Source organism: Arthrobacter sp. MDT1-49-2, assembly GCF_059090185.1.
In genome coordinates this window covers 228,954-344,296 of the sequence record NZ_JBNHFK010000001.1, presented here as the reverse complement: position 1 = coordinate 344,296, position 115,343 = coordinate 228,954, and the positions used below count along the sequence as shown (strand labels likewise).

Annotated in this window: 98 protein-coding genes (2 of these 98 cut by a window edge); 57 read left to right on the top strand and 41 right to left on the bottom strand. The window is 65.8% G+C overall.

Annotated elements, in window-relative coordinates; translation table 11 throughout:
- Positions 1-909, bottom strand: partial view of an alpha/beta fold hydrolase gene (locus AC5RTS_RS01565; protein WP_493990306.1) — the 5' portion only. It extends 63 nt beyond the left edge of the window; the window shows 909 of its 972 coding nt (coding positions 1-909); it begins with the start codon at positions 907-909; its stop codon lies off the left edge, out of view.
- Between the two features lie 185 nt (positions 910-1,094).
- Here AC5RTS_RS01565 and AC5RTS_RS01560 point away from each other — a divergent pair, with 185 nt between their 5' ends.
- A complete protein-coding gene (locus tag AC5RTS_RS01560) occupies positions 1,095-1,940 on the top strand; it encodes a lysophospholipid acyltransferase family protein (RefSeq protein WP_493990305.1) in 846 nt (281 codons plus the stop codon).
- Here the strand turns inward: AC5RTS_RS01560 and AC5RTS_RS01555 are convergent.
- Together AC5RTS_RS01555 and AC5RTS_RS01550 are read right to left on the bottom strand one after the other, a co-directional pair.
- Complete coding sequence (locus AC5RTS_RS01555) at positions 1,937-2,776, bottom strand: SDR family oxidoreductase (protein ID WP_493990304.1); 840 nt, start codon at positions 2,774-2,776, stop codon at positions 1,937-1,939. The genes AC5RTS_RS01560 and AC5RTS_RS01555 overlap by 4 nt on opposite strands.
- 41 nt (positions 2,777-2,817) lie before the next feature.
- Complete coding sequence (locus AC5RTS_RS01550) at positions 2,818-3,477, bottom strand: SDR family oxidoreductase (protein WP_493990303.1); 660 nt, start codon at positions 3,475-3,477, stop codon at positions 2,818-2,820.
- A gap of 188 nt (positions 3,478-3,665) precedes the next feature.
- On the opposite strand from AC5RTS_RS01550, the gene AC5RTS_RS01545 reads away from it, so the two are divergent.
- Complete coding sequence (locus tag AC5RTS_RS01545; RefSeq protein ID WP_493990302.1) at positions 3,666-5,186, top strand: carboxylesterase/lipase family protein; 1,521 nt, start codon at positions 3,666-3,668, stop codon at positions 5,184-5,186.
- A gap of 21 nt (positions 5,187-5,207) precedes the next feature.
- Here AC5RTS_RS01545 and AC5RTS_RS01540 read toward each other — a convergent pair whose 3' ends face one another.
- Positions 5,208-6,101: an arginase family protein gene (locus tag AC5RTS_RS01540; protein WP_493990301.1), complete on the bottom strand. Its 894-nt coding sequence runs from the start codon at positions 6,099-6,101 to the stop codon at positions 5,208-5,210.
- 85 nt (positions 6,102-6,186) lie between these two features.
- Here AC5RTS_RS01540 and AC5RTS_RS01535 point away from each other — a divergent pair, with 85 nt between their 5' ends.
- The 8 genes from AC5RTS_RS01535 (at position 6,187) to AC5RTS_RS01500 (ending at position 15,403) form a co-directional block, all read left to right on the top strand.
- Positions 6,187-7,824, top strand: a complete 1,638-nt coding sequence (locus AC5RTS_RS01535) for an ABC-F family ATP-binding cassette domain-containing protein (protein ID WP_493990300.1) — start codon at positions 6,187-6,189, stop codon at positions 7,822-7,824.
- 295 nt (positions 7,825-8,119) lie between these two features.
- Positions 8,120-8,341 (top strand): hypothetical protein, encoded by a 222-nt coding sequence (locus AC5RTS_RS01530; protein WP_493990299.1) that lies wholly within the window; start codon positions 8,120-8,122, stop codon positions 8,339-8,341.
- 150 nt (positions 8,342-8,491) lie between these two features.
- The gene (locus tag AC5RTS_RS01525) at positions 8,492-10,009 is read left to right on the top strand and encodes a carboxylesterase/lipase family protein (protein ID WP_493990298.1); all 1,518 of its coding nucleotides are present in this window, start codon (positions 8,492-8,494) and stop codon (positions 10,007-10,009) included.
- A gap of 106 nt (positions 10,010-10,115) precedes the next feature.
- Positions 10,116-11,516, top strand: a complete 1,401-nt coding sequence (gene lpdA / locus AC5RTS_RS01520) for a dihydrolipoyl dehydrogenase (RefSeq protein ID WP_493990297.1) — start codon at positions 10,116-10,118, stop codon at positions 11,514-11,516.
- A 112-nt stretch (positions 11,517-11,628) separates the two neighbouring features.
- Positions 11,629-12,462, top strand: a complete 834-nt coding sequence (locus AC5RTS_RS01515; protein WP_493990296.1) for a hypothetical protein — start codon at positions 11,629-11,631, stop codon at positions 12,460-12,462.
- Between the two features lie 121 nt (positions 12,463-12,583).
- Entirely contained in the window at positions 12,584-13,018 is a 435-nt protein-coding gene (locus AC5RTS_RS01510; protein ID WP_493990295.1) for an acyl-CoA thioesterase, read from the top strand.
- 105 nt (positions 13,019-13,123) lie between these two features.
- Positions 13,124-14,305, top strand: a complete 1,182-nt coding sequence (locus AC5RTS_RS01505) for a glycosyltransferase (protein WP_493990294.1) — start codon at positions 13,124-13,126, stop codon at positions 14,303-14,305.
- A gap of 6 nt (positions 14,306-14,311) precedes the next feature.
- Positions 14,312-15,403: a glycosyltransferase gene (locus tag AC5RTS_RS01500; RefSeq protein WP_493990293.1), complete on the top strand. Its 1,092-nt coding sequence runs from the start codon at positions 14,312-14,314 to the stop codon at positions 15,401-15,403.
- Here AC5RTS_RS01500 and AC5RTS_RS01495 read toward each other — a convergent pair.
- Positions 15,387-16,286, bottom strand: coding sequence for a glycosyltransferase family 2 protein (locus AC5RTS_RS01495; protein ID WP_493990292.1), 900 nt, complete (start codon positions 16,284-16,286; stop codon positions 15,387-15,389). The genes AC5RTS_RS01500 and AC5RTS_RS01495 overlap by 17 nt on opposite strands.
- Positions 16,287-16,389: 103 nt before the next feature.
- On the opposite strand from AC5RTS_RS01495, the gene AC5RTS_RS01490 reads away from it, so the two are divergent.
- Entirely contained in the window at positions 16,390-17,511 is a 1,122-nt protein-coding gene (locus AC5RTS_RS01490; protein WP_493990291.1) for a glycosyltransferase family protein, read from the top strand.
- Here AC5RTS_RS01490 and AC5RTS_RS01485 read toward each other — a convergent pair.
- Positions 17,487-19,577: a glycoside hydrolase family 3 C-terminal domain-containing protein gene (locus AC5RTS_RS01485; protein ID WP_493990496.1), complete on the bottom strand. Its 2,091-nt coding sequence runs from the start codon at positions 19,575-19,577 to the stop codon at positions 17,487-17,489. The genes AC5RTS_RS01490 and AC5RTS_RS01485 overlap by 25 nt on opposite strands.
- Positions 19,578-19,792: 215 nt before the next feature.
- Between AC5RTS_RS01485 and AC5RTS_RS01480 the strand changes: the two genes are divergently transcribed.
- Positions 19,793-21,451, top strand: a complete 1,659-nt coding sequence (locus AC5RTS_RS01480) for an ABC1 kinase family protein (RefSeq protein ID WP_493990290.1) — start codon at positions 19,793-19,795, stop codon at positions 21,449-21,451.
- A 98-nt stretch (positions 21,452-21,549) separates the two neighbouring features.
- On the opposite strand, the gene AC5RTS_RS01475 is transcribed toward AC5RTS_RS01480, so the two are convergent.
- Positions 21,550-22,902, bottom strand: a complete 1,353-nt coding sequence (locus AC5RTS_RS01475) for an MFS transporter (protein WP_493990289.1) — start codon at positions 22,900-22,902, stop codon at positions 21,550-21,552.
- Positions 22,903-23,139: 237 nt separating this feature from the next.
- On the opposite strand from AC5RTS_RS01475, the gene AC5RTS_RS01470 reads away from it, so the two are divergent.
- Genes AC5RTS_RS01470 through AC5RTS_RS01460 form a run of 3 tightly spaced genes read left to right on the top strand, consistent with a single transcriptional unit; the run spans position 23,140 to position 26,686 of the window.
- Positions 23,140-24,012: a shikimate dehydrogenase gene (locus AC5RTS_RS01470; RefSeq protein WP_493990288.1), complete on the top strand. Its 873-nt coding sequence runs from the start codon at positions 23,140-23,142 to the stop codon at positions 24,010-24,012.
- A complete protein-coding gene (locus tag AC5RTS_RS01465) occupies positions 24,012-25,913 on the top strand; it encodes a bifunctional sugar phosphate isomerase/epimerase/4-hydroxyphenylpyruvate dioxygenase family protein (protein WP_493990287.1) in 1,902 nt (633 codons plus the stop codon). Before AC5RTS_RS01470 ends, AC5RTS_RS01465 begins: the two co-directional genes overlap by 1 nt.
- Before the next feature lie 2 nt (positions 25,914-25,915).
- Complete coding sequence (locus tag AC5RTS_RS01460) at positions 25,916-26,686, top strand: IclR family transcriptional regulator domain-containing protein (protein WP_493990286.1); 771 nt, start codon at positions 25,916-25,918, stop codon at positions 26,684-26,686.
- Positions 26,687-26,690: 4 nt separating this feature from the next.
- Here the strand turns inward: AC5RTS_RS01460 and glsA are convergent, their stop codons facing one another.
- The 3 genes from glsA to gad are packed head-to-tail and all read right to left on the bottom strand — an operon-like array spanning position 26,691 to position 30,793.
- Positions 26,691-27,641, bottom strand: coding sequence for a glutaminase A (gene glsA, locus AC5RTS_RS01455; RefSeq protein WP_493990285.1), 951 nt, complete (start codon positions 27,639-27,641; stop codon positions 26,691-26,693).
- Positions 27,638-29,395: a glutamine/gamma-aminobutyrate antiporter GadC gene (gene gadC / locus AC5RTS_RS01450; protein ID WP_493990284.1), complete on the bottom strand. Its 1,758-nt coding sequence runs from the start codon at positions 29,393-29,395 to the stop codon at positions 27,638-27,640. Before gadC ends, glsA begins: the two co-directional genes overlap by 4 nt.
- Before the next feature lie 18 nt (positions 29,396-29,413).
- Entirely contained in the window at positions 29,414-30,793 is a 1,380-nt protein-coding gene (gene gad, locus AC5RTS_RS01445) for a glutamate decarboxylase (protein ID WP_493990283.1), read from the bottom strand.
- Positions 30,794-31,102: 309 nt separating this feature from the next.
- On the opposite strand from gad, the gene AC5RTS_RS01440 reads away from it, so the two are divergent.
- From AC5RTS_RS01440 to AC5RTS_RS01425, 4 genes are all read left to right on the top strand, one after another.
- A complete protein-coding gene (locus AC5RTS_RS01440; RefSeq protein WP_493990282.1) occupies positions 31,103-31,513 on the top strand; it encodes an Hsp20/alpha crystallin family protein in 411 nt (136 codons plus the stop codon).
- A gap of 20 nt (positions 31,514-31,533) precedes the next feature.
- The gene (locus AC5RTS_RS01435) at positions 31,534-33,537 is read left to right on the top strand and encodes an MFS transporter (RefSeq protein WP_493990281.1); all 2,004 of its coding nucleotides are present in this window, start codon (positions 31,534-31,536) and stop codon (positions 33,535-33,537) included.
- 226 nt (positions 33,538-33,763) lie between these two features.
- The gene (locus tag AC5RTS_RS01430; RefSeq protein ID WP_493990280.1) at positions 33,764-34,984 is read left to right on the top strand and encodes an inorganic phosphate transporter; all 1,221 of its coding nucleotides are present in this window, start codon (positions 33,764-33,766) and stop codon (positions 34,982-34,984) included.
- Positions 34,981-35,223, top strand: a complete 243-nt coding sequence (locus AC5RTS_RS01425) for a hypothetical protein (RefSeq protein WP_493990279.1) — start codon at positions 34,981-34,983, stop codon at positions 35,221-35,223. The genes AC5RTS_RS01430 and AC5RTS_RS01425 overlap by 4 nt, the downstream gene beginning before the upstream one ends.
- A 91-nt stretch (positions 35,224-35,314) precedes the next feature.
- On the opposite strand, the gene AC5RTS_RS01420 is transcribed toward AC5RTS_RS01425, so the two are convergent.
- A complete protein-coding gene (locus tag AC5RTS_RS01420; protein ID WP_493990495.1) occupies positions 35,315-36,400 on the bottom strand; it encodes an alkene reductase in 1,086 nt (361 codons plus the stop codon).
- Positions 36,401-36,607: 207 nt separating this feature from the next.
- On the opposite strand from AC5RTS_RS01420, the gene AC5RTS_RS01415 reads away from it, so the two are divergent.
- Positions 36,608-37,108, top strand: a complete 501-nt coding sequence (locus AC5RTS_RS01415) for a dihydrofolate reductase family protein (protein ID WP_493990278.1) — start codon at positions 36,608-36,610, stop codon at positions 37,106-37,108.
- Between the two features lie 12 nt (positions 37,109-37,120).
- Here the strand turns inward: AC5RTS_RS01415 and AC5RTS_RS01410 are convergent, their stop codons facing one another.
- A complete protein-coding gene (locus AC5RTS_RS01410) occupies positions 37,121-37,609 on the bottom strand; it encodes a PaaI family thioesterase (protein ID WP_493990277.1) in 489 nt (162 codons plus the stop codon).
- Positions 37,610-37,826: 217 nt separating this feature from the next.
- On the opposite strand from AC5RTS_RS01410, the gene polA reads away from it, so the two are divergent.
- The 3 genes from polA (at position 37,827) to rpsA (ending at position 43,572) form a co-directional block, all read left to right on the top strand.
- Positions 37,827-40,460 carry a DNA polymerase I gene (gene polA, locus AC5RTS_RS01405; RefSeq protein WP_493990494.1) on the top strand — a complete coding sequence of 878 codons (2,634 nt, stop codon included), beginning with the start codon at positions 37,827-37,829 and terminating at the stop codon, positions 40,458-40,460.
- A gap of 42 nt (positions 40,461-40,502) precedes the next feature.
- Entirely contained in the window at positions 40,503-41,822 is a 1,320-nt protein-coding gene (locus tag AC5RTS_RS01400) for a GNAT family N-acetyltransferase (protein WP_493990276.1), read from the top strand.
- A gap of 277 nt (positions 41,823-42,099) precedes the next feature.
- Positions 42,100-43,572, top strand: coding sequence for a 30S ribosomal protein S1 (gene rpsA, locus AC5RTS_RS01395; RefSeq protein ID WP_227901950.1), 1,473 nt, complete (start codon positions 42,100-42,102; stop codon positions 43,570-43,572).
- Between the two features lie 88 nt (positions 43,573-43,660).
- Here rpsA and AC5RTS_RS01390 read toward each other — a convergent pair whose 3' ends face one another.
- From AC5RTS_RS01390 to AC5RTS_RS01360, 7 genes are all read right to left on the bottom strand, one after another.
- Positions 43,661-44,683, bottom strand: coding sequence for a LacI family DNA-binding transcriptional regulator (locus tag AC5RTS_RS01390; RefSeq protein ID WP_493990275.1), 1,023 nt, complete (start codon positions 44,681-44,683; stop codon positions 43,661-43,663).
- A gap of 55 nt (positions 44,684-44,738) precedes the next feature.
- Positions 44,739-46,175: a GH1 family beta-glucosidase gene (locus tag AC5RTS_RS01385; protein WP_493990274.1), complete on the bottom strand. Its 1,437-nt coding sequence runs from the start codon at positions 46,173-46,175 to the stop codon at positions 44,739-44,741.
- Positions 46,175-47,014, bottom strand: coding sequence for a carbohydrate ABC transporter permease (locus AC5RTS_RS01380; RefSeq protein ID WP_493990493.1), 840 nt, complete (start codon positions 47,012-47,014; stop codon positions 46,175-46,177). Before AC5RTS_RS01380 ends, AC5RTS_RS01385 begins: the two co-directional genes overlap by 1 nt.
- 62 nt (positions 47,015-47,076) lie before the next feature.
- Positions 47,077-48,072 (bottom strand): carbohydrate ABC transporter permease, encoded by a 996-nt coding sequence (locus tag AC5RTS_RS01375; protein WP_493990273.1) that lies wholly within the window; start codon positions 48,070-48,072, stop codon positions 47,077-47,079.
- A 57-nt stretch (positions 48,073-48,129) separates the two neighbouring features.
- Positions 48,130-49,443 (bottom strand): ABC transporter substrate-binding protein, encoded by a 1,314-nt coding sequence (locus AC5RTS_RS01370; RefSeq protein WP_493990272.1) that lies wholly within the window; start codon positions 49,441-49,443, stop codon positions 48,130-48,132.
- Between the two features lie 315 nt (positions 49,444-49,758).
- Positions 49,759-50,913 carry a class I SAM-dependent methyltransferase gene (locus AC5RTS_RS01365; protein WP_493990492.1) on the bottom strand — a complete coding sequence of 385 codons (1,155 nt, stop codon included), beginning with the start codon at positions 50,911-50,913 and terminating at the stop codon, positions 49,759-49,761.
- Positions 50,913-51,587, bottom strand: a complete 675-nt coding sequence (locus AC5RTS_RS01360; protein ID WP_493990271.1) for an IMPACT family protein — start codon at positions 51,585-51,587, stop codon at positions 50,913-50,915. The genes AC5RTS_RS01365 and AC5RTS_RS01360 overlap by 1 nt, the downstream gene beginning before the upstream one ends.
- Before the next feature lie 67 nt (positions 51,588-51,654).
- Between AC5RTS_RS01360 and coaE the strand changes: the two genes are divergently transcribed.
- The 6 genes from coaE to AC5RTS_RS01330 all read left to right on the top strand — a co-directional run bounded on the left by coaE (position 51,655) and on the right by AC5RTS_RS01330 (position 57,171).
- Positions 51,655-52,281: a dephospho-CoA kinase gene (coaE, locus tag AC5RTS_RS01355; RefSeq protein ID WP_493990270.1), complete on the top strand. Its 627-nt coding sequence runs from the start codon at positions 51,655-51,657 to the stop codon at positions 52,279-52,281.
- A gap of 63 nt (positions 52,282-52,344) precedes the next feature.
- Complete coding sequence (gene uvrB, locus AC5RTS_RS01350; protein WP_227927833.1) at positions 52,345-54,426, top strand: excinuclease ABC subunit UvrB; 2,082 nt, start codon at positions 52,345-52,347, stop codon at positions 54,424-54,426.
- A gap of 45 nt (positions 54,427-54,471) precedes the next feature.
- Positions 54,472-54,945, top strand: a complete 474-nt coding sequence (locus tag AC5RTS_RS01345) for a hypothetical protein (protein WP_493990269.1) — start codon at positions 54,472-54,474, stop codon at positions 54,943-54,945.
- A complete protein-coding gene (locus AC5RTS_RS01340; protein ID WP_493990268.1) occupies positions 54,911-55,099 on the top strand; it encodes a hypothetical protein in 189 nt (62 codons plus the stop codon). The genes AC5RTS_RS01345 and AC5RTS_RS01340 overlap by 35 nt, the downstream gene beginning before the upstream one ends.
- Positions 55,100-55,264: 165 nt before the next feature.
- Positions 55,265-56,599 (top strand): hypothetical protein, encoded by a 1,335-nt coding sequence (locus AC5RTS_RS01335; RefSeq protein WP_493990267.1) that lies wholly within the window; start codon positions 55,265-55,267, stop codon positions 56,597-56,599.
- Positions 56,596-57,171: an NUDIX hydrolase gene (locus AC5RTS_RS01330; RefSeq protein ID WP_493990266.1), complete on the top strand. Its 576-nt coding sequence runs from the start codon at positions 56,596-56,598 to the stop codon at positions 57,169-57,171. Before AC5RTS_RS01335 ends, AC5RTS_RS01330 begins: the two co-directional genes overlap by 4 nt.
- Before the next feature lie 93 nt (positions 57,172-57,264).
- Here the strand turns inward: AC5RTS_RS01330 and AC5RTS_RS01325 are convergent, their stop codons facing one another.
- The 4 genes from AC5RTS_RS01325 to AC5RTS_RS01310 form a co-directional block, all read right to left on the bottom strand.
- Positions 57,265-58,449, bottom strand: coding sequence for a polysaccharide pyruvyl transferase family protein (locus AC5RTS_RS01325; protein ID WP_493990265.1), 1,185 nt, complete (start codon positions 58,447-58,449; stop codon positions 57,265-57,267).
- A gap of 62 nt (positions 58,450-58,511) precedes the next feature.
- Positions 58,512-59,843: an alpha/beta fold hydrolase gene (locus AC5RTS_RS01320; protein WP_493990264.1), complete on the bottom strand. Its 1,332-nt coding sequence runs from the start codon at positions 59,841-59,843 to the stop codon at positions 58,512-58,514.
- The gene (locus AC5RTS_RS01315; protein ID WP_493990263.1) at positions 59,840-60,334 is read right to left on the bottom strand and encodes a GNAT family N-acetyltransferase; all 495 of its coding nucleotides are present in this window, start codon (positions 60,332-60,334) and stop codon (positions 59,840-59,842) included. Before AC5RTS_RS01315 ends, AC5RTS_RS01320 begins: the two co-directional genes overlap by 4 nt.
- 10 nt (positions 60,335-60,344) lie before the next feature.
- Positions 60,345-62,885, bottom strand: coding sequence for a DEAD/DEAH box helicase (locus AC5RTS_RS01310; RefSeq protein WP_493990262.1), 2,541 nt, complete (start codon positions 62,883-62,885; stop codon positions 60,345-60,347).
- 69 nt (positions 62,886-62,954) lie between these two features.
- On the opposite strand from AC5RTS_RS01310, the gene AC5RTS_RS01305 reads away from it, so the two are divergent.
- Positions 62,955-63,734 carry a trans-aconitate 2-methyltransferase gene (locus AC5RTS_RS01305; protein WP_493990261.1) on the top strand — a complete coding sequence of 260 codons (780 nt, stop codon included), beginning with the start codon at positions 62,955-62,957 and terminating at the stop codon, positions 63,732-63,734.
- A gap of 1 nt (position 63,735) precedes the next feature.
- On the opposite strand, the gene AC5RTS_RS01300 is transcribed toward AC5RTS_RS01305, so the two are convergent.
- Together AC5RTS_RS01300 and AC5RTS_RS01295 are read right to left on the bottom strand one after the other, a co-directional pair.
- The gene (locus tag AC5RTS_RS01300) at positions 63,736-65,154 is read right to left on the bottom strand and encodes an APC family permease (protein ID WP_493990260.1); all 1,419 of its coding nucleotides are present in this window, start codon (positions 65,152-65,154) and stop codon (positions 63,736-63,738) included.
- A 92-nt stretch (positions 65,155-65,246) separates the two neighbouring features.
- On the bottom strand, positions 65,247-65,885 hold the full coding sequence (locus AC5RTS_RS01295; protein ID WP_493990259.1) for an MBL fold metallo-hydrolase: 639 nt from the start codon (positions 65,883-65,885) through the stop codon (positions 65,247-65,249).
- A gap of 82 nt (positions 65,886-65,967) precedes the next feature.
- Here AC5RTS_RS01295 and AC5RTS_RS01290 point away from each other — a divergent pair, with 82 nt between their 5' ends.
- From AC5RTS_RS01290 to AC5RTS_RS01265, 6 genes are all read left to right on the top strand, one after another.
- On the top strand, positions 65,968-67,701 hold the full coding sequence (locus AC5RTS_RS01290; protein WP_493990258.1) for an ABC transporter ATP-binding protein: 1,734 nt from the start codon (positions 65,968-65,970) through the stop codon (positions 67,699-67,701).
- 17 nt (positions 67,702-67,718) lie between these two features.
- Entirely contained in the window at positions 67,719-69,674 is a 1,956-nt protein-coding gene (locus tag AC5RTS_RS01285; protein ID WP_493990491.1) for an ABC transporter ATP-binding protein, read from the top strand.
- A gap of 9 nt (positions 69,675-69,683) precedes the next feature.
- The gene (locus tag AC5RTS_RS01280) at positions 69,684-70,100 is read left to right on the top strand and encodes a GntR family transcriptional regulator (protein WP_493990257.1); all 417 of its coding nucleotides are present in this window, start codon (positions 69,684-69,686) and stop codon (positions 70,098-70,100) included.
- A 79-nt stretch (positions 70,101-70,179) separates the two neighbouring features.
- On the top strand, positions 70,180-73,083 hold the full coding sequence (gene uvrA / locus AC5RTS_RS01275) for an excinuclease ABC subunit UvrA (RefSeq protein WP_493990256.1): 2,904 nt from the start codon (positions 70,180-70,182) through the stop codon (positions 73,081-73,083).
- Between the two features lie 302 nt (positions 73,084-73,385).
- On the top strand, positions 73,386-74,084 hold the full coding sequence (locus AC5RTS_RS01270; protein ID WP_493990255.1) for an HAD hydrolase-like protein: 699 nt from the start codon (positions 73,386-73,388) through the stop codon (positions 74,082-74,084).
- Positions 74,071-74,739 (top strand): lysophospholipid acyltransferase family protein, encoded by a 669-nt coding sequence (locus AC5RTS_RS01265; RefSeq protein ID WP_493990254.1) that lies wholly within the window; start codon positions 74,071-74,073, stop codon positions 74,737-74,739. The genes AC5RTS_RS01270 and AC5RTS_RS01265 overlap by 14 nt, the downstream gene beginning before the upstream one ends.
- A 41-nt stretch (positions 74,740-74,780) precedes the next feature.
- Here AC5RTS_RS01265 and AC5RTS_RS01260 read toward each other — a convergent pair whose 3' ends face one another.
- Together AC5RTS_RS01260 and AC5RTS_RS01255 are read right to left on the bottom strand one after the other, a co-directional pair.
- Complete coding sequence (locus AC5RTS_RS01260; protein WP_493990253.1) at positions 74,781-75,815, bottom strand: DUF2510 domain-containing protein; 1,035 nt, start codon at positions 75,813-75,815, stop codon at positions 74,781-74,783.
- A 281-nt stretch (positions 75,816-76,096) separates the two neighbouring features.
- Positions 76,097-77,824 (bottom strand): SNIPE associated domain-containing protein, encoded by a 1,728-nt coding sequence (locus AC5RTS_RS01255; protein WP_493990252.1) that lies wholly within the window; start codon positions 77,822-77,824, stop codon positions 76,097-76,099.
- A gap of 135 nt (positions 77,825-77,959) precedes the next feature.
- Here AC5RTS_RS01255 and uvrC point away from each other — a divergent pair, with 135 nt between their 5' ends.
- The 9 genes from uvrC to secG all read left to right on the top strand — a co-directional run bounded on the left by uvrC (position 77,960) and on the right by secG (position 87,436).
- A complete protein-coding gene (gene uvrC / locus AC5RTS_RS01250) occupies positions 77,960-79,975 on the top strand; it encodes an excinuclease ABC subunit UvrC (RefSeq protein WP_493990251.1) in 2,016 nt (671 codons plus the stop codon).
- A gap of 88 nt (positions 79,976-80,063) precedes the next feature.
- The gene (rapZ, locus tag AC5RTS_RS01245; protein WP_493990250.1) at positions 80,064-80,963 is read left to right on the top strand and encodes an RNase adapter RapZ; all 900 of its coding nucleotides are present in this window, start codon (positions 80,064-80,066) and stop codon (positions 80,961-80,963) included.
- Positions 80,963-81,982, top strand: a complete 1,020-nt coding sequence (locus AC5RTS_RS01240) for a gluconeogenesis factor YvcK family protein (protein ID WP_493990249.1) — start codon at positions 80,963-80,965, stop codon at positions 81,980-81,982. Before rapZ ends, AC5RTS_RS01240 begins: the two co-directional genes overlap by 1 nt.
- A 10-nt stretch (positions 81,983-81,992) precedes the next feature.
- Complete coding sequence (gene whiA / locus AC5RTS_RS01235) at positions 81,993-82,973, top strand: DNA-binding protein WhiA (RefSeq protein WP_493990248.1); 981 nt, start codon at positions 81,993-81,995, stop codon at positions 82,971-82,973.
- A 108-nt stretch (positions 82,974-83,081) separates the two neighbouring features.
- Positions 83,082-83,708 carry a superoxide dismutase gene (locus AC5RTS_RS01230; RefSeq protein ID WP_493990247.1) on the top strand — a complete coding sequence of 209 codons (627 nt, stop codon included), beginning with the start codon at positions 83,082-83,084 and terminating at the stop codon, positions 83,706-83,708.
- A gap of 235 nt (positions 83,709-83,943) precedes the next feature.
- On the top strand, positions 83,944-84,948 hold the full coding sequence (gene gap, locus AC5RTS_RS01225) for a type I glyceraldehyde-3-phosphate dehydrogenase (protein ID WP_493990246.1): 1,005 nt from the start codon (positions 83,944-83,946) through the stop codon (positions 84,946-84,948).
- Positions 84,949-84,970: 22 nt separating this feature from the next.
- Complete coding sequence (locus AC5RTS_RS01220) at positions 84,971-86,197, top strand: phosphoglycerate kinase (protein WP_493990245.1); 1,227 nt, start codon at positions 84,971-84,973, stop codon at positions 86,195-86,197.
- 110 nt (positions 86,198-86,307) lie between these two features.
- Positions 86,308-87,123 carry a triose-phosphate isomerase gene (gene tpiA, locus AC5RTS_RS01215; protein ID WP_493990244.1) on the top strand — a complete coding sequence of 272 codons (816 nt, stop codon included), beginning with the start codon at positions 86,308-86,310 and terminating at the stop codon, positions 87,121-87,123.
- A 61-nt stretch (positions 87,124-87,184) separates the two neighbouring features.
- Positions 87,185-87,436, top strand: a complete 252-nt coding sequence (gene secG / locus AC5RTS_RS01210; RefSeq protein WP_493990243.1) for a preprotein translocase subunit SecG — start codon at positions 87,185-87,187, stop codon at positions 87,434-87,436.
- Positions 87,437-87,499: 63 nt separating this feature from the next.
- Here the strand turns inward: secG and pgl are convergent, their stop codons facing one another.
- Genes pgl through tkt form a run of 6 tightly spaced genes read right to left on the bottom strand, consistent with a single transcriptional unit; the run spans position 87,500 to position 95,770 of the window.
- Positions 87,500-88,333 (bottom strand): 6-phosphogluconolactonase, encoded by an 834-nt coding sequence (gene pgl, locus AC5RTS_RS01205; RefSeq protein ID WP_493990242.1) that lies wholly within the window; start codon positions 88,331-88,333, stop codon positions 87,500-87,502.
- Complete coding sequence (locus tag AC5RTS_RS01200) at positions 88,330-89,265, bottom strand: glucose-6-phosphate dehydrogenase assembly protein OpcA (RefSeq protein ID WP_493990241.1); 936 nt, start codon at positions 89,263-89,265, stop codon at positions 88,330-88,332. Before AC5RTS_RS01200 ends, pgl begins: the two co-directional genes overlap by 4 nt.
- Positions 89,262-90,806, bottom strand: coding sequence for a glucose-6-phosphate dehydrogenase (gene zwf / locus AC5RTS_RS01195; RefSeq protein WP_493990240.1), 1,545 nt, complete (start codon positions 90,804-90,806; stop codon positions 89,262-89,264). The genes AC5RTS_RS01200 and zwf overlap by 4 nt, the downstream gene beginning before the upstream one ends.
- A complete protein-coding gene (locus AC5RTS_RS01190; RefSeq protein WP_493990239.1) occupies positions 90,807-92,435 on the bottom strand; it encodes a phosphoglucose isomerase-related protein in 1,629 nt (542 codons plus the stop codon). It abuts the gene before it with no gap.
- 6 nt (positions 92,436-92,441) lie between these two features.
- Complete coding sequence (gene tal, locus AC5RTS_RS01185) at positions 92,442-93,557, bottom strand: transaldolase (protein ID WP_493990238.1); 1,116 nt, start codon at positions 93,555-93,557, stop codon at positions 92,442-92,444.
- Positions 93,558-93,580: 23 nt separating this feature from the next.
- A complete protein-coding gene (gene tkt / locus AC5RTS_RS01180; RefSeq protein ID WP_493990237.1) occupies positions 93,581-95,770 on the bottom strand; it encodes a transketolase in 2,190 nt (729 codons plus the stop codon).
- 563 nt (positions 95,771-96,333) lie between these two features.
- Here tkt and AC5RTS_RS01175 point away from each other — a divergent pair.
- Positions 96,334-97,230 (top strand): heme o synthase, encoded by an 897-nt coding sequence (locus tag AC5RTS_RS01175; RefSeq protein ID WP_493990490.1) that lies wholly within the window; start codon positions 96,334-96,336, stop codon positions 97,228-97,230.
- 610 nt (positions 97,231-97,840) lie between these two features.
- Here the strand turns inward: AC5RTS_RS01175 and AC5RTS_RS01170 are convergent.
- Genes AC5RTS_RS01170 through AC5RTS_RS01160 form a run of 3 tightly spaced genes read right to left on the bottom strand, consistent with a single transcriptional unit; the run spans position 97,841 to position 100,535 of the window.
- On the bottom strand, positions 97,841-98,836 hold the full coding sequence (locus tag AC5RTS_RS01170) for a COX15/CtaA family protein (protein ID WP_493990236.1): 996 nt from the start codon (positions 98,834-98,836) through the stop codon (positions 97,841-97,843).
- Positions 98,827-99,570, bottom strand: a complete 744-nt coding sequence (locus AC5RTS_RS01165; RefSeq protein ID WP_493990235.1) for an ABC transporter permease — start codon at positions 99,568-99,570, stop codon at positions 98,827-98,829. The genes AC5RTS_RS01170 and AC5RTS_RS01165 overlap by 10 nt, the downstream gene beginning before the upstream one ends.
- Entirely contained in the window at positions 99,567-100,535 is a 969-nt protein-coding gene (locus AC5RTS_RS01160; RefSeq protein WP_493990234.1) for an ABC transporter ATP-binding protein, read from the bottom strand. The genes AC5RTS_RS01165 and AC5RTS_RS01160 overlap by 4 nt, the downstream gene beginning before the upstream one ends.
- 98 nt (positions 100,536-100,633) lie before the next feature.
- Between AC5RTS_RS01160 and AC5RTS_RS01155 the strand changes: the two genes are divergently transcribed.
- The 7 genes from AC5RTS_RS01155 (at position 100,634) to AC5RTS_RS01125 (ending at position 106,635) form a co-directional block, all read left to right on the top strand.
- A complete protein-coding gene (locus AC5RTS_RS01155; protein ID WP_493990233.1) occupies positions 100,634-101,425 on the top strand; it encodes a helix-turn-helix transcriptional regulator in 792 nt (263 codons plus the stop codon).
- On the top strand, positions 101,425-102,900 hold the full coding sequence (sufB, locus tag AC5RTS_RS01150; RefSeq protein WP_227901903.1) for a Fe-S cluster assembly protein SufB: 1,476 nt from the start codon (positions 101,425-101,427) through the stop codon (positions 102,898-102,900). The genes AC5RTS_RS01155 and sufB overlap by 1 nt, the downstream gene beginning before the upstream one ends.
- Positions 102,900-104,234 (top strand): Fe-S cluster assembly protein SufD, encoded by a 1,335-nt coding sequence (gene sufD, locus AC5RTS_RS01145; protein WP_493990232.1) that lies wholly within the window; start codon positions 102,900-102,902, stop codon positions 104,232-104,234. The genes sufB and sufD overlap by 1 nt, the downstream gene beginning before the upstream one ends.
- A gap of 106 nt (positions 104,235-104,340) precedes the next feature.
- Positions 104,341-105,111, top strand: coding sequence for a Fe-S cluster assembly ATPase SufC (gene sufC / locus AC5RTS_RS01140; RefSeq protein WP_493990231.1), 771 nt, complete (start codon positions 104,341-104,343; stop codon positions 105,109-105,111).
- Positions 105,112-105,149: 38 nt separating this feature from the next.
- Positions 105,150-105,479 (top strand): metal-sulfur cluster assembly factor, encoded by a 330-nt coding sequence (locus tag AC5RTS_RS01135; RefSeq protein ID WP_227901900.1) that lies wholly within the window; start codon positions 105,150-105,152, stop codon positions 105,477-105,479.
- Between the two features lie 105 nt (positions 105,480-105,584).
- Positions 105,585-105,998: a DUF4440 domain-containing protein gene (locus AC5RTS_RS01130; RefSeq protein WP_493990230.1), complete on the top strand. Its 414-nt coding sequence runs from the start codon at positions 105,585-105,587 to the stop codon at positions 105,996-105,998.
- A gap of 1 nt (position 105,999) precedes the next feature.
- The gene (locus tag AC5RTS_RS01125) at positions 106,000-106,635 is read left to right on the top strand and encodes an HAD family hydrolase (RefSeq protein WP_493990229.1); all 636 of its coding nucleotides are present in this window, start codon (positions 106,000-106,002) and stop codon (positions 106,633-106,635) included.
- A gap of 6 nt (positions 106,636-106,641) precedes the next feature.
- Here the strand turns inward: AC5RTS_RS01125 and ypfJ are convergent, their stop codons facing one another.
- The 4 genes from ypfJ to AC5RTS_RS01105 are packed head-to-tail and all read right to left on the bottom strand — an operon-like array spanning position 106,642 to position 109,626.
- A complete protein-coding gene (gene ypfJ / locus AC5RTS_RS01120) occupies positions 106,642-107,541 on the bottom strand; it encodes a KPN_02809 family neutral zinc metallopeptidase (protein ID WP_493990228.1) in 900 nt (299 codons plus the stop codon).
- 35 nt (positions 107,542-107,576) lie between these two features.
- Entirely contained in the window at positions 107,577-108,236 is a 660-nt protein-coding gene (locus AC5RTS_RS01115) for an energy-coupling factor transporter transmembrane component T family protein (RefSeq protein ID WP_493990227.1), read from the bottom strand.
- A complete protein-coding gene (locus AC5RTS_RS01110; RefSeq protein WP_493990226.1) occupies positions 108,233-108,946 on the bottom strand; it encodes an energy-coupling factor ABC transporter ATP-binding protein in 714 nt (237 codons plus the stop codon). The genes AC5RTS_RS01115 and AC5RTS_RS01110 overlap by 4 nt, the downstream gene beginning before the upstream one ends.
- The gene (locus AC5RTS_RS01105; RefSeq protein WP_493990225.1) at positions 108,946-109,626 is read right to left on the bottom strand and encodes a biotin transporter BioY; all 681 of its coding nucleotides are present in this window, start codon (positions 109,624-109,626) and stop codon (positions 108,946-108,948) included. Before AC5RTS_RS01105 ends, AC5RTS_RS01110 begins: the two co-directional genes overlap by 1 nt.
- Positions 109,627-109,879: 253 nt before the next feature.
- Here AC5RTS_RS01105 and AC5RTS_RS01100 point away from each other — a divergent pair, with 253 nt between their 5' ends.
- The gene (locus AC5RTS_RS01100; RefSeq protein ID WP_493990224.1) at positions 109,880-111,478 is read left to right on the top strand and encodes an ABC-F family ATP-binding cassette domain-containing protein; all 1,599 of its coding nucleotides are present in this window, start codon (positions 109,880-109,882) and stop codon (positions 111,476-111,478) included.
- A 154-nt stretch (positions 111,479-111,632) separates the two neighbouring features.
- Entirely contained in the window at positions 111,633-113,444 is a 1,812-nt protein-coding gene (locus tag AC5RTS_RS01095; RefSeq protein ID WP_493990223.1) for a hybrid sensor histidine kinase/response regulator, read from the top strand.
- Positions 113,445-113,475: 31 nt separating this feature from the next.
- Here the strand turns inward: AC5RTS_RS01095 and AC5RTS_RS01090 are convergent, their stop codons facing one another.
- Complete coding sequence (locus tag AC5RTS_RS01090; protein WP_493990222.1) at positions 113,476-113,895, bottom strand: GlcG/HbpS family heme-binding protein; 420 nt, start codon at positions 113,893-113,895, stop codon at positions 113,476-113,478.
- Between the two features lie 185 nt (positions 113,896-114,080).
- On the opposite strand from AC5RTS_RS01090, the gene AC5RTS_RS01085 reads away from it, so the two are divergent.
- Both AC5RTS_RS01085 and AC5RTS_RS01080 read left to right on the top strand, forming a co-directional pair.
- Positions 114,081-114,944 carry a class II fructose-bisphosphate aldolase gene (locus tag AC5RTS_RS01085; RefSeq protein ID WP_493990221.1) on the top strand — a complete coding sequence of 288 codons (864 nt, stop codon included), beginning with the start codon at positions 114,081-114,083 and terminating at the stop codon, positions 114,942-114,944.
- A 2-nt stretch (positions 114,945-114,946) separates the two neighbouring features.
- On the top strand, positions 114,947-115,343 hold the 5' portion of the coding sequence (locus AC5RTS_RS01080; protein ID WP_493990220.1) for an HAD-IA family hydrolase. The gene runs 401 nt beyond the window's last position; the window shows 397 of its 798 coding nt (coding positions 1-397); it begins with the start codon at positions 114,947-114,949; its stop codon lies off the right edge, out of view.

Sequence of the window (115,343 nt, the reverse complement as noted above, 5' to 3'; positions counted from 1 at the left end):
GGGGCTGTGCCCGCTGGCGTACACGGCAAAGGACGCGCCGATGCTGGCGGCGAACTCACGGTGCAGCCGGACCGGCCACACGTCATGCTCGCCGACGCCGACGAACTTCGGCACCGTTGTGGCGCCCAGCGCGGCACGCAGGTCCGGAGCGTGGCGCATGAGCCGGACCATGTCCCGGATCGAGTCCCGCCGGGTGACGGCGAAGCGGCGGTTGACGAGTTTCATCCGTCCGGCCGGCGCGCCGATGATGTTCCGCCTGACTCCCCAGACAATCAGGTCCGCGCTGATCCGGTCGCCAATGAAAGGAGCCAGCCACCCGATCCGGCTCACACCGCGGAAACTCTGTCCGCCCCGGGGCGGACAGCCCAGCAGGGTCATGCTTCGAAACAGGTCCGGGCGTCGCAGCGCCGTGAGCTCGACGACGACGCCGGCAAAGGAGTACCCGACTACGTGTGCCGGACCGTGCAGCGTCAGCACCGAGATCAGGTCATCCACGAACAGATCGTAGTCATAGCGGTTCCGCGGAGGGTGCAGGTGTTCGGGGCCGGCGCCCGCTGACTCATACTGGCCGGCAAGGTCGTAGCTGAAGGCCAAGTATCCGGCGGTGGCGAGTTCGGGGAGCATCAGGGAGAAATCCTCCTTGGAGCCCATGGCGCCGGGAACAAGGATCACCGGTGTGTCAGTGGGGATGCCCATGCTGACGGCTGCCAGGCTGCCGCTGGGGGCCGGGATGACGGAGCGGTGGCTGCCCGCAGGAAGGACCGTCCAGTCAATGTCGCCCAGCGCCGCGTCCCGGGCAGCGGCCGGGTCAGCGGCAGGCGCGCCCGGATCCGCCACCGGACCCGCGGCCGGTTCGGCACGCAGTCTGCGGGGAAGCCTCCGCCCGGGAATCATTCCCCTAAGTGCCATGGCTAAAACATAACGGCCGCGGGCGGCCGGCGTCTGCGGTCCGCGGGCTGCGAGCGGGCTTCGGCGGCCAGAAACACCGAAACCCCGAAACACCGAAACACCGGGATACTGCACCGGGTGCCCGCGATCGGCTGCCTGCCCCTGAAGGGTTGCTGCCACGATAGAATCTTTTTGCCTGCCCCTAAATGTCCGAACCATCCCATTCCCAGGAGCTGACGTTGCCCGCAAAGCGTTCCCCCAACAAGTACGTCTACCGAGGCATTGTCTTCACGGGCCTCGCCGCCCGGGGCCTCTTCCGGGTTCCGGTCATTCCTTCCGGTGTGGAGAACCTTCCCACCGGCGAGGAGATCCGCGGATTGGACCGCAAAGTGGTTCCCGGCAAAGGCGCCGTGGTGGCCATTACACACTTCGGATATCTGGACTTTGCCTTCGCGGAGCTCCTGATCTGGCGGAAGCTGAAGGTGCATATGCGCTTCCTGGTTACCAAGAAGGCTGCAAAAAAGCCCTTCGTCAAAGCCGTCTGTGACTGGTGTGAGCATGTGGTGGTGGACCGGGCGGACGGTGCGGCTGCGTATAAGGAATCCCTGGAGAAGCTGCGGGGCGGCGACTACCTGGCGGTTCTCCCGGAAGCCGGCGTCAGCCGCAGCTTCTCGGTCCGTGAGCTGAAGACAGGTGCCGTGCGGATGGCTGCCGAGGCGGGTGTGCCCATCATCCCGGTATCCATCTGGGGTGCCCACCGCATGAAGACCCGCGGGCACGGGCTGAGCCTTTCCTCCGTGTGGAAGACACCGGTCCGCATTCACGTAGGTGAAATGATCCGCATTGACGCAGACCCCGACGTCGCGGCGGAAACGCTGCGACTGCAGGAGGCACTCCAGGCCGGAATCGACCACTGCATCGACACGTATCCGGTCACTCCCGCCCCCGGTGCGTGGTGGATGCCGCGCAGCCGGGGCGGAAGCGCCATGGGGGTGGAGGAACAGCGCGTACTGGACGCGGCGGACCGCGAAAAGTACAAGATCACCGGTTAGAGGATGGGATTGCCTCCGGTGACGGCGATCCGGGCGCCGGAGATGTAACTGCCGTCCTCTGAGGCCAGCAGGACATAGGTCGGTGCCAGTTCAGCAGGCTGGCCCGGCCGTCCCAGGGGAGTGTCCGCGCCGAAGGAGGCGACCTTGTCCTCCGGCATGGTGGCCGGAATCAACGGTGTCCAGATGGGCCCGGGAGCAACGCTGTTGACCCTGATGCCGCGTTCTCCCAGCAGCTGCGACAGGCTCGCTGAGAAGTTGGCGATGGCTGCCTTGGTTGCCGAGTAGGGCGCCAGCGTGGGAACCGGCATGTCCGAGTTCACCGAGGAGGTGCCGATCACCGACGAGCCCGGAGACATGTGCGGCAGGGCTGCCTTCACCAGGTAGAACATTGCATTGATGTTCACCTTGAAGGTGTACTCCCACTCTTCATCGGGAATCTCCTCGATGGTTTCCCGGTCCATCTGGAACGCTGCGTTGTGGACAAGGATGTCCACCTTGCCGAACTGCTCCACCGCAGTCTCAATCACCCGGCGGCACTGTGCTGCCGTATCCAGGTCCCCCCGCACCAGCACCGCCCTGCGGCCGGCCTCTTCCACGAGGCGGGCGGTGTCCTCGGCGTCCGCATGTTCACTGAGGTAGGAGATGACGACGTCGGCGCCCTCGCGTGCATACGCGATGGCCACTGCCCGGCCGATACCGCTGTCGCCGCCGGTAATAACGGCGGCCTTCCCTTCGAGCTTCCCGCTGCCTCGGTAGGTGTCCTCTCCGCAGTCCGGAACCGGCGTCATTGCCTCCTGTGTTCCGGGGACTTCCTGCTGCTGCTTTGGCTGGTTCATGATGGATCCTTTCCGTCCGTCCATTGCTCCGTGGTGTTCCGCTAGCCTGCGGTGACGGTGTCCAGCGCCTCGGCTACCGGCGTCGGGCCGTTATTGAACTCGATGGTCCGGCCGGCGGTTTCCGGGCGGTCGAGGACCTCCGCGGCTACGTGGGCAACATCCTCGCGGGAGACCTGGCTGCCCGAAACCCCCGAGCCGGTTTCAATCCGCCCCGTGCCCGGATCCATGGTCAGCGCGCTGGGGCCGAGGATTGTCCAGTCCAGCCCGCTGGCGCGCAGGTGCTCGTCCGCGTCTGCCTTGGCCTGGGCATACGCGTAGAAGCCATCGTCCTCCGGCACGCCGTGATCCTGGCCGGCCCCGAAATAGGAGACCATCACATATCGCTTCACTCCGGCTGCCTCTGCTGCGTCCATCGAGCGGATGGCGGCGTCCCGGTCCACGGCGAAGGTGCGTTCCGGGCTGCCGCCGCCGGCTCCGGCCGTCCAGACCACCGCATCGTGCCCGCGCAGCAGCTCGGCCATCTCCTCCGTGGAGAGGTTTTGGACGTCGGCTACCTTGGCGGCCGCGCCGGTGTCCTCGACATCCGCGGTGTGGTCCGGATTGCGGAACACGGATGTGACGGCGTGGTTTCCGGCGGTGAGCCTGCGGGCGAGGTGGAGCGCTACTTTTCCGTGTCCCCCGATGATGGCGATGCGTGACATGCGGCATTCCTTTCGTTGACTTACGTGCCTCCACCATAAGCATGCTGTCGATATTTTCGCTGCCTGGGCATGTGTCCTTCGCCAATGGCTTAGTTTCCCTGACCGGGAATAGGGGTCCGGGGGATAGCGGGTGAATCCCGGCGGCCGCTATGATCGCGCCACACGCTGAAACCCCCGGAAGGAACACCGTGTCCCTAACTGCAGTTCGGCCGGACCTCACAGTTGAAACGGTGGAAGGGCCGGTGCGCGGCACCGTGAGAAGCGGCGTGCGGACCTGGCGGGGGATCCCCTACGCGGCTCCGCCCATCGGTGACCTGCGGCTCCGCCTGCCGCAGCCCGTCCGACCCTGGAAGAGCGTGCTCGATGCCGGCGCTTACGGCCCGGTGCCGCCGCAGCCGCGCGGGCACGGTTTTGTGGGTGCCGGCCGGCGTACACCGATGGACGAGGACTGCCTCACGGTGAACGTCACTGCCCCCATGGCTCCGGCGGGCCCGCGGCCGGTGCTCGTTTACCTGTTCGGCGGCGGGTTCACCATAGGGGCAGCCTCCGAGGAGGCATACGATGCCACCCGGCTGGTGGACCGCGGGGACGTTGTCTACGTCTGCATGAACTATCGGCTCGGTGCACTGGGGTTTATGGATTTCCGCCGGTACTCCACGCCGCAGCGCCCGTTCGACGTGAACTGCGGCCTGGCAGACCAGGTAGCGGCGCTGCAATGGGTGCAGCGGAACATTGCCCGGTTCGGGGGAGACCCGGGCAATGTCACCGTCTTCGGTCAGTCTGCCGGCGCCATGTCCGTGACCGCCCTCATGTGTGCTCCCTCGGCAAAGGGGCTGTTCCACCGGGCGGCCGCCCTGAGTTCGGCGCCGACCACGGCGTACGGTCCGGGGCTTCCCGAAACGTGGGCCGCCAATCTGCTGGACATTCTCGGGGTTTCCGAAGCGGACGCCGGACATGCCCTGGCCACCCTGCCGGCAGGCCGCCTGGTGGAGGCGGCGGTCCGGCTTACCCGGGATGTGGCACCGGAATCCGCACCGGGTACACGAGCCGTGGCGCCGGTGGTGGACGGTGAGTTCCTCCCGCTGCATCCCATCGACGCCTTCCGGGCAGGAAAGGCGCACCCCGTCCCGTTGATCCTGGGCAACATGAGCCGTGAAGGGGCCCTTTTCGACCAGCTGGAGGACGTCCTGCCCACGAAGCCGGAGCGGATTGACGCCATGTTTGCCCTGACTGAACCGGAGCTCAAGGACCAGGTGCTGGGCGCCTACCATGGCTACCCCGGGAAACGGGAAGCGGTGGATGTCGGGGGCGACGCGGTTTTCTGGCATCCGGGGGTACAGGTGGCGGAGGCCCACTCGGCGTATGCCCCCACCTGGGCCTACCGGATCGATTACGCACCCCGTATGGCGCATCTCCTGGGACTGGGGGCCACCCACGGGCTGGATATCCCCGCCGTCTTCGGCAACTATGCCTCCGGCCTGGGCCGTTTCCTGACGCTCGGGGGCAGCAGGCGCACCGCCGTTGCGGTCAGCAACCGCTTCCAGGGGGCGCTGCTGCGGTTCGCGCGGACCGGGAACCCGGGCCCCATGTGGCCCGCCTACGAGACAACGGCACGCAAAACCAAGATCTTTGACCGGACGGATCAGATAGTGCCTGACCCGCACCGCGAACGCCGCCTTGCGTGGAACGGCTACCTCGGTTACCGGTGACCCCTACCTGCCCGGCCGGGGCTAGACCGGGAGGTTGCGCAGCAGTCCGCCGAGCCGGAGAAGCTCCAGCGGTGCGTGCTGTGCCAGTGACAGTCCCACAATGTCCCCTGCGTCGCTGGCGGCATCGATGATGCGCAGCAGGTCGGGAACACGGACGCCGCGGGTGGCGGTGCCGGTGGTGTCAGTGAAATCGCGGCGGTCCAGCACCTCCAGGTCTACGTGGATGGCCAGTCTGGTGGCACCGGTCAACGCCAGCCATTCCAGGATCCGCCGGGTGTCCTCCGGGGTGTCGGTGATGCCCACGCTGCGGATGCCCAGCCGCTGCTTGGTGCTGATGCCGGGATCCTGCCAGTCCCGCAGGCCGATCTGGAGAATGTTCTCCGGCGGGACCACGGCCGGCAGCGCCGCCACGAACTCGTCGTCGCCCTCTCCTGCGAGCGTGGCCAGGGACATTGACCGGAACCCGGTATAGCCGTCGCCCGGCGTCCCGGTATCCGGATGGGCATCCACCCACAGCACCGCCAGGTCATCGCCGTACCGGGCGGCAAGCTGGCTGAAGGGCGCTACGCTCACGGAACACTCCCCGCCAAACGTCACCACTGAGTCCGGGTCGGCCTCCTGCACCACCTCCACCGCCTGCCGAAGCTGCTGCAGGACAGCCGTGCGCGCGTAAATGCCGTCCACCGTTTCCACTGCCGCATCGGACGTGTCGGTGCTCACCGGCACGTAGGCGGTGGGTCCGTCGTGCAGCGGGGAAAGCAGCTCCAGCAGGGGTGGACCCAAGTGGTAGGACAGCTGCGTCTGGTGCGGCCGGCCCGCCGGCAGCAGACCGACCTTTCCCGCTCCTGCGGCGCCCTGCCACTGCGGGAAAATCAGGCGGAGGGCCCCGGGGCCGGTGGGATGCATGGAATTCATGACAGTCCTTAGGTGCGGAGGGGATAACCAGCCTACCGCCGGGGCACCGCACGGAAACAGGCTGCACGCAAAATAGACTGGTGGTATGACTGCAACACTTGTCGCCCGGGATCTTTCCGGCGGCCACGCCCACCGCACCCTGTTCGAACACCTCTCGCTGACCGTTGCCCCCGGCGATGTGGTGGGAGTGGTGGGCGCCAACGGTGCCGGGAAATCCACGCTGCTGAGCCTGCTGGCGGGTGCCGCGGAACCGCTGGCCGGGACCGTCAGCACAAATCCCGCTGACGCCTTTGTGGGCTGGCTGCCGCAGGAGCATGAGCGGCTTCAGGGTGAAACAGTAGGCGGTTACCTGGCCCGCCGGACGGGCGCGGCTGCAGCCACCGAGGCGATGGAAACGGCGGCCGAGGCGCTGGGGACGGATGCCCCCGGCGCGGACGATGTGTACGCCGCGGCACTGGACCGCTGGCTGGCCTCCGGAGCGGCCGACCTTGAGGGCCGCGCCCCGTCGGTGCTGGCAGACCTGGGACTGGACGTGGGAATGGACGCGCCGATGACCGGCCTGTCCGGCGGGCAGGCCGCCAGGACGGCCTTGGCCGCGCTGCTGCTGAGCAGGTTCGACATTGTGCTGCTCGATGAACCGACCAATGACCTGGATCTGGACGGCCTGGCCCGTTTGGAGCAGTTTGTCCGGGGGCTGCGCGGCGGTGTGGTGCTGGTGTCCCATGACCGGGAATTCCTGGCCCGCTGCGTGACCACCGTGGTGGAACTGGACCTGGCGCAGAACAGCGTGGGTGTGTACGACGGCGGTTATGAGGCGTTCCTGGAGGAGCGCGCCGTCGCCCGCCGGCACGCACGTGAGGCCTATGACGAGTTCGCGGACAAAAAAGCCGATCTGGTCTCCCGCGCCCGGACTACGCGGGAATGGAGTTCCCAGGGCGTGCGGAACGCCATGAAGAAGAATCCCGACAATGACAAGATCCGCCGCAAGGCCAGCACCGAATCCTCCGAAAAGCAGGCGCGGAAGGTCCGGCAGATGGAATCCCGGATTGCCCGGCTGGACGAGGTGGAGGAACCCCGCAAGGAATGGCAGCTGCAGCTGCGCATCGGTGTGGCGCCGCGGTCCAGTTCCGTGGTGGCCACGCTGAACGAGGCGGTGGTAAACCGCGGCGGGTTTACGCTCGGGCCGGTTTCCCTCCAGGTCAACGCAGGGGAGCGGATTGGCATCACCGGCCCCAACGGAGCGGGAAAGTCCACTCTCCTGTCGCTCCTGCTCGGCCGCGACACCCCGGATGCCGGCAGTGCGTCCCTGGGCGCCTCCGTGGCGGTGGGCGAAATCGACCAGGGGCGCGGGCAGCTGGCCGTTGATGCCCTGCTGGGCGACGCGTTCGAGGCAGCCGTCCCCGAATTCTCCGCGGCAGAGGTGAGGACCCTGCTGGCCAAATTCGGGCTCAAGGCGGACCAGGTCGGCAGCACCGTCGGAGCATTGTCGCCGGGTGAGCGGACGCGGGCATCGCTGGCACTGCTGCAGGCGCGGGGCGTGAATCTCCTGGTCCTGGACGAGCCCACCAACCACCTTGACCTGCCGGCGATTGAGCAGCTGGAAGAGGCACTGGAGAGCTATGACGGTGCACTGCTGCTGGTATCACACGACCGGCGGCTGCTGGAAAACGTGCGCCTCGACGTGCGGTGGGAAGTTGAGGACGGGACCGTCCGCATCCGGTGAGCCCGCTGCTGCCGGACCACCGCAGCACATCGGGACATAAACCTTGACTGAGTGTGATAGAAATTATGCAGGCTGCATCCCCGCGGATGCGGCGCTTAGCTCACGGATTGGTCTCGCTAAGTAATCGGACGATTTCACGGAAGAAGTGTCCAATGGATCCATGGAGTGGAAAACGCGGCTGCCCGGCAGCCCACGTGCACTGCAGCTGGGGAAGCAGCAGTGCAGCCAAAACACCTCAGCTGCGGCTGCCCGGTGACGCCCCCGGAGCGGGCGGCTGGCAGTACGGCAAACGGCCGTGAAGGCCCTGAAGACGGCGGATGTGCCGGTCCTCATTATTGTGTGGATGCTATGCGTGGCCACTGACTGGTCCACGGGCACCAAGATTGCGCTGAACGTCTTCGCCGTTGCCCTGCTCTGCGCCAAGGAAATAGGCATGCACCGCTATCTGGTCAAAAACGGCAGCCCGAAACTCACGGGACGCCGCCGCGCAACGAGCCGGCTGGTTTCCGCCGCGTAGTCCGTCTCGCGCGGGTGCACCCGGCGGGGACGTAATCCCGCCGGGGAACCGCGGTGAGCGGCTCCGTATCTGGTAGGCCCTTTTAGGCACGGCTATCGTGGATAGTCGCAGGGAGCTCAGCTTAGCTTTCCCCGGCCGAAAAGAGTCGTCGTGGATATTGACGTTGAATCACTCGTGGTGGAAACCCGTACCGGTCGGGTTCAGGGCATTGTGGACCAGGGGGTCCGTACCTGGCGGGGCATTCCCTATGCGGCCGCGCCCGTGGGTGAGTTGCGGTTGCGCGCACCGCAGCCGCCCGAAAGCTGGACGGGGGTCCGTGATGCCCGCTTTTTCGGCGCGGTACCGCCGCAGTCCAAAGCGCCCAGCCTGACCGGAACGCATCGCAGGGTGGCCATGGATGAAGACTGCCTGAGCGTGAATGTCTCCGCCCCGCTGGACCCGTCGGACACCCCGCGCCCGGTTCTCGTCTACCTCTATGGCGGCGCGTTCAGTTCCGGTTCCTCGGCTGAACCGACCTATCGGGGCGCGAAACTGGTCAGGGACGGGGACGTTGTCTATGTCTGCCTGAATTACCGCATCGGTGCACTGGGTTTTATGGATTTCCGCGCCTACTCCACCGCAGAGCACCGGTTCGACGCGAATGTGGGGCTGCGGGACCAGGTGGCGGCCCTGGAATGGATCCAGGAGAACATCGCCGCTTTCGGCGGCGATCCGGGGAACGTCACGCTGTTCGGTGAATCGGCCGGCGGTTTGGCGGTGACCTCCCTGATGTGCAGCCCCAGCGCCCGCGGACTGTTCCATCAGGCGTATGCCCAAAGCCCGGCACCGTCAGGGGCCTATTACCCCCACACGCACGCCGCCTGGGCTGCGGACCTGCTCGAAATCCTCGGCATCGGCCCGTCCGATGCGGCGGAGGCACTCACCACTATCAGTGCCTCCAAGCTCGTCGAGGCGACGCGGAAAATGACCACGAAAATCGGTCCGGCCAAACAGCCCGGCTCCCTAAGCGTCTCGCCGGTCATCGACGGCGAGTTCCTGCCGCGGCACCCGATCGATATGTTCCTGGACGGCGAATCGCACCAGGTGCCCCTGGTGCTGGGCACCATGGCACGGGAAGGTGCGCTCTTCGCGAAGGTCTCCAATATCCTTCCGTCCACGCCCGAACGGATCGAGAAAATGTTTGCGGGAACCGACCCCCTCGCCCGGGACCGGGTGGTGGCGGCTTATCCGGGGTACCCCTCCCGCCAACGGTCCGTGGACATCAGCGGCGATCTGGTCTTCTGGTATCCCAGCCAGATGGTGGCCGAAGGGCATTCCCGCGTGGCCCCCACCTGGGCCTACCGCTACGACTATGCCACGCCGATGATGAATCTTTTGGGCTTCGGTGCGACTCATTCCTTTGATGTACCCGTGATGTTCGGCGACACCGACAGCGGGCTGGCCAGGGCGCTCACGCTCCTGGGCGGGGCTGATGAGCTCAGGGCCATCTCCCGACGGTTCCAGGGGTCGCTGCTGAGCCTGGCCAGGCACTCCCACCCCGGCGCGGACTGGCCCGGCTACGACGAGTTCCACCGGCACACCCGCGTCTTCGATAAGGCCGACCGGATTGAATCGGACCCGTTTTCCGAGCGGCGCAGGGCCTGGGCAGGGTATCGCGGCTACGTCTGACGGGGGCGCCGGTGCCCCTCGCGGCACCGGCACGGGAAGTCGTAAGCTGGCTTATGATTGCCTGCATCGCAGCGAACCGCACCGCAGCTAAGGAGAGTCGGACAGTATGAGCGAACACTACGACGTCGTTGTTCTCGGGGCCGGACCGGGCGGATATGTTGCCGCCATCCGTGCTGCCCAGCTGGGGCTGAAAACTGCGATTGTGGAGGAGAAATACTGGGGCGGGGTGTGCCTCAACGTTGGCTGCATCCCGTCCAAGGCGCTGCTCCGCAACGCCGAGTTGGCGCAGATCTTTACCAACCAGGCCAAGACGTTCGGCATGAGCGGTGACGTCACGTTCAATTACGGGGCTGCCTTCGACCGGAGCCGGCAGGTAGCCGACGGCCGGGTTAAGGGCGTGCACTTCCTGATGAAGAAAAACAAAATCACCGAATACGACGGACACGGCGTATTCTCCGATGACCACACCCTCGAAGTCAGCCTGTCCAAGGGCGGCAGTGAAACCGTCACCTTCGATAACGCCATCATCGCGACAGGTACCTACGTCCGGTTGCTTCCCGGCGTGGAGCTCAGCGAAAACGTGCTCACCTATGAAGCCCAGATCATGGACCGGGACCTGCCAAAAAAGATGGTCATTGTCGGGGCAGGCGCCATCGGCATGGAATTCGGGTATGTGCTGCGCAGCTACGGCGTGGACGTCACCATTATCGAGTTCCTGGACCGGGCACTGCCCAACGAGGACGCCGACGTGTCCAAGGAGATCACCAAACAGTACAAAAAACTCGGCATTCCCATCCTGACCTCAACCAAGGTGGAAACCGTGAAGGATAACGGCTCCTCCGTCACGGTCGCCTACACGGACAAGGACGGTAAACCGGGCAGCATCGAAGCAGACCGGGTCATGATGTCCATCGGCTTTGCGCCGCGCACCGAGGGATACGGCCTGGAGGCGACCGGGGTGCAGCTCACGGACCGCGGCGCCATCGGCGTCGATGAGTTCATGCGCACCAATGTGCCGCACATCTATGCCATCGGTGATGTCACCGCCAAGCTGCAGCTCGCCCACGTAGCGGAGGCCATGGGCGTCGTCGCAGCCGAAACCATCGGCAACGCCGAAACCATGCCGCTGGGGGACTACCGGATGATGCCGCGCGCTACCTTCTGCCAGCCCCAGGTCGCCAGTTTCGGGCTTACCGAGCAGCAGGCCAGGGACGAGGGCCACGATGTGCTGGTGAGCACCTTCCCCTTTACGGCCAACGGCAAGGCGCACGGGTTGGGCGAGCCGGTGGGCTTTGTAAAGCTGGTGGCGGATTCCAAGTACGGGGAACTGCTGGGTGGGCATCTGATCGGTCCGGACGTTTCCGAGCTCCTGCCGGAATTGACGCTGGCCCAGAAATGGGACCTTACCGCCGCTGAACTGGCCCGGAATGTCCACACCCACCCGACACTGAGCGAGGCACTGCAGGAGGCCTTCCACGGATTGACGGGCCACATGATCAATTTCTAGCGCTGCACGCTGCCGGACCCGGACGGCCGCGGACCCGGCGATTCCTGCCGTGCTCTACCCCAACAGCGCTGCCATCCGCCTCATCCGGCAGGCACTAAGGCATACTGGCCGCATGACGACGCCGCTGGAGGGTCCCCTTGCCGATTCCGAGCCCGGTCTCTGGATTCCCGGGAACCTCGCCAGGCCGGGCACGGTGACCGGAACCGTGCCGGCGGGATTCGAGGCGTACGCACGGATTTTCCACCCCGCCCACGCACGGCTGATGGAATGGGACCGCGGGTCTCCGGCGCCCGTCCAGTCCCGGGCCCTGCAGTGGCGGGAACTTGCGGAAATCCGCGGGACACAGGCGCACCCCCTGATGCAGTGGAACTCGATCCTGGCCGGCTACCGGAACCCGGTCTGGAATGAACCGGGCTGGCAGTACGAAGATCCCCTGGCGGGAGCCTTGGCGGAGAGACACCTCGCCGAGGTGGTGCGCATTCTGGCCGGGCACACAGGCACGCCCGCGGCATGTACTGCCGGCCTGTGGGAGGGCTGGGGGTGGGTGAGCACTGCAGCCGTGGATGACACTGCTGACGGGGGTTCCGCCTACGGGGAGCCTCAGCCGCTGCCTTTCCATCAGGGTGGATTAGCCGGGGCCGCCCGCCTCGAACTGCCGGGGCGGAAGTACCTGCTGTTTAATGCCGACCTTGCCGTCTTTGCCGATCCGGGCTGGCATGAAGCCAACGGATGGGACATGCTGCAGAGCCCCAACCTGCTCTGGCCCGAGGACCGTGCGTGGTTCCTGGCATCGGAAATCGACATGGATTCAACCATCGTGGGCGGTTCCGCCCTGCTGATTGACGAGCTGGTACGGTCCGGGACCGTTGAAGCACTGCCCGTTCCGCCGGACGGTGATCTCGGCCACCAGGGGGACCTCCTCAACGATCCGCCGGAGTGGCAATGACCGGTCTCACATCCGCGCGGGGACGGGTGTCACAGGCGGGTCAGGGAGCTAACAGGGGTGTGTGAGCAAGGCATCCGCCGATCCGTCAGGACTGCTCCCGGGCTGTGGATAAGCTGAATATATGCCCCTCCAGAACATTAATTTCCATACCCGCAAGTGGGTCCGGCCTGAAGACCTGAACGCCAACGGCACCCTGTTCGGCGGCAGTCTGCTGCGGTGGATCGACGAGGAAGCCACCGTCTACGCGATCCTGCAGATGGGCAACGGCCGGGTGGTCACCAAGTTTATGTCCGAGATCAACTTCGTCAGCTCCGCGGTGCAGGGCGATCTGATTGAAATGGGACTTACGGCAACCAAATTCGGCCGGACTTCGCTGACGATGCAGGCCGAGGTGCGGAACATGATCACCAGGAACAGCATCCTGACCATCGACAAAATCGTTTTCGTCAACTTGGACGAGCACGGCAAGCCCGTACCCCATGGCTACACCACCATCAGCTACGACCGTGACCGCCTCCCCACGCACCACTTCCCGCCCATTCCCTTCTCTGCCTAGTCAGCGCACCCGGCGGGGATACCTGCACCGTTCAAGCCGCGGCAGGTGGAGGGCCGCGGCCCTGCCGGGGCCGGCCGCGTAGCAATACAAGGCATACTTACTAATATGAGTCTCGACTTCCCCCTCCCGCAGGGGCACACGGCGGGCGGGGGGCCGCTCCGGATTGCAATCCTGTCCCATCTGCACCACCCGATTGCCAGCCCGTTCCTCGGCGGGCTCGAAATGCACACTTCACTGATGGCGGACGAACTTGCCGCACGCGGCCATGATGTAACCCTTTTTGCCAAAGAAGGATCCGTGTCCGCGGCCCGGGTGGTGGATGTCCTGCCGGCCGCCTTCGAGTTCCGCCGCGGCATGTCCGACGATGCCATGCAGGCCCAGCAGGAGACGCTGGACCGGGCACTGGGCCTGGCCCTGGACGCGGTCCGGGGTGGTTCCTTCGACGTCGTCGTGAACAATTCGCTGAGCCTGCAGCCCTATCTCCGATTGGCGGAGCACCCAGCCCTGACCATCCTGCATACCCCGCCCTTGCCGTGGATCGTGGACGCCGTTGAGCAGCGACGTGTGTCCGTCTCGCCGCTGCACCGGTTTGTCAGCGTTTCCGCCCGCAACGCGACCGGCTGGGCGCCGCATCTGCCGGATCTCCATGTGATCCACAACGGCATCCGTCTCGCAGACTGGCCCGCGGGTACTCCGCGGCGTCCCGGCGCTGCCGTCTGGGCCGGCCGGGTCACCCCTGAAAAGGGTCTGCACATCGCGATAGACGCGGCCCGGAAGGCCGGCATGGACCTGCACTTTGCCGGCCCCGTGAGTGACTCCAAATACTTTGAACGCGTCATAGCTCCCCGCCTGGGACCGGGGGTCAGACACGTCGGACATCTCGACCACCGCGAACTGGCTGCCTTCCTCGGTTCGGGAGAAGTTTTCATCGCTTCGCCCGTATGGTCCGAGCCCTTTGGCCTTACTGCCCTCGAAGCCATGGCCTGCGGCACGCCGGTGGCGGCGCTGCCGCTCGGAGCCATGCCGGAGATTATCGACGCCGACGCCGGCCGGGTTGCCGCCGGGCTCGGCGCGGACGAACTGGCCGATGCGATAACGGCTGCACGGGGCCTGGACCGCGGGCAGGTCCGCCGGTCCGCCGCACGCTTCAGTGCACGTGCCATGGTGGATTCCTATGAGCGGCATCTCCGGTCCCTGCTTCAGCCGGACGGCCTGCCGTCCCTGGTACAGGCGGACCGGTACACCCATCCGCAGACCGGCAGCGCAGCTGCCCTGCCCCTGAGCTGAACCGCCATGCCTGCCAGGAGACTCCGCGTAGCCTACTACGCCCACCATCACGGCACGGGCCACCTTCGGCATGCCGCTAACATCGCCCGGCTTGACGCCGTGGATCTGCTGGTCACCGGCACCCTGCCCGCCGCTGGCGTCCCGGATTTGCCATGCGGGGCACGGTTCGCGCCGCTGCCCCCCGACGTCGGCCCCGACGGGCCGTTTCCGGCGGGGCCCGGTACGTCGCTGCACTACGCACCCACCGTTCCGGCGGTCCGGGAACGCTTCGCCCTGCTGCACCGGTACTGGCAGGAGTTCAATCCGGACGTGGTGGTGGTGGACGTGTCGGTGGAAACCGCCGTGTTTGCCCGGCTGGCGGGCTACCCCGTCATCCACCGTCGCATGCACGGGGACAGGACGGATGCCCCGCACCGGCTGGCGTATGACTCGGTTAATGGACTGGTCGCGTATTTTCCGGAAGCGCTGGAGACCAGTGCGCACCTGGCGGCGTACGGAACAAAGAGCACCTATTTGGGCATGCTTGCCCCGGAATCATCCGGCCGGCCGGCCGTTGCTCCCCGCACGGTGGCGGTCCAGACGTCCCTGGGCGGCACCGGTGTCCGCCTGTCGGATGTGCTGGCCGCCGCCCGGTCAACCCCGGAGTGGACATGGCGGATTATGGGCCACACGTCGGGAGCTGTCCGGGATCTGCCGGCCAACGTGGAACTGCTCGGCGTGGTCGCGGAGCCGGCGCCGTTGCTGGAAGCCGCAGACGTCCTGGTGACCTCGGCGGGGCATAACGCGGTGGCCGCGGCTGCCGCGGCCCGCCGGCCGGCCCTGATCATTCCCGAGCCGCGGCCCTTCCGTGAGCAGGAACGGTTTGCCGGTGCCCTGGCCGCTGCCGGTGCCACCGCGGCATCGGACTTCACCGCGCCGGCGGACTGGGGGCGCACCTTGGCGGCCCTCAGTGCTTCCGATCCGGAGCTGCTGGCGCGGACACTGGTGGTTCCGCAGGCGGAATTCCGGACCCGGTTCCTGGCGGCGGTGGAGCATGCCACAGCCGAATCCGGGGCAGGGGGCCGGCACACGCTCCTGACGGTCAGTACGGAGCGCTGATCCGCGCGGCAGCCACCTCCGCCGGGCCGGGCGTGGCCAGCTGCGTCAGCTCCCCGCCCTCCCTGTCCCAGGCCACGTAACCGGCCCGGGCGAAGGCGTCCAGCCATCCCGTCATGGGCCAGGTCCCCCATTTCTGCCGGAACGCCCGGGCGTTGACCACAATGGATTCCAGATGCTGCAGGGGCGGCCGGTGCACTCCATGGTGCTGGTGGAACATGGTGGCAGCGGAGAACGCCAGGGGAACACCCATCTCGCGGGCCGTGAACGCGAAGTCGGTGTCCTCGCCCCCATAGCCGGCAAAGGTTTCGTCGAATCCGCCGATCCGGTCGAAAACCGACCGCAGGACGGCGAAGCCCAGGGACCAGAAAAGTGCGTACTCGCCGGAGGGGACGGCAGCTTCTCCGGGGTTCGGGGCAAGCGCGGATCTGGCATGGTGGGGAACGGACCCCTGCAGCAGCCCGTCCACGCCGCCGCCAGCCGCCCAGGCCTGCAGATCCGCATCCGGGTACAGGTAGCGCGGCGTCGCCATCACCAGCCCGCCGGTACGCTGCAGATCAGCCAGCAGCTGGGCGAACATGTCCGGGGCCGGGATGCAGTCCACATCAAGGAAAACCAACGTACGGGTCTGTGCGGCAGCGGCGGCGGAATTGCGGGCGGCCCCCAGGGGCAGCGGTGCCCCTGAAGCCGTGTCAACATGAACCACACTGAGGGGCAGCGTCGCCTTTGGCGGTACAGCCCCGGGCTGGTTCATGTAGCAGACTACTATCTCTGCCGGCAGCCGGGTGGAGCGGTGGATTCCCTCCACGGTCCGGGCCAGGTGCCCGTCCCGCCCGGAGCTGATGATCAGTACTGAAAACGGCTCGTCGCCGCCGGTGTGCTGCATGGGTTCCCTCCGCCACAGGCGCTCCCTCTGGCGCCCGGAATAGTAAGTATACTGAAGACAGTTCGCGGATGGGGCCGGATCCGGCCCGGGAAAGGTGCAGCCAGTGGCAAATTCAGGGGCGGCGGCAGGTACAACCATCAGGGTGGCAAGCGTGCCGCACAGCCAGGTTTACATTCGGCACACCGGCCGTGTTCCCGGTGACTCCCGGCCCGGCGGCGTGGAGCGGCTGCCGGACCCGGATCCGCGCAATCCCGGCCAGTCAACGGAAGCAACCTGGTGGCCCCCGGTCATGCTGGACGCACAATGGATCCGGGAGAACGCCTCCACATTTGACCTGATGCATATCCACTTCGGATTTGACGCCATTTCTCCCCAGGACCTGCAGGCGGTGACCGACGAGTTGGAGGCGCAGGGCAAGCCGCTGGTCTACACCGTGCATGACCTGCGCAATCCGCACCACCTCACACCGGAAGCCCATGACGCCCAGCTGGACGTGCTCATTCCTGCAGCCGACCAACTGATCACGCTGACGCCCGGGGCAGCCGCTGCCGTTCAGGCCCGCTGGGGCCGGCGGCCCGTTGTGCTGCCGCATCCGCATGTGGTGGAGCTGGAGGAACTGGAACGGCGCCAGCGCATGCGGCTTTCCCGGGAGCCGGGGGACGGGTTCCGCGTAGGCGTGCACTTGAAGAGCCTGCGTCCCAACATGTGCGACGGCTTCATCCTGCCCGCGTTGCTGGCAGCGGTGGAACAGCTGCCGGGTGCCGTGCTGCAGGTCAACGGGCACCCGGACATCCTCACCCCCGGCGGGGACAAATACCGTCCCGAGCTGCGCCGGTGGCTCACGGATGCCGAGGCGGCGGGGCGCCTGGAACTGCAGGTCCGGGATTATTTCGATGAGACGGCTCTCTGGGACTACCTTTGCTCCCTCGATGTGTCGGTACTGCCGTACCGGTTCGGCACCCACTCCGGCTGGCTGGAGGCCTGTACCGATCTGGGCACCAGTGTGCTGGCGCCGTCCTGCGGCTTTTACGCCCAGCAGCGCTCCACCGTGACGGAGTTTGTGCACACCGAGGAGGGTCTGGACGAGCAGTCACTGGCTGCCGCGCTCAAAGGGCTCTACGCGCATCGTCCCTGGCCGGGCTTGTCCCGTGCGGAGCGGACGGAGGAACGGCGGGCCGTGGCGGCAGCCCATGAGGACATCTACGCTTCCGTGCTGGCAGATTGACCGGCGGCCGGGCCGCGGAGACCCTGCTCCAGCCCGGCCAGGAGTTCCGGTGTCAGCGGACTGCCGGGAAAGCGCGCCAGCCGGCGCAGGGGAAGGCTGCCCATGAGGGCCAGCGCGCCGGCGAGCCCGCCCGCGGGGGCGTCCCCGCCGTCGTCGGCCGCATCTGCCAGCGCAGCAAGCAGCTGCTGTCCCCGAGGATCCGCCAGCCACTCTGCAATGGTCGAATCGAGGCCGATGGATCCTGCCGGGGCAGTGCCCGGCAGCTCCACGGTGCCGCTGAGCCGGAGGTCCCGGGAGGAGGACCCGACGTCAATCCGGTAGGTTCCGGGATCCGTAATCCACCGGTGCACCGCCGGATCGAACCTGGACAGCGCCGTCAGCGGCAGGTCAAAGGCCACCTCGGCTGTCGCGTCAGGTGCCAGGAACACCTTGCGGAAGGCCCTAAGTTCGCGCGGTGGTGCGGGGGCGGTGCCGTCCGGAACGCCCGCATACAGCTGGATGACTTCGGCTCCCGCACGGCTTCCGGTGTTCCGTACGGCCAGCCGTACCGATAGCGCCGTTTCTTCGCCGGTCCCAGCGGTCTCCAGCGTCAGTCCGCTGTAGTCGAAGCTTGTGTAGGAGAGCCCGTGGCCAAAGGGGAAAGCGGGTTCCACCTGCCGGGCGTCGTACCAGCGGTAGCCGACGAAGATTCCCTCGCCGTACCGAACCGTCCCGGCCTCGCCCGGGTAATTCCCAAAGGCCGGTGTGTCCTCGATGCGGTGCGGGAAGGTCTCCGCGAGTTTCCCGGACGGATTCACGGCGCCTGTCAGCACATCAGCAAGCGCCTCGCCGCAGGCCTGCCCCGGAAGCCACGCTTCGAGGACGGCAGGCACGTCCGCCGCCCACGACGTTTCAACCGCACCGCCGTTGAAGAGCACCACCACCGTCCAGGGGTTCGCTGCCAGGACCGCGGCGAGCGCCGACAGCTGGTTGGCCGGCAGGGTCAGGTCCGGACGGTCAAATCCCTCGGATTCCTGCTCTTCGGGCAGGCCGAGGAAAAACAGCACCGCGTCAGCGGCAGCCGCAGCGGTCTCCGCCTCGGCTACCAGTGTTTCCCCGGGTTCCCCGTCCAGCCGGTAGCCGGCGGCAAAGTCAACGGCTTCGAAACTCCCCGCCAGGGCGTCCAGCGGCGCGCTGACCCGGGTGGGGTTCACCTGGGAGGAGCCTGCTCCCTGGAAGCGCGGTGTCCGGGCCAGTTCCCCCACAACCGCCAGCCGGAGCCTGGGGGACAACGGCAGGATTGAACCCTCGTTCTTGAGCAGCACCATGGACTGTGCCGCCGCTTCCCGCGCCAGCCGGTGGTGTGCGTCCGGATGCACGGGCTCCCTGCCGGGTGATGCCGTCCGCTCTGCCAGATGCAGCAGCCTGGCCACGGAGGCATCCACCATCTCCCGATTGATGGTGCCTGCATCCAGCCCTGCTTCGAGCTCGGCCAGGCCCAGGCCGTTGCTTGCCGGCATTTCCAGGTCCAGGCCGGCGTCCAGGTCGGCGGCGCGGTCCGTGACGGCGCCCCAGTCGGAAACGACAACGCCGTCAAACCCCCAGTCGCCGCGCAGCACCGTCTCCAGCAGCCAGGGGTTCTCGGCTGCGTGGATCCCGTTGACTTTGTTATAGGCGGCCATCAGGGACCAGGGCCGGGCGGAGCGGACGACGGTTTCGAAAGCCTTCAGGTAGATCTCCCGCAGGGTGCGGTCATCCACCGACGCGTCAATGCGCATGCGGTCCGCCTCCTGGTTGTTGGCAGCGAAGTGTTTCGGGCAGGCGGCCACCCCGTGGGCCTGTACGCCCCGGACCCACGCGGCACCCAGTTCCCCGGCCAGCAGCGGATCCTCGGAAAAGTACTCAAAATTCCGTCCGCACAGGGGCGTGCGCTTAATGTTCAGTCCCGGGCCCAGGACGACGTCGACGCCGGCGGCCGCCGCTTCGCGTGCGGTCGCCGCGCCCAGCCGCGCCAGCAGGTCCGGGTCCCAGGAACAGGCCGTGAGGCACTCGGCGGGAAAGCAGGTGGCCTCTACGGCGTCGCCCAGGCCCGGCTCGTCCTCGTTGCGGGGCCGCCGGATGCAGGGATTGGCATGTGCCGGAGTCTAGGGCCCGCCGCTGCGTCCCGGAAGAGCAGACCAGCCGATGCCGGCGGGCGGGCTGCCGCATCGCCGCGGGGCCTGTCGGCGGTCCGGGTGCGGCCGTTAGTGTTTGCGCTAAGCACCTGCGGCGGTGACGCGTGCCGCATGACGGGAGCAGACCCATGATTACCCACCTGGACCGTTACCGGCAGATCGCGGAAATCCTCTCCCGCAACGGTTTGGGCTTCCTCGTCTCGGCCCTTGGGCTGGAAGGACGGCTGCCGTTCCGGCGCCAGGAGCAGGCCGAAGATGCCGCACGCCGTCCCAGCCGGCCCGAATACCTGCGGATCGCCCTGGAGGAACTGGGACCCACCTACATCAAAATGGGTCAGCTGCTCTCGACCCGGCCGGACCTGCTGCCGCCGGCTTACCAGCGGGAACTGGCCAAGCTGCAGGACGACGCCGAGCCGGTGCCCTGGCCCCTGATCCGCGAGGAGCTGCGCCAGGAGCTGGGCGCGGAACCGGAAACGGTCTTTGGTTCCTTCGACACCGACGCGATGGCCAGTGCCTCCATCGGGCAGGTCTATCCCGCGACCCTGAAGGACGGCACCTCCGTCGTCGTTAAGGTGCGCCGTCCCGGAATCAGCGCGGAGGTGGAGCAGGATTTGGAGATCCTGCAGAACCTTGCCAGTACGGCCGGCAAACACTGGGAGGCCGCCCGGGACTACGATCTCCCCGGCCTGATGGACGAGTTCGCCCGGACCCTGCGTTCAGAACTGGACTACCTGCAGGAGGGACGCAACACGGACCGGTTCCAGCTGAACTTCGAAAACAGTGCGGCCGTACAGATTCCCCGGGTCTATTGGGACCACACCACCTCCCGGGTGCTGACCATGGACCGCATCACGGGAATGAAGGTTACGGATGTCGAGGCGCTGGATGCTGCCGGGATCGACCGGCCGGCGCTCGCCGTCGCTGCGGCCGGGGTCGAAATGCAGATGGTGTTTGACGACGGGTTCTTCCATGCCGATCCGCACCCCGGAAACCTCTTCGTGGAGCCCGGCGGACGGGTTGGCCTCATTGACTTCGGCATGGTCGGCGAGGTGGATGAAAAGCTGCGGGGGCAGCTCTCGGCTCTTTTTGTCGGCATTGTGCGCAAGGACCCGGAGCGGATGACCAACGCCATTGTCCGGTTGAACGCATCAGGCCGCAGGGTGGACCGGGTCAAGCTCCGGATGGATTTAGAGCCGCTGATCCGCATGTACTCGGGCAAGAGCCTGGCCGCTGCACCCGTGGGCAGTCTGATCACCACCGGACTGGGGATCCTCCGCACCCACCACATCCAGCTGCCGAGGGAGATGGCGCTGCTCCTGCGGATGCTGATCATGACCGAAGGCATGGGGGAGGTGCTGGACCCGGACTTCAGGATGGGCCCGACCCTGGCGCCGTATGCCCGCCGGATGACTGCACGGCAGCTGAACCCGGTGAACTACGCCCGGCGGCTGGGCAGGGCCGGAGCGGAAGCGTTGGAACTGGGAACCGAACTGCCGGACCAGGTGCGGCGGTTGATGGAAACCCTGGACGTCGACGGCATGGAGGTGCACCTGCGGGCCGAAGAGCTGCTCCCGCTGGTCATCCGGCTGGAGCGGGTGGGAAACCGCCTGGTGGCAGCCATTTTCGCTTCCGCCTTCATCCGCGGCGTGGGGGAGCTGACCCTGGGGGATGCCTCGCGCTGGAAGTCGTGGCAGGCGCCCCTGATGAGCGCCGGGCTCGCGTCCACCGGCGCCTTGGGCGGCTACATAGCCTGGACGTCGCGGCGGGCCCGGCTGCGCGGAGTGTAACTGCCCGGGATGCAACTGCGCCGTGTGACCGCAGCAGTTGTTCTTAACCGGGACCGGGCGGCCCCCGAAGGAGCCGCCCGGTGACCACGCTGTGCGGTCTACCTGTACGGGTTCGCCGGGGCCGTGCCGGACGGAACGGCCGTGCGGCGCATGCCCAGTTCGGCCGTGGGAACGTGCGCGGTTTCCTTGGCGGTCAGCGCCGATACGGCGGCGATGGCGCAGATGGCTGCCGTGAAGTAGCTGGTAACCACCCAGCCGCCGGGCTCCAGGCCGCCAATGGCGGCAACAATGGAAGGCGCGAAGCCGGCCATCAGGAAGCCAAGCTGGGTACCGATGGCAAGGCCGGAGAAGCGGACCCTGGCACTGAACATCTCAGCGTAGAAGGACGGCCAGACAGCGTTGGCGGCCGCGTAGCCGCAGGAGAAGACGGCAATCGACAGGGCGAACTGGAGGAGGGTGTTTCCGGACTCCATGGAGAGCAGGTAGAACGGCATGATGACGGCGCTGGCTACCGCTCCGTAGACAAAGACCGGGCGCCGCCCGATCCGGTCCGCCAGGCGGCCGAACAGCGGCTGGGTGAACAGTGCCACGAAGTTGCCGGCCACTACGAGCCAGAGCGTGATGTCCGCATTGACGCTGCCGACTTCCGTGCCGTACTTGATGGCGAGTGTTCCGTACACAGTGGAGACCGCAGCGATGAAGGCGCAGCAGATGACGCGCAGTACATCGCGCCAGTGGTCCTTCAGCAGCACGCCTACCGGAAGCTTGACGATTTCATTGCGTTCCTTGGCTTCGGTGAAGGTGGGGGTCTCGTGCAGGGAGCGGCGGATGAAGTAGGTGACGATAACTACCACTGCGCTCAGCCAGAACGGGATGCGCCAGCCAATGCCGTACTTGATCTCGTCCGGCAGGGCTACCACCGGGATAAAGACCAGTGCTGCCAGGATCTGGCCGCCCTGCGTTCCGGTCAGCGTCCAGGACGTGAAGAAGGAACGCCGGTTGTCCGGTGCGTGTTCCAGGGTCATGGAGCTGGCTCCGGCCTGCTCGCCGGCAGCGGAGAGACCCTGCATGAGGCGGCAGAAGACCAGCAGTGCGGGAGCCCACCAGCCGATGGTGTTGAAGTCCGGGAGGCAGCCGATGAGGAACGTGGAGCCGCCCATCAGAAGCAGGGTGAACATCAGCACGCGCTGGCGGCCGACCTTGTCCCCGAAGTGCCCGAGGATCACGGCACCCACCGGGCGGGCAATGTAGGCGAAACCGAAGGTCGCCAGCGACATGATGCTGGCCTGGGCATCAGCATCGGGGAAGAAAACGCGCGGGAAAATCAGCGCGGCGGCGGAACCGAAGATAAAGAAGTCGTAGTACTCAACGGCACTGCCCATAAAGCTGGCAGTGGCGGCCTTGCGCGGGGACTTGCCCGGCGCTTTTCCGGCGGGGGCGGATGCGTCCATTGCATCTCTCCTGACGTAGGGCATGGCGGTGTGGGGTGGGACGTGGGGCAGGAAGCCTTGGCGGTGTCCGGTAATGCCTGGCTCAAGTGTGCGCTATGCGTACACATGTGCATCCTCCGTACACTTGCAGTAATGTAACTCACAGCCGGATACCCCGGCAACTATGACTTGCCCGCCGGGCCGTTCCGGCCTGGAATGAGCGCACGGCAGCACACTGCAGACCGGAAGGACAGCCCCATGAGTGGCACGGAGGAATCGTTCGTCGTCGGATTGATCGGAGAAGGCATCACAGCCTCCCTTACTCCTCCCATGCATGAGCGTGAGGCCGACGTGCAGGGCCTGCGGTATGTCTACCGTCCGGTGGACCTGACCCGGCTCGGCCGTCCCGGCTCGGATGTGGGGGATCTGCTGCGCTGGGGCCGAGACCTCGGCTTTAATGCCTTCAACGTCACCCACCCCTGTAAACAGCTGGTTCTGGCCGAACTGGACGAGGTGTCCGACGACGCCGCACGCCTCGGCGCGGTCAACACCGTCCTGATCCGGGACGGAAAGCTCATTGGCCACAACACCGATTTCTCCGGCTTCAGCGGTGCACTGGCCGCAGGGCTGCCGGATGCGGCGCTGCGCTCCGTGGTCCAGCTCGGCGTCGGCGGAGCCGGAGCGGCCGTGGCCTATGCCCTCCTGAAGGCCGGCACCGCGGAACTGACGCTGCTGGACCTGGACCCGGGCCGCGCCGCCGAACGTGCCATGGCACTGGCACAGCTTTTCCCGGACCGGCGGGTCAGCTCCGGAACGCCGGCAGACCTGCCCTCGGTGCTGCCCGGGGCCGACGGACTGGTCCACGCAACACCGGTGGGCATGCACTCCCACCCCGGGCTCGCCGTGGACCTGGAGTTGCTGGACCCGGCCCAGTGGGTCGCCGACGTCGTGTACCGCCCGGTCGACACTGAACTGATCATCGGCGCCCGCGCCAAGGGCTGCCAGGTCCTGGACGGCGGCCGGATGGCGGTAGGCCAGGCGGTCGACGCGTTTGAACTGATCACCGGCATCCGGCCGGACGCGGCGCGGATGCTTGCCCACTTCCACGAACTGATTGCGCAGGGACGCTGATGCGCACTTCCATCGCCACCGTCTGCCTCAGCGGAACACTCGAAGAGAAAATGCGCGCCTGCGCCGACGCAGGTTTTGACGGCATTGAAATCTTCGAGCCGGACCTGCTGGTCTCACCCTCCAGCCCGGAACAGATCCGGGCCCTCGCCGCCAGCCTGGGACTCGCCCTGGACCTCTATCAGCCCTTCCGCGATTTCGAGGGAGTGGAGGAGGACCAGCTGGAGGAGAACCTGCACCGGGCACAGGCCAAGTTCGCCCTGATGAACAGGCTGGGCATCGACACGATGCTGCTGTGCAGCAACGTCGGTACGGCTACCATCAGCGACGACGCCGTGGCGGCTCGGCAGCTGCGCCGGCTCGGCGACACCGCAGCCCGTTACGGAGTGAAAGTGGCCTACGAGGCCCTGGCCTGGGGCCGCTATGTTAGTGACTTCGAGCATGCCCAGCGCATCGTGGACCTGGCCGACCATCCCAACATAGGCACCTGCCTGGACAGCTTCCACATTCTCTCCCGCGGGTGGGACCCCGCCGCGATCGAGAAGATCCCGGCCGAGAAGATTTTCTTCGTCCAGCTCGCCGACGCACCGGAGCTGTCCCTGGATGTCCTGTCCTGGAGCCGGCACTACCGGGTGTTTCCCGGTGAAGGGGCCTTCGACCTCGTCGGGTTCATGGCCCATCTGGTCCGCAGCGGCTACGACGGCCCGGTCTCGCTGGAAATCTTCAACGACGTGTTCCGCCAGACCGCCGAAGAACGTACCGCCGTGGACGCCATGCGGTCCCTGATCTGGCTGGAGGAGCGCACCTCGGCATACCTCGCAGCGAACGGCGGAGCCTCCTATCCGATGTCGCTGGCGACTCTGCCGCGGGTGGCGGAACCCAGCGGCTTCAACTTTGCCGAGGTCAAGGCGGAAAACCCGGAGACGGTGTCCACGCTTCTTTACCAGCTGGGGTTCACCTTCGCCGGCCGGCACCGGACCAAGCCCGTGCAGCTCTGGACCCAGGGCGGCGCGCGGGTCATCATCAACGGCCAGCAGGCACGGGGAATGGAGCCCGGCATATCGGCTCTGGGCCTGGACGTGCAGGACCCGCAGGCCGCGGCTTCACGCGCGCTGCAGCTTCGGGCACGTCCGGTGAACCGCCGCAGCCAGGCGGACGAACAGGTCCTGCAGGCTGTGTTCGCCCCGGATTCAACGGAAGTCTTCCTTTGCGAGGCAACGGCTGACGGAACGGCCGCGTGGGCCGGTGAATTCAGCCGGCCGGCAGATACCGCCGGGACGGACGGGGATGCGTATACATCCGCCGAGGCCGGGACGGGAGAGCCGCTGATCTCTGCCATCGACCACATCAACCTTTCCCAGCCCTGGCAGCATTTCGATGAGGCGGTGCTCTTCTACGAATCCACGCTGTCCCTAGCACCGATCGCGTCGCAGGAGGTGCCCAGCCCCATGGGCCTGGTCCGCAGCCAGGTCATGCGCAGTGTCGACGGCGGTGTGCGGCTGGCGCTGAACATCGCCCCGCTCATTGTGGAGTCCGGCCCGGACAGCGGGGAGTACCCCCAGCACGTCGCTTTTGCCTCCACCGACCTGATTGCCACGGCCCGGCGGGCAGTCGAGCGCGGGCTGAGGTTCCTGCCGGTACCGGCCAACTACTATGAGGACCTTGCCGCCAGGTTCCGGCTCGACCCTGCGTTCCTCTCCGCCCTGCAGGAATTGAACCTGCTGTATGACCGGGACCCGGACGGGGAGTTCCTGCACTTCTACACCGCCACCGTGGGCAACGTGTTCTTTGAGGTGGTGGAGCGGCGCGGCAGCTATGACGGCTACGGTGCCCCCAACGCTCCGGTCCGGCTCGCCTCGCAGTACCTGGCCTCCAGGACTGAATCCCGGCGCGGAGAAGGATAGCGGTGGAGGAGGCCTACTACGTCAAGTCCGTCGAGAAGGCCTTCGCCATCCTTGCCGCGTTCACTCCGGACGTTCCCGAACATACCGTGAGTACGGCAGCAGCGGCGGCCGGGACCAGCCGGGCCGCCGCCCGTCGGTTCCTGCTCACCCTGCGGGATCTGGGCTACCTGGGCGCCCAGGGAAGCGTCTTCCGCCTGGCCCCGCGCACCTTGGACATCGCCTCCGCCTACTTGGCGCACCTTTCCCTGCCGCAGGCAGCCGAGCAGCACCTGAAGCAGCTCTCCGCGGAACTTGGCGAGACAACCTCGCTGTGCATCCTGGACGGAACCGACGTTGTCTACGTTGCACGGATCACGTCGCTGCGGCTCCTGCGGGTGGCGGTGAACGTGGGAACCCGTTTCCCGGCGTGGGCCACCTCCATGGGCCGGGTGCTGCTGGCGCAGCTGCCGGCCCCGGACCTGGAAGCCTATTTCGCGGCGGTCCAGCTGCAGCAGTACACCCGCAGCACCGTTTCCTCAGTCGAGGAGCTCCGGGAGGAGGTCCGGCTCGCCGGCCTCCGTGGCTGGGCGAAGGTTACCGACGAACTGGAAGAGGGCCTGCGTGGTGTCGCCGTGCCCGTCGCGGGTGCGGACGGCACAGTGGTCGCAGCCGCAAACGTGTCCCTGCAGCTGCATAGTTCGGAAGGGGCGGAGACAACGGTTCTTCCGCAGCTGCGGGCCGCCGCGGACCGGATCACCAGGGATCTCGGCGGCCGCGGCGGCCCGGCCGGCTAAACAGTTACTCGCTGTATTCGCTGGCCTTGTAAATACTGAGCCCCAGCGACTTAGCCACCTGCGCGACGGCACGTTGGGCCTTGACGCTGTTGCCGGCCGGATCCAGGGGCGGCGCGAAGCCGGCTATGGCCAGCTTGCCCGGCATCACGGCCATAATCCCGCCGCCCACCCCGCTCTTGCCCGGCAGACCCACTTGGTACGCCCAGTCACCGGACGCGGTGTACATGCCCTCCATGGTCATCTCCGCCAACATGGCCGGCACATGCGCGGCTTGAACCACGCGGTCCCCGGTCAGCGGGTTTACGCCCTTATTGGCAATCGTGGCGCCCATGGCGGCCAGATCCCTCGCCGTCACCAGGGTGGAACACTGCCGGGTGTAGACATCGCAGGCTTCCATCGGATCCGAATACATGGTGCCGCCCGAGTACAGCAGCCAGGCAATGGCCCGGTTATGGAAGTTGGTGGACTGCTCGGACTCGTTCACCTCATCACTGAGCCGGATTCTTCGCCCGGCAAAGGCGCTCTGGACCTGCAGGATGGCTTCCCAGCGGTCCTCGGCGGTGTCGCCCGGTATCAGGGAGACAGTGGACATGGCCCCGGCGTTGACCAGCGGCGACACGGGAGCGTCGCCGTGCAGGGCCACGGAGATGACCGAGTTGAACGGTTCACCCGTTGGATCCGCACCCACCTTCTCCTGGAACGTTTCCAGCCCCACCTTTTCCATGGCCCAGGCCATGGAAAAGACCTTTGAAATGGATTCCAGCGCAAATTCGAAGCCCGTGTCACCCATCTCAAACAACTCGCCGTCGGCGGTCATCACACAGACACCAAACAATGCCGGGTCCACCGAGGCCAGATAGGGGATGTAGCTGGCATTCTTTCCGCCAGTGTCATCCTTATGATCCGCATAGGCGGTTTTCACGGCGTCGGAGATCGCTCTCTGGTCGAGTTTCATACCGCACTGCTCCCGCCTGTGCTCCGGCCTTTGCCCGGCGGCCTGGTTGAACCGGGCGCCGGGACGGCACCCGAGGTGGCCGCATGCTCGCCCTCATGCCCGGACGGCTGCGCGTGGGCGGGGGGATGCGGTGCCTTGGCATGCCCCCGGCTGGCGTCCTGCGAGTACGTCAGCGGTGAACCGGAAGCTTCCGCTTCCCGGGTGAGCTGCTGCGTCGAAACACTGGACTCCGTCACCGTGCCCGGATTCGAGTGCTCAATCTGCCAGGTAAACGGCACGAACGGGCTGGCGGGGTCACGCCAGTGCGGCTTGCGGAAGGCGTAAATGATGAACGGCAGGATCACCATAATGGCTGCACCGGCTACCAGAATGCCCACATAGACGGCGGGGGAACCGACGGCGATCTGGGCGGGCGGGATGAAGCTGAAGGAGAAGGCCATCAGCGCGCCCAGGAAGCCGACTCCGGCGACAATCCACATGCCCACGTCTCCGCCGGGCACCCGGTAGGGCCGGGGGCGGTTCGGCTGGCTGTAGCGCAGGTAGATGGCCGCCGCGAACATCAGCATGTACATGATCAGGTACAGGATCACGGTCAGCTGGCTCAGGATCTGGTAGGCCGCCTGCACGGACGGCAGGACCACATAGATGAATCCCAGGCCAGTCACCACAAATGCCTGGAAGAAGAGGATGTGCGTGCCCATGCCGTGCTTGTTGGTGTGTTGCCAGAAGCGCGGCAGGTAGCCGGCCTTGGCAACGGCCAGCATGCCGCTGGAGGGACCGGCCACCCAGGTCACCACGCCGGCCAGGACCCCCAGCAGGAGCATGGCCGCAACAATCGGTCCGGCCCAGCCGATACCGGCCCACTCGAACATGTCGTTATAGGAGGTCAGCAGGGACTGGGTCAGGTTGATATCCGCCTGCGGCACCACAAAGGCAATGGCCAGGGTGCCGAGGACGAAGATGATCACTGTGCCGGCTGCGGCAATCAGCACCGCAATCGGATAGTCGCGCGTCGGGTTCTTCACTTCCTTCACGTGGATGGCGTTCATTTCCATGCCGGCATAAAAAAGGAAAATCGACGCGGCCAGCACCACGTTGGAGAAATTGCCGAAGTCCGGCAGAAGTTCACCCCAGCCCATCTGGATCTGCGGGGTGTTTCCGGCAAAGAAATAGGAAAAACCGAGCACGATCAGGATGATGGCCGGAATGATGGTGCCGATGATTCCGCCCCACTGGCTCACTCGTGAGAAGGCCTTCGCTCCGCGGAACGCGATGAAGGTAGCCAGCCAGTAGACCACCAGGACCACTGCCAGGACGAACAGTTTGTTGCCTGCCAGCTGTGAGTCCAGGTTTTGATCTGTTCCCGTATAGGCCAGCGACACCGCACCGAAGGTCAGTACCGTGGGAAACCAGATAGTGACTTCGATGAAAAGCATAAACATGGCCAGGAAGGCCCAGCGGGGCCCGAAGGCCTCACCGACCCAACGGAAAACGCCGCCCGTTTCCGGCCAGCCCGTGGCCAGTTCTGCTGCGACGATGGATACCGGGATCAGGAAGACAATCGCGGCAAATACGTAATAGAAAACGGAACTCAAACCATATTCCGCCTCCGAGGGAAGTCCGCGGAGGCTGACCACCGCCACAATGTTCATCACGGCCAGGGCACCGATGGTGATTTGCGCTTTCTGCTTCGCCGAAAGCCCCTGCTGATCGTTCGTGGATGCAGCTGAAGCGCTTGCCTTCGAATCGCTCATTCAACTCACCTCCTGGGATTAGTGGTGGAACCCGGGGTGCTCCGACTCGCGGGGCATGGGCGCACTCAGTTGTTCCAGGTACGCGGTTTCCCGGCGGATGTCCGTGAGCAGATTGTCCGCCAGGTCCATGCTCAAACCGTTGCGGACCACAATCCGTTCAACTGTCAGGTTCGCCAGGTCATCCGGCATGGGATAGGCGGGAACCAGCCACCCCTTGGTGCGCAGTCGCTCCGCCAGATCGTAGAGATTCCACTTATCGGTATGCCCCTCCTTCAGCCGCCACGCGAAGACCGGGATGTCGGAGCCGTCATTCCACAGCTCGAAGGGACCGATCTCCGCAATGTTGCTGGACAGATAAAGCGCCACGTCCTGGGAGGCCTGCTGCACTTTGGCATAACCGTCCCTGCCCAGCCGGAGGAACAGATAGAACTGCAGCACTACCTGCGCCCCGGGCCGGGAGAAGTTCAGCGCGAAGGTGGGCATGTCCCCGCCGAGGTAGCTGACGTAGAAAATGAGGTCTTCCGGCAGCCACTGGCGTTCACGCCAGACCACCCAGCCGAGGCCGGGATAAACCAGCCCGTACTTATGTCCGGACGTGCTGATCGAGTGGACCCGTTCCAAGCGGAAGTCCCATTCCAGGTCCTGCTGGATAAACGGGGCAATCATCCCGCCGGACGCGGCGTCCACGTGGATGGCGATGTCCAGGCCGGTGGAGGACTGGATCTCGTCCAGCTTGGCGGCAATCTGCTTCACGGGTTCGTACATGCCGGTATAGGTCACACCCATAATGGCGACCACGCCGATGGTGTTCTCATCAACGTACTTTTCCAGTTCAAAACCGTCCAGGCACTTATGCTCCTCGCTGATGGGAACCAGCCGGGCTTCAATGTCGAAGTAGTTGCAGAACTTTTCCCAGCACACCTGCACTGCCGAGCTCATCACCAGATTGGGTTTGTCCGTCGGTTTCCCCTCGTCGCGGCGCTTGTGCTGCCACAGGCGCTTCAACGCCAGCCCACCGAGCATGCAGGCCTCGGAGGAGCCCACCGTGGAGGTTCCGATGGTGCCCTCCGGATTGGGGGAGTGCCACAGATCCGCGAGGATGCGCCAGCAGTTCTGTTCGATCTGCGCTGTCTGCGGGTATTCGTCCTTATCGATCATGTTCTTGTCGAACGTCTCGCTGTAGAGCCGGTTGGCGTAGTCGTCCATCCAGGTGCTCACGAAGGTCGCCAGGTTCAGGCGGGCGTTGCCGTCGAGCATGGTCTCGTCATGCACAATCTGGTACGCGGTCTCGGGCAGCATCTGCCCGTCATTCAGTTTGAACTTCGGGGCTGACGTTTCCTCGCCCGGACGGGCGAATATGGGATTGACGGTCACTGAATCAGGTTTTTTCTGCGCCATTTTGGAACCCTCTCGTCGACGGAATGCCTAGCGGCAAGGCCGCAGTGAACGGCGGTCATATCCCCACAGGGCAGCGCACCAAAAACTATACGCGGGCCGAAAATGCGTGACTAGGCTGGCTCGGCATGCTGCCCCTCCCACAGCCGAACCGTCCCGAAAGCGGGCGCAGCCGGCACCGTTTCGCCCGGCTTCCATTGAGCACGGCCGGGGCCGGGCATAGCCTTGCTGGACCACGGCCCGCCTGCTCCACAGCCGGCTGCGGAGCACCGGACCGTGACCCGCCCGGACCATGACATACAGGAGGATCCCATGGCTTCACTTGCGCGCAGGGAACGTTTCGAACTGCCGGAACCGGTTCGGAAATTCTTTGAAGGGGACTGGGAGGTGCCGGCCTTCCCGGTGGAGGAATACCGGGACGGACCCACCATGGTTGTCCGGGCCGAACTGCCCGACATCGATCCCGATACCGGCCTGGACGTAACAGTGAGCGACGGCGTGCTGCAGATCAAGGGGGAGCGCCGCCAGGAGACGGAACACAAGGACCGGCATGGATACCGTTCGGAGTTCCGCTACGGCTCGTTTTCGCGGGACATTCCGCTGCCCACGGGCAGTGACCAGGACGCGGTGAGCGCGACGTACAACGACGGGGTCCTGGAAATCCGCATACCTGTGCCGGAGCCGGGGGCCTCGTCAACGAAGATTCCTATTTCACGGGGCTGAACCGGTCCCGAAGACACGGTATGAAGGCATCCCCGGCGGCGCGGCGCACACGGGCCTATCCCGACTGGCTCGTCATCACCACGTTGGCCTGTGGCGGCATAGTGGTCTCGCTGGAGAAGACGGCGGTGGTACCGCTCCTTCCGGAATACCCCCGGATCTTCGGCGTCACCAGTGACGACGTTTCCTGGATGGTGACCGTAACGCTCCTTTGTGCCGCCGTCGCAACACCCATCGTCTCCCGGCTCGCAGACATGTTCGGGAAGAGGCGGATGCTGCTGCTCGCCATGGCCATGATGGTTGCCGGTGCCTTTGCCGCATCGCTCGGCGGTACGTTCGCCTGGGCCCTGGTTGGCCGGGGCCTCCAGGGCTTTGCGGGAGCCGTCATCCCGGTGGGTATCAGTATCCTGCGGGACACGCTTCCGCAGAAGAAAATCGCCGGCGCGGTGGCAATGATGAGCGCCAGCTTCGGCATTGGCAGCGCGCTGGGGCTGCCAATGTCCGGGCTCATCTATGAACGGCTGGGATGGGAAGCCACCTTCTGGGTGGTGGGCGTGATTGGCGCGGTCCTGATGCTGGCCGTCTTTGTCTTTGTGCCCGAGTCCGGGGTGCGGACCCCTGGCCGCTTTGACTACACGGGGGCGGTGCTGCTGTCCGCAGGAATGACCGCCCTGCTGCTGGCCATCAGCAAAGGCGGCGTCTGGGGCTGGACGAGTTATCCGATTATTGCCCTTTTCACCGCAACCGTGGTGTTCTTCGCTCTCTGGTTTCCGGCAGAGCTGCGCAGCGGACAGCCGCTGGTGGACCTGCGCACCTCGGCCCGGCGGCCGGTGCTGCTCACCAATGCCGCAGCTGTGCTGGTGGGGTTCTCGATGTACGCGAACATGCTGGTGACCACTCAGCAACTGCAGCTCTCCCCGGTCACCGGGTTCGGGTTCGGGCTGAGCGTGCTGGTGGCCGGGCTGACCATGATCCCGTCGGGACTGGCGATGGTGGCCGCTGCGCCCGTTTCCGCCCGGCTGACCAACTCATTCGGAGCCAGGACCACTCTGGTTTCCGGGTGTGCCGTCATGGCCGCGGGGTACGCATCCCGGGTGGTCCTTGTCCACTCGGTCACTCAGATCATCATCGGGGCAGTGATCGTGTCGATCGGAACGGCCATGGCGATGGCCGCGATGCCGACCATCATCATGAGCAACGTGCCGTTGACGGATACGGCGGCGGCGAACGGCGTCAACACGCTGCTGCGCTCCGTCGGGACCTCCACCTGCAGCGCCGCGGTGGCCACCATCCTCGCTTCGCTCACCCTGCGGGCCGACGGAACGGTCTTTCCTGATCTGGATGCCTTCCGCACCATCTTCGTGTTCGCCGGACTTGCGGCGCTGCTGGCCACGGGTATCTCCTGCCTCGTGCCACGGCCGGTACGGCGGGAGGCAACTCATCCGCAGCTGCATGGGGCACCGGGGCAGCCGGAGCCGAAACCCGCGGATGAGAAGCAGGAAATCATGCTGCGCGGCAGGATGCTCGCCGACGGTGCACCGGTGTCCGGCGGAACGGTCACCGCGCTGGATTCCGTAGGCGCCCGGGTGGACTGGGCACGGGCCGATGACGCCGGACGGTACAGCGTCGTGCTTCCCGGCGACGGCCACTACGTACTGGTGGCCACTCAGGCTGCCTGGCAGCCGGTCACGGAAGTACTGGCGTTCCCCGGCGCCCCGCAGGAGCACGATATCTCCTTCCGGCACCGCCGGACCCTCTCCGGCACCGTCCGGCAGGGCGGCAGGGGTGTGCCGAATGCCCTGCTGATCCTCCTGCGGCCGGGCGGGGAGGCTTCCATCGCCACCCGTACGGATGACGGCGGGAACTATGATCTGCCGCTCCCGGGCTCCGGTGTGTACATCCTGAGTGTCGTTGAACCGGACGGAGTTGGCACCCACAGCAGGCGGCTGTCCTTCCCGTTGGAAAACAGCATCGTCGACATAGAGCTGGATGCCGGCGGTGACGGCCGAACCGGTATACGGTTCTGAGGTCAGGCGCCGCTTGCCAACCTCAAGCCTCCGGCGTGCGCCCCACGGCCCGCGTGATCCGCGTAGCCTGCCCGGGAGGAGACCAACGGCACATCCACCGCTTTGGTGCCCGCCCGCCCGAGCGCATACGATCATTCAGGCGTAAAGCGGGCCTCGACGGAAAACGACGTGCCGAGGCGGAATCCGCAGCCCGGATCCCTTCAATCTGTCTTCAGTTAGGTATGTGGTGGACCTCACCCTTATGGTCGCGCTGGTGATTGCGCTGGCGCTGTTCTTTGATTTCACCAATGGCTTCCACGACACCGCCAACGCGATGGCCACCCCCATCGCCACCGGTGCAATCAAGCCCAAAACCGCCGTCGCGCTGGCAGCAGTCCTGAACCTGGTTGGCGCCTTCCTCTCCACCGAAGTGGCCAAAACCATTTCCGGAGGGCTGATCCGCGAAGGCGAGGGCGGCATTCAGATCACCCCCGTCATGATCTTCGCCGGCCTTATGGGAGCAGTGATCTGGAACCTGATCACCTGGCTGAAGGGCCTGCCCAGCAGTTCCTCCCATGCCCTGTTCGGCGGCCTCATCGGCGCAGCCGTGGTCGGTGCAGGCTTCGGTGCGGTGGACTTCTCGGTCCTGATGTCCAAGGTCATCCTGCCGGCGCTGATCGCACCCCTGATCGCCGGTTTCGTCGCTTACCTGGCAACGAAGCTCGCCTATCGGATCACCCGCCGGCATGACCCGGATTCCGGAAACAAACTGCCGCGACGGCGCGGCGGCTTCCGGTATGCCCAGATCTTCTCGTCCTCCCTCGTTGCACTGGCCCACGGCACCAACGACGCGCAGAAGACCATGGGCGTGATCACCCTCGTCCTGATTGCCGGTGGTCTGCAGACCGCCGGCACCGGCCCGGAATTCTGGGTGGTCACCGCCTGTGCCGTCGCCATCGCAGCAGGCACCTACGCCGGCGGCTGGCGCATCATCCGCACCATGGGGACGGGCCTCACCGAGGTGAAGCCCGCACAGGGGTTCGCCGCTGAAACAAGCACCGCAGCCGCCATCCTCGCCTCCTCCCACCTGGGCTTCGCACTGTCCACCACACAGGTGGCCTCAGGCTCGGTCATCGGATCAGGTTTGGGTCGCAAGGGCGCCGAGGTGCGCTGGCGTACGGCAGGCCGGGTCGGCAGCGGCTGGCTGCTCACGCTCCCGGCTGCCGCCGCCATGGGTGCCATCGCCGCGATGATCGCCCAGCTGGGTATGGTCGGCGTGGTGGTGGACGCAGTCGCCGGCACCGCAATCATCCTGGGTATCTTCCTTTGGTCCCGCCGGAACCGTGTTGGCCATGACAATGCCGTGACCAACATCGAAAGCGCGGGTGAGGTGGTCCGAATCAAGAAGACCCGCAGGAAGAACCAGAACGGCAAGACTGCCGGCAAGCTCAAGGAAGGTTCCAAATGAACATCCACTGGCTGGACTACCTCACGGTCTTCGGAGTCACCCTCCTCGCAGCGCTGACGGTAGTGGGCATCTATTCCTTCGGGGTGCGGCTCTACGCCGTGTCCCTCGATGAGGAGGACCCCACCGCGCCACGGAACCGCCAGGCCCTGGCCAAAGCCGGCGCCTTTACCTGCTTTGCGCTCAGCGGCGTCGCGGTCCTGTGCGGTATCTACCTGATCGTGCCGGCACTGCACGGGTAGCACGCAGAAAACGGCAAAGGCCTGCGGGATCATGGCGATCCCGCAGGCCTTTGCCGTTCCCGCGCAGTGCCTGCCGGGGAGCGCGGGCGCGCTAGCTCCGGCCGGCTGTTTCCACAGCCTGCTCCGGGGCATAGAACGGGTAATCCGTGTAGCCCTCGGCTCCGAAGGAGTAGAACGTGGTGGCGTCCGGGGTGTTCAGCGGCAGGTTGTCCTGCCAGCGCCGAGCGAGATCCGGGTTGGCGATGGCGGGGCGTCCCACCACCACGGCGTCCGCCAGGCCCTCGGCCACCATCGAGACGGCCTCATCCCGGGTGGTGACAACGCCGAACCCGGAATTCAGGAACACCGGCCCGCCGAAACGGCTGCGCAGGGTCTGCACCAGCTGACCGGCAGGGTCCCGGTGCAGGATGCTGAGGTAGGCGAGCCCCAGCGGGGCAATGGCATCCACCAACGCGCCGTGCGTGGCCAGGACATCTGCCGGGTCCGTCTCCAGGGCACCCTGGACGTTGTGCTCGGGGGACAACCGCAGGCCAACCCTGTCGGCGCCGATTTCCTCCGCCACCGCTCGCACCGTTTCAATGACAAACCGGGCACGGTTCTCCGGGCTGCCGCCGTAGCCGTCCGTCCGCTGGTTGGCTGCGGGGGAAAGGAACTCGTGCAGCAGGTAGCCGTTGGCGCCGTGCAGTTCCACGCCGTCGAAACCTGCATCCACTGCGGCCCGTGAGGCGCGCACAAAGTCCTCGATGACCCCGGCCAGCTCACCGGTCTCCAGTGCACGCGGCACCGGATACTGCTGCTTGCCGTCATAGGTATGCGAGAGGCCGTCCACTGCAATGGCGCTCGGTGCGACCAGTTCCAACCCGCCGGTGGTGTTGGTGTGGGTGACGCGCCCTGCATGCATGACCTGCGCGACTATGCTGCCTCCGGCGTCGTGCACGGCATCGGTCACCTTCCGCCAGCCATCCAGCTGCTCTGCGTCCACCAGCCCCGGCTGCCCCGGGAACCCCTGGCCCTCACGGCTGGGATAGGTGCCTTCACTGACAATCAGGCCCAGGGAGGCGCGCTGGCGGTAGTGCTCCACCATCAGGGGGCCCGGAATACCGTCCCGTCCGGCCCGCTGACGCGTCAGCGGTGCCATCACCAGGCGGTTGGACAGCTTCAGGCTGCCGGCAGTCATGGGGGAAAACAGATTCACTAAGTAACTCTTCCTGTAGATTGCCGCCGTCCGCGCCCAAGGGGACGCCGGCGGCGGCAGGTTCACTCCATAGCGGACAACCCCGTTGCCGGCAGGTCTATTCCTGTCCGGGCCCGCACGCCATAACCGGGACACCGTTTTAGCCGGGGCACCGTTTTCCGCGGCATGCGCGCTGGCTAGCATGGGCCCATGACCCGGGCCGTGTACTACGCTTCAGCTTCCCTGGACGGATTCGATGCCGCCGGGCTGGAACCCCTGGGCAGCGAGGCGCCCGCTCCGGCAGGCGCCGTCGTGATGGGCGCAGGCACCTATGCCCGGCTCCGGAGACAGGTGGAGGCGGATGGAACGGCTGCCTGGGACTGTCCGCCGACCCCAGTCTGGGTTTACACGCACCATGAGTTTCCCGGCGTGGAAGGAGCGGACATCATGTTTGTCCGCGGGCCCGTGGCGGAGTTCGCTGCCGACATCGCGGCCTCTGCCGCGGGCGGGGACGTCTGGCTGCGGGGTTCGGGTGTGGTCGCCCAGTACCTGGAGCACGGGCTGCTGGACGAACTGCGTCTGACGCTGCATCCGGTCATGCTGGGCAGCGGACAACCGGTGCTGCCGGCGACGGCCGGCCGGCCTGCACGGCTGCTGGGAGCAGTGCCGTCCGCGGACGGCACTGTCCTGCTTAGCTACGGTTTCGGTTAGCTGCGGGTTCGGTTAGCGGGACTCACGGATCATGTTGGTGATCCGTGCGGTGGAGAGCCTGCGGCCCTGGTCATCGGTCATGACCACTTCGTGGGTGGTGAGGGTGTTGCCAAGGTGCAGGGCGGTAGCGGTCCCGGTCACCAGTCCGGAGGAAACGGACCGGTGATGCGTGGCGCCGATCTCAATACCCACGGCATGCCTGCCCGGGCCGGCGTGCATGCCGGCGCCGAAGGAACCCAGGGTTTCGGCCAGGACCAGGTGGGCTCCGCCGTGCAGGATGCCGGCCACCTGCTCGTTGCCTTCAACGGGCATGGTGGCCACCAGGCGGTCCGGCGACATCTCGAGGAAACGGATGCCCAGTTTCACCACCAGCCGGCCGGGGCCGTGCGAGGACAGCCAGCCGTGCATCTCTTCCGGAATGCCGGCCTCGATCAGGTCGCGCTTGTACGGGTTCGTGTCCGCCTCGGAGCCGGCCTGGCCCGGCGTGAAAATCTCGCTCATGGCAACTAGGCTTGCATTTGTGAGTGAATCTACCAAACTGGCCGCAACACCCCTTGAAGACAGCAACAGCGAAAGCCTCGAAACTCCCGGCAGGAGCGGCACCGGTGCCGGTGCGGACAGCGCCGCAGAAACCGCCGCAGCAGGCAGCGCACCGGCCTCTTTGGGCAGCGTCAACGCCGGCGGACACAACCGGCTGCTGGTAATCGACGGGCATTCCATGGCCTTCCGGGCGTTCTACGCCCTGCCGGCGGAGAATTTCTCCACGGACACCGGCCAGCACACCAATGCCGTCTACGGATTCACCTCCATGCTGATCAACCTGATCAAGGAAGAGAAGCCCACGCACGTAGCAGTGGCCTTTGACCTGGACACCCCCACCTTCCGCTCGGAGGAGTACACCGAGTACAAGGGCGGCCGGAACAAAACCCCCGAGGAATTCCACGGACAGGTGGACCTGATCATCAAGGTCATGGAAGCCATGCGCATCCCCACCCTCTCGATGGACGGCTATGAAGCCGACGACATCCTCGCCACCCTGGCCGCAAAGGCCTCCGACCGGAACTGGGACGTCATGGTGGTTTCCGGTGACCGGGACGCGTTCCAGCTCGTGGATGACCACGTGACCGTTTTCTACCCCAAGAAGGGTGTTTCGGACCTGCCGCGGATGGACGCCGCCGCGGTCGAGGCCAAGTACCTGGTGCCGCCGGACAAGTATTCCGACCTGGCAGCGCTGGTGGGCGAGAGCGCCGACAACCTTCCGGGCGTTCCCGGCGTAGGGCCCAAGACGGCCGCCAAATGGATCAAGTTGTACGGCGGACTCGAAGGAATCCTGGAGAACCTGGACGCCATCAAGGGCAAGGTGGGGGATTCCCTGCGCGCCAACATTGAAGACGTCAAGCGCAACCGCAGGCTGAACCGGCTGCTGCGGGACCTTGACCTGCCGGTGGACCTGGACGCGATGGCTGCCCGCCGCCCGGACCGTGAAGCCATCGAGGAACTCTTCGATGCCCTGCAGTTCAACGCACTGCGCAAGCGCCTCTTCGACGTCTACGGCGAGGAGGAAGGTCCGGACACCGCACATGCGGAAGTGGCCGCGCCGGCCCACAGCACCATCACCGAAGCGGGTGCGCTCCAGGACTGGCTGCGTGCCACCAACCAGGCCCGCACCGCCGTCCAGCTGGTGACCGAAGGCGCTGCCGCCTCCCGCGACGTCGTCGGTATTGCCCTGGTAACGGACGACGCCGCCGCGTATGTGCCGCTGACCGAGCTCGACGCCGACGCCGAGCAGGTGCTGGCGGCCTGGCTCGCGGACCTGGACGCTCCCAAGGTGGTGCACGATTTCAAGGAGGCGTACAAGGCACTGTCCGCCCGCGGCCTGCACCTGGCCGGAGAGGTGGATGACACTGCCATTTCCGGTTACCTCATTCAGCCGGACCGCCGCAGCTACGATCTCGCGGACCTGGCCCAGTACCACCTGCGGATGAACATTGTGCCCGCCGCGGCAGCGAGCAACCAGCTGGAGCTCTCGCTGGGTGATGAGGACAATGCAACCCCGGCCGTCTCCAAGGCTTTTGCAGCGCTGCGCCTCAGCGAGCACTTCGCCGGCCAGTTGGTGGACCGCGGCGCGAACCAGCTGCTGGGCGGGCTGGAACTGCCGCTTTCGGAAGTCCTGGCCGAAATGGAACTTGCCGGCATCGCGGTCTCCGGAGAGAAGCTCGACCGGCTGCTGGATGACTTCAGCGCCACCATCACCCATGCCAGCGAGGAAGCCTTCCGGATCATCGGCAAGGAGATCAACCTCGGCTCACCGAAGCAGCTGCAGGCTGTCCTCTTCGACGAACTCGGCCTGCCGAAGACCAAGAAAATCAAGACTGGCTATTCCACGGACGCCGATGCGCTGACGGACCTCATTGTGAAGACCGGCCACCCGTTCCTGGAGCAGCTGCTGGCTTTCCGTGATGCGTCCAAGCTGCGCTCCACCGTGGAGGGGCTGCGGAAGTCAGTGGCCGACGACGGCCGCATCCACACCACGTACGCGCAGACGGTGGCGGCCACCGGGCGCCTGTCCTCGGTCAACCCGAACCTGCAGAACATTCCGATCCGCTCCGAGGAAGGCCGCCGCATCCGCGAGGTTTTTGTGGTCGGCGAAGGCTACGAAGAACTCCTGACCGCTGATTACTCGCAGATCGAAATGCGGATCATGGCGCACCTTTCCGGTGATGAAGGGCTGATCTCCGCGTTCCGTGCCGGCGAGGACCTGCACCGGTTTGTCGGCTCCCACGTGTTCAACGTGGCGCCCGAGGAAGTCACCAGCGCCATGCGCTCCAAGGTCAAGGCCATGTCCTACGGCCTGGTCTACGGGCTGAGCTCCTTCGGTCTGTCCAAGCAGCTGGCCATCCCGGTGGACGAGGCCCGCACCCTGATCCGCGACTACTTCGAACGTTTCGGCGCCGTCCGCGACTACCTGCGCGGCGTCGTCGAGCAGGCCAGGAAGGACGGCTTCACGTCCACGATTGAGGGCCGGCGTCGCTACCTGCCGGATCTGTCCAGCGACAACCGGCAGCTGCGCGAAATGGCTGAACGGGCCGCGCTGAATGCTCCCATCCAGGGTTCCGCGGCGGACATCATCAAGAAGGCCATGCTGGGCGTGGACGCGGAAATCAAGGCGCAGGGGCTGAAGTCCCGGATGCTGCTGCAGGTCCATGATGAACTGGTGCTCGAAGTCGCTCCGGGGGAACGGGATGCGGTGGAGAAGCTGGTCCGGGCCCAGATGGGCGCCGCGGCTGACCTCTCCGTGCCGTTGGACGTCTCCGTCGGCCAGGGCATCAGCTGGCACGAGGCCGGGCACTAGGAGCAGCAGTCACCGGGAAACACACCGCATATGGGGGAACGCATGGCACAGGCAACGGACAGTAAGGCAGACGGGCTGCGGATGGTTTCCTTTCCGCCCGGATTCGATCCGGAGGGCGCCGCGGATGCCCGCACGGCCCGCTGGTTCGACGCCGTCGACCTCGGCTTCCACGAGGATCGCACGGATCCCAAGCACCTGCGCGGGATTGTGGACGCGTATGTCCGGGACGGGCGGACGCTGACCGCCGTGTACGACGGCGACGCCCCCGAGTTCGCAACGGATCCGGCGGTACCGGTTGGCACCTACGCCACCATGCAGAACCTGCTGAACGCGGGTGGGCGCGAACTGCTGCCCGCGCATCTGATCACCATGGTGACGGTGCGCTCCACGCACCGCCGCCGCGGCATCCTGCGCCGGATGATTACCGGCGACCTCGCGCGGGCGAAAGAGTCCGGGCTGGCACTTGCGGCGCTGACGGCGTCGGAAGCCACCATCTACGGCCGCTTCGGCTTTGGTGCCGCCACGTCCGCTGCCGCCGTGGAAGTGGATATCCGCGGCGGCCTGGAGTTCTCCGCTCCGCCGCAGGGCAGTGTCGCGGTGGCAGACGGAGACAAACTGCGGTCCCTGGTACCGGAAATCCACCGCGCACACCTGGAGAACACCTTCGGCGCCCTCGGCCGGCAGCACTCCTACGCCATGCGCGCATCCGGGAAGTGGAGTGAGGAAAACACCGAACCCGACAAGGCGCTCCGCGGCCTCATCCGGTACAACGCGGCGGGTGTACCGGACGGCTACGCGGCCTACAAGTCACTGGGCTGGCGGCACGAGCCGCTCACCGTAAAGGTCACCGACCTCGTGGCCGCAGGGGAGGAGGCCTACCGGGAACTGTGGCGCTGCCTGGGTTCCCTGGACCTGATGGAAAGGCTGACCTTCTCCGAGGCTCCGGTGGAGGATCCGCTGCCCTGGATGCTGGCCGACCGGAGGCGTTACAAGGTCACGGGCGTCGAGGACGTCCTGTGGCTGCGCATCCTCGATCCGAAAGCGGCGCTGGAAGGCCGCGGCTACACCGGCGAGGGCTCGCTGGTGCTCGACGTCGTTGATCCGATGGGACTCGCTGAGGGAACCTTCGTTCTGGAGGTAAGCGGCGGCGTCGGAACCCTCCGCCCGGCCGGGGCTGACGGATCCACGGACCTTCCGCGGGCGGAACTGGATGTCACCGCCCTGGGCTCGCTTTATCTGGGGGCCGTCAGTGCCCGCACGCTGGCAGCCGCCGGGGGAGTGCGGGCCGGGGAGGGAGCCCTTACCGTCCTGGATGAGCTGTTCACCGCCGGGCCGGCACCGTATTGCAGTACCCATTTCTGACCACCTGAGTGCCCGGCGGATTTTTTCGCGTCCCGGATGACCGGCTCCCTTTGACCTGCGTTGGCGCGTCCGGCTAGACTGATCGGGCGCGTAATAGCGCGAGTTATTACCCATCCTGTCCATCTCCGGGCAAACAAGCTGTGTGTCAGAGGCGTTTTCGTGCCTAGGGCCTGCACTTGGGCAAGTATCTTGCTTGCGGCGGCCGCTAGGCCTGCTGCCGGTTAAGTGGAAACCAGCCCGGAATACAAAACAACTTCCACATCGGAGTCCCAACTACATGACCATCACCACCAACGAGAAGTCCGGTACCCCGCAGGTCGCCATCAACGACATCGGTACTGCCGAGGACTTCCTCGCCGCGATTGACGCAACGATCAAGTACTTCAACGACGGCGATCTCGTCGAAGGCACCGTTGTCAAGGTCGACCGCGACGAGGTCCTGCTCGACATCGGTTACAAGACCGAGGGTGTCATTCCTTCCCGCGAGCTTTCCATCAAGCACGACGTTGATCCCGGAGACGTTGTCTCCGTCGGCGATCAGGTCGAAGCCCTGGTGCTCACCAAGGAAGACAAAGAAGGCCGTCTGATCCTCTCCAAGAAGCGCGCACAGTACGAGCGCGCCTGGGGCGACATCGAGAAGGTCAAGGAAGAAGACGGCGTCGTTACCGGTACCGTCATCGAGGTTGTCAAGGGTGGTCTTATCCTCGACATCGGGCTGCGCGGCTTCCTGCCCGCATCCCTCGTGGAGATGCGTCGTGTCCGCGACCTGGCTCCGTACATCGGCCAGCAGATCGAAGCCAAGATCATCGAGCTGGACAAGAACCGCAACAACGTGGTCCTGTCCCGCCGTGCCTGGCTCGAGCAGACCCAGTCCGAGGTTCGTTCCACGTTCCTCAACAAGCTGGAAAAGGGCCAGGTTCGTCCGGGCGTTGTTTCCTCCATCGTCAACTTCGGTGCATTCGTGGACCTTGGCGGCGTAGATGGTCTGGTTCACGTCTCCGAGCTGTCCTGGAAGCACATCGACCACCCCTCCGAGGTTGTCGAAGTTGGCCAGGAAGTCACCGTTGAGGTTCTGGAAGTTGACCTCGACCGCGAGCGTGTCTCCCTGTCGCTGAAGGCTACGCAGGAAGATCCGTGGCAGACCTTCGCCCGCACCCACGCCCTTGGCCAGGTTGTTCCGGGTAAGGTCACCAAGCTGGTTCCGTTCGGTGCGTTCGTTCGCGTCGAAGACGGCATCGAAGGCCTGGTCCACATCTCCGAGCTGGCAGTCCGCCACGTGGAGCTCGCCGAGCAGGTTGTCTCCGTTGGCGACGAACTGTTCGTCAAGGTCATTGACATCGATCTCGAGCGTCGCCGCATCTCGCTGTCCCTCAAGCAGGCCAACGAGGGTGTCGATCCCGAGGGCACCGAGTTCGATCCGGCTCTGTACGGCATGGCCGCTGAGTACGACGAAGCCGGCAACTACAAGTACCCGGAGGGCTTCGACCCCGAGTCCAACGAATGGCTCGAAGGTTACGAGACCCAGCGCGCCGCTTGGGAGCAGCAGTACGCTGACGCCCAGGCCCGTTGGGAAGCCCACAAGAAGCAGGTTGCGCAGCACAACTCCGAGGATGTTGCAGCTGCATCGGAATCCAACGATTCCGGTACCACCAGCTACTCCTCCGAGCCGGCCGTTGCCGAGACGGGTGCCGGCACGTTGGCTTCCGACGAAGCACTGGCTGCACTGCGCGAGAAGCTCACGGGCAACTAATTCCGGATCCGTCACTTCGGTGATCCGGTTGCAGTAACCAGATAAAGGCGGGTCCCCACGAAAGTGGGGGCCCGCCTTTATTGTGCCGCTAAGCGGATTCCCGCTCCACCAGGGAGGTGGGCAGCCGGGTGATCCGCTCGGCCGGCCGGCCTTCGATCAGGTCCACCAGCACCTCGGCCATCTTCTCGCCCAGCAGGGAGATTGGATGGTGGATGGTGGTCAGCGCCGGCGTAAGGCTGGTGGCGTAGTAGTCGTCGTCGAAACCCACGACGGCGATGTCCTCGGGGATGCGCAGACCGTGTTCCCTGATCACGGAGTACGCCCCGGCCGCCATCTGGTCATTGGCGGCGAACACACCGTCCAGGGGACCGCGCCGGTCCAGCAGCCGCTGCATGGCTGCGGCTCCGGAAGCGACCGTGAAGTCACCTATTTCCACCAGGGCGTCCGTCAGGCCGGCACGGAGCACCTCACTGCGCCAGCCTGAGAGGCGGTCCACGCCCGGGGGCATGTCCTGCGGGCCGGCGATGGTGGCGATGTTCTTGCGTCCGGACCCGGTGAGGCGGGCGGTGGCCGCTGCCGCACCCTTTTCATTGTCCACTTCCACGAAGTATGCGTCCGCTGCGTTCAGGAGCGGACGCCCGGCAAAGACCAGGGGCAGGGAACCATCCAGGTGGGCCCAGGAATGATCGCCTGTATGGTGGGAAACCACCAGAACGCCGTCCACATTGCCGCCCAGGAGATAGCGCCGGGTTTTCTCCGGGTTCGATTCCGAGGATGTCACCATGTTGAGCATGTACTCGGTGGTGTTCAGGTACCGGGCAACGCCCTCGACGACGGCGGCGAAGAACGGATCCGCAAAGACCTTCGACGTGGATTCCGGGACCAGGAGGGTGACGGTATACGTGCGCCGGCTCGCCAGAGTGCGGGCAGCCCGGTTGGGTACATAGTTCAGGGCCTGCACGGCCTTCTGCACCGAGGCGGTGAGTTCCGGATCGACCGATGACGCGCCGTTGACTACCCGGGAGACCGTCGCCCGCGACACCCCGGCCAGGGCCGCGACCATTTCCAGGGTCGGGGCAGGGCGGACCTGGCCGGACTCAGCTTTCACCATGTTCTCCCTCGGGGCTGGGGCCGGGACATTCGGCCGATGCCCAGCTTACGGGACCTCACACCACCGAGCCCGCCGCGGTGGTGCTCCTGCCGGCAGCGATGAGCTGCCGGTACGCATGGCCGCTGTCCTTGACGGTCCGCTCCTGCGTCTCGTAGTCCACCCGGACAATGCCAAAGCGTTTGCTGTATCCCCAGGACCATTCAAAGTTGTCCAGCAGCGACCACACGAAATAGCCCCTGACATCGGCGCCCGCCGAGATGGCTTCCGCCACCGCCCGGATGTGGTCCAGGATGAACCGGGTGCGTTCGGTGTCCGGGACGCTGCCGTCGTCGAGGACCTCGTCGTCGTAGGCGGCTCCGTTCTCCGTGATGTAGAGCGGCGGCAGCTGCGGATACTCCTCACCCAGGCGCAGCAGCAGCGTGCGGAGCCCGTCGGGGTTCACCTCCCAGTCCATCCCCGTGCGGGGCAGGCCCCGGCTGGGGAAGGTGATGTGTTCGGCGCCGATCCACGGTGAGGCCGTGGGCCGGCCGGCGCCGCCGCCGTGCCCGTCGGAACCGGAGTCATCCGGATGCCCGCTGATCTGGTCGTCGTGGTAGTGGTTGACGCCCAGGAAGTCGATGGGCGCAGCGATGGTCTCCATGTCACCGGGCAGAATCAGTTCGTGCAGGCCGAACGGTTCCAGGTCATGGAGGGAATCCTCCGGATAGGCGCCGCGCAGGATCGGGTCCAGGAAGATGCGGTTCTGCAGGGAATCGAAGAGCCGGGCTGCCTCCAGGTCCACCGGATCAGCCGGATCGCGGGGGATGGAGTTGCTCAGGTTGAGCGTGATGCCCAGCTGCGCGGCACCAAGGCTACGCAGCTCGGTGACCGCCATGCCGTGGGCAAGATGCTGATGGTGGACGGCGGCAATTGCGGCCCGGGGATCCTGCCGGCCCGGGGCGTGGGCACCGGAACCATAACCAAGCAGTGAGGAACAGAAGGGCTCGTTGAAAGTGGTCCAGTGGTTCACCCGGTCACCCAGGGCGGCATAGACATCCTGTGCGTACTCCACGAACCGGCACGCAGTGTCCCGGTTCGTCCAGCCGCCGGCCTCTTCCAACGCCTGCGGAAGGTCCCAGTGGTACAGGGTGAGCCAGGGCAGGATGCCTGCCTCCAGCAGTTCATCCACGAGCCTGGAGTAGAAATCCAGGCCTTTCGGGTTCAGGTTCCCGCCACCGGGCCGCACCCGGGCCCAGCTGGTGGAGAACCGGTAGGAATCCAGGCCCAGCTCCTTCATCAGGGCCACGTCCTGGGGCATCCGGTGGTAGTGGTCCACGGCGACGGCGGGCGTGTCACCGTTCCGGACGTTGCCGGGCACCGCGGCGAAGGCATCCCATACGGATTCTTCCTTCCCGTCCTCGGCTGCGGCGCCCTCAACCTGCGCGGCGGCCGTGGCCGATCCCCAGATAAAGCCGGCCGGAAAGTTGTTCCATTCGGGGGTGTTGTTCGTCATTAGCCCTTCACTGCTCCCTGCATGATTCCGGATATAAGTTGTTTGCCTGCCAGCAAAAAGAGCACCAGCAGGGGAATGGTGGCCAGCACTGCGCCGGTCAGGACCACCGAGTAGTCCACGTACCGGGATGACTGCAGCTGGCTGAGTGCGGTCTGGAGCGTCGGGTTACCGGCGTCGAGCACCAGCAGCGGCCAGAGGAAGTCCGTCCAAGCGGACATAAACGTGAACAGGCTGAGGATGGCCATGGCCGGCCTCGCGGCCGGCAGGGCGACGTGCCAGAACGTGCGGATCATGTTGGCTCCGTCCATGCGGGCGGATTCAATCAGCTCGTCCGGAATCACGTCCACCAGGTACTGGCGCATAAAGAACACCCCGAACGCGGTTACCAGGGTGGGCACGATGACCGCACCGATTTCACCCGTCCACCCGAGGGTCCGCATCACCATAAACAGCGGAATGATGCCCAGCTGGGTGGGGATCGCCATGGTGGCCACCACGGCGACCATCAGCACCCCGTTGCCGCGGAACCGCAGTTTAGCGAAGGCATACCCGGCCAGCGTGGAGAAGATGACTACCGACACGGTGATGATGCTGGAGATCAGGATGCTGTTCCACAGAGCGGTCCAGAACGGAATGGTGTCCATCACCTCGCCGACGTTCTTCCAGAAGTTTCCGCCCGGCAACAGCGGGGGATAGGTCAGGCCCAGTACCTCATTGGACCGGCTGCCCACTATCGCCGACCACCACAGCGGGTAGGCGGATCCGATGAGGAAAGCCAGCAGCAGGCCGTAGGTCAGGAATCCGGGGCGCAGCCCGTTTCCGAACGCCCGGCTTCGCAGGCTCGGCCCTTTGCGGGGCGGAGCCGTTTTCCGTCCGGGCGCGGCTTTGCGCTCTATGACACTCACTTTTTCTTCCCTTTCACGGCGGTGCGGCCCCGGGACGGGCCGCCGGAGGCGATCCGCCTGGACAGCGCCAGGTTGATGATCCCGACCACAATGATCAGCAGGAACAGCAGCCAGGCAATCGCCGAGGCCTCACCGAAGTCCTTGCGCTGGAAGCCCATTTCCCAGAGGTACAGGACCGTGGTCTGGAACTGCCGCTGGGAGCCGCCGGCTTCCGTCGGGTCCAGGAGGCGCGGTTCCGTGAAGATCTGCAGTCCGCCGATGGTGGAGGTGATCACCACGAAGATCATGGTGGGGCGGATGCTCGGCAAGGTGATGCTGAAGAAGCGCCGGAAGGCGCCGGCACCGTCCAGGGCGGCGGACTCGTAGATTTCCCGCGGCACCGACTGCATGGCCGCGAGCAGGATCAGCGCGTTGTAGCCGGTCCAGCGCCAGTTGACCATGCTGGCCACCGCCACATGGCTGGGGAAGGTCTCGGTGCGCCACATGATGGGATCAATCCCGAAGTTCCCCAGGATGCTGTTGATGAGTCCGTAGTCCTCACCGAACATATTCGTGAAGATCAGGGCGACGGCCACGGGCGTCACCACGTAGGGGACCAGGACGCTCATGCGCCAGAAGGTTTTGGCCCGGATGTTCTGGTCCAGCACGGCGGCAATCAGCAGGGCGCCGGCCAGCTGGGGGATGGCGGAGAGCAGGAAGATGCTCATGGTGTTGAAGAGTGAGTTCCAGAAGAAGCGGTCTGCCAGGACGTTGGCAAAGTTGCCCAGCCCGACAAACTCGCCCTGGCCCTTCAGCAGGTGCCAGTCGTAGAGGGATACGTAGAACGTGTAGACGAGCGGGAAGAGGCCCACCAGCGCGAAAAGGAGAAAAAACGGGGAGATGTAGAGGTACGGCGAAGCCTTGAAATCCCAGACGTTAAGGCGCTGCCGGAAGGACGGTTTGGGCTTGTGCGCCGGCGCCGCGGGCGCGGACGGCTTGAGGGTTACGGTCATTTGAATTCTCACAGTCCATGAGGGGCCTCCGGTCTCCCGGAGGCCCCGACGGGGGAGCTAGTCCTGTTCGACCTGCTCGTTCAGCAGTTTGATTGCCTCTTTCCAGGCACCTTCGCCGTCCAGCTTGCCCTCATCAAGCTGTGTGAGAGCGGCACCGAAGACCTTCTCCTGGATGACCGAGTCATCCGGACCCTTGAACTGTGCCTTCACGCCTTCTGCACGGGAGGCAAGGATCGCTCCCGTAGGAGCGTCGTTGAAGACCTTGTTGGGTGTGGCATCCGCGGCAAGCTGCTTCTGTGCTTCCAGGGTGCTGGGGAAGTTGTTGGCTGCGGCGGACTGCTTGACCTGCTGTTCGGGGGCAGTGAGCCACGCGGCCAGCTTTGCTGCTTCCTCCTTGTGTTCGGACTCTTCCGAAACGGAGAGGAACGCGCCGCCCCAGTTGGACGCTCCGCCGGGGAAGACATCGGCGAAGTCCCACCCTGAGTCTTCGCTGCCGCCGGCTGATTCAAGCTGTTCCTGGATGGTGCCGAGCATCCAGCCCGGGCACACGAACGTAGCGAAGGAACCGTCAGTGAAGGCACGGCCCTTGCCCCAGTCCCACTTCTTCTCATTGCCGGACAGGCCGGCCTCGGTGCCGGCAGCGAGCTGCATGAACTGTTCCTTCATGGCGGCGTTGTCCTCAATGTTCAGTTCGCCGTCGGCAGTGTAGTAGCCCTCCTCCATCTGGTTGACCATGGAGTTCCAAACGAACCCGGACTGGTCGTACCAGCCGAGTCCGGTCTTCTCGTGGTATTGCTGGCCGAGTTCAAAGTAGCGGTCCCACGTGGCGTCGTCGCCGCCGAAGAGCTCGGCGACGGCCTCGCGGTCGCTCGGCAGGCCGGCAGCTTCGAAGAGCTTCCCGTTGTAGCAGAGACCCTGCGGCCCGATGTCGGTTCCGTAACCGATAACCCGGCCCTCGGCGTCGGTGCCCTGTTCGTATTTCCAGTCGACCCAGTTGTCCTTGATGTCCTCGGCCCCGTACTCGTTCAGGTCCACGAACTCGTCAGAGACCTCCATGACCGCGCCGAGCCAGCCTTCTTCGATGGCCACAACATCGCTGACGCCGGACCCGGCGGCCAGTTTGGTGAAGAGGTCCGTCTGGGCGTTGGCGCCGCGGTCGATGTTGTTGTGCCGGATCTTGATGCCCGGGTTCGCCTCTTCGTATTCATCGTAGAGATCGTCGTAGCCGAAGGTGCCGAAGGTGGTGATGGAGATTTCCAGTGGATCCTCCGCGGTTCCGGCCTGGCTGTCGCCGCCGCCGCAGCCGGCGGCGAGCAATGCGAGAGCTGCGGCGCCTGCCACCGCCCCTGCCCGGTGTTTAAAGTTCTTCACGGTCACTCCTTTGTGTGTGGGTCTAGCCGGTGGTGATATCTGTGTGGACCGTGCCGGGACAGCAACCGGGCCTGATCCGCCGGGGCGGGACTGAAAAGCGGATACCCAAAGAGAGCCGGTCCGCAAAATGCCGGAGAGAGCGCTCTCTGATCTCCGTGTGAGCCTAGGTGTGACAACGGTCACTGTCAAGAGAGCGCTCTCTCGCGTCGGAAATCAGCACCGGGACGGGCGGGTGGAACTCAGAGGCCGGAGGGAAGGAACGCCGCCGGCCGGGGGCCGGGAAGCCCGCAAGACCGACCGCTTAGGTGCGGGTGCTTAGGTGCGGGTGCTCACGGTGATAGTGAATTTGGGGTTGCGGGCCACTTCGCGGGTGGGGCCGACCAGACGGGTCAGGGCCGGCTTATAGCCCAGATGACTGTTCCATACCGTCCACAGTTCCCCGCCCGGGACGAGCACTCGGCCGGCGTCGGCAAACAGCTTCAGGGCGATTCCGGCATGCACGCTGGCACCGATATGGAACGGCGGGTTCAGGATCACCAGTTCGGCGGAACTATCCGGAATGCCGGCCAGGGCGTCATCCCGCCGGACCCTTACCCGGTCCGCCACACCGTTGGCTTCCATGGTCCGGGCCGCCGAGGCAGCGGCTGCGGCTGACTGGTCCGTGGCCAGCACCTGCATCTGCGGGCGGGTCAGCGCCAGATACGCGGCGATGGCCCCCGTACCGCAGCCCAAATCGATTGCGGACGACGCCTGCCGCGCCTGCGCCAGGTACGGCAGCAGGAACCGGGTGCCGATGTCCAGGGACGCGCCGGCAAACGCGGCGCCGTAGGCCCGCAGCTCCAGGGGTGCGGTGAGCCCGACGTCGTGCTGCTGGGCGAGCGGAAACCGGTCCACGGGCAGGCGGTCAGCGGGCAGCGGACCGGCTGCGGTCAGGATGCGGGATTTCTGCCGGGCCAGGCCGGCGGAGACGGAGCCGAACCATCGCCCCAGGACGGCGTTCATGGCGGTGGTCATGTGCTTGACCCTGCCCCCGGCATAAACCACCACCCCGGGATCCGCATGCCGCGCGATCAGTGCTGCGATTTCCTCCAGTGCATCCAGGGACCGCGGCAGCCGCAGCAGCACGGTGCGCGCTCCCTGCACGAGCGCCGGATTCAGCGGCAGCGAGCGGTACACCCGTGTCATCCCGGCGGCGTCGGCATTGCGCGCCAGCGCCAGCTCACCGGAATACGGATCCTGATGGACCCGCAGGTCCCGCACGCCGTGCAGCGCCGCTGCGCCCAGGGTCAGCGCGCCGTAGGCGTCCGAGATGACGACGACGCCGGCCGGGTCCGCACGCAGGCGGTCTGCGGCGGTGTCCAGCATCAGCCGGTCCGCAGCATCGTGGGCCTGCAGGTTCTCCGCTTCCACGTCCGGCCGGCGGCTGAGGTTCTCGAAAGAAAACCCGGGTGTCACGGCGAGGTCTTGCATCACAGGTCGATCCATTCTGTTCCAAGCGGTTCCGGGGTGCTGCCCCCGGCGGTGAAGGCTGCCAGCCGGTCGTGAAAAAGTTCGGCACTGCCCGGGGTGTCCGGCAGGGCCACGGTGATACTGGCTCCTGCCGCCCCGTACTCGGTGCCGGTGACGCTGAGGCCGGCATTCCGCAGGTCGTTTTCCAGCCGCCCCGCCTCGGCGTGGCCGGCCGGGACGGCATAAAGCTGCATCCGGCGGCGTACCAGCAGGGGAGCGGTGGACAGCGCAGCGGAGACGGATTCGGAGTAGGCCCGGACCAGCCCGCCGGCACCCAGCAGGATGCCGCCGAAGTACCGGACCGTTACTGCCGTGATGTCGCTGAGGTCGGTGGCACCGCCGGCCGTTTCCCGTTTGGTCAGGGCTTCCAGCATGGGGATACCGGCGGTACCCGACGGCTCACCGTCGTCGTTGGACCGCTGGATTTCGCGTCCGGGACCGAGGACAAAGGCACTGCAATGGTGCCGGGCATCATGGAACTCGCGGCGCAGCTCGGCCACCAGGGCCCGTGCCTGCTCTTCGGTTTCGGTCCGGCGCAGCACCGTGATGAACCGGGAGCGCTTGATCTCCAGCTCGGAGCGGTGCTCCGCGGCGAGGGTGGTGTAGCACCCCGCCGCCGCGTCGATATCACTCACCCTTTTAGTCTACTGGGCCGGCTGTGGCGGCCCAGGAACCCGCGGCCCCGGCGGTAGGCTGGGCTGCATGCTCAAGGTTGGACTCACCGGCGGGATCGCTGCCGGAAAATCCCTGGTGGCCCGCACCCTCGTGGAATGCGGCGCCGTATTGATCGACGCCGATGCCCTGGCCCGCGAGGTGGTGGAGCCCGGCACTGACGGACTCGCCGCCGTCGTCGACGCCTTCGGCCCCGCCGTCCTTGCGGAAGACGGCAGCCTGGACCGTGCAGCGTTGGCGGCAGTGGTGTTCGGTGACGCTGAACGCCGGGCAGTACTCAACGCCATCATTCATCCGCGGGTACGTGCCCTTGCCGCGGCGCTGGCGGCCGAGGCCCCGCAGGACGCCGTCCTGGTGCAGGACATTCCGCTGCTCGTGGAGACCGGCCAGGCCGGAAACTTCGACTTTGTGCTGGTGGTGGAAGCTCCGGAGGAGGAACGCCTGGCCCGGATGGTGCGGGACCGCGGGATGGATCCCGCCGCGGCACGGGCACGGATCGCCGCGCAGGCCACCGCCGGGGAGCGCGCGGCGGCCGCCGACGTTGTCCTGCACAACACCGGGACCCCCGAAGATTTGGTGGCCGCGGTCCGCCGGTTGTGGGAACAGACACTGATGCCTCTGAACAGGAGCAAACCGGGCGACGCCGGGCCCGGTTGATTCCCGTTCAGCCCGTAGCAAAGCGGACCACGGCTGACCGCAGGGCGGAGTAGTTTTGTAGACATGAGTCTTGCGCAGGACATCAAGAGAGTAGTGGCGCCCTTCGAGGTCGTCAGCGATTACCGGCCCGCGGGTGACCAGCCCACCGCCATCAAGGAACTGGCTGAACGGATCAACGCCGGAGAGAAGGACATTGTCCTGCTCGGTGCCACCGGTACCGGCAAAAGTGCCACCGCGGCCTGGCTGGTGGAACAGGTCCAGCGGCCCACCCTGGTCATGGTGCAGAACAAAACCCTGGCCGCCCAGCTGGCCAACGAATTCCGTGAGCTGCTGCCGAACAACGCCGTGGAATACTTCGTTTCCTACTACGATTACTACCAGCCGGAAGCCTACGTTCCGCAGACGGACACCTTCATCGAGAAGGACTCCTCCATCAACGAGGAAGTCGAACGGCTGCGGCACTCCGCCACCAACGCGCTGCTGACCCGCCGGGATGTCATTGTGGTGGCCACCGTTTCCTGCATCTACGGTTTGGGAACCCCGGAAGAGTACATCGAGCAGATGGTGACACTGCGGCGCGGCCAGCAGATGAACCGTGATGATCTGCTGCGGAAGTTCGTGGCCATGCAGTACGTGCGCAATGACATGGACTTCCACCGCGGCACCTTCCGGGTCCGGGGCGACACCGTGGAAATCATCCCGATGTACGAGGAAAACGCCATCCGCGTCGAGTTCTTCGGCGACGAGATCGAGAACATCTACACCCTGCATCCGCTGACGGGCGACGTCATCCATGAAGAGACTGAGATGTACGTCTTCCCGGCGTCGCACTACGTCGCCGGTGAGGACCGGATGCAGCGGGCCATCCGCAACATTGAGGATGAACTGCAGGTGCGCCTGGCCGAACTGGAATCCCAGAACAAGCTGGTGGAAGCCCAGCGGCTGCGCATGCGCACCACCTATGACCTGGAAATGATGCAGCAGATGGGTTTCTGCAACGGCATCGAGAACTACTCCCGGCACATTGACGGCCGCGGCCCGGGCACCGCCCCGCACTGCCTGCTGGACTACTTCCCGGACGATTTCCTGCTCGTGGTGGACGAGTCCCACGTGACGATTCCCCAGATCGGCGCCATGTACGAAGGCGACATGTCCCGCAAGCGGACGCTGGTGGACCACGGCTTCCGGCTGCCCTCGGCCATGGATAACCGGCCGCTGAAGTGGGACGAGTTCCTGGAGCGGATCGGCCAGACCGTATACATGTCCGCCACCCCGGGCAAGTACGAACTGTCCAAGTCGGACGGCTACGTGGAACAGATCATCCGACCCACCGGCCTGGTGGACCCGCAGGTGGTGGTCAAGCCCAGCAAGGGCCAGATCGATGACCTGCTGGGCGAGATCCGTACCCGCACCGAGCGGGACGAGCGCGTGCTGGTGACCACCCTGACCAAGCGCATGGCCGAAGACCTCACCGGGTACCTGCTCGAGCACGGGGTCAAGGTGGAGTACCTGCACTCCGACGTGGATACCCTGCGGCGCGTGGAGCTCCTGCGTGAGCTGCGCATGGGAACCTTTGACGTGCTGGTGGGCATCAACCTGCTCCGTGAAGGCTTGGACCTGCCAGAAGTGTCGCTGGTGAGCATCCTTGACGCTGACAAGGAAGGCTTCCTGCGTTCCTCCACGTCGCTGATCCAGACCATTGGCCGTGCCGCACGTAACGTGTCGGGTGAAGTGCACATGTACGCCGACCGGATCACCGACTCCATGGCACACGCCATCGACGAGACCAACCGGCGCCGCGACATCCAGATTGCCTACAACAAGAAGCACGGCGTGGACCCGCAGCCGCTGCGCAAGAAGATAGCCGACATCACCGATCAGCTGGCCCGTGAGGACGCCGATACCAAGGCACTGCTGGAGGAAGCGGCCAGGAACAAGAAGGCCAAGGGCAAGGGCAAGGCTGTCCGCAAGGACGGACTGGCCGCTGCCCCCGCGGAAGACCTGACCGAGCTGATTGCCTCCATGACCGAGCAGATGCATGCGGCCGCGGCCGAGCTGCAGTTCGAACTGGCCGCCCGCCTGCGCGACGAGGTGGGCGACCTGAAGAAGGAACTGCGGCAGATGCAGTCCGCCGGGCACGCCTAGGGCGGCTTCACCCGCATTGTCACTGCCCGGCGCTAGGCTGGGCTGATGGTTTCCCCTCAGGCCAGCCCCGCGCCGGTGCCCGCTGCTGCCGTGGATACCCCGTGGTGGGAAATACTCGGAGCCCTGGGACCCTTGGCTGTGCTTGCCGCGGCCATCCTCACCTTCGTGATCGGCTGGAAAACACTGGATCAGCGGCGCAGGGCGGATGCGGCCGCCCTGGAACAGCGCCGGGAAGCAGACCGGCGCTCTGAGTGGTGGGCGCGGGCACAGTGGGCCATCGATGCCTCCCTCTCCGAGGATCCCCACCGGCAGGAAACCGGTCTGGGTGTCCTGAACCTGCTGGCCCAAAGCGACCTGGCCGGTGAAGAGGAGGCTGCGATCATCAGCATTGCCTCCGATGAACCGCTGACCACCTTAATGGACGCGGCCGCAATAGTGGGGGACAATGACGGTATCGACGGGTCACCCACGAAGGAGGCGGAGCATGAGCAAGGCGATACCGCTGAGTCCGGAAGCTAGGCATGGCGGCCGGCCGGCAGCCACCGCCGTCGCGCACCGCCGCGACCAGGAACGCGTCCAGATCCGAGCCGCCCAACTGCGTGTCACCACGGACAAGAAACTGGGCCGGCAGACACCCGACTGGGTGAAGGAACTGGCAAAGAAGCCGTTGTAGCCGAAGGCTGCCGGCTCTTCGGCGGCCGCCGACGGAAGTACCCCCGGGTCCTGTGCCCGAGGGGATGGACAGGCCCTGACGGGCAACTGGGTGGGGGACAGGGTGTATCAGGGTAACCGCGGCAGTTCCGCGGCGAACGGCAACAGCCATCGCGCAATAATTGACGTGAACCAGACGCTCGTCTTCGACTTCGACTCACTCGAACAGCGGAGCCTGGAGGGTGGCCCGCCAACCGGCGCACCGCTGGGCGCCGATTCAGAGCAGGTGCTGCCTTTCGCGGGTGTCCTACGTGCCGCCGACCTGCTGAGCCGCCGCATCCTCCTGCTGGACGCCCAGTTGCTTGACGGTGCCTATTTCCTGACTCTGGGGCCGGACCGGATCCGGCAGATTCTCGGCAGGCCGGAGTCGCTGGACGGCGCGCTGGCTGTTGCCACGCGGAAACCTTCGCTGGAGGAGAGCCTGCGGGCCATGATGCTGGATGCCCGGAATCCAACGCTCCTGGCCGGTTTCGAGTTCTCTTCGCTGGCTGCCTTCGGCGCGGGCAGCGGACCGCTGACTGAAAGGCTGCGGGCGCGCAGCAGCACCCGCTTGCGCTCGAGCACAGCAGCGGAGGTGGCCTGCACGGTCGCAGCCGAACTTCAGGCAGCCACAGAGTCAGAGGATCCGGGTCATCTGGTGGAGGAACCCACCGGGGCTTTTGCACGGTTGGCGCGGGCGTGGCAGAGCTGGTTTGCCGAGGCCAATGACGGCCGTTTGCGCATTCAGCCGTGGTCCGGCACATTCGACCTGCCGGCCGCGTTGGAGCATCGGCCCGTCCCTGCAGCACTGCAGGCCCATGGTGGTCCGGTGGCGGCTGCACTCACGGTCCTGTCCGGGACTACGAAACGCTCCGACGCCCTGGCCTATCTGCGGCTGCATGCCTCCGAGCTGTCCGGACACCAAAGACTTCTGCGGGACTGGTGGATGAACGCCTACTTCGATGCCCTTGCCTCGATGCACGGCACCAACTGGCTTCGGTTCAGCGCCGATCCCGGCACCCAGGAATCCCTGCCCCGGAGGATTCCCCGGTGGCGGCGCACCCCGTCCGCAGAGGACAGCTCCACCCTCCAGATTCGCGGCAGCCTGGTCGGCATGCTTGGCGGGATGCCCTCACCGGTCTATGCACTGCTGCGCCACCAGGCCCGGGCAGCAATCAAGGAATGGCAGGATCATCCCAGCCAGAAGACCTCCGACGGGCTTGCCTACGCAGTCTCGCAGGCCGACGCCACCAGAAGCCGCAGCCAGGCACGCCGGGCGGCGTGGACCCGGGTGGGGCTGACCCTGGGACCGGCGCTGATCGGCACTGTCGCCGCTGATGCCTTCTCCAGCCTGTTTGCCGGTGTCGGTTCGGCCCTTGCAGCGGTGCTGGTTGGTGTTCCGTTGGCCGAGTTCCTCGAACTACATGAGTCAGGAAAAAAGAAGATGAGGGCCCACATCCATTTCCCGGCGGTGCAGCAATGAGTGAAGAACAGCAGGAACCTGAACTGGTCTATGCCTGGGACGGCCCGCCGCGGTTGGAGCTCTGGGCGCAGGAGGTCAGCCGCAACGGCAGGTCCTGGCGGCAGCACAAACTGGTGGCCGATCAGGGAACACCGGGGGTGGTGGTAGTCGGTGTCCATAACGGATGTGTGGCCATGGTGGAGCACTGGCGTCCCGCGACGGGCCGCTCGTTTCTCGAGTTTCCGCGCGGGTTCGGCACGTCCGGCCCCCAGCAGCACCGGGAGCCGGTGAACGAGGCTGCTTCGGAAGCGATCGTTGCGGACGGCGCCAGGGAGCTGCGCGAGGAAACCGGACTCGAAGGTAACGACTTCCGCCTGCTCGGATCCGTGTGGGCCGACAGCTCGTTACTGGCCGGGCCGGCCTACGTGCTCACTGCCACGGTGGCGTCCGCTGCCGGCAGCGGGGACCTGGACGGCGAGATAGACGGCCTTTTATGGATTCCGTTCGGGGACATTCCCGGTTTGATCGCGGCCGGCCGCATAGCCGACGGGCTGACGCTGTCCGCCTACACGCTGTTCTCGGCTGCGGGGTAGCCGCCACGCCTCAGGTGTAGCGACTCGATGCACGTCCATGCCGCCCCTGGGGACCTTGCCGAAGGCAGCCGGCCACCCTGCGGGCCGGCAGCATCAGCGGCTTGTCAGGCCGGACGCCCAGCGCAGCCGCCACGTTTTTGCGAGCGGCGACTCGGCACGGTGCGCGGCGGGGTAAAGGGTGGCGGCCTCTTCCCGCTTCCGTGCAGCCAGCTCGGGAAGCCGGCGTGCCAGCTGCCCGCTCACGGCTGGCATATTCGGGCTGGTCAATGCGGAACCGTCGTCCACCGCCCACCCGCTGCCGAGCGCGGTCAGCGAGGAATGCTTGACGTCGTAGTACCCCTTCTTCACGCTCAGGGCGACCCCGCGGGCACCCGCTGCCGAAGCCAGCAGATGGAAATGGAACCTGGTAGTGATCCATTGCTGGGAGGATCCTACGGGCAGCCCCTTGTTCCAGACCTCCGTAAACGGAATGAAGTTGTCGGCCGGAATCAAGTCGGCCAGCCGTGCATAGGCTGCGTGGTCGACGCCGGGGATGGCCTCGAGGTAGTACACCGGAGTCCCCTCCGCCGCGGAGCGGTTGATCAACGAGCGTGCCACGGCCACGTTGCTCTCGAACCTGCCATCGTCGTTCATGTCGTTCTGGATGCAGATGTAGAGGCCCGCCGGGCTGCCGGCCGCAAGCGATATTGCGTCTTGGGCGCCAAGGAACGCATCATCAAGTCCCTGCTCGAGACCGTAAGCGGCAGCGCTCTGAGCGTCACGGACACTGACATGGTCAAAAGCGTCAAAGAGTGCCGCTGCCTCGGCTTCGGTGCCGATCAGCGGCATGAGACCCTGTCCCGTGGCATACAGCCGCGCACCGGTAATGTCCTTGACGGCTTTCATGCCGGCGACGAGGGCCGTGTGCCGGGGCCAGACCCCGTTCACGTAACCGCCGCCGAGCAGATGCAGGGATTGGACGTCGCGGAGCTTGGCAAGCCCCAGGTCATACCGGGGGGACCCCTGATTCCTGATGAGATGAATTACCTGCTGCTCCGCCTCGGCCGGCGGAAGATCGCGGGCCTCCCACACAGCCCGCCACAAAGTGTTGGTGATGCGCAGGCGCGGATGCAAATCTCCAAAAAGCAGCTGCGCAGTGCCGGGTTCCGGACAGTCAAGCCAGACTTCGGTCTCGGCCGCCACCTCGGCCAGGTACCTGATCCACGAAGCGGTGATGAATTCGTCGCCGAAATTGGGGTGTCCGGCGGTAGCTACCAGGTAATAGGGCCGATTTTCCATCCACTCACTCTATCCGGCGTTTGTTCCTCTCTCCGTGACGCCAGGTGTGCGCGGCGCGCCTGTTATGCGTCCGCGCCACGCACCATGCCCAGTAGGCGGTTGAAGATCGCTTCGCCGTCGTCGGCAATGCCGTCGTGGTGGAAGTCGGCGCTTTCCCAGACCTGGAGTCCCTTCACCGCGGCTGCCGTTTCCAGGGACAAATCCCGGTCCACGTAGATGTCATCGGTGTAGACCGCTGCCGCCACGGGCACGGTGTTGCGTGCCAGCCGGTCGGCGTCGTACAGCCGTCCCCAGTCTGCCTTTTCCGCCAGCAGATCAGCGGTTTCCTTCAGCGGCACCAGCGCCGGATCCTCGTCGAAGTACCACGGATAAACCATTTCACCGGTGAACAGCGGCTCCGCGGCCGCGGGCTCGAACTCAGGGTGGGACTGCAGCACCCGCCACGCGGCCCAGTTCGTGGCTTCGCCCTGCCCGTAAATCGACTCGTGCATCACCGCGTAGAGCGGGTTTGATGCCCTGCTGACCAGGCCGTGCATGGTCTCCAGGAAGGTATCCGAAAGCCTGTCGCCTTCGGGAGTGGGCACAAAGGCCTCCTGCAGGAGGTAGTGCAGGCCGTCCACCCGGGTGTTGCCGCCCAGATACGAGCCGGCCATCTGGAAGCGCCGGACGGACAGGCGTTCGCCGGAGGGCAGGTATTCGGGGACGGTTTCCAGATGCCGGGCTATCCGTGTGGCGATGACTCGGTCGCCGGGGTAGCGGGCGAAGTATTCGTTGTTGCGGGCAGCCACGCGCCGGAAGGTGGCCTCGTACACCCGGTCGGCGGGACCGGTAAGCGGGGCGAGGCCGCCGGTGATCAGGCATTCCCGCAGCCCTTCCGGGGCGAAGGAGAGATACGTGAGGGTACAGAATCCGCCGTAGCTCTGTCCGTACGTGCTCCATGGCCCCGAGCCGAGCGCCTGCCGGATCAGCTCGGCGTCCGCCACAATGGAGTCCGCCCGGAAATGGGTCAGGTAGTCCGCCTGGGCGGCGGCATCACCGCGCAGGGCCAGGGTCTGCCGGTCCGCGGGCGTGGACAGCCCGGTGCCGCGCTGGTCCAGCATCAGGATGCGGAAGTGCTTGGCAGCGGCCTTGGTCCAGCCGCCGAGCTGCAGCAGGCGGCTGCCCTTGCCGCCGGGTCCGCCCTGGAGGTACAGCAGCCACGGCAGTTCCCGCACCCGGGCGGCGGGGAGGTCGGCGTCGGAGTACTCGCGGGCGAAGACGGAGATGCTTTCCCCGTCCGGTACGGCATGGTCCAGCGGAACGGTGAACCGGTGGTCGGTGACGTTCATGCCGCGCACCGTGTAGGGGGCCGACGCCGTGTGGGGGACGGGGAGAGGCGGTACCGGGGTGCTCATGCCGCTCCGTCCGAGTCCGCGGAGCCGCCGAAGGAGGACAGTGCCTCCCCGGTCAGCCGGAACGTGGTCCACTCGTCCTGCGGAACGGCGCCCAGGGACTTGTAGAACCGGATGGAGGGTTCATTCCAGTTCAGCACGCACCACTCCACGCGGGCGTAGCCGCGCTCGACAGCGATCCCGGCCAGGGTGCGCAGGAGCGCCTTGCCCATGCCCTTGCCGCGCGCCTGCGGCCGGACGTACAGGTCCTCGAGGTAAATGCCGTGGACGCCTTCCCAAGTGGAGTAATTCAAGAACCACAGCGCGAAGCCCTGCACCTGCCCCTGTTCCACTGCCACGTGCGCAAATATGGCCGGATGCGGCCCGAAGAGGTTCTTTTCCAGGGCCTCCACCGTGTTTTTCACGGCGTGTGGCTCCTTTTCGTAGATCGCCAGATCGTGGATCAGTTCCAGGATGACGGGGACATCTTCTTTGCGCGCGGGACGGATCTGCATGGGTTCCAGCCTAATCCAGCCGTCCGGCGTGAATGACCTTGATGACGGGGGCACCGGCCTCATCCGACGCGGCCAGATCCACCTCGGCGGTGATACCCCAGTCCAGGTGCCCGGCGGGATCCTTGAAGATCTGCCGGACTTCCCACTTGCCGGGAACCTCCTTGATGATCAGCAGGTTCGGGCCGCGGCCGTCGGGGCCGTCGTCAATGTCGTCGTGCTCCTCGAAGTACGCGTCCAGCACATCGGCCCAGCGGTCCGCGTCCCAGCCGGCCTCGCCGTCGAGCTCGCCCAGGGCGCGGTCATCCTCATCCGCGAAGAGCTTCACGCGGGCGAACATTTCGTTGCGGACCATCACGCGGAAGGCCCGGACGTTGGCGGTCAGCCGGTCCGGCACCGGCGGCAGCACGGGCTCGCTGCTGGCGTCCGGATTGACGCCGGAGGTGAGCTCCTCCCATTCGTCCAGCAGCGAGGAGTCGGTCTGGCGGACCAGCTCGCCGAGCCACTCGATGATGTCCTCCAGGTCCTCACGCAGCCGTTCCGGGGGAACCGTGTGCAGCAGGGCCTTGTAGGTGTCGGAGAGGTAGCGCAGCAGCACACCCTCGGACCGTGCCAGCGAGTAGAAGGCCACGTACTCGCCGAAGCTCATGGCCCGTTCGTACATGTCCCGGACAATGGACTTGGGGCTGAGTTCGAATTCGCCCAGCCACGGCGCGCCGGAGCGGTAGACCTCGAAGGACTGCTCCAGCAGTTCGGCCAGCGGCTGCGGATAGGTGACCTCTTCGAGCAGCGCCATCCGCTCGTCGTACTCGATGCCCTGGGACTTCATGGCCGCGATCGCCTCGCCGCGGGCCTTTTTCTCCTGGGCGGAGAGCACCTGCCGCGGCTTTTCCATGATCGCCTCAATCACCGACACCACGTCCAGGGCATAGGACGGGCTCTCCGGGTCCAGGATTTCCAGTGACGCCATCGCAAACGGGGACAGCGGCTGGTTCAGGGCGAAGTTGGGCTGCAGGTGCACCTTCAGCCGGACGGTGCGGCCGTCGGCGTCCGGCTCGGGCAGCACCTCGACAATGCCCGCGGTCTTCAGCTCGCGGTAAATGCTCAGGGCCTTCTTCATCAGCGCCAGCTGGGAGGAGCGGCTCTCATGGTTGCTGCTCAGCAGCTTCTTCGCGGCGGTGAACGGATCCCCCGGGCGTTCCAGCAGGTTCAGCAGCATGGAGTGGGTGATGTTGAAGCTGGAGGTCAGCGGCTCCGGGGTGCCGTCCACGAGCTTTTCGAAGCTGGGTTTGCCCCAGGACACAAAACCGGCCTGCGGCTTTTTCTTCACCACCTGGCGCAGCTTCTTCTGGTCGTCACCGAACTTCGCCTGTGCCTTGGCCATGGCCTTGGCGTTTTCGATCACGTGTTCGGGTGCCTGCACAACGACGGTTCCGGCCGTGTCGTAGCCCGCCCGCCCTGCGCGTCCGGCAATCTGGTGGAACTCGCGGACCTTCAGCGGCCGGGTGCGGGTGCCGTCGTACTTGGACAGCGCGGTGATCAGCACGGTACGGATGGGCACGTTGATACCCACACCCAGGGTGTCGGTGCCGCAGATGACCTTCAGCAGCCCGGCCTGGGCCAGCTGTTCCACCAGGCGCCGGTATTTGGGCAGCATGCCGGCGTGGTGCACGCCGATGCCGTGGCGCACCAACCGGTTGAGGGTCTTGCCGAAACCGGGCGCAAACCGGAACCCGGCGATCAGCTCGGCGATGCGGTCTTTTTCCTCGCGGGTGCACACGTTGATGCTCATCAGCGCCTGGGCCCGGTCAATGGCTTCGATCTGGGAGAAGTGCACCACGTAGACGGGAACCTGCTTGGTGGCCAGCAGTTCCTCCAGGGATTCCTGGATGGGTGTTTCCACGTAGTAGTAGTGCAGCGGGATGGGACGCTGCACGGAGGAGACCGTGACGGTGTCCCGGTTGGTGAGCTCGCTGAGTTCGTTGGCGATGCGGGTCATGTCGCCCAGGGTGGCGGACATCAGCAGGAACTGTGCCTGCGGCAGCTCCAGCAGCGGCACCTGCCAGGCCCAGCCCCGCTGCGGATCGGAGTAGAAGTGGAACTCGTCCATGATGACCGTGCCCAGGTCCGCGTCCGGCCCCTCCCGCAGCGCGATGTTGGCCAGGATCTCCGCGGTGCAGCAGATGATCGGGGCGTCCTTGTTCACCGAGGAGTCTCCGGTCACCATGCCCACGTTCTCCGCCCCGAAGATCTCGCACAGGGCGAAGAACTTTTCCGAGACCAGGGCCTTGATGGGCGCGGTGTAGTAGCTGCGCTCGTCATGGGCCATGGCGTGGAAGTGCGCGGCGATGGCCACCATGGACTTGCCGGAGCCGGTGGGCGTGGCGAGGATGACGTTGTTGCCCGTCACCAGTTCCATCACGGCCTCGTCCTGCGCCGGGTACAGCGACATGCCCCGGCTCTCGACCCATTCCAGGAAGGACGTGTAGGTCTCGTCGGGGTCAATGGTGGCGGTGGCGGAGGGACCGGAGGGCAGCTGCTCAAGAAGTTTCATGTCCATACCAGACTAACGGGGCCGCGCCGGTCGCGTTTTCCGTCCCTTTCCGGCGGTAGGCTCGGCGGCATGAAATGGGATCCGGAAAAGTACACGCAGTTCTCCTCGCACCGCGACCGGCCCTTCTTCGACCTCACCGCCCGGATAGCGGCGTCCTCACCCCGGCGGGTGGTGGACCTGGGCTGCGGCACCGGGGCACTGACCGCAGCGCTCGCCGCCCGCTGGCCCGGTGCGCAGGTCACCGGAGTGGATTCCTCGGCGGACATGATTGAGCAGGCCGGGGCACTGGAGGGAGCACCTCCGAATGTGGAGTTTGTCCGGTCCCGCATCGAAGACTGGGAACCTGGCGCAGGCACCGACGTCGTGGTCTCCAACGCCGCCCTGCAGTGGGTTCCGGGCCATCAGGACCTGTTGCGGAAGTGGGCGAAACAGCTCGACGGCGCCGCGTGGCTCGCCGTGCAGGTACCCGGCAACTTCACCGCCCCCTCGCATGTGCTGATGCGCGAGCTGGCGGCGAGCGCCCGGTGGGCACCGCAACTGGCGGGAGTGCTGCGACACGCGGACGCCGTGGCCGAACCGGAAGACTATCTGGCCCTGCTCACCGACGCCGGGCTGGACGCCGATGTCTGGGAGACCAGCTACCAGCAGGTCCTGCCCGGGGAGGACCCGGTACTGGAATGGGTCCGCGGCACGGCGTTACGCCCGGTGATCGCTGCCCTGCCGGCAGCGGAGATGTCCCGGTTTGAGGCCGAATACGCCGTCCTGCTGCGCCGTGCCTACCCACGTCAGGCCTGGGGAACGGTTTTCCCGTTCCGCCGTATTTTCATGGTGGCGCAGAAACCGGCGTAGGTCAGGCTTCCGGCGGCAAGCGCCGGTCCGGCCCGGAAGGATCCGCGCTATCCGGTACGGTGCCGGTGCGTGCGGCCTTCATCAGCGGGGTGTTGAGCGTATCGATCTGGGCGCTCGCATGCGCCCGGGTGCCTGCGCCACCGCGTTCGTACAGCCGGGCGAAGTAGAGGGCGGCGCCGAACCCGGTCAGGAAGAAGCCGGCGACGAGGGCTCCCGGGTTCAGGGACGGCAGCTGGCTGCCGGCCGCCAGCAGGGCCAGGAGGGGAATCACAGGCCCCAGCGGCAACCGTGCTCCTTCGCCCGGCCATTTGCGGAACCCCAAGACGGCCGCCGCCACGCTGACGACCATCATGGCGATAATCGCTGCCACGTTGGCGATGGAGACAACAAACGTGGTGTCCCGCAGCAGTACCAGCAGTACGGTGATGACTCCCAGCAGCAGCACGCTCACGTAGGGGTGGCCGTTGCGGGTATGCCGGCCCAGCGCCGGAGGGACATCCCCGCGGGCCACCATGCGCAGCATGATCTCCGAGGCCCCCAGGACATTGGCGTTGGCTCCCGAGAACGTGGACAGGCACGCCGCAAAGGCCACCAGCACTCCGCCCCAGGTCCCCATGACCGCCTCGGCGGCCTGGGATACGCCGGTGGCGGTAAACGTGGTGATGCCGCTGGCCGTCATGGCCAGTACGGTGCCGAGGTAGACCAGGCCCGAGATCAGGATGGTCAGCAGAATGGCGCGCGGGACTGTTTTGCGCGGATTCTTTACCGACCCGGCCATGTTGGTGATGACGTTAAAGCCGGTATAGGCCGTGAATAGCAGTGCCGCCGCGGAGAAGACACCGCCGGTGCCGGACGGTAGCGGCCGGTCGAGGTCCCGGGGCCGCAGTTCCGTGAGTCCCCAGACGGCGAACAGCACCAGCAGGGCCAGTTTGATGCCGACAATCCAGGTCTCCGCCCGGGCGACCACCGCCGTCGGGCCGAGGTTCAGCGCGGTGACCAGTACGGTGGTGGCGAGCGCCACCGCGAGGGTGCCGGCAGCCGGGAGGAAGTATTCGCTGAAGTAATCGCCGAACGAGACCACCAGGTAGGCAATGATCGTGGCGCCGTTGAGATAGAAGGCCCACATCACGATGAACCGCCAGAAGGGCCCCAGAATGGTGCCCACGGGGGCGTAGCCGGATTCGCCGTCGCCGGCCCGGGTAGAAACCACAATGAAGGACAGGGCGCAGAGGAACATCACGAGGCCCGCGAGGATGTAGCTGACGGCCGCGGCAGGACCTGCCAGGTTGACCGCGGTACCGGAAAGGGTGAACACCCCTCCGCCCACCGTGGTGCCGACACCGAACGCCACGCAGGCTACGAGTCCGATCTGTCCCGGGGCCCTCGGCGGATCGGACTTTGGCGGTGCTGGTTCGGCCACGGCTGCGCCCCCTCAATCGGTCCGGCAGGCCCCTTGTGGAGCCTACGGCCGGGGATGAAGCAGGGTCAACGGCACGCGTGCGTTGTGTTCCGCTACCAGCCGCGTTCCTTCCATTCGGCCAGGTGCGGCCGCTCAGCCCCCAGGGTCGTGCCGGCGCCGTGGCCGGGGTGCACCACGGTGTCATCCGGCAGATATTCGAACACACGTTCGAATACGTCGCGGTGCAGGGATGCGAAGCGCTGCGGGTCCTTCTGCGTGTTGCCCAGGCCGCCCGGGAACAGGGAGTCACCGGTGAAGAGGTGGGCGGGTTCGCCCGGGGCGCGGTAGAGCAGTGCCACGGATCCCGGCGTGTGTCCGCGCAGCTTGATGGCTTCGAGTTCGGCGCCGCCAAACGGAATCCTGTCGCCGTGCTCGAGGGCAAGAACGGTGGGTACCTCGATGTCCCCGATATCCTCCGTGCCGGCGGCGGTGCGCGCCCCCGTGGCGGCAGCTGTCTCGGCGAGCGCACGGACGTGGTCCCAGTGGCTGTGCGTGGTGATGACCAGCTCCAGCTTTGCCGGCACCGCGGCGTCGGCGGCACCTTCGGCCAGCAGACGCTGAATGGCGGCGAAATCATCAGCGGCGTCAATCAGGACCTGGGCGCCGGTGTCCTTTTCGGTCAGCAGATAGACGTTGTTGTCCATGCTGCTCACGGACGCGCTCCGGATGGTGATGTTCTGCAGATCTTCCATCGGGCCAGTCTAGCGAGGCCGTTCCCGGGTGCGCTTCCGCGGGGCTATTGTCTGCACCCGCAGACGGGCGTAGGTTGCAAGGATGCTCCTGAGGCTGGTCCGGCAGTACCTCGCTCCCTACAAAGGCACGGTAGCCGCCGTCGTGGCGCTGCAGCTGCTGCAGACTGTGGCAACGCTGTACCTGCCGACCCTGAACGCCGACATCATCGACCGCGGCGTCGTGACCGGGGATACCGGCGTCATCATGGAGGTGGGCGGGTGGATGCTCGCCGTCACGGCGGGCCAGATTCTCTGTTCCATAGCTGCCACGTTCCTTTCGGCGCGGGTGGCGATGAGCGCCGGACGCACTATCCGCTCCCAGCTGTTCACCAACGTGGAGACGTTCTCCTCCCGGGAAGTAGGCCTGTTCGGGCCGCCGTCACTGATTACCCGGACCACCAATGACGTGCAGCAGGTGCAGATGACGCTGCTGATGACGTTCACCATGATGGTCTCCGCGCCCATCATGGGCATTGGCGGGGTGCTGCTGGCCCTGAACCAGGACATACCGCTCTCCGGCATCCTGCTGTTGATCCTTCCGGTGCTGTTCATCGTGATCGGCCTGGTGCTGCGGCGCCTGATCCCGCTCTTCCGGCGGGCGCAGCGGCAGATCGACCGGGTGAACTCGGTCCTGCGGGAACAGATCATGGGCATTGCCGTCATCCGGGCCTTTATCCGCGAGCGCTCGGAGGAAACCCGGTTCGATGCGGCCAACACCGACCTGACCGGCACCCAGCTGCGGATCAGCCAGCTGCTCGCACTCCTGTTTCCCGCGGCCATGCTGGTGGCCAACCTGGCCACGGTTGCCGTGATCTGGTTCGGTGCGTTCCGGATTGAAGCAGGGCAGATGCAGATCGGAGCCCTGACAGCCTTTATCGCCTACATCGTCCAGATCCTCATGGCCGTGATGATGTCCATGTTCCTGATCATGATGCTGCCCCGCGCCGCCGTCTGTGCTGAGCGTATTTACGAGGTACTGGACACCCGCACCAGCGTTACCGATGCCCCGCAGGCAGCGGAGCTGAAGTACGACGGCGGACGGCTCACCTTTACCGACGTCGGCTACAGCTATCCCGGGGCGGAGGACCCGGTGCTGCACAACATCAGCTTCGAGGCACTGCCGGGGGAGACCACCGCCATCATCGGCTCCACCGGGGCCGGGAAAACCACCCTGCTGAATCTTGTCCCGCGCCTGTTGGACGCCACCTCCGGCACCGTGAGCGTGGACGGGCAGGATATTGCCGGGGTAACCCTCGCCTCGCTGCGGCACGGGATAGGCCTGGTGCCGCAGCGGGCCTACCTCTTCAGCGGCACCATTGCCTCGAACCTGCGCTTCGGGCGTCCGGACGCCACGGATGCCCAGCTGTGGGACGCACTGGAAACCGCCCAGGCAGCCGACTTCGTCCGTGCCGGGGACGGCGGACTGGAGCATCCGGTGGAACAGGGCGGCGCCAATTTCTCCGGGGGACAGCGACAGCGCCTGGCCATTGCCCGGGCCCTGGTGGTGCGGCCGTCGATCTACCTCTTCGATGACAGCTTCTCCGCCCTGGACTTTGCCACCGACGCCCGGCTGCGCAGCGCCCTGAAACCGCAGACCCGGAACGCCACCGTCGTCGTCGTCGCGCAACGGGTAAACACCATCACCGATGCTGCCCGGATAGTGGTACTGGAGGAGGGCCGGGTAGTAGGGCAGGGAACCCACGCCGAGCTGATGGAGTCGTCACCGACGTACCGGGAGATCGTCGCCTCCCAGCTCACCGCCGAGGAGGTCGCGTGAGCGGGCACGGGCCGGGAATGCGCGGCCGCCCGGGAGCCGCCGCCACGGCAAAACCGGAGAACTTCGCCGCCAGCGTGCGGCGCATTCTGGTGCTGATGGCACCGGACCGGCTCCGTGTGGCCGCCGTGATGCTCGCCGCCGTCGTCTCGGTGGCGCTCGCGGTCAGCGCCCCGCGGATCCTGGGGGAGGCCACCAACGTCATCTTCGACGGGTTCATCGGCAACAGCCTGCCGGCGGGACTGTCCAAGGACGCCCAGGTGGAGGCCCTGCGCGCCTCGGGGGAGCGGGAACTGGCCGACATGCTCGCCGCCATGGACGTGGTGCCCGGGCAGGGGCTGGACTTCGGCCGGCTGGGCGGCATCCTGCTGGGCGTGCTGGCGATCTACCTGGCGGCCTTCGCCTTCGGCTGGTTCCAGGCGCGGCTGACCGCCCGTATTGTCCAGAACGCCATGTACCGGCTCCGGCGGGATGTGGACGGCAAGCTGTTCCGCCTGCCGATGTCCCACTTCCAGCAGCAGTCACGCGGAGACGTCCTGAGCCGGGTCACTAATGACATTGACAACCTGGCCCAGACCCTCTCGCAGAGCCTCACCCAGATTGTCACCTCCGTCCTGACCATCATCGGCGTGCTGGCGATGATGCTCTCCATTTCACCGCTGCTGGCGCTGATCGCCGTGGTCACCGTTCCGGTGTCGGCCCTAGTGACGGTACTCATTGCCCGGCGCTCGCAGGCGGAGTTCAAAACGCAGTGGAAATCCACCGGTGAAGTGAACGGCTACATCGAGGAAATGTTCACCGGCCAGGACGTGGTGAAGGCCTTCGGGCAGCAGGAGCGCGTGATCGAGGGATTCGCCCCCGCCAATGACCGCCTGTTCCGGTCAGCGTTCCGGGCCCAGTTTGTCTCCGGCATCATCATGCCGGCCATGATGTTCATTTCGAACCTGAACTACGTGGCAGTGGCCGTGGTGGGCGGGCTGCAGGTGGCCGGCGGCCAGCTGTCCATCGGCGGGGTGCAGGCCTTCGTGCAGTACAGCCGGCAGTTCAGCCAGCCGCTGGGACAGCTGGGCGGGCTGATCAACATGCTCCAGTCCGGCGTCGCCTCAGCCGAACGCGTGTTTGCCCTGCTGGATGCGCGCGAGCAGGAACCGGATCCGGCGGAACCGGAGCATCTGGGCACGGTGCGCGGGCGGGTGGCCTTCGAGGACGTGTCCTTCAGCTACAGCCCCGAGGCGCCGCTGATCCGGGACCTCTCCTTCGTGGCCGAGCCGGGGCAGACGGTGGCGATTGTCGGTCCCACCGGTGCGGGCAAAACCACCCTGGTGAACCTGCTGATGCGCTTTTACGACGTGGATGCCGGACGCATCACCATTGACGGCGTCGACATTGCCCGGCTGAGCCGCGAAGAGCTCCGCAGCCGGATCGGCATGGTGCTGCAGGACGCCTGGCTCTTCGAGGGCACCGTCCGCGAGAACCTTGCCTACGGCGCCCCGGGGGCGACGGACGAGCAGATCCAAGCCGCAGCGCTGGCTACGCACGTGGACCACTTCGTTCGCTCACTGCCTGAGGGCTACGACACCGTCCTCGGCTACGACGGCGGCTCCCTGAGCCAGGGCCAGCGCCAGCTGCTGACGATCGCCCGTGCCTGGCTCTCCGATCCGGCCATCCTGGTGCTGGACGAGGCGACCAGCTCCGTCGACACCCGCACCGAGGTAGCCATCCGGATGGCGATGAATGCGCTCCGGCAGGACCGCACCAGCTTCGTGATCGCGCACCGGCTCTCCACCATCCGCGACGCGGACGTCATCCTGGTGGTGCGCAACGGAGAAATCGTGGAGCAGGGCGTGCATGACGCGCTGCTCGCGGCAGAAGGTTTCTACGCCGAGCTGTACCGCTCCCAGTTCGCCGGACCGGCAGTCGAAACACTAGGTGGCGCTGAGCCTGCCGCTGCGCCATCCGCCCCGGACGGGCACTAGCATGGCATCATGACTTCCGCGCCCGGCACCGGACCTGACTCGCCTTCCACCGTCACCGATCCCGGTGTCCTGCCGTGGGTCCGGATCGACGCCGCCAGTTCGGTACCCCCCTATGAGCAGTTGCGTCTCCAGATCCTGGATGCCGCCAACGAGGGGAGGCTCGCCGTGGGGACCCGGCTGCCGCCGGTCCGCGCGCTGGCCGGCCACCTGGGACTGGCGGTCAACACGGTGGCGCGGGCCTACCGGGAGCTGGAACAGGCCCAGGTGGTCACCACCCGCTCCCGGGCGGGAACCGTGGTGGCCGCAGCGGGCGACGCCGGCCGCCACCGGGTCGCCGAGGCCGCCCGTGTCTTTGCCGACACCGCCCGGGCCAACGGTATTTCCGCGGACGACGCCGTCGCCTATGTCCGCGCCGCACTGCACTAGGGGCGCCACGCTTCGCCCGCGGCGAAACACCGCTGCTCGAATACGTTTTCGAATCGCTGTTTGAACTACAGTGGAAAACGTGCCTAAATCGACTCTCACGACGGCGGACACCACGTTTGCGCCGCATACTGCCAATGATTTGTCCCGACTGGTAGTGAAGGGGGCGCGCGAGCACAACCTCCGGAACGTTGACCTGGACCTGCCCCGGGACGCCATGATCGTGTTCACCGGCCTGTCCGGCTCCGGAAAATCATCGCTGGCCTTCGACACCATCTTCGCGGAAGGACAGCGCCGCTACGTCGAGTCGCTCTCCGCCTACGCGCGCATGTTCCTGGGGCAGGTGGACAAGCCCGACGTCGACTTCATCGAAGGCCTTTCGCCCGCGGTCTCTATTGACCAGAAGTCCACCTCGAAGAACCCGCGTTCCACCGTCGGCACCATCACCGAGATCCATGACTACATGCGTCTGCTGTGGGCCAGGGTGGGGCGCCCGTTCTGCCCCGTCTGCGGTGAGCCGGTCAGCCGGCAGACCCCGCAGGCCATTGTGGACCAGCTCCTGGAGCTGGAAGAAGGCACCCGCTACCAGGTGCTCGCCCCCGTGGTCCGCGGCCGCAAGGGCGAATTTGTGGACCTGTTCAAGGAACTCGCCGCCAAGGGCTACTCGAGGGCACGGGTGGACGGCAAGCAGATCCAGCTGTCCGATCCGCCCAAGCTGGGCAAGCAGATCAAGCACACCATTGAAGTGGTGGTGGACCGCCTTGTCGCCAAGGACGGCATCCGGCAGCGGCTGACCGACTCGGTGGAGACCGGCCTGGGCCTGGCGGAGGGCCGGATTGTGGTCGACTTCGTGGACCTGCCCGAGGACAGTGAGGACCGCACCCGGGCATTCTCCGAGAACCTGGCCTGCCCGAACGAGCACCCGCTGGCAATTGATGAAATCGAACCGCGCTCCTTCTCCTTCAACAACCCCTTCGGTGCCTGCCCGGTCTGCACCGGCATCGGGTCCCGGCTGGAGGTGGATGAGGACCTGATCATTCCGGACCCGTCCAAGTCCCTGGCGGAGGGTGCGATCGCCCCCTGGTCACTCGGCACCGCCACCACCGAATACTGGAACCGGCTGCTCGACGGCCTGGCCAAGGACATGGGCTTTTCCATGGACACGCCCTGGAAGAAACTCCCGGCAAAGGCCCGCGAGGCGGTCCTGCACGGCAAGGACCATAAAGTCGTGGTCCAGTACCGCAACCGCTTCGGTCGGGAACGCAAGTACAGCACCGGCTTCGAGGGTGTCATCCAGTACATCCACCGCAAGCACCAGGAAACCGAATCCGATCACGCACGCGACCGGTACGAAGAGTACATGCGTGAGATCGCCTGCCCTGAGTGCGGGGGAGCGCGCCTGAACCCCGCGTCCCTGTCCGTGCTGATCAACGGCCGCAACATTGCCGAGATCAGTGCCCTGCCGCTGCGCGAGGCAGCGGACTTCCTCGGCACGCTCACCCTCACCGGCCGGGAAGCGCAGATTGCCAGCAACGTCCTCAAGGAGATCCAGGCCCGCCTGACCTTCCTTCTCGACGTCGGACTGGAGTACCTGAGCCTGAACCGGCCGGCAGCCACGCTGTCCGGCGGCGAGGCCCAGCGCATCCGCCTGGCCACCCAGATCGGTTCCGGCCTGGTGGGTGTGCTGTACGTGCTCGATGAGCCGTCCATCGGCCTGCACCAGAAGGACAACCGGCGGCTGATCGAAACCCTGACCCGGCTGCGCAGCCTCGGCAACACGCTGATCGTCGTGGAGCACGACGAAGACACCATCCATGAAGCGGACTGGATTGTCGACGTCGGGCCCGGTGCCGGTGAGCGCGGCGGCGAGATTGTGCACTCCGGCCCGTTGGCGGAACTGCTCACCAACGAACGCTCCATCACCGGCGCCTACCTTTCCGGCCGCAAAAAGATCGAGATCCCGGCCAAGCGGCGGAAGGTGGACAAGTCCCGCCAGCTCAAGATCGTCGGGGCGCGGGAGAACAACCTGCAGAACCTCAACGTGGACGTGCCCCTGGGCGTGTTCACGGCGGTGACCGGCGTCAGCGGCTCGGGCAAGTCCACGCTGATCAACGACATCCTGTACAAGACCATGGCCAACAAGCTCAACGGCGCCAAGCACGTGGCCGGCCGGCACACCCGGGTGGAGGGCCTGGAGCAGCTGGACAAGGTCATCCACGTGGACCAGAGCCCCATCGGCCGGACCCCGCGCTCCAACCCGGCGACCTATACCGGCGTCTGGGACCACATCCGCAAGCTCTTTGCCGAGACCAACGAGGCGAAGGTGCGCGGCTACCTTCCGGGCCGGTTCTCCTTCAACGTCAAGGGCGGGCGCTGCGAAGCCTGCCACGGTGACGGCACGCTGAAGATCGAGATGAACTTCCTGCCCGACGTGTACGTGCCCTGCGAGGTGTGCCACGGCGCCCGGTTCAACCGGGAAACCATGGAGGTGCACTACAAGGGCAAGAACATTGCCGAGGTGCTGGACATGCCCATCGAGGAGGCGGCGGAGTTCTTTGCCGCTTTCGGTCCCATCTCCCGGCACCTGAACACCCTGGTGGACGTGGGCCTGGGCTACGTCCGGCTCGGCCAGCCGGCCACCACGCTCTCCGGCGGCGAGGCGCAGCGCGTAAAACTGGCCAGCGAGCTGCAGAAGCGCTCCAACGGGCGCAGCATCTACGTTCTGGATGAGCCGACCACCGGCCTGCACTTCGAGGACGTCCGCAAGCTGCTGGAGGTGCTGCAGGGGCTGGTGGACAAGGGCAACACCGTGATCACCATCGAACACAACCTCGACGTGATCAAGAGTGCCGACTGGATCATCGATCTTGGCCCCGACGGCGGTAACGGCGGCGGCAAGGTGGTGGCTTCGGGCACCCCCGAGAAGGTCGCCAAGGTCGAGGGAAGCCACACGGCAACGTTCCTTGCGGAGATCCTCATCCCGTAGCCTGCCTGCGGCACAGCGGCGATGCCGCAATGCCCCCGGGCGGTCCGATTCAGCGGACTGTCCGGGGGCATTCCTGCGTCCGGGCTGGGATTACGGGTTCGGGGAATCCAGTCTGCAGAATTTACCGTTTTCGGGCGGTATATCCGTAACTTTTGCAGACTCGATGGTGGGCAGCCCCGGCCAGGTTGTGACCCTAGGGGCGCTCCGCCACAAGACCGGCGCGGAATATAACCGCGGGCGACATATTCCATTACTGGTATACCTTTTTCCCTTAGCCCGTCCCGGTATGCCAAACTTGGGCCGTGACTTCTCCCCGGCTCCTGGTGCTTTTCGATCTCGATGGAACGTTGGTTGATCCCAACGGTGCCATCACCGGCGGTATCCGTGCCGCCCTGTCCGCCTGCGGCCTTCCGGTTCCGGCGGACGCGGACCTGCAGCGGATGGTCGGACCCGCCCTGGTGACCTCGCTGCGGGACATCGCCGGGGTACCCGAAGACCGGGTCGAAGAGGTTATCCGGCATTACCGCGCCGGTTACCGCACCGCCGGAATGGCGCAGAGCCGCCCGTACCCGGGGATCCGCGACGCCGTCGGGCGGCTGGGCGCCCTGCACACCGTTGCCGTGGCCACCCAGAAGCCGGAAGCGCTGGCCGTGGAACTCCTTGACGTACAGGAGATGGGCGCACTCTTCGCCTCCGTCCACGGCTCACCCGCAGATGAACAGGCTGCTGCCGCACTGAACGGCAAGCGGAGCATCATCCGCGCAGCCCTGGAGCGGCACGCCGGGACCTATGACGGCGCCGTGATGATCGGCGACAGGCGCCACGACGTCGAAGGCGCGCACGCGAACGGGCTGGAGTGCATCGGCGTCTCCTGGGGCTTCGCGGCTCCCGGGGAACTGGACGAGGCCGGTGCCGCCGTCGTGGTGGACACCGCCGCGCAACTGGTGGACGCGGTGCTGCGTTCCGCCCAGAACGGACCGGCGCTCCATGGCGCTCTATAACCTCACGCGGACCAGCATCCGCGGCCTTGTGGGCGGGCTGTGCCGCCCCACCATCACGGGACTGGAAAACGTCCCGTCCAGCGGGCCCTTCATTGTGGCCTGCAACCACCTTTCGTTCCTGGACAGTGTCCTGGTCCAGGCGCTGCTGCCGCGGCGGGTCGGGTTCTTTGCGAAGGCGGAGTACTTCACCGGAACCGGCCTCAAGGGGTACGCGATGAAGAGCTTCTTTGAAGGCGTCGGCTCCATCCCGGTGCAGCGCGACCAGCAGGCCGCCAGCGTGGCAGCGCTCCGCACGCTGCTGGACATTCTCGAGGACGGCGGCGGGGTGGGCATCTACCCCGAAGGCACGCGTTCACGGGACGGGCTGCTCTACCGCGGGCGGACCGGTGTCGGCTGGCTGGCGCTGACCTCCGGAGCGCCTGTGGTCCCGGTGGGTCTGATCGGCACGGAGAACCTTCAGCCGGCAGGGAAAAAGACCGTGAAGCCCGGCCACTTCACCCTGAAGGTCGGCGCGCCCCTGTACTTCCAGAAAACCGGCCCGGAGCATGCCCTTCCGGCGCGCCGGCAGGCTACGGACCGGGTCATGGACGCCATCGCCGAACTCACCGGCCAGGAGCGCGCGGACAGCTACAACCGCAACCGCCCCGAGGGGTAGGGCCCTACGGGTTCAGCGCCTTTTGCTAACCCGCGGACCGACTATTGCTTCATGCGAACGCGTGAGGTCCAGGTCTGACCGTCCCAGTATCGGAAAGGCGCGACTCCTTCCGGGTCTGGGTAAAAGCCGGGCATCTTGTCCATATTCGCGTCCTGCGTTTCCCGGGCCGAAGGTTCCCGAACGTCCCCGCTATTCACGACCTCATCGCTCAGGTTTATGACTCCGGCCTGAATCACGGGCGCAGCCTTGAGAGCAAGTTTGGCAGCGGCCCGCTCTTCCCGAGCACGCTGTGCCTCGGCGGCCTTTGCTTCACGTTGGCGCTGTGCCTCGGCGGCCTTTGCTTCACGCTGCCGCTGGGTTTCTGCAGCCCTTTGCGCGGCTGCATCTGCCTTTTGCCTTTCCGCCTCAAGCTTGGCCCTGTCGATCCCGGCGATGGCTTCGCGGATTCCCTGCACCTGGGAATTTTCGGCCAGGATTTTCTCCAAATCGGCAACGGCCCGCCCATAAGCCTTCTCCTGAAGGCTGATATTGGACCGCTGAACCAGAGCTTTGAAGCGAATATTCTCCGAGTATTTTTTGCTTGCCGTCAGCGGCTTTATGCACTCCTTGGCAGCCACCAGCTGCCCAAGTTCGAGGTGGGCCTGGGATCGGAGAAGGGCAAGCAACGCGGTGACTTCTGAATCCACGGGGACACGGTCGGTCAACCTGAGGACTTCGTCCCAATCTTCTCGGTCGGAATACAGCTCGGTAAGGCTGAGCAGTGCGGGGTAGGTCGGATCCAGTTGCTCGACGTAGTGAATTGCTTCGTCGCCGCGATGCAGGGACTGAAGGGCTTCTGCCAACACCAGCGTTAGGGCTGCCCGTGTCAGGGGCAGACTGACTATCACCCCACCTGCTATTTCCAAGTCATAGCTGAAGCCGGGCAGGTACTTGATGACAAACGGGTTGCTCTCGATTGGTGCCGGGCCATGGATAGCGCTATGCAGTTGAACCGCGGCAGCCTCATCGTTGCCTTCGCGGAACTGCTGGAGCCCCAGCAGTGCCGCAGCTGCGTGCCCGTATACGGGATGCTGCATGACCAGTCCATCAAGTCCGGGGGCCTGCCCCGACACCGCGTAGGCATACAGTGCCTTTTCTTCCTTGGGGGCGAGTAAACCCGGCTTCGGGAGCGAAGTTGGGCGGGGCGGGACAACTGGAACAGTTCTCCGTTGAGGAGTCGTCCTCGCAGCCGGCCTGCGTGAGGAGGACGACGTTCCCGCCAGCTTTGTCCGCCCTGCATAGGCGCTGACACCCTTGGCGGAGACACGGACAGTGACGCCGGGCATCACTCTGATCGACGTGCTCTTCTTAAATCCCACTACTCGCCTTCCGTTAGCGACAGGCTGGTCCTGAATTCGCTGGCTTCTGATTCTTCCTTAAATTCCAAAGTTGTTACGCCCACCAAACGTGTGACAGCTTCTTTGACTTCTGCCGGGGACGCATAAAAGAACTCCCGCCTGAGATTGACCTTGTTGACCCGCCGCGACTCAAATTCACGATGCAGCGCCGCCTCCAGGGCCGCCGCGTCCTCGCTGAAGAAAAGGACATGTATGTCATAAAGGAATGGAACGCCGGCGCCGCTGAGTTCCCGGATGCGTTCTGTGGGCTCGAGCCGTCTGGTCATGCCGATCTTTACAATGCGATCCCCGAAGGCACCCAGATTGGAGATGACGTAAACGTACCCCGTGCGGACATTCGCTTGCCGGTTTTCAATATCACGAAGCTTTGCTTCCGCTTCCTCGACGAACTGCTGCATTGCGGCGACGGCATCGGGCTCGCCGCTATCAACGGCGATCGCCAGAGCTGCCAGGTATTTGTTACGTTCCTGCTCAATCTTGTCGCGGGCCTTCTGCAGCTCCTTTTCGACTTTTTCCTGTTCACGGGCTTCTTCCCTGAGAGCACGCTGAGTTTCGCGTTCCTGGGCGACCTTGGCATGGTAGTCGGCCGTCAATCTCAATTCATCCAACCGCAGCCGGTGGTAGTCCTCGGTGATTTCGATTGCCATGCTCTTGCCGAGTTTCTCGATTGACGTCTTTGCACGTTCCAGTCGAGCAGCGTTGGCATCGAGGGAATGGGCACGGACGGTGCGCACACAGTTATCTGCCTCGGCGTTGTATGCCCTCAGCATGAGCTTGCACTGTTCCTTCACCATCTGTGCACCTTTGGCCAGACTCCCGTTGACCGCCCAGTTCGTGGCTCCGGTAACAGCTCGTTCTTTCACGGCTTCCTTGATGGAGGTGCGAAGCGCGGAAAGGCGGTCCTTGTACTGGACCGCGTCCTCGAGAGGATGTGCGAATTCATATATACCCAGATTTTGGAGAAGGTTGATCTCGCGTGTCTCAACTATTTGAGACTCCAGCTCAGCCAGAACAGCCTCACGTTCACGGATACGGTGGTCCAAGTCCTGCAGCACCTCCAGCTTTTTTGCATCCGGCGTGGTGACAGGGGCTGGACGATACGCGCCGGTCGGCCCCACGACTTCAGATTCATCTGTAGCTGGCGCCTCGTCGAGGACTGCCCCGTGGTGCCTGAGTAGGTCCGGAAGCCCTCCGTTCCAGCCCTGCGAGACCGAACGGACCTTCCATTCGCCGTTCCGGCGGTAGATTTCACCAGCAACGGCGACGCGTTCCGTGGATAATCCTTCACAGGGAATATGAAAAAGGGTTCCGGAGTCGGCCGACAGCGTGAGACCGAGAGAACGGAGCTCACCTAGTCGGGACTCTTCAGAATCGAGGGCGCCCGCCACCGCGATGGTGTGGATGTCTTCGGATAGACGGTCCAGAAATATCTCAGCTCTGTGTGCATGCCCCGATGTAGTGTCGCTTCGTCCTGTATAGCGGGCAATACCATTGCGATAATTCGGCTGGTTGTAAAAGACGACGTCTTCGTTGGTGGATACCTTTCCGTTCGAGTCCAGCAATAGAACAAACAGGTCCACCTCCTGCGTTCCGGACTGCGCCGTCCAATGGAGCTCTAGCCGGAGTCCCTGGTGAACAGGTGATGAGATCAGGGCATTCGCCCCTTTGGGCAACGAAACATGCGGCATAAAAGGACCATATAACGGACCCTGGACAAAATCCCCGGCAGTACCCGCGAGGGGTAGGGCAGCGCAGGTTCAGCGCCCCGCGAAAACCCGGGCGGCGCGTCCGGCCCGCCGCGGCGGCGAACGTAGGATGGAACAGTGGCAGATCCAGCAACCTACCGGCCTAAAACGGGGGAAATCCCTACCGCACCGGGCGTCTACCGTTTCCGGGACGAACACGGCCGGATCATCTACGTGGGCAAGGCCAAGAACCTCCGCTCCCGACTGAACTCCTACTTCGCCAATCCGCGCGGGCTGATGCCCAAAACCCGGGCCATGGTGCACACGGCCGCAGGCGTGGAGTGGACCGTGGTGGGGACCGAGCTGGAAGCCCTGCAGCTTGAGTACACGTGGATCAAGGAATTCAATCCACGGTTCAACATCATGTTCCGGGACGACAAGTCCTACCCATACCTCGCGGTGACCATGGGGGAGAAGTACCCCCGCGCCCAGGTGATGCGCGGCGACCGGCGCAAGGACACCCGCTATTTCGGGCCCTTTTATCCGGCCAAAGCCATCCGCGAAACACTGGACACCCTGCTGCGCGTCTTTCCGGTGCGCACCTGCAGCAGCGGCGTCTTCAAGCGCGCCGAACGCACCGGCCGGCCCTGCCTGCTCGGCTACATCGACAAGTGCGCGGCTCCCTGCGTGGGGCGGATCAGCCCCGAGGACCACCGCCAGCTCGCCGCCGAGCTGTGCGACTTCATGGCCGGTGAAGGCAAACGGTTCATCTCCAGCCTGGAAAAGGAAATGCAGGCAGCGGTGTCCGAACTGGACTATGAAACGGCGGCCCGCCTGCGCGACGATATTTCCGCCCTGCGCAAGGTCTTTGAGCGCAACAACGTAGTGCTCAGCGAAGACACCGACGCCGATATTTTCGCCCTTGAAGAGGACGAGCTGGAGGCCTCGGCGCAGGTCTTCCACGTGCGCGGCGGGCGGATCCGCGGACAGCGCGGCTGGGTGGTGGAAAAGGTGGAGGACAACGACACCGCAGATCTCGTGGAGCACCTGATCCAGCAGGTCTACGGCGAAGCCAACTCCACTGACCGCATTCCCCGCCAGGTCCTGGTCCCCGTCCTTCCTCCCAACGCCGAGGAACTGGCGCAGTGGCTGCACGGCCTGCGCGGCGCCCGGGTGGATATCCGGGTGCCCATGCGCGGCGATAAGAAAGCGCTGATGGAAACCGTGGCGCGGAACGCCTCCGATGCCCTGCGCCTGCACAAGAGCCGCCGCGCGGGCGACATCACCACGCGCTCGGCCGCCCTCCAGGAGCTGCAGGAAGCCCTGGACCTCGACGCTGCCCCGCTGCGCATCGAGTGCTATGACATCTCCCACGTTTCGGGCACCAACGTGGTTGCCTCGATGGTGGTCGCCGAAGACGGCCTGCCCAAGAAATCCGACTATCGGAAGTTCTCCATCACCGGAGACGCCGCACGGGATGACACGTCCTCCATGTATGACGTCATTTCGCGGCGGTTCCGCAACTACCTGGCGGAGAACACGGACCCTGCAGCTGATCCGGATGCCCCGCAGGAACTGCCGGCAGACCGTCTCGACGACGGCGCGACCGACGTCCAGCCGCTCACGGATACCCTGACACCGGCGCCGCGTACCAAGTTCGCCTATCCGCCGAACCTGGTGGTGGTCGACGGCGGGCAGCCACAGGTCGCCGCGGCCTCCAAGGCACTGGCGGACCTGGGCATCACCGACGTCCAGGTGGTGGGGCTGGCGAAGCGTCTTGAAGAGGTCTGGGTCCCGGACAGCGATTTCCCGGTGATCCTGCCGCGTGCCTCCGAAGCGCTGTTCCTGCTGCAGCGCATCCGCGACGAAGCACACCGGTTCGCCATCACCTTCCACCGCCAGAAGCGCGGCAAGTCCATGACCGCCTCGCTCCTGGACGAGGTCCCCGGGCTGGGCCCCGCCAAACGCCAGGCACTGCTCAAGCACTTCGGCTCGGTGAAGAAACTCCGGGCCGCATCCGAGGAGGAGCTGCAGCAGGTGCCCGGTATCGGGCCCGCCATGGCCGCTAACCTGCGCAGCCGCCTGGCCGATAGTTCCAAGGCGGAGGCGGCTCCTGCCGTAAACATGTCCACCGGCGAAATCCTGGAAACTTAGCTACGCTGGGACACCGGCGTGTCGCGGGAATGAAACGATGCCTTTTCCGGGCAGGGCAAGGCAGTGCAACAGGATGGGATCACATCACATGACGCAAGAGGACGGCTTGTCCATAGTCAAGCCAGAGGAATCGGAACTGCTCGTTGTCACGGGTATGTCCGGTGCCGGACGCAGCACTGCGGCGAATGCTCTGGAGGACCACGGCTGGTACGTGGTGGAAAACCTCCCGCCGCTGATGCTGGGCACCCTCACCGAGCTGGTTTCCCGGATGCCGCAGTCCATCCCCAAGCTCGCCGTGGTCATCGACGTCCGCAGCAAGGAACTTTTCCGGGACATCCAGGAAGCGCTCCGGAACCTGCGCGCCGCCGGCGTCACCTACCGGGTGCTCTTCCTCGACGCGGATGATGCAACCCTGGTCCGCCGGTTCGAACAGGGCCGCCGCCCGCACCCCCTGCAGGGAGACGGCAGCATCCTGGACGGTATCGGTTCCGAACGCGAGGTGCTTCAGGAGCTGCGGGACAGCTCCGACATTGTTGTGGATACCTCGAAGCTGAACGTGCACGCGCTGGCGACCACGGTCACCGAGCTCTTCACCGAGTCCGGTCCCATTGTGCTGCGCCTCAATGTCATGAGCTTCGGGTTCAAATACGGCCTTCCCGTGGACGCGAACTACGTGGCGGATGTCCGTTTCATTCCCAACCCGCACTGGGTCCCGCAGCTGCGGCCCCACACCGGCCTGGACGACAACGTCCGCGACTACGTTCTGCAGGCCAAGGGCACAGCTGAGTTCCTGGACCGGTATGTGGAAGCCCTGGAGCCCGTCATCGACGGCTACCGCCGGGAGAACAAGCACTACGCCACCATTGCCGTGGGCTGCACCGGCGGCAAGCACCGTTCCGTCGCCGTCACCGAAGAGCTGGCCAAGCGCCTGGCCCAGCTTCCGCGCGTTACCGTCAGCTCCCACCACCGGGATCTGGGGCGGGAATAATGTCGTTTCTTACCGGACCGCTGCCCCTGGTACCGGAGGCGAAGGGACGGGAGGAACCCGGTAAGGCCGGATCCGTTGTCGCCCTGGGCGGCGGCCACGGTCTCTCCGCGTCCCTCTCTGCCCTGCGCCTGCTGACCACGGACCTCACCGCCGTCGTCACCGTGGCCGACGACGGCGGGTCCTCCGGCCGCCTGCGCCGGGAACTCGGCGTCCTGCCGCCAGGAGACCTCCGGATGGCACTGGCTGCCCTCTGTGACGACACCGACTGGGGCAGGACGTGGCGTGACGTGATGCAGCACCGCTTCCGCTCGCGGCCCGGCGTTGACGGCTCGCTGGATGACCATGCTCTGGGCAACCTGCTTATTGTCACCCTGTGGGAACTGCTGGGGGATCCGGTCGCCGGGCTCCAGTGGGCCGGGGCCCTGCTGGGCGCCCGCGGCCAGGTGCTGCCGATGTCCACGCTGCCGCTGACCATTGAAGGCGATGTGATCCGCCGGACTGCCGCCGGCACCCGGGTGGAAACGGTAAGCGGGCAGGCCCGCCTCGCCGCCGCCGGTACCCGCAGCAATGTCCAGGAGGTCCGGCTGCTGCCGTCTGACGCACCTGCCTGCCCGGCTGCCCTGGAAGCCATCGATCTTGCGGACTGGGTCATCCTTGGCCCGGGGTCCTGGTACACCTCGGTACTTCCGCACCTGATGCTGCCGCAGCTGCGCGATGCGCTGTGCGCCACCTCCGCCAAGCGTTGCCTGACCATGAACCTGAGCAACGAAACCACGGAAACCGCGGGGATGAGTGCCGTGGACCATCTTGCCGTGATCCGGCGGTACGCCCCGGAGTTCAAGGTGGATGCCGTGCTGGTGGATCCGTCAGTGGTGGGGGACCGGGAAGCGTTCGAAGAAGCAGTCGCGGAACTGGGCGGCCGCACGGTCTTCGGTAAGGTGGGGGCAGCGTCGGGGCGTCCGATCCATGATCCGCTCCGCCTCGCGACCGCCTTCCACGATATGTTTGGGGAGATTTAGGAGTGTTTTTGTGGCGCTGACCGCAGCAGTAAAAGAGGAACTTTCGCGCCTCGAGGTAAAAAAATCTTCAGTCCGCAAGGCTGAAGTTTCGGCGATGCTGCGTTTTGCCGGGGGGCTGCACATCATCTCCGGACGCATTGTCATTGAAGCGGAGGTGGACCTTGCGTCCACCGCCCGCAGGCTCCGCTCAGCCATCGCCGAGGTCTACGGCCATGCCAGCGACATTATTGTCGTGTCCGGCGGCGGCCTGCGCCGCGGAAACCGCTATGTGGTGCGCGTGGTCAAGGACGGGGAATCGCTGGCCCGGCAAACCGGGCTGCTCGACTCCCGCGGCCGTCCCGTCCGCGGGCTGCCTTCCGTGGTGGTCAACGGTTCCGCGGCCGACGCCGAAGCCGTCTGGCGCGGCGCTTTCCTAGCGCACGGTTCACTCACTGAGCCCGGACGTTCATCCTCGCTGGAGGTCACCTGCCCCGGACCCGAGGCCGCCCTGGCCCTTGTCGGGTCCGCCCGCAGGATCGGTATTGCGGCCAAGGCGCGCGAGGTCCGCGGAGTGGACCGCGTCGTCATCCGTGACGGGGACACCATTGCCGCGCTGCTGACCCGGATGGGCGCCCACGACGCGCTTATGGTGTGGGAAGAACGGCGGATGCGCAAGGAAGTGCGGGCCACCGCGAACCGGCTGGCGAATTTCGACGATGCGAATCTGCGCCGCTCGGCCCAGGCTGCCGTCGCCGCCGGTGCCCGCGTGGAGCGGGCACTTGAGATCCTGGGCGAGGATGTGCCCGAGCACCTGCGCTACGCGGGTGAGCTTCGGGTTGCGCATAAGCAGGCCAGCCTCGACGAACTGGGCCACCTGGCCGAACCGCCCATGACCAAAGATGCCATCGCCGGGCGGATCCGGCGGCTGCTGGCGATGGCCGACAAACGGGCCGCCGAACTGGGTATTCCGGGTACTGAGTCGAGCGTCACGCCGGAAATGTTGGATGAATAGCGTTATTGCATAGGATGGACTAAGCCTGCTGACTTTTGGCGGCACCATGATTTCCGGACGGGCATTCCGTCCGGATCATCGATCCGACTTTTTTAACGGAGGATTTTCGTGAACGAATACACACTGCCGGAACTGCCGTACGACTACGCAGCCCTGGAACCCCACATCTCCGCGCGCATCATGGAACTGCACCATGACAAGCACCATGCCACCTACGTAGCCGGTGCCAACACGGCCCTCGCACAGATGGCTGAAGCCCGCGAAAAGGGCGAGTTCGGCACCATGACCAAGCTCTCCAAGGATCTGGCCTTCCACCTGGGCGGCCACACCAACCACAGCATCTTCTGGAACAACATGTCCCCGGACGGCGGCGACAAGCCCGAAGGCGAACTCGCAGCGGCCATCGACGAGTTCTTCGGATCCTTCGACAAGTTCCGCGGCCAGTTCACTGCCGTGGCCAACTCCATCCAGGGCTCCGGCTGGGCCATCCTGGCGTACGAACCGCTGGGCAAGAACCTGGTCATCGAGCAGCTCTACGATCAGCAGGGCAATGTTCCCGTGGGCACCATCCCGCTGCTGATGCTGGACATGTGGGAGCACGCCTTCTACCTGGACTACGTCAACGTCAAGGCTGATTACGTCAAGGCCTTCTGGAACATCGTCAACTGGGCCGATGTCGCGGCACGCTTCGAGGCAGCCCGCACCGGCGCACAGGGCCTGATCGTTCCGGCCTAGTCCGCACCGCAACAGCACGAATCTGACACTGTCCCGGTCCCTACGGAGACTGTGACGCGTAAGATATTCCGTAGGTCACCGTCCTGCCCGATGCTCCGGCATCGGGCAGGGCGGAGACACGGCGCCACGGCCGGATGTATTCCCCCAGCGGAGGTTGTCAGGCCGCAGTCAGTCCGGTGGCTTCTTACCGAGGTCACTCAGTTCTCAATTGACCCCCTATCAAGGAGACAGAAAAGTGACTACTCGTGTTGGAATCAACGGATTCGGACGTATCGGCCGCAACTACTTCCGCGCCGCGCTGGAGCAGAACGCGGATCTGGACATCGTCGCCGTCAATGACCTCACCAGCCCGGAAACCCTGGCCCACCTGCTGAAGTACGACTCCGTGACCGGCCGGCTGGGCGCCGACCTTGAAGTGCGGGACGGCAACATTGTTGTCGGCGGCAAAACCATCAAGGTACTGGCCGAACGAGACCCCGCGAACCTGCCCTGGGCTGACCTCGGCGTGGACGTGGTCATCGAGTCCACCGGCTTCTTCACCAAGGCTGAAGACGCAAAGAAGCACCTTGACGCAGGTGCCAAGAAAGTACTGATTTCCGCGCCGGGCAAAGGCTCCGACATCACCATCGTGATGGGGGTCAACGACTCCGAGTACGATCCCGCAACCCACAACATCATCTCCAACGCGTCCTGCACCACCAACTGCCTGGGCCCGCTGGCCAAGGTGCTCCATGAGGCCTTCAGCATTGAACGCGGCCTGATGACCACCGTGCACGCCTACACGGCAGACCAGAACCTGCAGGACGGCCCGCACCGGGACCTGCGTCGGGCCCGCGCTGCCGCCCTGAACATTGTGCCCACCACCACCGGTGCCGCGAAGGCCATCGGGCAGGTCCTGCCGGAGCTGGACGGGAAGCTGGACGGGTTCGCCCTGCGGGTACCCGTTCCGACCGGATCGGTAACGGACCTGACCGTGACCGTGGGACGGGAAGCCACCGTCGAAGAGATCAACGATGTTTACAAGACTGCCGCGAACGGGCCGCTGGCGGGCATCCTGCGCTACACCGACGAGCCCATTGTCTCCTCCGACATCGTTACCGATCCTGCCTCCTGCATCTTCGATTCCGGGCTGACGCGGGTGATGGGCAACCAGGTGAAGGTTGTGGGCTGGTACGACAACGAATGGGGCTACTCCTGCCGCCTGGTGGACCTGACGTCCCTCGTCGCCTCGAAACTTTAACCGACCGCACGCAAAGGTAGAAATGACTGTCAAAACTCTCTCCGACCTGATCAGTGACGGCGTCGACGGCAGGTACGTCCTGGTCCGCTCGGACCTGAACGTACCTCTGGCGGACGGCCGGGTCACCGACGACGGCCGCATCCGGGCTTCCATTCCCACGCTCCAGAAGCTCGTGGAGCACGGCGCGAAAGTCATCGTGATGGCGCACCTTGGCCGCCCCAAGGGCACGCCGGACGAAAAGTATTCCCTGCGTCCCGCCGTCGACCGGCTCGACGAGCTTTCCCCGTTCGCCGTGGAGTTCGCCGATGACGTCGTCGGAGACAGTGCGCAGGCGCGTGCCGGATCCCTCGCCGCAGGTTCCGTGCTGGTGCTGCAGAACATCCGCTTCGATCCGCGCGAAACATCCAAGGACGACGGCGAACGCCAGGCCCTGGCGCGGGACCTGGCAGCGCTGACCGGAGACAACGGTGCCTACGTGGATGACGCCTTTGGCGCCGTCCACCGCAAGCACGCCAGCGTCTACGACATCGCCGAGATTCTGCCCGCTTACGAAGGGGACCTCGTGCACACAGAGGTTCAGGTCCTCAAGCGGCTGACCGAAAACCCCGAAAAGCCCTATGTTGTGGTGCTGGGCGGCTCGAAGGTTTCGGACAAACTCGCCGTCATCGAGAACCTGATGGACCGTGCCGACTACCTGCTGGTCGGCGGCGGCATGGTCTTCACCTTCCTGGCCGCACAGGGCTACAACGTGGGGGCGTCCCTGCTTGAAGCGGACCAGATCGAGAACGTTAAGGGCTACCTGAGCCGGGCCAAGGAGGTCGGCTGCGAGTTCGTGCTGCCTACCGACATTGTGGTGGCGGATAAATTCGCCGCCGACGCCGACGTCGCCACCGTTCCTGCCGATGCCATGGAATCCAGCCGGTTCGGCGCTTCGGGCATCGGCCTGGATATCGGCCCGGACTCGGCCGATGCGTTTGCCGAACATATCGGCAAGGGCCGGACCATCTTCTGGAACGGACCGATGGGTGTGTTCGAGTTCGAAGCCTTCGCCAACGGTACGCGCGCCGTGGCGCAGGCCCTCAAGGACTCCTCCGGCTTCAGCGTCGTCGGCGGCGGCGACTCCGCGGCCGCCGTCCGCAAGCTGGGCTTCTCCGAGGCCGACTTCGGGCACATCTCCACCGGCGGCGGCGCCAGCCTGGAGTACCTGGAAGGCAAGGCCCTTCCGGGCCTTACCGTCCTGGATAAGTAGTTTTTCGGTGCGGGTCCGCCGCCGGGTAACCGGCGCGGGCCCGCACCTGCATGTCCCATCCCGCCCGGCCCGCACGGCCGGTGCACCGCGAGTTAGAAACCGGAGCAACCATGACAACCTCCACGAACGGGAAGTTCGACCGTACACCCCTGATCGCCGGCAACTGGAAGATGAACATGGACCACGTCCAGGGCATCACGCTGCTGCAGAAGCTCGCCTGGACGCTCAGCGACGCACGCCACGACTTCGGCCGGGTGGAGGTAGTGGTGTTCCCGCCCTTCACCGACCTGCGCAGCACCCAGACCCTGGTCCAGGGCGACAAGCTCAAGGTGGAGTACGGGGCGCAGGATCTGTCCGCGTTTGATTCCGGCGCCTACACCGGTGACGTCTCCGGCCAGTTCCTCTCCAAGCTCGGGTGCAGCTACGTCCTGGTCGGCCACAGCGAACGGCGCTCCGTACATGGAGAAAGCGATGAACTGCTGAACGAGAAGCTCAAGGCGGCCTACCGGCATAACCTGGTGCCCGTGCTCTGCGTCGGTGAAGGCCTCGAAGTCCGCCAGGCCGGGGACCACGTGCTGCACACCCTGGAGCAGGTTCGCAAGGATCTTTCCGGCCTGGACGCTGAGCAGGTGGCCAGCCTGGTCATCGCCTACGAACCCGTATGGGCCATCGGCACGGGTGAAGTTGCCGGGCCGGAGGACGCACAGGAAATGTGCGCTGCCATCCGCGCCGAAATCGCGGATCTGTACGACGACGCCACCGCGGCCAAGACCCGGCTGCTGTACGGCGGCTCGGTCAAGGCAGCCAATGCGGCCAGTATTCTGGGCGAGCGTGACGTGGACGGCGTGCTGGTGGGCGGCGCCAGTTTGGATGTAGGCGAATTTGCTAATATTGTCAGGTTCGAACAACATCTGGTGACTGACTGAACTGCCGCTGAAGGGCGCCGCAGCGGCGTCCCCAATCCATGAGTCACCCGAAAGGCCGTAAGTGGAAATTCTGAAGATCATCCTGCTGGTGCTTCTCGCCATCACGAGCCTGCTCCTGACCCTGCTGATCCTGCTGCACAAGGGACGCGGCGGCGGCATGTCGGACATGTTCGGCGGCGGCATGACCAGCAGCCTCGGTTCCTCCGGCGTTGCCGAGAAGAACCTGAACCGCTTCACGGTGGGGCTGGCACTGTCCTGGGGCCTGGTCATCGTGGCACTCGGCCTGATCCAGCGCTTCGCCGGCGAAGCCTAAAACAGACCAAAGACAGCAGAAGGCCCCCGGCGGTTTCGCCGGGGGCCTTCTGCGTGCGGCTCGTTATTCGTCGTCGTCGTCCGTACCGCCGTGCGCCTGCTCGGAATCGAGCAGGCGGCGGGAGAGCTGCGCCGCCGCCGCCTGGTCAATGAGCCAGCGGGTCTTGGTCCGCCCGCGCGCACCGGCAGCCGGAACCTGGACGGGGCCGGCACCGGCCAGGGCCAGGCCCACGGCGCCGGCCTTGTCGTCTCCGGCGACTCCCAGCCAGACCTCTTCAGCGGTGTTAATCGTTTCCAGGGTCAGGGAGATCCGTTCCGGCGGCGGTTTGGGGGCGTCCCGCACCGCCACCGTGGTGGCACCGACAGCCCGCACCCCCGGCGTTTCCGGAAAGAGCGAGGCAATGTGCGCATCCGGGCCCACCCCCAGCAACAGCACGTCGAAGCGGGGCAGGCGCGGGTCAACGGGCTCAAATCCCGGCGCGAGCACTTCGGCGGCGGCTGCGTCGGCCAGCTGCAGCGCATAATCAGCTGCCGCCTCTTCCACGGTTGCCACGTCGTCAGACGTGGCAACCGCGTGGATACGCCCGGCGGGAACGCCAAGCGGTTCCAGCATGGCCTGACGGGCCTGGAGGGAGTTCAGTTCCGGATCACCCTGCGGCAGGAACCGTTCGTCACCCCACCAGAAGTTGACCCGGGTCCAGTCCACCGCAGTGCGGGCGGGATTCGCAGCGACGGCTTCGAGCGCGGCGATGCCCACGCTCCCGCCCGTGAGGACTACCGTGGCCTCGCCGCGGCGGCTCTGCACATCAACGAGTTTGGTGATCAGACGGGCCGCAATGGCCGAGACCAGCGCCTGCGGATTCGGATGGATGCTGACGCCGTTGGGGGAGTGCCTCATGCGCTGGCCCCTTCCTGGGACAGACACGCTGCCAGTCCCTCAGTGAGTACTTCTCCAAACACTTCGTCCGGGTCCAGCCGGCGAAGTTCCTCCGCCAGGCAGTCCCTCAGGGTGCGGCGCGGAAGTGAAATCTGCTGTTCGGGCTGTCCCGGCTGGGTGAGGTGGGCCGTGACCTGGTCCGGCCGCGCCAGCACCACGTCGCCTTCCGGCCGCCGGAACTGCACCCGGTGGATTCCCGTCCCCGTTTCGCCTTCGATGATCTCCACCGGTACGCCCAGTGCCTTCTTCAGCCATGCGGCCAGGAGGAAGGTGCTGGCCGAGTCCGATGCTCCCTCGACGACGGCGGACTGCACCGGCGCAGGTCCTGCGCCGTCCAGGACAGCGGCCAGCTGGACCCGCCAGTTGGTGAGCCGCGTCCAGCTCAGGTCCGTGTCGCCCGCTGCGTAGGTGTCCGCAAGGCGCAGCAGCGCTTCCTTTGGGTTCGGCTCCGTCGCTGCGTCGGTAATCCGCCGGTGCGCTATGCATCCCAGCGGCGTCTGTGCCGGGTTTTCCGGTACGCCGTGCGGCCACCACACCACGATGGGGGCATCGGGGAGCAGCAGCGCCGAGACCAGGGACTCGCTTTCACCGGCAAGCTCCCCGTGGCCGGACAGGACAATAACCTCGGAAGCGCCGGCGTCGCCGCCGACCCTGATCTGCGCATCAAGCCGCGTGGGGTCAGTGGGGCTGCCCTCCGCCAGCACGATAATGCGGCAGGGGTGTTCCCGGCTGGCTTCGTTGGCGGCCGCAATGGCCTCCTCGACGAAGTCGGGCTGGGTGTCCACCACCAGCGTCAGGACCCGGCCGAGAGTCACCACGCCGCCCTTTTCACGCATGGCAACTATTTCCTTGGACACCTTGGAGGTAGTGGTGTCCGGCAGGTCAACTATCACGGCCTTCTCCAGGTCCTTCCGTCTTGGGCGAGCAGTTCGTTGGCGGAGTCCGGGCCCCAGCTGCCCGGGGCATACGGCTCGGGCTGCTCCTGGAGCGAGGCCCAGTACTCCTCGAAGGGGTCCACGATCTTCCAGGACAGCTCCACTTCCTGGTGGCGGGGGAAGAGCGGCGGCTCGCCCAGGAGTACGTCCAGGATGAGGCGTTCGTAGGCCTCCGGGCTGGATTCGGTGAAGGAGTGGCCGTAGCCGAAGTCCATCGACACGTCCCGGACCTCCATCTGCGTGCCGGGCACCTTGGAACCGAACCGGATGGTGGCGCCCTCATCCGGCTGCACCCGGATCACGACTGCGTTCTGGCCAAAGTCGTCATCATTGTGCTCACGGAACAGCAGGTTGGGGGAGCGTTTGAAGACCACGGCGATCTCGGTGACTCGGCGGCCCAGCCGCTTACCCGCCCGCAAGTAGAACGGGACGCCGGCCCAGCGGCGCGTATTGATGTCCAGGCGGATGGCGGCGAAGGTCTCGGTCCTGGATTCGGGGTTGAAACCCTCCTCCTCCAGGAACCCGGTGACCTTTTCCCCGCCCTGCCAGCCGCCGGTGTACTGGCCCCGTGCCGAGCTGCGGGAAAGGTCCTTGGGCAGCCGCACGGCGGCCAGTACCTTTTCCTTTTCGGCCCGCAGATGATCGGCATCGAAGGAGATGGGCTCTTCCATGGCGGTGAGCGCCAGGAGCTGGAGCAGATGGTTCTGGATGACGTCGCGTGCAGCACCCACGCCGTCGTAATACCCGGCGCGGCCGCCGATGCCGATGTCCTCCGCCATCGTGATCTGCACGTGGTCCACGTGGTTGGCGTTCCAGATCGGTTCGAACAGCTGGTTGGCGAAACGCAGGGCCAGGATGTTCTGGACGGTTTCCTTGCCCAGGTAATGGTCAATCCGGAAGACGGAGTCCGCCGGGAAAACCGACTCCACCACGTTGTTCAATTCACGCGCGGACTTCAGGTCGTGGCCGAACGGCTTCTCGATCACCACCCGCCGCCACTTGCCCTGCGAGGTTTTGGCGAGTCCGTGTTCGGAGAGCTGCTGGCAGACCTGCTCAAAGGACTTGGGCGGAACGGAAAGGTAGAAGGCATGGTTGCCGCGCGTACCGCGTTCGGCGTCCAGGTCCTCCAAGGTCCTCTTGAGCTGCCCGAACGCCTCATCGCTGTCGAATCCGCCTTCAACGAAGCGGATGCCCTCCGACAGCTGCTTCCACACGTTCTCGTTGAAGTCGGTCCGGGCGTAGGCCTGCACGGACTCCTTCACCTGGGCCGCGAATTCCTCATTGCTCCAGGGCCTGCGGCCGAACCCGACCAGCGAAAAGCTTGGCGGCAGCAACCCGCGGTTGGCCAGGTCGTAGACGGCAGGGATTAGCTTCTTGCGCGCCAGGTCTCCGGTCACCCCGAAGATCACCAGGGAGGACGGCCCTGCAATCCGGCTCAGCCGCCGGTCCCGCGGGTCCCGGAGCGGGTTTCCCCTGCCGGTCTTCTCCTCTGCGGTCATCTACTTGCTACCGCCTTCAGCGGACAGGGACTCTACAACGTTTTCGATTTCGCGCACGCCTTCCTCCCGGTCGAGCAGGTGCAGGCGCAGGACGGGACGGCCCTGATCGGCCAGAACGGACGCATCCCCGGCAGCCTGGGCGCTGATCAGCTCTCCGAAGGTGAAGGGACGGTCCGGGATGGCCACGTCAGTGGCGGGACGGCCGGTGATCTGCAGGTAGACACCTTCCGCCGGTCCGCCCTTGTGGAACTGGCCGGTGGAATGCAGGAACCGCGGTCCCCAGCCGAAGGTCACCGGACGCCCGGTGGCGGCGGCGAGGCCGGCACGGATATCGGCCAGGCCGGCCTGCCGGCCGCGGTCCAGGTAGGCCTGGACACTCAGGTAGCCATCCGGGCCCAGTTCGCCCAGCAGCGCGCTCAGCGCGCCGCGCAGGGTGTTTGCCGTTCCCAGCAGCGCCGCGGGGCCGCGGACCTCGACGGACCCGTCGACAAAGGCGGGTTCCGTGGCCTCCGGAGTGGCATCCAACAGTCCGCGCGCCGCTTTCTTGGCGGCTTCCACGTCCGGCTGGTCAAACGGATTGATGTGCAGCAGGCGGCCGGCCACGGCGGTGGCGAACTCCCACAGCACCATCTGGGCGCCGAGGCTGCCCGCAACCAGCACCTGGTTGCCCTCCGGAAGGGCCTCGGAGTCTGCGGGGACAATGCGTACGGTCAGGATATCGGCCGCGTCCCAAACGATCTCCGGTGCACCGGGCTCGACGACGACGGGCAGCACACCGGTTCCCAGCTTGCCCGTGGACTCGGCAATCAGCTGCTCGGCCCAGTCGGGGAAACCGGCAAGCCCGGAACCCTCGTCCACAATGACAATCTTGTTGCGCAGCGGATCGGTGCCGCCCAGGGCCGCGCCGAGTTCCAGACCCATGTTGTCCGGGGCGTCGTCGCGCAGGATCTCCACGGTCATTTCCGCATCGTCCAGCAGGGCCTCAATGTCGGCACCGGCCAGGCCGGAGGGCACCAGCCCGAAGGCCGTCAGGGCCGAATAGCGTCCGCCGACGTTGGGATCGGCGTTGAAGACGGCACGGTAGCCGGCCTCCCGTGCAGCGGCATCCAGCGGAGATCCGGGGTCCGTGACCACGACGATGCGGGACTTGGCATCAATCCCGGCATCGGTGAAGGCCTGTTCGAAGACCCGGCGCTGGGAGTCCGTCTCCACGGTGGAGCCGGACTTCGAGGACACCACAATCACGGTTTCGGCCAGGCGCTCACCCAGGGCGGCTGCCACCACATCCGGGTCGGTTGAATCGAGGACCGTCAGGTCCACTCCCGCAGAGCGGGTAATGACCTCCGGCGCCAGGGAGGAACCGCCCATGCCGGCCAGGACCACGCGGGTCACCGACTCGGCGGCGAGCTCCTCCCGAAGCGCCGCAATCTGTCCCAGCAGCGGCCGGGAACTCACGCCGGGGTTCAGCCAGCCAAGGCGGATGGACGCCTCGGCTTCGGCGTCGGGACCCCAGAGTGTGGGGTCCTGGGCGACCAGGCGCGACGCGACTTCGTCGCCCACGAGTTCGGGCACGTGGGCATCTACTGCTGCGCGTGCTGCTCCGGCTGCTTCAAAGGACAGTGTGGCCATTTTTTCCTACGCCTCTTTCGCGGTATCCAGTGCGGTCTGAACGGTCTCGAGCAGTTCGCCCCAGCTGACCACGAACTTATCGAGGCCTTCGGTCTCCAGCTGCTCCACGACGTCGTTGTAGGAGATCCCCAGTCCGTCCAGGCGGTCCAGGACGTCGTTGGACTCTTCGTAGGTGCCGGCAATGGTGTTGCCGGTAACCTCGCCGTGGTCGGCGGTGGCGTCCAGGGTCTTCTCCGGCATGGTGTTCACGGTTTCCGGAGCCACGAGTCCCGTGACGTACAGGGTGTCCGGCAGGGCCGGGTCCTTGACGCCGGTGGAGGCCCAGAGCGGACGCTGCGCGTTGGCACCTGCGGCGGCCAGCACCTGCCAGCGTTCAGTGGCGAACTGCTCCTCGAAGACCTGGTAGGCCAGGCGGGCGTTGGCCAGGCCGGCCTTGCCCTTCAGCGCGGTGGCCTCGTCGGTGCCGATGCCGTCCAGGCGCTTGTCGATCTCGGCGTCCACGCGGGAGACGAAGAAGGAGGCCACGGAGTGGATGGTGGACAAGTCGTGTCCGTTCTCCTTGGCCTGCTCGATGCCGACCATAAACGCGTTGATGACCTCGCGGTACCGCTCCAGCGAGAAGATCAGGGTGACGTTAACGCTGATGCCCGCAGCCAGTGTGGCGGAAATGGCCGGCAGGCCTTCCTGCGTGGCGGGGATCTTGATCAGGACGTTCGCGCGGCCGACCTTGTCGAAGAGTTCCTTCGCCTCGTTGATGGTGCCCTGGGTATCCCGGGACAGGCGCGGATCCACTTCAATGGATACGCGGCCGTCAACGCCGTGGGTTGCCTCATAAACGGGCGCGAACACGTCGCAGGCCTGGATGACGTCATCGGTGGTGATTTCGAAGACGGACTTGTCGACGTCGGCACCGGAGCGGGACAGCTGCTGCACCTGGGCGGCGTAGGACTCGCCGTTGGCCAGGGCCGCAGCGAAGATGCTCGGGTTGGTGGTGACGCCTACGACGTTCTTCTCGTCGATGAGCTTCTTCAGCGAGCCGGAGACAATCCGTTCGCGGGAAAGGTCGTCCAGCCAGATGGACACACCGGCTTCGGAAAGCGCGGCGGTGGGTGTGGAAGTCATGGTGGTGCTCCTTTGTGAAGGGGTTACTGCTGGTCGCCGGTCTCGGTGGACTGTGCCCCGGAAGCGGCACCGGGGGTGCCGTCGGGAGCGGAGCCGCTGCCGCCGGCGGCGGTCAGCGAATCGCGGGCCGCCTGGGCCACGGCGTCGGAGGTGATGCCGAATTCGCGGTACAGGGTCTTGTAGTCCGCGGAGGCACCAAAGTGCTCCAGGGAGACGCTGCGGCCGGCGTCGCCGATGATCTCGCGCCAGCCCATCGCAATGCCTGCCTCGACAGAGACGCGTGCACGGATGTCCTTGGGCAGCACCGATTCGCGGTAGGCCTTGTCCTGCTTGTTGAACCACTCGATGCTGGGCATGGAGACAACGCGTGCCGCCACACCCTCGGCCGCCAGGGCATCCCGGGCCTCCACGGCCAGCTGCACCTCGGAGCCCGTACCGATCAGGATGACGTCCGGCGTCACAACGGCGCCGTCGCGGACGGCTTCGGCCAGTACATAACCGCCGCGTGCGGCGCCCTCGGCCGACGCGAATGCCTCAGCCGTCGCCGCACCTTCGCCTCGGGCGTAGGTGGGGATGTTCTGCCGGGTCAGGACGATGCCGGCCGGGTTCTCGGTGTTCTCCAGGATGGTCCGCCACGCAACGGCGACCTCATTGGCGTCACCGGGGCGGACGACGTCGAGACCGGGAATGGCGCGCAGGGAAGCGAGCTGCTCCACCGGCTGGTGGGTGGGTCCGTCTTCGCCGAGACCGATGGAGTCGTGGGTCCAGACGTAGATGGAGGGGACACCCATCAGGGCGCCGAGGCGGATGGCCGGGCGCTGGTAATCGCTGAAGATCAGGAACGTGCCGGAGAAGGCCCGGGTGTTGCTGTGCATCGTGATGCCGTTGACGATCGATGCTGCGGCGTGTTCGCGGATACCGAAGTGCAGCACGCGGCCGTACGGGTTGCCGGACCAGGCATTGGTCTGCTTGCCGGCCGGGATGAACGACGGCGAGCCTTCGATGGTCGTGTTGTTGGATTCGGCGAGGTCCGCCGAGCCGCCCCACAGCTCGGGCAGGGCCGGGCCGATCGCGGAGAGCACCTTGCCGGACGCAGCACGGGTGGACATGTCCTTGCCGGCTTCGAAGACGGGCAGGGAAGCTTCCCAGCCCTCGGGAAGTTCGCCCTTCTCCAGGCGGGCCAGCAGTGCAGCGCCCTCGGCGTTGGCCTCCTGCCAGGCCTTGAAGCCTTCATTCCATTCCTCGTGGGCCTTTGCGCCGCGGCTGACAACCTGCCGGGCGTGCTCGAGAACCTCCGCGTCGACGTCGAAGGTCTTCTCCGGGTCGAAGCCCAGGGTCTCCTTCAGTGCGGCCACTTCGTCGGCGCCCAGGGCTGATCCGTGAATCTTGCCGGTGTTCTGCTTGTTCGGTGCAGGCCAGCCGATAATGGTGCGCAGCGAGATGATGGAGGGCCGGTTCGTCTCGGCCTTGGCTGCCATGAGGGCGTTGTAGAGCTCGTTGACGTCTTCGACGTATTCACCGGTCTTGGTCCAGTCGACCCGCTGGGTGTGCCAGCCGTAGGCTTCGTAGCGCTTGAGCACGTCCTCGGTGAAGGCGATGTCAGTGTCATCTTCGATGGAGATGTGGTTCTCGTCGTAAAGGACAACGAGGTTGCCAAGTTCCTGGTGGCCGGCCAGCGAGGAGGCCTCGGCCGTGACGCCTTCCTGCAGGTCGCCGTCGGAAGCGATGACCCAGATGGTGTGGTCGAACGGGCTGGTGCCCTCGGCGGCGTCGGCGTCGAGCAGGCCGCGCAGGCGGCGCTGGGCGAACGCGAATCCGACGGAGGACGCGAGGCCCTGGCCGAGGGGGCCGGTGGTGATCTCCACGCCGTCGGTGTGCCGGTACTCGGGGTGTCCCGGTGTCTTGGAGCCCCAGGTGCGCAGGGACTTCAGGTCCTCCAGTTCCAGGCCGTAGCCGGAGAGGAAGAGTTCAATGTAGAGAGTCAGTGAAGTGTGCCCGGGGGAGAGGACAAACCGGTCGCGGCCGATCCAGTGGGGATCGCTCGGATCGTGGCGCATGACCTTCTGAAACAGGAGGTACGCTGCCGGGGCCAGGCTCATGGCCGTTCCCGGGTGTCCGTTGCCGACCTTTTCCACGGCGTCGGCGGCCAGGACGCGGACAGTGTCCACTGCCTTGCGGTCCGTATCCGTCCAAGTCAGTTCTTGCTCTTCCATATGTGGCACGTTTACGGGCCCCTCTCTGTGCAGATAACCGGCACCGTACAGCGCCGGACATGCCCGGAAACCCCTGCGAACCGCAGGCGTTTCCGGCGCCTTTACCACTACAACCAACGGCGGAAGGAGATCGATTCCCCATCGGGGAATTCGCTGCTTCCGTTATTCGCAACATCACGCTGCGGAAACCTATTTCATACTGCCTGTCGCTTTCGCTGCTGAGATACCGTTTTTTGGCTGCAGGAAAGGTCCGCTCCAACCTTATCCTCTGACGGTGCTTCCTGCCTGCCTTATTGCTGCCCGGTGACGGGGCGGCACCGCTACCCATGCGGCCGCGGCATCCATTCAGGCAGTACTCACTCCCGCTCCGGGCCCTGTCCGGGTAGCCTGCTGTTCCACGGAAATGCGGCGGCGCCGCGCGCGTATATACGCACCGGCGGCGGTACTTCGATTTCTACAGCCGATAGAGGCTATGATGAGGACGGACTTTTTCGTTCCAGATTGGATACAGTGATCGCTTCGTGACTACCCAGCATGCCGAATCCCCTGTCTACTCGGGGAAGATGACGGCGGGCCGCAAGGTCCGGGCATACGTGGCGCTCACCAAACCCCGCGTCATCGAACTCCTGCTCGTCACCACCCTGCCCACCATGATCTTTGCCCAGCAGGGACTGCCTTCGCTGGGCCTGATCCTGGTTACGATGATCGGCGGTGCACTGGCGGCAGGAAGTGCCGGTGCCTTCAACTGCTACATCGACCGCGACATGGACAAGTTGATGAAGCGGACCAAAAACCGTCCGCTCGTCACGGGCGAGGTCTCCCCGCGGGAGGCCATGGTCTTCGCCTGGGTCCTGGGCGTCGTGGCTATTGCCATGCTCTGGATCGGGGCGAACCCGCTCACCGGGCTGCTGGGTCTGGGCGCCATCCTGCTTTACGTGGTCTTCTACACGCTGATCCTTAAGCGCCGAACCACGCAGAACATTGTCTGGGGCGGCGCTGCCGGCTGCATGCCCGTCCTGATTGCCTGGGCCGCCGTGACTGGCAAGGTGGAATGGCCCGCCATCATCCTCTTTATGATCATCTTCCTCTGGACCCCGCCGCACTACTGGCCGCTGTCCATGAAGTACGGCGAGGATTACCGCAACGCCAGCGTTCCGATGCTCGGTGCCGTGGCCGGTGCCAAGCTGGTGTCAGTCCAGGTGGTGCTCTACGCCTACGCCACCGTGGCCTGCTCGCTGCTGCTGGTGCCCGTCGGCGGTGCCGGCTGGGTTTACACCGGCGCTGCCGTGCTCTCAGGTGTCTGGTTCATTGCCGAGTCCCACAAGCTGCACTCCCGGGCCCAGCGTGAAGACCTCAATGACAAGTCGGCCATGAAGGTCTTCCACCTCTCGATCAGCTACCTCACCATCCTGTTCCTGGCCCTGGCCGTGGATCCCTTTGTGGGCGGCGCGCTGGTCTAGGAACGGTTTCTGCGCGGTACCCGCGCAGCCACAGCCTTGCAGCGGCCGGAGCCTTCGGGCTCCGGCCGCTTTTGCGTGTGCGGGATTCGCTCCTTCCGGGGGGCGTCGTGCGGGCTTCCCCGGGTTTGTTGCGGCGGGGGTGTCCGCACGGGGTGCTGCGGCGTGGGCGCCCATGCGGGGTGCTTGGGCGCGGCGGCCCGCTACGGGTGCTGCGGCGGCAGTGCCCACGCAGGCTTGCTTGCAGACGGATCCCCAGCGGACTGCCTTCCCTGCGTTCCAGCCTTCGTCCGTGCCTGCTGTCGCCGCTAGTACAGATAACGGGCCTAAACGATGCGGATAAACCCATTATCTGTACTATCGGCGCGGCTCGAGGCCACGAGGGCCGGGCCCTGACGACTCCGGGGGGACCGGCACGAGGACCGGGCCCTGACGACTCCGGGGGGACCGGCATGGGGACCGGGCCCTGACGACTCCGGGGGGACCGGGCGGGTTCCGCGGGCCCTGTCCCGCCCGGCCCCGCCGCCGGCCCCAGGACCCCGTAACCCAAAAAGGGCCGGCCTCCGCAGTTCAATGCGGGGGCCGGCCCTTTCAACGGGCGGTGCAGCGGAGGCTACTCCACGGGCGACGCAGCCGCAGCGGAGACGGAATCGCCGCCGGGGACCTGCTTGGCGAAGCCGACAAAGACCAGCTGCGCGGCAGCGGCCGTCAGGAGGCAGGCGCCGAGCATGTGCAGGGCTACCAGAGCGATGGGCAGGTGCAGGAAGTGCTGCGCGTAGCCGATGACAGCCTGCGCCAGGACCACGACGGTCATCAGCAACACGGCATTGCGCAGTCGGGCATCCGTAACGCGGCGGAGGACCAGGTACAGGGCCACCGCAAGGGTGAAGACCAGCAGGTAGACCGGTACGACGTGGATACGGGTCATCAGGTCCGGATTCAACCCGTTGCGGGCCGCTCCGTGGTCACCGGCATGGGGGCCGGAACCGGTGACAATCACGCCCAGCACCACGGTGATGGCGGAAAGGACGCCGACAGCGCCGAGCAAGGGGCGCAGGGTCCTGTTCGCCAGCGGCGCGTGGCGCACCGCCAGGTCCTCCGCGGAGAGCCAGGCCCGGTTCACCAGTACGACGGCGGCGACGATCAGCAGCATGGACACGATGAAGTGCAGGCCCACCACCCAGGGGTTCAGTCCGGTGAGAACGGTAATGCCGCCGATGATGGCCTGGGCCGGGATACCTGCCAGCAGTCCGATGGACAGCCACCACAGATCGCGTCGTTCGGCCCGCAGGCGCCAGACGGAGAACAGGGTGGCGAACGCGATGGCCGTAAGGACAAAGGTCAGCAGCCGGTTGCCGAACTCGATGATCCCGTGGATACCCATTTCGGGGGTGGTGACCAGCGAATCGGCGGTACACAGCGGCCACTCCGGGCAACCGAGACCGGAAGCGGTGAGGCGGACGGCGCCGCCGGTGACCACAATGACGATGTTGGCTACAAGCGAGGCAACTGCCAGTGAACGAATGAGCCGCCCGGTTGCGGGCTGGCGGCTGTTGGATTGCCGGGCCGGAACCCCGGCCGAGGTCTGTGACACGGTAGCTAACTCCATTTGAACCAGCGGACAGCACCCAGGCCGCCCAGTATTGTCCACGCCAGAAGAATCAGCGTGGCGGAAAGATTGAACTGCGAGTCGATCAGGGCCGAGCGCAGGGCATCCCCGAGCGCAGCCGAGGGAAGGACTTCGACAAAGGGCTGCACGATGCCGGGCAGGTTGCCTACGGGGATGATGATACCGCCGGCCGCGGCGAGCAGGATCCAGAGCAGGTTGGTGATGGCGAGCGTGGCCTCGGGCCGGACGGTCCCGGCAACCAGCAGTCCCAGCGCCGTGAACGCGATGGCGCCCAGGAACAGCTGCAGTACTGCCGGGACCAGCCCGCTGAGCTCCGGACGCCAGCCAAACAGCAGCGCCACCACGGAAACGAGGACCACCTGGATCACCAGGACGGCAAGCACGGCAATGACCTTGCCGGCAATCAGCCCGGCGCGGCCCAGGGGAGTGGTGGACAGGTACCGCAGCACCCCGTAGCGGCGGTCGAAGCCGGTGGCGATGCCCTGCCCGGTGAAGGCCGTGGACATGGCACAGAGAGCGAAAATCCCGGGGGTGGCCATATTGATCCGGCTGGTCCCGTAGCCGTCCAGCAGGGGAGTGACCACCAGGGCGATCATGGCCAGGAGCGGCAGCACCACGGCAAGGATCAACTGTTCCCCGTTGCGCAGCATCATGACGGCTTCGTAGCGGCCCTGGTTAAGGATGCGCGCGGGAAGCGAGGCGGGAGCGCTCAACGGATGGTCCTTCCGGAAAGGTCTAGGAATACATCCTCCAGGGTGCGGGAGGCCATGTGCACCGCGGTCGGCAGGATGTGCCGCTCGGCCCACCAGGCGGCAACGGCGGCCAGGTCCTGCGGTGCGAGTGCACCGCGCAGCGCATAGTGGCCGGGAGCCGCTTCGGCCACCTCCAGATGATGCAGCGTCCCTGACGCAAGACCGGTGACATCGAGGCCCGGCTCGGCGTCGAACGTCAGCAGCCGCTGTTCAGCCTGTGCCCCGGTGGCGGAGGTCAATTCGGCGACAGTGCCCGAGGCGACGGTTTTGCCGGCGTCGATGATGTACACGTAGTCCGCGAGCTTCTGTGCATCGTCCATCAGATGCGTGGTGAGGATGATCCCCAGGCCTTCGGCCCGCAGTTCGGCGATCAGGTCAAAGACAATCTGCCGCGACTGGGGATCCAGCCCGGCACTGGGTTCATCCAGGAACAGCACCTCCGGACGTCCGATCAGTGCTGCGGCCATGGCCAGGCGCTGCTTCTGCCCGCCGGAGAGCCGGCGGATTCCGGTGTTGGCGAAGCTGCGGATGCCCAGGCGTTCCACCAGTTCGGCCACCGGCCGGGGTGCCTCATACATACGGGCCACGTGCTCCAGCAGGGCCACGGGCCGGGCCGAGGGCGGCAGTCCGCCATCCTGGAGCATCACGCCAACCCGGCTGCGCAGGCGGGCATCGGCACGGTAGGGGTCCTGGCCCAGCAGGCGGATTTCACCGCCGTTGATGGGCTGCAGGCCCTGGGCACATTCAAGCGTGGTGGTCTTCCCGGCACCGTTGGCACCGAGCAGGGCGGTCACGGAGCCGCGGCGGGCTGTGAAGTCGACGCCGGCGAGTACGCGGATCATTTTGCCGTCGAGACCAGCAACCGGGCCGCAGTCCTTGATCAGACCTTTAATGGTCAGGCAGGGTTCATCGATAGGCACCTGCATATTCTACTTTAGGTAGTAGTAGTTCCCGCACGGACAGGCACGCGATGGCAAGCCTTGCCTTAGTGGAAACGGGGAACAGATTAGGTCATGCTTGTGTTGTGTATTCTGTGAGTAACTCTGAGACCAAGGCGGCCGCCGCGCCCGGCGCTGCCCGCGAAGCGGAGGAACGCACCAGGGACAAGGTACTCGGTGCGGTTCTGGAACACGGGCCGGTCAGCGCAGCGGAACTCGGTGAACGGCTGGGCTTCACGCCCGCTGCCGTGCGCCGCCACCTCGACGCTCTCTCCGGCAAGGGGCTGATCCAGGTCAAACTGGTCCGCAACTCCGCCTCCGGGGCCGGACGGCCTGCGCGCCGCTACGTCCTGAGCCCCCAGGGCCAGGCGTACCTGGGCAACGACTATCTGGATATCGCTACGGAGGCGCTGCGCCAGCTCGGTGCCGGGCTGGGGCCGCAGGCCATCGAAGCCTTCGCTGCAAACCGGTTCGCCGAAATGGAGAAGCGGTACCGCCCGGTGGTCGACGCCGCCGGGCCGGAAACCGCGGACCGCGCCGAGGCATTGGCTGCAGAGCTGACCAAGGACGGTTTCGTAGCGTCCACCACCATGATCGGCGCCGCGGCGACCAAGAGCACGCTGCTTAGCGTCCAGCTCTGCCAGGCCCACTGTCCGATCCAGGGCCTGGCCACGGCCTACCCCGTCTTCTGTGACAAGGAGACCGAAGTTTTCGCCCGCCTTCTGGACGTGGATGTCCGCAGACTCTCCACACTGTCCAGGGGCGGCCACGTTTGTACGACCCACGTCCCCGTGGGCCGGACCAGATCTGCGCCGCAGGTTCCCCTGCACGCCGAGACCACCCAGACCACATCCATTCATCAGCAAGAAAGGCCGTGATGACGGATCAAGTAACCCAGAAGCCATCGGCACCTGCCACGGTGCCGGATTCTGTGATTTCAGACATCCTGGAGAAAAACCCTGAACTAGAGGGTATTGGCAACTACGAGTACGGCTGGGCCGACTCCGACGTTGCCGGAGCCACCGCCCGCCGCGGCCTGAGCGAAGAAGTCGTACGCGACATTTCCGCAAAGAAAAACGAGCCGCAGTGGATGTTGGACCTCCGCCTCAAGGGCCTGAAGTACTTTGACCGCAAGCCCATGCCGACCTGGGGTGCAGACCTCTCCGGCATCGACTTCGACAACATCAAGTACTTCGTGCGTTCCACGGAGAAGCAGGCCAACACCTGGGAGGACCTGCCCGAGGACATCCGCAACACGTACGAGAAGCTCGGCATCCCCGAAGCCGAGCGCGGCCGCCTGGTCTCCGGTGTCGCCGCCCAGTACGAGTCCGAGGTTGTCTACCACCAGCTCCGTGAGGACCTGGAACGCCAGGGCGTCATCTTCCTGGATACGGACACCGCTCTGAAGGAACACCCGGAAATGTTCCAGGAGTACTTCGGCACCGTCATCCCCGTGGGGGATAACAAGTTCGGCTCGCTGAACACCGCCGTGTGGTCCGGCGGATCCTTCGTGTACGTTCCCAAGGGCGTTCACGTGGAAATCCCGCTGCAGGCCTACTTCCGCATCAACACGGAAAACATGGGCCAGTTCGAGCGCACCCTGATCATTGCGGACGAGGATTCCTACGTCCACTACATTGAGGGCTGCACCGCGCCGATCTACACCTCGGACTCGCTGCACTCGGCCGTCGTGGAAATCATCGTGAAGAAGGGCGCCCGCGTCCGCTACACGACCATCCAGAACTGGTCCAACAACGTGTACAACCTGGTCACCAAGCGTGCCATTGCACACGAGGGCGCCACCATGGAGTGGATCGACGGCAACATCGGTTCCAAGGTCACCATGAAGTACCCGGCCGTCTACCTGGTGGGCGAGCACGCCAAGGGCGAGACCCTGTCCATCGCGTTCGCCGGCGAAGGCCAGCACCAGGACACCGGCTCCAAGATGGTGCACATTGCCCCCAACACCAAGAGCTCCATCATTTCCAAGTCCGTGGCCCGCGGCGGCGGCCGTGCAGCCTACCGCGGCCTGGTCCAGGTCCGCGAAGGCGCCAAGCACTCGGCCAACACCGTGCGCTGCGACGCCCTGCTGGTGGACACCATCTCCCGCTCGGACACGTACCCGTACGTGGACATCCGCGAGGATGACGTCACCATGGGCCACGAAGCCACTGTTTCCCGCGTCAGCGAGGAACAGCTGTTCTACCTCATGTCCCGCGGCCTTCCCGAGGACGAGGCAATGGCAATGATCGTGCGCGGCTTCATCGAGCCGATCGCGCGCGAACTGCCGATGGAATACGCCCTTGAACTCAACCGCCTCATCGAACTCCAGATGGAAGGAGCCGTCGGTTAATGTCGAAGCTTAACGACGTCGTCGAAACAGTGACCGAGAAGGTCAGCAACGCAGTGGAGGAGGTCAAGGCGAAGGTTGCTTCCCCTCGGGAAAACAACCGCATCCGCATTGACGGCTTCACCGAGGAAGGCGAAAACCTTTCCCCGCTGAATGACGATTCCTCGCCCCTCGGCGGCGACAGCAGCAAGGCCCACAGCCACGGCGGCGGAGTGGGTATCCCGGACAGCTCACGCGCCGGCCGGATGACCTCCTTCCACCGGGCCGACTTCGGCAAACTGAACGGACGCGAAGAGGACTGGCGGTTCACCCCGCTCAAGCGCCTGCGCGGCCTGCACACCGCTGACCTGAACGGCTCCGCACCGGAACTGGCAGTGGTGGCACCGGACGGCGTCCTCGTGGAAAGCATTGCCCGCACCGATGCCCGCATCGGTTCCGCCGGCATTCCGGAGGACCGCGTCGCAGCCGCCGCCTGGGAGGACTTCAGCGAAGCCACCGCCGTGACCCTGCCCGCCGAAACCGTTGTGGACGGCAGTGTCACGCTGACCATCAACGGTGTCAGCAAGGATCCCGCCGCGCAGCACATCGTGATCACCGCTCAGAAGTTCAGCAAGGGTGTTGTGGTCCTGGACCACAAGGGTTCCGCCGTGCTGTCCCAGAACGTGGAAATCGTGGTCGAGGACGGCGCCGAACTGACCGTCGTCTCGGTCCAGGACTGGGATGAGGACGCCGTGCACGCGTCCGCCCAGTACGCCAAGATCGGCCGCGACGCGAAGTTCAAACACGTCGTCGTCAGCCTCGGCGGCGACCTGGTGCGCGTCACGCCGTCCTCCAAGTTCACCGCCACCGGCGGCGACGTGGAAATGTTCGGCCTGTACTACGCCGACGCCGGCCAGCACCTGGAACAGCGCCTGTTCGTGGATCACGCGGTCCCGAACTGCAAGTCCCGCGTGATGTACAAGGGCGCCCTGCAGGGCCGCGACGCACACACCGTGTGGGTTGGCGACGTCCTGATCCGCAAGGAAGCAGAAGGCACCGACACCTACGAGGTCAACCGCAACCTGCTGCTGACCGACGGCGGCCGTGCCGACTCCGTTCCGAACCTGGAGATCGAAACCGGACTGATCGAAGGTGCAGGCCACGCCAGCGCCACCGGCCGGTTCGACGACGAGCACCTGTTCTACCTGATGGCCCGCGGCATCCCCGAGGACACCGCACGCCGCCTGGTGGTCCGCGGCTTCCTGACCGAGATCATCCAGCAGATCAAGGTTCCCGCACTGGAAGAGCGTCTGACCGACGCCGTCGAGCGCGAGCTCGAAGCCTCCGGAGCCTACTAGGACGTAACCGGGGGTGCCGGAGCCTTCCGGCGCCCTCGGACATGTCGCCTTCCATCCCCAAAGCTTAGTAACGCACCGCACGGTGCAAAGGAGAAAGCCAACTCGCATGTCTACTCTTGAGATCAAGGATCTTCACGTCAGCATTGAGACCGAACAGGGCCGCAAGCCGATCCTGAAGGGTGTCAGCCTGACCATCAACACCGGTGAGACGCACGCCATCATGGGCCCCAACGGCTCCGGCAAGTCCACCCTGGCCTCCACCATTGCGGGCCACCCGCGCTACACCGTGGACAGCGGCTCCATCACTCTCGACGGTGAAGACGTCCTGTCCATGAGCGTTGACGAGCGTGCACGCGCCGGCCTCTTCCTGGCCATGCAGTACCCGGTAGAGGTTCCCGGCGTCACCATGACCAACTTCCTGCGCACCGCCAAGACTGCGCTGGACGGCGAGGCCCCCTCGCTGCGTCACTGGACCAAGGACGTCAAGGCCGCCATGGCCGACCTCCGCATTGACGCCGACTTTGCCCAGCGCAACGTCAACGAAGGCTTCTCCGGCGGTGAAAAGAAGCGCGTGGAGATCCTGCAGCTGGAACTCTTCCACCCGAAGTTCGCCATCCTGGACGAGACCGACTCCGGCCTCGACGTCGACGCACTGAAGATTGTCTCCGAAGGCGTCAACCGTGAGCACTCCAAGGGCGGCATGGGTACGCTGCTGATCACGCACTACACGCGTATCCTGCGTTACATCAAGCCCGACTTCGTTCACGTTTTCGTTGACGGACACATCGCCGAGCAGGGCGGCCCCGAACTGGCAGACCGGCTTGAAGAAGAAGGCTACGACCGCTTTACCGGCGCCAACGCCGCAGCCGGCGCGTAACTGATACACGCGGCACAGAGCAGCTGAAGGAGCAACATATGAGCGACTCCGACCTGGCCCAGACGTCCCTGGAGGACGTCGAAGAGGCCCTCAAGGACGTCATTGACCCCGAACTGGGGGTGAACGTGGTGGACCTCGGCCTGCTCTACGGGCTGAAGTACGCCGACGACGGCGCCCTGCTCATCGACATGACACTGACGACGGCGGCCTGCCCGCTGACGGACGTGCTCGAAGAGCAGACCGCCCAGGCCCTCGACGGCGTTGTGGACGAGTGGCGCCTGAACTGGGTTTGGATGCCCCCGTGGGGACCTGAAAAGATCACCGACGACGGACGCGACCAGATGCGGGCCCTCGGCTTCAACATCTAGCAGGTATTCGCACCATCCATGAAGGGCCGACCCCGGGAATCTACCGGCGGCGGCCCTTCTGCGTGTCGCGGCGACGGCATTCCCCGGCGGTGCTACCTTCACGCCATGGGGAACACAACGGGCAGCGAGACGACGCATTTTCACGACCGGTACATCAGTGCCTGGAACGAGGCCATGTCCTCCGGGATCAGCGCGCCAATCGAGGAGTTCCTCTCACCCGACTACCACGGCTGGCTCGGGCAGGAGGCTGCGTCCACCGCCCCCTTTGATGCAGCCACCGCACGTGAAGGCTTTGCCGGCACCGTCGCTGACATGCAGGGCTGCACCGTGCACGCGGATTTCCGCACCGTAACTCCGCGGGGCCGTGACGAGGCAGTGGTCTTCTACGAAATGACCTACCGCAGCGGCGGGGAAGTCACCGGAAGAGCACTGCTCATGGAGGCATGGCGGCTCACCGGCGGACAGTGGCTGCTCTGCCGGGATTTCACCGAAGTCAACGTCGGACAGCCCGCGGCCTGACATGGCAACGCTCTCCCGTCCCGGGTCCTGGTACCTGTTCGATTACGGCATGGTGCTTTCCACGGCTCCATCGCCGGCGGACTGGGCCGCCCTCGAGGCGGAAGCCGGCCTGCAGCTGGCGCAGCCATCCAGCCCGTACTGGCGGCACCGGGATGATTTCGACGCCGGCAAACTGCGACCGGCCGACTACTGGACGGCAGTGCTTGGACGGCCGGTGGATGAACACCAGGTCCGGGTGCTGGAGGAGCTGGATGCCGCGCAGTGGTCGCACCTGAACCCGGAGACCCTAAGCGTGCTGGAAACCCTGCGCAGCGAACGTGCCAACCTCGCCCTGCTGTCCAACATGCCGGCCGGGATGTCCGTCAGGTACGGGCGTGAAGCATCCTGGGCACCCCTTTTCGACCGGACATATTTCAGCGGTCAGCTGGGCCTCGCCAAGCCGGACCCGCGCATTTTCGGCCATGTCCTGGCCGGACTGCGGGTGGCTCCGGAACGCGTTGTCTTCATTGATGACAACGCGCAGAACATTGCCGCCGCAAAATCGCTCGGTATCCGTACCGTTCATTTCCAGCCGACGGCATCGCCGGCCGGTTCCGCCACCGACCTCCGGCAGGAACTCCCGAAGGCCGGCGGCTGATCCGCCCTACGGGTTGGCCAGGTCCCCGGCACTGAAGGTGTCGCAGGTCTCCAGGCTTCCGCCCTCGTATCCGGCCAGGAACCAGGCCTGGCGCTGGTCACTGGAACCGTGCGTCCAGGTCTCTGGGTTCACTCCGCCGGTCACGGCGGACTGGATCCGGTCATCTCCCACGGCCGATGCGGCAGAGAGGGCATCGCTGATGTCCATGTCCGTGAACGGAGCCAGGAACGGCTCCCCGCCCCCGGGCGCCGGCTGCGACGCGGCGTGCCGCGCCCAGAGGCCGGCATAGCAGTCGGCCTGCAGCTCGGTGCGGACGGAGGCGGATTCAGGCCCCTGCGGGTCCGCATTACGGCCGGCGGAGGAGCCGGTGATCTGCTGGATATGGTGGCCGAACTCGTGAGCCACCACGTATTCCTGCGCCAGCGGCCCGCCGGAGGAACCATACCGGCTTACCAGGTCGGAGAAGAACGCAGTGTCGTAATAGGTCTGCTGATCGGCGGGGCAGTAGAAGGGGCCGACAGCGCTGGTGGCTGAACCGCAGGCGGTGGAGGTCCGGTCGGTGAACAGCACCACGCCCGGCTCGGTGTATTCCATGCCGTAGTCCGCCAGATACGGGGCCCAGAAACTGTCCAGGCTCTCGGCGGTACCCAGGATGCGGCAGTCCAGCCGGGCGTTGGCATCCTCACCGTTCAGGCACGTATCGATGCTTTGGGACTGCCCCTGCCCGGCGGACACGGACCCGCCGTCACTCAGCCCCAGCCCGTCGATCACGTCCGAACCGAAGAACAGGGACAGAATCAGCAGCAGTCCGCCGCCCAGTCCGCCGCCGACGGCGAGACCCTTGCCTTTGCCCCGCCGGTCACTGACACGCGAGGAATCCAGCTGTGCATTTTCGTTGAAACTCATGCTCCCGATTATCCCCGGCCGTCAGCATGCTTCCGTTACGGGACGCGTTGCTGCCGGGACGGTGAACCCTCGCCCAGGCCGCGTGCGGCGAGGGCATCTCCGGTCTGCCGCGCGTACGCGACCGCCCGGATGACCACCGGGACCGTCAGCGCACGCGGGTTGCGTTCCAGGCCGCGGGCCATCGCTGACTCCCGCACGTCACGCGCCGAACCGAGCAGGAACGGAATACTGCGGAGCATCAGGGCCAGTGTCAGACCGAAGCGTTCCGGATCCGCTCCGGCGAACCGCAGCGGCCGGGCCAGCGACACCAGCCCGTCCATGAGTACCTGCGGCGGTGTGGTCAGGGTCAGCAACCGGGCGGCCACCACACAAAACGCAATGTTTCCGCTGACCACCAGGGCGGTAACCGGCCCGGCCGTCCACGCCTGAAAAGCCCCCAGCACCACCAGCAGCGGCCACATCAGCCGCAACGGCTGCAGCATTCGGGGCAGCATCCCCGCCGCGGCGTAAAGCAGGCCAACGAGTACGACGGCGCCGCCCAGCATGGCGGGGGAGGCCAGCACCAGCACCGTGACGGACAACCCTGCCAGGATGGCCGCCTTCAGCCAGAGCGGGGCCGTGTGCACAGGGGATCGCCCCAGGCGGTAACCGCCCAGCAGGTCGGTTGCCGCGCTGCGGCCGGCGCGGCGCTTCACCGGACGCCCATGGCCAGTGCCCGGTAGGCGGCCACAGCCTCACGGGGCGCGCCGTCGAATACCACCGATCCGTGGTCCATCACCAGGACCCGGTCCGCGTCAGCGGCAAAGTCCAGGTCATGTGTGGTGTAGATGATCTGCTGGGGCAGGCCCGCGAAAACCTCCCGCAGCCGAATGGTGTTGCGCAGGTCCAGCAGCGTACTGGGTTCGTCGGCAACCAGGATGTCCGGTTCCGCGGCAAGCACCGAGGCCAGCGCCATCAGCTGGCGCTCACCTCCGGACAGGTCGTAGATGCTGCGGTCCGCCAGCTCCAGCAGACCAAGCGCGGCGAGCCGGGCTTCGGCGGTGCGGCGCCGTTCCACCCGGTTGGGCACCGAAGCCCGTAACGACAATTCGACGTCGTCGCGGCCGCTGGGCATTACCAGCTGCGAGAGCGGGTCGGTGAACACGAAGCCCACCCGGCGACGCACAGCGGCGCCCTTGCGTACGGTGTCCAGCCCGTCCACTGTGACGGAACCCGAGTCGGGCAGCACCAGGCCGTTGAGCAATTTGAGCAGCGTGGATTTCCCTGACCCGTTGGCGCCGATCACGGCCGTGCGCGGGTTGGCCAGTTCCAGGGAGAACGGGTGCAGGATGGGCGCGGGGTTTTCCGTCTCCTGCGCGGATGGCGCCGCAAGCACCGTGACGTCCCGCAGGACGATCCCCGGCATCAGGGACGCTTTCGCCGGCCCGGGGCGGCCATCCGGGGGAAAGCCTTGAACACGCTGACGGCCACGGCCGCCGCCAGCAGGTTTTTCAGCACGTCACCCGGCCAGAACGCCATATCGGCGGCCAGTGCCGGGCCGAACCCCAGATGCGCATTCATCATCAGGCCGGTGATCCCGGCCGGGTGGACCACCAGGAAACTGGTGGCCATGGCGACGGCGAACAACCACACAAACCGGGCCCGCCGCAACCGGCGAAGCACCACACCTGCCAGCAGGCCCGCCACCCCTGCCGCCAGGGGAAAGGACAGCAGATATCCTGCCGAGGGCCCCGCCAGGACACCCAGCCCCCCGCGGAACCCGCTGAAGACCGGCAGGCCCGCCAGCCCGGCAAGCAGGAACAGCCCCACCGCTGCAGCTCCCCGTACGGGCCCCAGGATGATCCCCGTCAGCATCACGGCCAGTGTCTGCAGGGTCAGAGGCACTCCGGCACCCAGCGGAAGGCCGGGAAGAAGGGAGAAGACCGCCGTCAGGGCCGCAAACACTGCGATCAGCGACAGGTCTGTGGCCGTCCAGGTCCGGCTCAGGCGCGGCTGCCGAACAGGCGCCGTCGTCGTGGGCGCAGTTCCGGTGCCGCCGGGAACAGGCGATACCGGGTCAACGGCCTTGCTGGGGGTGTTGTTCATCGCTGCACTTTCCCGGGATGGAAGAAAAACGGACCGTTCAATGTTTCGAACACTAGCGGCGCAGAGAGGCGATTCCATTGGAGGTTTTCTACAAAACGGTCCGTGCGGCTAGACTGGGAAGGCTGTTCCGGCCAACAAGGCCTTCCCAACCGGTCCCTGTGACCCCCGCCTCGGTGGATTCCCACCCGGTACGAGGCCCGCTCTCCGCGCAGCGTCATCAAGCAACACCAAACGCCTTCGAAAGGTTCACTGAGTGATTTCCGTATCTGGTCTCGAGCTGCGCGCAGGCGCACGCCTTCTCATGGAAGCGGTTTCTTTCCGTGTAGACAAGGGAGACAAGATCGGCCTCGTGGGCCGCAACGGTGCCGGTAAGACCACCCTGACCAAGGTCCTGGCCGGCGAGGCACTGCCCGCCGCAGGACACGTCAAGCGCGTGGGAGAGATCGGCTACCTGCCGCAGGACCCGCGCACCCCGGACATGGAGCAGCTGGGCCGCGACAGGATCCTCTCCGCCCGCGGGCTGGACAAGGTCTCCGCGCAGCTGAAGAAGTGCCAGGACGAGATGGCCAGCGATGACCCGAAGATCTCCTCCAAGGCCATGAACCGCTACGACCGGCTTGAGGCGGAGTTCCTCTCCGCCGGCGGATACGCAGCCGAGTCCGAAGCCGCCACCATCTGCGCCAACCTGGCCCTGCCGGACCGCCTGCTGAACCAGCCGCTGAGCACCCTCTCCGGCGGCCAGCGCCGCCGCGTGGAGCTGGCCCGGATCCTGTATTCCGACGCCGACACAATGCTCCTCGATGAGCCCACCAACCACCTCGATGCCGATTCCATCGCCTGGCTGCGGGAGTTCCTGAAGAACCACACCGGCGGCCTGATTGTGATCAGCCACGATACGGAACTGCTCAACGCTACCGTCAACAAGGTCTTCAGCCTGGACGCCAACCGCGCCACCATCGACATCTACAACATGGACTGGAAGCGCTACAAGATCCAGCGCGAGACCGACGAGCGCGCCCGCAAGCGTGAACGTGCCAATACCGAGAAGAAGGCCGGCATCCTGCTGGCCCAGGCCAACAAGATGAAGGCGCGCGCCTCGGGCGCCTCCGCTGCGCAGAGCATGCTCAAGCGCGTGGACCGGCTGATGGGCGGGCTCGACGCCGTGCGCGCCACGGACCGGGTGGCAGCCCTGCGTTTCCCGGATCCTGCCCCCTGCGGCAAGACCCCGATGATGGCCGAAGGCCTGAGCAAGAGCTACGGTTCGCTGGAGATTTTCACCGACGTGGATCTGGCCATTGACCGCGGCTCGAAGGTTGTCATCCTGGGCCTGAACGGTGCCGGCAAAACCACCCTGCTGCGGATGCTGGCAGGAGTGGACCAGCCCGACACCGGAAAGATCATTCCGGGCCATGGCCTGAAGGTGGGCTACTACGCCCAGGAGCACGAAACCCTGGACACGGAACGTACGGTCCTGGAGAACATGCGCTCGTCCGCGCCGGACATGGATGACGCCGAGGTGCGCAGCGTCCTGGGTTCGTTCATGTTCAGCGGCGACGACGTCGACAAAAAGGCCGGAGTGCTCTCCGGTGGTGAAAAGACCCGTCTGGCGCTGGCCACGATTGTTGCCTCCTCGGCCAACGTGCTGCTCCTGGATGAGCCCACCAACAACCTGGACCCCGCCTCCCGCGCGGAAATCCTGAGTGCCCTGAGCAACTACACCGGCGCAGTGGTGATGGTCAGCCACGATGAAGGTGCCGTTGCGGCCCTGAATCCGGAACGCGTTGTCCTGCTGCCCGACGGCGACGAGGACCACTGGAACGAGAACTACCTGGACCTGGTCACGCTGGCCTAGGGCCACCCGCGAAACTGCCCGAAACGGCCCCGGACGCATACGTCCGGGGCCGTTTTGCATACCTGTACCGCACCCCCGGGCGCCAGGGATACGGACAGGCTATTCTGAAGTCCCGCGCGCAGCGTTGCGCCGCAGCAGGAGACAGGTGCCGTCCATGCAGCAGCTTCCCACGCACAGCATCATCCGCCCCCGCCGCGGCCATGCCCCGCTCACGGGGCTGGACCGCATCACCGAACTTGCCGGCGACCTTGCCGGACAGTTCGACCTGGTGCCGCTCCTGGAACGCGTGCTCGGTCACGCCGTGGCCCTTCTCGGCTGCGAAAGCGGATCCATTTCCATCGTGCATGAAAGCGAAGGGTACTACCGCAAGGAAGTGGACCAGGGGGTCGGCTGCCACCAGGGCCAGACATTCTCGCTGTCTGAAGGGCTGACCGGCCAGATCGTGGCAACGCGCGGGACGGTTATCCTCGACTGCTACGCGTCCGTGCCCCACGGACATATCGACACCGGGGATCCGCGCTGGGGAAGCGCCGTTATCGGTGTGCCGATTGCCTGGGGCGGCGCCATCATCGGCACCTTCGCCATTTTCAGCAACGGCCCCGGCCGTGTCTTCAGCATCGAAGAAGCCGCCCTCGTGGAACTCTTTGCCAACCACGCCGCGATCGCCATCATGAACAGCAGGCTCCATCAGGCAGCAGCAGCGAAGGAGCGTGAGGCTGCGATAGCGGGGGAGCGGGAACGTGCCGTACAGGAAGTCCACGAAACCATCGGCCGGTCGCTGGGCTCACTCCTGCTCAACCTCGACCGCGCGGACAAGGCGACGCCGGCAGGCTGGCCGTCCAGTGCGCACATCGACTCCGCCCGGATACTCGCCCATGAAGCCCTCTTCGAGGTCCGGCGGACCGTGCGTGGCCTGGCTGCCGCCGGCCTCGCGGGCAGCACGCTGGTGGAAGCCGTCCGGCAGGAACTCAACGCCGTTAGTGCAGGTTCTCCCATCGACTTCTCCCTCGTTGTCTCCGGTCAGCAGCACAATCTGGCGCCCGTCGTGGCCCACCAGCTCTTTATGGTCATTCAGGAAGCCGTGGCCAATGTTGCCGCCCACTCCCGTGCCGCCACCTGTCGGATCGGAATCTTCTACAACCAAACAGGTGTCGGCGTAGTGGTGGAGGACAACGGGTGCGGATTCGAGCACCCGATATCCGGGACCGCCATGGGAAGCATGCAGGGCAACCGGCTCGGGCTGCACGGAATAGCCGCCCGTGCACACTACCTGCGCGGCGAGCTGCAGGTGGACTCCACACCGGGCTGGGGCACGGCCGTCCGTGTTCAGGTGCCCTACTCCTCCAACGGAGATGAGTCCCGGGAACGCTGGAAAGTCCTCGTGGCCTGTACGCGTCCGCTCATCCGGGCCGGAATTCTCCGGCTGCTGGAATGTTCCGAACCGTCAGTGCAGGTTCTCGGCGAAGCCGCCACCATCGAGGATCTCACCGAATCGGTGTCGCTGCTGCAGCCGGACATGATCGTCCTCGACGACGTCCTCCTCAGGGGCTACGCGGCGGCACGGGCGATGGGTGGCGACACGGTCGAGCGACCCGTCGTTGTGCTTACCGATGACCCGACGGATGAGCTGCTGGCGCTTTCAGCCTCGTCGGGCGTGCGCGGATTCGTCCCGCTTTCTTCGACCGCTGCGGAAGTGGCCCGCGTGGTTGTCGCGGCTGCTCGCGGGGATGCACTCCTGGACGGCGCGGTACTCAGCCGTCTCGCGGAGGCCCGTGGAGGGACGGCGGCTTCCGCCCGCCTGACCGCCCGGGAAGGCCAGGTGCGAAACCTGCTGGCGGAAGGCCTGGCGGACAAGCAGATCGCCACTCGTCTGGGGATCTCGGCGAAGACGGTGGAGAAGCACGTGGGTGCGATGCTGCGAAAGACCGGTGCCCGCAACCGCACCATGCTGGCGACCCTGCACTAGGCAGGAAGTCCCTCAGCAGGCAGGAGGTGCCTCAGTAGGCGGCCGCTCCCGCGGTGGCCACCTCCTGGTCCTGCTCGATCGTGCCCGTGGAGACGCCGATGGCGCCCATGATGCTTCCGTCCCGCACCAGCGGTATGCCGCCCGGGAAGACGGCGAGCCGGCCGCCGTGCGCATCGCTCAACCCGAAGATGGGTCCGTCCGGACGGGTGACGCCCTGCAGGTCCGCCGTCTCGCCCTGGAACGCGATGGCGGTGTAGGCCTTGTTGATCGAGATGGTGATGCTGCCGATGTTGGCGCCGTCCATCCGGAGGTGCGCCTTGAGGTTGCCGCCGGCGTCGACCACGGCGATGTCCATCGGCTGGCCGATCTCTGCCGCCTTGGCTGCGGCGGCGTCGATCACGCGGCGGGCTTCCTCGGCGGTGATGGTCTCTAAAACTGATCCCTGGGGCATGGGTGTCCTTCGTCATTGAAATGGAGAAAAAACGGAGCTGCCGGAGCCGCCGCGGCCCATTCAACCACCGCCGTCGCGTGCCGGCGAGGTGGGGGTTACCCCCACGTGGAGGGAGGGATACTCCCCATACCTGCCCGGCTCCGGCACGCCTAGCGTGGGCAGAAGCCAAGCCAGGAGGATGCGTTGTGGGCGTTGTACCGCTGAAAGACATTGTCGAACCGGCGTTCCGGGAACGCTACGGCGTGCCCGCGATCAACATCTTCAATGACCTGACCATGGAGGGGGTCCTCGCCGGAGCGGTGGAGGCGAACTCGCCTGCGATCCTGCAGACCTCGGTCAAGACCGTGCGCAGCGTCGGGTCCCGGGTCCTCTTCGATATGTGGCACTCAATGACGCGGGGCATCGAGGTGCCCGTCACCCTGCACCTCGACCATTGCCCCGACCGTGCAGTGGTCACCGAATGCCTGAAGGCCGGCTGGAACTCGGTGCTCTTCGACGCCTCCAACCTCCCCGTTGAGGAAAACCAGCGCCAGACCATCGAGGTGGTCGCCGAGGCCCGCAGCTACGGAGCCCAGGTGGAGGGGGAGATCGAGGCGATCACCGGCGTCGAGGACGACCACGGGTCCGACGACGTTTCCAGGCAGCAGAGCCTGGAGGTGGCCCTGGCCTTCATAGACGCCACCGGGGTCGACGTTTTCGCCCCCTCGATCGGCAACGCCCACGGCAGCTACAAATCAGCACCTGTGCTCGATGCCGAACGCGTCACGCAGATTGTCGAGGCACGCAGCATACCCATTGCCCTGCACGGCGGCAGCGGCCTCAGCGCCGAACAGTTCGCGGACCTTATCGCCCGCGGCTGCGCAAAGGTCAACATCTCCACCGCGCTCAAGGAAACGTACATGCAGTCCAGCCTGGCCTTCCTGAAAGAGGCCGAACGGAACAGCAAATGGGATCCGCCGTCGCTGTTCCGGCACACCCGGGGCGACGTCGTCTCGATGGTGACCGGCCTCTGTGCCAGGTTCGGCAGCGCGGGCAAGGGCGGCCGCTGACCATGCCCGCCCTCATCTTCGACTGTGACGGCGTCCTCGCCGACACCGAACAGTACGGGCATCTGCCCGCCTTCAACCGGACCTTCGCCGACTTCGGGGTTCCGGTGCAGTGGTCGGTGCAGGAGTATGCGGAGAAGGTGAAGATCGGCGGCGGCAAAGAGCGCATGCGCAGCATCCTGACACCGGCGGTCGCTGAATCCCTGGGCCTGCCGGATGAAGATGCCGTAAACAACGCCATCCTGCAGTGGCATCAGCACAAGACCGAAATCTACAAGGATTTGGTGGAAAGCGGCGTGATGCCCGCACGGCCGGGCATCGCCCGGATTGCGCGGGAAGCGCATGACGCCGGCTGGACGCTTGCCGTGGCCTCCACCTCGGCGGAACCTGCTGTCCGGGCCG

Excerpts from the sequence above, each read along its gene's own strand:
- AC5RTS_RS01295 (WP_493990259.1), bottom strand. The coding sequence starts at position 65,885 with ATGGAAGATCTGCAGAACATCACCATCCGGAGCGCGTCCGTGAGCAGC.
- AC5RTS_RS01465 (WP_493990287.1), top strand. The coding sequence starts at position 24,012 with ATGCGCACTTCCATCGCCACCGTCTGCCTCAGCGGAACACTCGAAGAG.
- rpsA (WP_227901950.1), top strand. The coding sequence starts at position 42,100 with ATGACCATCACCACCAACGAGAAGTCCGGTACCCCGCAGGTCGCCATC.
- AC5RTS_RS01290 (WP_493990258.1), top strand. The coding sequence starts at position 65,968 with ATGCTCCTGAGGCTGGTCCGGCAGTACCTCGCTCCCTACAAAGGCACG.
- ypfJ (WP_493990228.1), bottom strand. The coding sequence starts at position 107,541 with ATGAGTTTCAACGAAAATGCACAGCTGGATTCCTCGCGTGTCAGTGAC.
- AC5RTS_RS01555 (WP_493990304.1), bottom strand. The coding sequence starts at position 2,776 with ATGAACCAGCCAAAGCAGCAGCAGGAAGTCCCCGGAACACAGGAGGCA.
- polA (WP_493990494.1), top strand. The coding sequence starts at position 37,827 with ATGGCCTTCCGGGCGTTCTACGCCCTGCCGGCGGAGAATTTCTCCACG.
- glsA (WP_493990285.1), bottom strand. The coding sequence starts at position 27,641 with ATGAAACTCGACCAGAGAGCGATCTCCGACGCCGTGAAAACCGCCTAT.
- AC5RTS_RS01500 (WP_493990293.1), top strand. The coding sequence starts at position 14,312 with ATGCCTGCCAGGAGACTCCGCGTAGCCTACTACGCCCACCATCACGGC.
- AC5RTS_RS01265 (WP_493990254.1), top strand. The coding sequence starts at position 74,071 with ATGGCGCTCTATAACCTCACGCGGACCAGCATCCGCGGCCTTGTGGGC.
- AC5RTS_RS01260 (WP_493990253.1), bottom strand. The coding sequence starts at position 75,815 with ATGCAGCATCCCGTATACGGGCACGCAGCTGCGGCACTGCTGGGGCTC.
- AC5RTS_RS01390 (WP_493990275.1), bottom strand. The coding sequence starts at position 44,683 with ATGGTGAAAGCTGAGTCCGGCCAGGTCCGCCCTGCCCCGACCCTGGAA.
- AC5RTS_RS01340 (WP_493990268.1), top strand. The coding sequence starts at position 54,911 with ATGAGCAAGGCGATACCGCTGAGTCCGGAAGCTAGGCATGGCGGCCGG.
- AC5RTS_RS01480 (WP_493990290.1), top strand. The coding sequence starts at position 19,793 with ATGATTACCCACCTGGACCGTTACCGGCAGATCGCGGAAATCCTCTCC.
- coaE (WP_493990270.1), top strand. The coding sequence starts at position 51,655 with ATGCTCAAGGTTGGACTCACCGGCGGGATCGCTGCCGGAAAATCCCTG.
- AC5RTS_RS01495 (WP_493990292.1), bottom strand. The coding sequence starts at position 16,286 with ATGCAGCACACCGGCGGCGACGAGCCGTTTTCAGTACTGATCATCAGC.
- lpdA (WP_493990297.1), top strand. The coding sequence starts at position 10,116 with ATGAGCGAACACTACGACGTCGTTGTTCTCGGGGCCGGACCGGGCGGA.
- AC5RTS_RS01130 (WP_493990230.1), top strand. The coding sequence starts at position 105,585 with ATGGGGAACACAACGGGCAGCGAGACGACGCATTTTCACGACCGGTAC.
- AC5RTS_RS01330 (WP_493990266.1), top strand. The coding sequence starts at position 56,596 with ATGAGTGAAGAACAGCAGGAACCTGAACTGGTCTATGCCTGGGACGGC.
- AC5RTS_RS01105 (WP_493990225.1), bottom strand. The coding sequence starts at position 109,626 with ATGAACAACACCCCCAGCAAGGCCGTTGACCCGGTATCGCCTGTTCCC.
- AC5RTS_RS01470 (WP_493990288.1), top strand. The coding sequence starts at position 23,140 with ATGAGTGGCACGGAGGAATCGTTCGTCGTCGGATTGATCGGAGAAGGC.
- AC5RTS_RS01505 (WP_493990294.1), top strand. The coding sequence starts at position 13,124 with ATGAGTCTCGACTTCCCCCTCCCGCAGGGGCACACGGCGGGCGGGGGG.
- AC5RTS_RS01320 (WP_493990264.1), bottom strand. The coding sequence starts at position 59,843 with ATGAGCACCCCGGTACCGCCTCTCCCCGTCCCCCACACGGCGTCGGCC.
- AC5RTS_RS01285 (WP_493990491.1), top strand. The coding sequence starts at position 67,719 with ATGCGCGGCCGCCCGGGAGCCGCCGCCACGGCAAAACCGGAGAACTTC.
- pgl (WP_493990242.1), bottom strand. The coding sequence starts at position 88,333 with ATGAGGCACTCCCCCAACGGCGTCAGCATCCATCCGAATCCGCAGGCG.
- AC5RTS_RS01310 (WP_493990262.1), bottom strand. The coding sequence starts at position 62,885 with ATGAAACTTCTTGAGCAGCTGCCCTCCGGTCCCTCCGCCACCGCCACC.
- AC5RTS_RS01325 (WP_493990265.1), bottom strand. The coding sequence starts at position 58,449 with ATGGAAAATCGGCCCTATTACCTGGTAGCTACCGCCGGACACCCCAAT.
- AC5RTS_RS01125 (WP_493990229.1), top strand. The coding sequence starts at position 106,000 with ATGGCAACGCTCTCCCGTCCCGGGTCCTGGTACCTGTTCGATTACGGC.
- AC5RTS_RS01365 (WP_493990492.1), bottom strand. The coding sequence starts at position 50,913 with ATGCAAGACCTCGCCGTGACACCCGGGTTTTCTTTCGAGAACCTCAGC.
- gad (WP_493990283.1), bottom strand. The coding sequence starts at position 30,793 with ATGGCGCAGAAAAAACCTGATTCAGTGACCGTCAATCCCATATTCGCC.
- tkt (WP_493990237.1), bottom strand. The coding sequence starts at position 95,770 with ATGGAAGAGCAAGAACTGACTTGGACGGATACGGACCGCAAGGCAGTG.
- AC5RTS_RS01375 (WP_493990273.1), bottom strand. The coding sequence starts at position 48,072 with ATGACCGTAACCCTCAAGCCGTCCGCGCCCGCGGCGCCGGCGCACAAG.
- AC5RTS_RS01400 (WP_493990276.1), top strand. The coding sequence starts at position 40,503 with ATGGCACAGGCAACGGACAGTAAGGCAGACGGGCTGCGGATGGTTTCC.
- rapZ (WP_493990250.1), top strand. The coding sequence starts at position 80,064 with ATGACGCAAGAGGACGGCTTGTCCATAGTCAAGCCAGAGGAATCGGAA.
- sufC (WP_493990231.1), top strand. The coding sequence starts at position 104,341 with ATGTCTACTCTTGAGATCAAGGATCTTCACGTCAGCATTGAGACCGAA.
- sufB (WP_227901903.1), top strand. The coding sequence starts at position 101,425 with ATGACGGATCAAGTAACCCAGAAGCCATCGGCACCTGCCACGGTGCCG.
- AC5RTS_RS01440 (WP_493990282.1), top strand. The coding sequence starts at position 31,103 with ATGGCTTCACTTGCGCGCAGGGAACGTTTCGAACTGCCGGAACCGGTT.
- AC5RTS_RS01175 (WP_493990490.1), top strand. The coding sequence starts at position 96,334 with ATGACGGCGGGCCGCAAGGTCCGGGCATACGTGGCGCTCACCAAACCC.
- gadC (WP_493990284.1), bottom strand. The coding sequence starts at position 29,395 with ATGAGCGATTCGAAGGCAAGCGCTTCAGCTGCATCCACGAACGATCAG.
- AC5RTS_RS01540 (WP_493990301.1), bottom strand. The coding sequence starts at position 6,101 with ATGAATTCCATGCATCCCACCGGCCCCGGGGCCCTCCGCCTGATTTTC.
- AC5RTS_RS01515 (WP_493990296.1), top strand. The coding sequence starts at position 11,629 with ATGACGACGCCGCTGGAGGGTCCCCTTGCCGATTCCGAGCCCGGTCTC.
- AC5RTS_RS01190 (WP_493990239.1), bottom strand. The coding sequence starts at position 92,435 with ATGGCCACACTGTCCTTTGAAGCAGCCGGAGCAGCACGCGCAGCAGTA.
- AC5RTS_RS01240 (WP_493990249.1), top strand. The coding sequence starts at position 80,963 with ATGTCGTTTCTTACCGGACCGCTGCCCCTGGTACCGGAGGCGAAGGGA.
- AC5RTS_RS01410 (WP_493990277.1), bottom strand. The coding sequence starts at position 37,609 with ATGAGCGAGATTTTCACGCCGGGCCAGGCCGGCTCCGAGGCGGACACG.
- sufD (WP_493990232.1), top strand. The coding sequence starts at position 102,900 with ATGTCGAAGCTTAACGACGTCGTCGAAACAGTGACCGAGAAGGTCAGC.
- zwf (WP_493990240.1), bottom strand. The coding sequence starts at position 90,806 with ATGACCGCAGAGGAGAAGACCGGCAGGGGAAACCCGCTCCGGGACCCG.
- AC5RTS_RS01305 (WP_493990261.1), top strand. The coding sequence starts at position 62,955 with ATGAAATGGGATCCGGAAAAGTACACGCAGTTCTCCTCGCACCGCGAC.
- tal (WP_493990238.1), bottom strand. The coding sequence starts at position 93,557 with ATGACTTCCACACCCACCGCCGCGCTTTCCGAAGCCGGTGTGTCCATC.
- AC5RTS_RS01220 (WP_493990245.1), top strand. The coding sequence starts at position 84,971 with ATGACTGTCAAAACTCTCTCCGACCTGATCAGTGACGGCGTCGACGGC.
- tpiA (WP_493990244.1), top strand. The coding sequence starts at position 86,308 with ATGACAACCTCCACGAACGGGAAGTTCGACCGTACACCCCTGATCGCC.
- AC5RTS_RS01170 (WP_493990236.1), bottom strand. The coding sequence starts at position 98,836 with ATGGAGTTAGCTACCGTGTCACAGACCTCGGCCGGGGTTCCGGCCCGG.
- AC5RTS_RS01315 (WP_493990263.1), bottom strand. The coding sequence starts at position 60,334 with ATGCAGATCCGTCCCGCGCGCAAAGAAGATGTCCCCGTCATCCTGGAA.
- AC5RTS_RS01110 (WP_493990226.1), bottom strand. The coding sequence starts at position 108,946 with ATGCCGGGGATCGTCCTGCGGGACGTCACGGTGCTTGCGGCGCCATCC.
- AC5RTS_RS01095 (WP_493990223.1), top strand. The coding sequence starts at position 111,633 with ATGCAGCAGCTTCCCACGCACAGCATCATCCGCCCCCGCCGCGGCCAT.
- AC5RTS_RS01550 (WP_493990303.1), bottom strand. The coding sequence starts at position 3,477 with ATGTCACGCATCGCCATCATCGGGGGACACGGAAAAGTAGCGCTCCAC.
- AC5RTS_RS01385 (WP_493990274.1), bottom strand. The coding sequence starts at position 46,175 with ATGACGAACAACACCCCCGAATGGAACAACTTTCCGGCCGGCTTTATC.
- AC5RTS_RS01280 (WP_493990257.1), top strand. The coding sequence starts at position 69,684 with ATGACTTCCGCGCCCGGCACCGGACCTGACTCGCCTTCCACCGTCACC.
- AC5RTS_RS01090 (WP_493990222.1), bottom strand. The coding sequence starts at position 113,895 with ATGCCCCAGGGATCAGTTTTAGAGACCATCACCGCCGAGGAAGCCCGC.
- AC5RTS_RS01560 (WP_493990305.1), top strand. The coding sequence starts at position 1,095 with ATGTCCGAACCATCCCATTCCCAGGAGCTGACGTTGCCCGCAAAGCGT.
- AC5RTS_RS01475 (WP_493990289.1), bottom strand. The coding sequence starts at position 22,902 with ATGGACGCATCCGCCCCCGCCGGAAAAGCGCCGGGCAAGTCCCCGCGC.
- AC5RTS_RS01510 (WP_493990295.1), top strand. The coding sequence starts at position 12,584 with ATGCCCCTCCAGAACATTAATTTCCATACCCGCAAGTGGGTCCGGCCT.
- AC5RTS_RS01420 (WP_493990495.1), bottom strand. The coding sequence starts at position 36,400 with ATGACTGCCGGCAGCCTGAAGCTGTCCAACCGCCTGGTGATGGCACCG.
- uvrB (WP_227927833.1), top strand. The coding sequence starts at position 52,345 with ATGAGTCTTGCGCAGGACATCAAGAGAGTAGTGGCGCCCTTCGAGGTC.
- AC5RTS_RS01135 (WP_227901900.1), top strand. The coding sequence starts at position 105,150 with ATGAGCGACTCCGACCTGGCCCAGACGTCCCTGGAGGACGTCGAAGAG.
- AC5RTS_RS01415 (WP_493990278.1), top strand. The coding sequence starts at position 36,608 with ATGACCCGGGCCGTGTACTACGCTTCAGCTTCCCTGGACGGATTCGAT.
- AC5RTS_RS01425 (WP_493990279.1), top strand. The coding sequence starts at position 34,981 with ATGAACATCCACTGGCTGGACTACCTCACGGTCTTCGGAGTCACCCTC.
- AC5RTS_RS01535 (WP_493990300.1), top strand. The coding sequence starts at position 6,187 with ATGACTGCAACACTTGTCGCCCGGGATCTTTCCGGCGGCCACGCCCAC.
- AC5RTS_RS01435 (WP_493990281.1), top strand. The coding sequence starts at position 31,534 with ATGAAGGCATCCCCGGCGGCGCGGCGCACACGGGCCTATCCCGACTGG.
- AC5RTS_RS01160 (WP_493990234.1), bottom strand. The coding sequence starts at position 100,535 with ATGCAGGTGCCTATCGATGAACCCTGCCTGACCATTAAAGGTCTGATC.
- AC5RTS_RS01255 (WP_493990252.1), bottom strand. The coding sequence starts at position 77,824 with ATGCCGCATGTTTCGTTGCCCAAAGGGGCGAATGCCCTGATCTCATCA.
- AC5RTS_RS01345 (WP_493990269.1), top strand. The coding sequence starts at position 54,472 with ATGGTTTCCCCTCAGGCCAGCCCCGCGCCGGTGCCCGCTGCTGCCGTG.